At 70.8% G+C, this 115343-nt stretch carries 103 protein-coding genes, 1 tRNA gene and 1 pseudogene (2 of these 105 only partly in view); 63 read left to right on the plus strand and 42 right to left on the minus strand.

The window, feature by feature from the left end; genetic code table 11:
• A protein-coding gene (locus IW248_RS30795; protein ID WP_196929697.1) for an aminoglycoside phosphotransferase family protein crosses the window boundary here: on the minus strand, positions 1 to 443 show its beginning. 454 nt of this gene lie to the left of the window's left edge; only the first 443 of its 897 coding nucleotides appear in the window; its start codon is at positions 441 to 443; its stop codon lies off the left edge, out of view.
• A gap of 95 nt (positions 444 to 538) precedes the next feature.
• Here IW248_RS30795 and IW248_RS30800 point away from each other — a divergent pair, with 95 nt between their 5' ends.
• Together IW248_RS30800 and IW248_RS30805 are read left to right on the plus strand one after the other, a co-directional pair.
• Positions 539 to 1390, plus strand: coding sequence for a TIGR03619 family F420-dependent LLM class oxidoreductase (locus tag IW248_RS30800; protein ID WP_196929698.1), 852 nt, complete (start codon positions 539 to 541; stop codon positions 1388 to 1390).
• Entirely contained in the window at positions 1387 to 1812 is a 426-nt protein-coding gene (locus IW248_RS30805) for a nucleoside deaminase (RefSeq protein WP_196929699.1), read from the plus strand. The genes IW248_RS30800 and IW248_RS30805 overlap by 4 nt, the downstream gene beginning before the upstream one ends.
• Positions 1813 to 1866: 54 nt before the next feature.
• Here the strand turns inward: IW248_RS30805 and IW248_RS30810 are convergent, their stop codons facing one another.
• Positions 1867 to 2715, minus strand: coding sequence for an arylamine N-acetyltransferase family protein (locus IW248_RS30810; protein WP_196929700.1), 849 nt, complete (start codon positions 2713 to 2715; stop codon positions 1867 to 1869).
• Positions 2716 to 2792: 77 nt separating this feature from the next.
• On the opposite strand from IW248_RS30810, the gene IW248_RS30815 reads away from it, so the two are divergent.
• The 3 genes from IW248_RS30815 to IW248_RS30825 all read left to right on the plus strand — a co-directional run bounded on the left by IW248_RS30815 (position 2793) and on the right by IW248_RS30825 (position 5918).
• A complete protein-coding gene (locus IW248_RS30815; RefSeq protein WP_196929701.1) occupies positions 2793 to 3434 on the plus strand; it encodes a TetR/AcrR family transcriptional regulator in 642 nt (213 codons plus the stop codon).
• Between the two features lie 268 nt (positions 3435 to 3702).
• Positions 3703 to 4968, plus strand: coding sequence for an AGE family epimerase/isomerase (locus IW248_RS30820; protein ID WP_196929702.1), 1266 nt, complete (start codon positions 3703 to 3705; stop codon positions 4966 to 4968).
• The gene (locus IW248_RS30825) at positions 4965 to 5918 is read left to right on the plus strand and encodes a carbohydrate kinase family protein (RefSeq protein ID WP_196929703.1); all 954 of its coding nucleotides are present in this window, start codon (positions 4965 to 4967) and stop codon (positions 5916 to 5918) included. The genes IW248_RS30820 and IW248_RS30825 overlap by 4 nt, the downstream gene beginning before the upstream one ends.
• A 210-nt stretch (positions 5919 to 6128) precedes the next feature.
• Here the strand turns inward: IW248_RS30825 and IW248_RS30830 are convergent, their stop codons facing one another.
• The 5 genes from IW248_RS30830 to IW248_RS30850 all read right to left on the minus strand — a co-directional run bounded on the left by IW248_RS30830 (position 6129) and on the right by IW248_RS30850 (position 11155).
• Positions 6129 to 7097, minus strand: coding sequence for a LacI family DNA-binding transcriptional regulator (locus tag IW248_RS30830; RefSeq protein ID WP_196930436.1), 969 nt, complete (start codon positions 7095 to 7097; stop codon positions 6129 to 6131).
• A gap of 72 nt (positions 7098 to 7169) precedes the next feature.
• Complete coding sequence (locus tag IW248_RS30835) at positions 7170 to 8549, minus strand: FAD-dependent oxidoreductase (RefSeq protein ID WP_196929704.1); 1380 nt, start codon at positions 8547 to 8549, stop codon at positions 7170 to 7172.
• Positions 8550 to 8572: 23 nt separating this feature from the next.
• On the minus strand, positions 8573 to 9715 hold the full coding sequence (locus tag IW248_RS30840; RefSeq protein WP_372432746.1) for a carboxylate-amine ligase: 1143 nt from the start codon (positions 9713 to 9715) through the stop codon (positions 8573 to 8575).
• Between the two features lie 96 nt (positions 9716 to 9811).
• Positions 9812 to 10483, minus strand: a complete 672-nt coding sequence (locus IW248_RS30845; protein WP_196929706.1) for a DedA family protein — start codon at positions 10481 to 10483, stop codon at positions 9812 to 9814.
• Positions 10484 to 10540: 57 nt separating this feature from the next.
• Complete coding sequence (locus IW248_RS30850) at positions 10541 to 11155, minus strand: DUF1349 domain-containing protein (RefSeq protein WP_124821564.1); 615 nt, start codon at positions 11153 to 11155, stop codon at positions 10541 to 10543.
• Positions 11156 to 11241: 86 nt separating this feature from the next.
• Between IW248_RS30850 and IW248_RS30855 the strand changes: the two genes are divergently transcribed.
• The gene (locus IW248_RS30855; protein ID WP_196929707.1) at positions 11242 to 12894 is read left to right on the plus strand and encodes an alpha-amylase family protein; all 1653 of its coding nucleotides are present in this window, start codon (positions 11242 to 11244) and stop codon (positions 12892 to 12894) included.
• A gap of 43 nt (positions 12895 to 12937) precedes the next feature.
• Entirely contained in the window at positions 12938 to 13696 is a 759-nt protein-coding gene (gene fabG / locus IW248_RS30860) for a 3-oxoacyl-ACP reductase FabG (protein WP_196929708.1), read from the plus strand.
• 60 nt (positions 13697 to 13756) lie between these two features.
• Here the strand turns inward: fabG and IW248_RS30865 are convergent, their stop codons facing one another.
• Positions 13757 to 14170 (minus strand): hypothetical protein, encoded by a 414-nt coding sequence (locus tag IW248_RS30865; protein WP_196929709.1) that lies wholly within the window; start codon positions 14168 to 14170, stop codon positions 13757 to 13759.
• Positions 14163 to 14555, minus strand: coding sequence for a hypothetical protein (locus IW248_RS30870; protein ID WP_124821561.1), 393 nt, complete (start codon positions 14553 to 14555; stop codon positions 14163 to 14165). The genes IW248_RS30865 and IW248_RS30870 overlap by 8 nt, the downstream gene beginning before the upstream one ends.
• Positions 14556 to 14772: 217 nt before the next feature.
• Here IW248_RS30870 and IW248_RS30875 point away from each other — a divergent pair, with 217 nt between their 5' ends.
• The gene (locus IW248_RS30875) at positions 14773 to 15681 is read left to right on the plus strand and encodes a Gfo/Idh/MocA family protein (protein WP_196929710.1); all 909 of its coding nucleotides are present in this window, start codon (positions 14773 to 14775) and stop codon (positions 15679 to 15681) included.
• Between the two features lie 108 nt (positions 15682 to 15789).
• Here IW248_RS30875 and IW248_RS30880 read toward each other — a convergent pair whose 3' ends face one another.
• Complete coding sequence (locus IW248_RS30880) at positions 15790 to 15981, minus strand: DUF2795 domain-containing protein (protein ID WP_124815096.1); 192 nt, start codon at positions 15979 to 15981, stop codon at positions 15790 to 15792.
• 128 nt (positions 15982 to 16109) lie between these two features.
• On the opposite strand from IW248_RS30880, the gene IW248_RS30885 reads away from it, so the two are divergent.
• Positions 16110 to 17366 carry an erythromycin esterase family protein gene (locus IW248_RS30885; protein WP_196929711.1) on the plus strand — a complete coding sequence of 419 codons (1257 nt, stop codon included), beginning with the start codon at positions 16110 to 16112 and terminating at the stop codon, positions 17364 to 17366.
• A gap of 52 nt (positions 17367 to 17418) precedes the next feature.
• On the opposite strand, the gene IW248_RS30890 is transcribed toward IW248_RS30885, so the two are convergent.
• From IW248_RS30890 to IW248_RS30900, 3 genes are all read right to left on the minus strand, one after another.
• A complete protein-coding gene (locus IW248_RS30890; RefSeq protein ID WP_196929712.1) occupies positions 17419 to 19647 on the minus strand; it encodes an MMPL family transporter in 2229 nt (742 codons plus the stop codon).
• On the minus strand, positions 19647 to 20234 hold the full coding sequence (locus tag IW248_RS30895; RefSeq protein ID WP_124823146.1) for a TetR/AcrR family transcriptional regulator: 588 nt from the start codon (positions 20232 to 20234) through the stop codon (positions 19647 to 19649). Before IW248_RS30895 ends, IW248_RS30890 begins: the two co-directional genes overlap by 1 nt.
• Positions 20235 to 20336: 102 nt before the next feature.
• Positions 20337 to 20771, minus strand: coding sequence for a winged helix-turn-helix transcriptional regulator (locus IW248_RS30900; protein ID WP_231396502.1), 435 nt, complete (start codon positions 20769 to 20771; stop codon positions 20337 to 20339).
• Between the two features lie 75 nt (positions 20772 to 20846).
• On the opposite strand from IW248_RS30900, the gene IW248_RS30905 reads away from it, so the two are divergent.
• The 5 genes from IW248_RS30905 (at position 20847) to IW248_RS30925 (ending at position 26714) form a co-directional block, all read left to right on the plus strand.
• On the plus strand, positions 20847 to 22331 hold the full coding sequence (locus tag IW248_RS30905; protein ID WP_196929713.1) for an MFS transporter: 1485 nt from the start codon (positions 20847 to 20849) through the stop codon (positions 22329 to 22331).
• 31 nt (positions 22332 to 22362) lie between these two features.
• Positions 22363 to 23322 carry a DNA polymerase domain-containing protein gene (locus tag IW248_RS30910; protein WP_196929714.1) on the plus strand — a complete coding sequence of 320 codons (960 nt, stop codon included), beginning with the start codon at positions 22363 to 22365 and terminating at the stop codon, positions 23320 to 23322.
• Between the two features lie 124 nt (positions 23323 to 23446).
• Entirely contained in the window at positions 23447 to 23896 is a 450-nt protein-coding gene (locus IW248_RS30915) for a helix-turn-helix transcriptional regulator (RefSeq protein WP_196929715.1), read from the plus strand.
• A 5-nt stretch (positions 23897 to 23901) separates the two neighbouring features.
• On the plus strand, positions 23902 to 24312 hold the full coding sequence (locus tag IW248_RS30920) for a VOC family protein (protein WP_196929716.1): 411 nt from the start codon (positions 23902 to 23904) through the stop codon (positions 24310 to 24312).
• Between the two features lie 29 nt (positions 24313 to 24341).
• The gene (locus IW248_RS30925) at positions 24342 to 26714 is read left to right on the plus strand and encodes an ATP-binding cassette domain-containing protein (protein WP_196929717.1); all 2373 of its coding nucleotides are present in this window, start codon (positions 24342 to 24344) and stop codon (positions 26712 to 26714) included.
• A 22-nt stretch (positions 26715 to 26736) separates the two neighbouring features.
• On the opposite strand, the gene IW248_RS30930 is transcribed toward IW248_RS30925, so the two are convergent.
• From IW248_RS30930 to IW248_RS30950, 5 genes are all read right to left on the minus strand, one after another.
• Positions 26737 to 27198 (minus strand): hypothetical protein, encoded by a 462-nt coding sequence (locus tag IW248_RS30930; RefSeq protein WP_196929718.1) that lies wholly within the window; start codon positions 27196 to 27198, stop codon positions 26737 to 26739.
• A 95-nt stretch (positions 27199 to 27293) separates the two neighbouring features.
• Positions 27294 to 27365, minus strand: a tRNA-Arg gene (locus IW248_RS30935).
• Positions 27366 to 27518: 153 nt separating this feature from the next.
• Complete coding sequence (locus IW248_RS30940) at positions 27519 to 28211, minus strand: winged helix-turn-helix domain-containing protein (protein WP_196929719.1); 693 nt, start codon at positions 28209 to 28211, stop codon at positions 27519 to 27521.
• A 972-nt stretch (positions 28212 to 29183) separates the two neighbouring features.
• A complete protein-coding gene (locus IW248_RS30945) occupies positions 29184 to 29852 on the minus strand; it encodes a DUF305 domain-containing protein (RefSeq protein ID WP_124820704.1) in 669 nt (222 codons plus the stop codon).
• Positions 29853 to 29860: 8 nt separating this feature from the next.
• Positions 29861 to 30664, minus strand: coding sequence for a thioredoxin-like domain-containing protein (locus tag IW248_RS30950; RefSeq protein ID WP_196929720.1), 804 nt, complete (start codon positions 30662 to 30664; stop codon positions 29861 to 29863).
• Positions 30665 to 30761: 97 nt separating this feature from the next.
• Here IW248_RS30950 and argS point away from each other — a divergent pair, with 97 nt between their 5' ends.
• The 9 genes from argS to rho all read left to right on the plus strand — a co-directional run bounded on the left by argS (position 30762) and on the right by rho (position 45503).
• Entirely contained in the window at positions 30762 to 32429 is a 1668-nt protein-coding gene (argS, locus tag IW248_RS30955; RefSeq protein WP_196929721.1) for an arginine--tRNA ligase, read from the plus strand.
• Between the two features lies 1 nt (position 32430).
• Positions 32431 to 33816 carry a diaminopimelate decarboxylase gene (gene lysA / locus IW248_RS30960; RefSeq protein ID WP_196929722.1) on the plus strand — a complete coding sequence of 462 codons (1386 nt, stop codon included), beginning with the start codon at positions 32431 to 32433 and terminating at the stop codon, positions 33814 to 33816.
• Between the two features lie 8 nt (positions 33817 to 33824).
• A complete protein-coding gene (locus IW248_RS30965) occupies positions 33825 to 35132 on the plus strand; it encodes a homoserine dehydrogenase (RefSeq protein WP_196930438.1) in 1308 nt (435 codons plus the stop codon).
• A 140-nt stretch (positions 35133 to 35272) separates the two neighbouring features.
• Positions 35273 to 36322 carry a threonine synthase gene (thrC, locus tag IW248_RS30970; protein WP_196929723.1) on the plus strand — a complete coding sequence of 350 codons (1050 nt, stop codon included), beginning with the start codon at positions 35273 to 35275 and terminating at the stop codon, positions 36320 to 36322.
• Positions 36323 to 36463: 141 nt separating this feature from the next.
• The gene (locus IW248_RS30975) at positions 36464 to 39742 is read left to right on the plus strand and encodes an efflux RND transporter permease subunit (RefSeq protein ID WP_196929724.1); all 3279 of its coding nucleotides are present in this window, start codon (positions 36464 to 36466) and stop codon (positions 39740 to 39742) included.
• A gap of 129 nt (positions 39743 to 39871) precedes the next feature.
• A complete protein-coding gene (locus tag IW248_RS30980) occupies positions 39872 to 40720 on the plus strand; it encodes a polysaccharide deacetylase family protein (RefSeq protein WP_196929725.1) in 849 nt (282 codons plus the stop codon).
• A gap of 11 nt (positions 40721 to 40731) precedes the next feature.
• Positions 40732 to 41976: an MFS transporter gene (locus tag IW248_RS30985; protein ID WP_196929726.1), complete on the plus strand. Its 1245-nt coding sequence runs from the start codon at positions 40732 to 40734 to the stop codon at positions 41974 to 41976.
• Positions 41977 to 42040: 64 nt separating this feature from the next.
• Positions 42041 to 42985, plus strand: coding sequence for a homoserine kinase (thrB, locus tag IW248_RS30990; RefSeq protein ID WP_196929727.1), 945 nt, complete (start codon positions 42041 to 42043; stop codon positions 42983 to 42985).
• Between the two features lie 298 nt (positions 42986 to 43283).
• Positions 43284 to 45503, plus strand: a complete 2220-nt coding sequence (gene rho / locus IW248_RS30995; protein ID WP_196929728.1) for a transcription termination factor Rho — start codon at positions 43284 to 43286, stop codon at positions 45501 to 45503.
• Between the two features lie 74 nt (positions 45504 to 45577).
• Here rho and IW248_RS31000 read toward each other — a convergent pair whose 3' ends face one another.
• Positions 45578 to 46474, minus strand: coding sequence for a phosphatase domain-containing protein (locus IW248_RS31000; protein WP_196929729.1), 897 nt, complete (start codon positions 46472 to 46474; stop codon positions 45578 to 45580).
• A 273-nt stretch (positions 46475 to 46747) separates the two neighbouring features.
• Here IW248_RS31000 and rpmE point away from each other — a divergent pair, with 273 nt between their 5' ends.
• Together rpmE and prfA are read left to right on the plus strand one after the other, a co-directional pair.
• On the plus strand, positions 46748 to 46972 hold the full coding sequence (gene rpmE, locus IW248_RS31005) for a 50S ribosomal protein L31 (protein WP_030333150.1): 225 nt from the start codon (positions 46748 to 46750) through the stop codon (positions 46970 to 46972).
• 134 nt (positions 46973 to 47106) lie between these two features.
• Positions 47107 to 48195, plus strand: coding sequence for a peptide chain release factor 1 (prfA, locus tag IW248_RS31010; RefSeq protein WP_196929730.1), 1089 nt, complete (start codon positions 47107 to 47109; stop codon positions 48193 to 48195).
• A gap of 40 nt (positions 48196 to 48235) precedes the next feature.
• Here prfA and IW248_RS31015 read toward each other — a convergent pair whose 3' ends face one another.
• The gene (locus IW248_RS31015; RefSeq protein WP_196929731.1) at positions 48236 to 49780 is read right to left on the minus strand and encodes a GGDEF domain-containing protein; all 1545 of its coding nucleotides are present in this window, start codon (positions 49778 to 49780) and stop codon (positions 48236 to 48238) included.
• A 73-nt stretch (positions 49781 to 49853) separates the two neighbouring features.
• Between IW248_RS31015 and prmC the strand changes: the two genes are divergently transcribed.
• The 4 genes from prmC (at position 49854) to IW248_RS31035 (ending at position 54278) form a co-directional block, all read left to right on the plus strand.
• Positions 49854 to 50801: a peptide chain release factor N(5)-glutamine methyltransferase gene (gene prmC / locus IW248_RS31020; protein ID WP_196929732.1), complete on the plus strand. Its 948-nt coding sequence runs from the start codon at positions 49854 to 49856 to the stop codon at positions 50799 to 50801.
• On the plus strand, positions 50801 to 51448 hold the full coding sequence (locus IW248_RS31025; protein ID WP_091406475.1) for an L-threonylcarbamoyladenylate synthase: 648 nt from the start codon (positions 50801 to 50803) through the stop codon (positions 51446 to 51448). The genes prmC and IW248_RS31025 overlap by 1 nt, the downstream gene beginning before the upstream one ends.
• On the plus strand, positions 51449 to 52060 hold the full coding sequence (locus IW248_RS31030; protein ID WP_124821191.1) for an arsenate reductase/protein-tyrosine-phosphatase family protein: 612 nt from the start codon (positions 51449 to 51451) through the stop codon (positions 52058 to 52060).
• A gap of 106 nt (positions 52061 to 52166) precedes the next feature.
• Entirely contained in the window at positions 52167 to 54278 is a 2112-nt protein-coding gene (locus IW248_RS31035) for a transglycosylase domain-containing protein (RefSeq protein WP_196929733.1), read from the plus strand.
• A gap of 9 nt (positions 54279 to 54287) precedes the next feature.
• Here IW248_RS31035 and IW248_RS31040 read toward each other — a convergent pair whose 3' ends face one another.
• Positions 54288 to 55751: an SDR family oxidoreductase gene (locus IW248_RS31040; RefSeq protein ID WP_196929734.1), complete on the minus strand. Its 1464-nt coding sequence runs from the start codon at positions 55749 to 55751 to the stop codon at positions 54288 to 54290.
• A gap of 35 nt (positions 55752 to 55786) precedes the next feature.
• Between IW248_RS31040 and glyA the strand changes: the two genes are divergently transcribed.
• The 13 genes from glyA (at position 55787) to IW248_RS31105 (ending at position 66783) form a co-directional block, all read left to right on the plus strand.
• Positions 55787 to 57076 (plus strand): serine hydroxymethyltransferase, encoded by a 1290-nt coding sequence (gene glyA / locus IW248_RS31045; RefSeq protein WP_196929735.1) that lies wholly within the window; start codon positions 55787 to 55789, stop codon positions 57074 to 57076.
• A complete protein-coding gene (locus IW248_RS31050; protein ID WP_196929736.1) occupies positions 57069 to 57494 on the plus strand; it encodes a hypothetical protein in 426 nt (141 codons plus the stop codon). The genes glyA and IW248_RS31050 overlap by 8 nt, the downstream gene beginning before the upstream one ends.
• Before the next feature lie 181 nt (positions 57495 to 57675).
• Positions 57676 to 57912 (plus strand): AtpZ/AtpI family protein, encoded by a 237-nt coding sequence (locus IW248_RS31055; protein WP_196929737.1) that lies wholly within the window; start codon positions 57676 to 57678, stop codon positions 57910 to 57912.
• Between the two features lie 11 nt (positions 57913 to 57923).
• A complete protein-coding gene (atpB, locus tag IW248_RS31060) occupies positions 57924 to 58721 on the plus strand; it encodes a F0F1 ATP synthase subunit A (RefSeq protein ID WP_196929738.1) in 798 nt (265 codons plus the stop codon).
• A gap of 67 nt (positions 58722 to 58788) precedes the next feature.
• On the plus strand, positions 58789 to 59031 hold the full coding sequence (locus IW248_RS31065) for an ATP synthase F0 subunit C (protein ID WP_196929739.1): 243 nt from the start codon (positions 58789 to 58791) through the stop codon (positions 59029 to 59031).
• 27 nt (positions 59032 to 59058) lie between these two features.
• Positions 59059 to 59598, plus strand: a complete 540-nt coding sequence (locus IW248_RS31070; RefSeq protein WP_196929740.1) for a F0F1 ATP synthase subunit B — start codon at positions 59059 to 59061, stop codon at positions 59596 to 59598.
• Positions 59598 to 60419 carry a F0F1 ATP synthase subunit delta gene (locus IW248_RS31075; protein ID WP_196929741.1) on the plus strand — a complete coding sequence of 274 codons (822 nt, stop codon included), beginning with the start codon at positions 59598 to 59600 and terminating at the stop codon, positions 60417 to 60419. The genes IW248_RS31070 and IW248_RS31075 overlap by 1 nt, the downstream gene beginning before the upstream one ends.
• Positions 60420 to 60557: 138 nt before the next feature.
• On the plus strand, positions 60558 to 62210 hold the full coding sequence (gene atpA, locus IW248_RS31080; protein ID WP_196929742.1) for a F0F1 ATP synthase subunit alpha: 1653 nt from the start codon (positions 60558 to 60560) through the stop codon (positions 62208 to 62210).
• A gap of 4 nt (positions 62211 to 62214) precedes the next feature.
• Positions 62215 to 63144, plus strand: coding sequence for a F0F1 ATP synthase subunit gamma (locus IW248_RS31085; protein WP_196929743.1), 930 nt, complete (start codon positions 62215 to 62217; stop codon positions 63142 to 63144).
• Complete coding sequence (atpD, locus tag IW248_RS31090) at positions 63144 to 64580, plus strand: F0F1 ATP synthase subunit beta (RefSeq protein ID WP_124821199.1); 1437 nt, start codon at positions 63144 to 63146, stop codon at positions 64578 to 64580. The genes IW248_RS31085 and atpD overlap by 1 nt, the downstream gene beginning before the upstream one ends.
• 222 nt (positions 64581 to 64802) lie before the next feature.
• On the plus strand, positions 64803 to 65945 hold the full coding sequence (locus IW248_RS31095; RefSeq protein ID WP_196929744.1) for an LCP family protein: 1143 nt from the start codon (positions 64803 to 64805) through the stop codon (positions 65943 to 65945).
• 88 nt (positions 65946 to 66033) lie between these two features.
• Positions 66034 to 66315: a F0F1 ATP synthase subunit epsilon gene (locus tag IW248_RS31100; RefSeq protein WP_030333186.1), complete on the plus strand. Its 282-nt coding sequence runs from the start codon at positions 66034 to 66036 to the stop codon at positions 66313 to 66315.
• Between the two features lie 12 nt (positions 66316 to 66327).
• On the plus strand, positions 66328 to 66783 hold the full coding sequence (locus tag IW248_RS31105; RefSeq protein ID WP_112584026.1) for a DUF2550 domain-containing protein: 456 nt from the start codon (positions 66328 to 66330) through the stop codon (positions 66781 to 66783).
• A 348-nt stretch (positions 66784 to 67131) separates the two neighbouring features.
• On the opposite strand, the gene IW248_RS31110 is transcribed toward IW248_RS31105, so the two are convergent.
• On the minus strand, positions 67132 to 67704 hold the full coding sequence (locus tag IW248_RS31110; protein ID WP_091405871.1) for a cob(I)yrinic acid a,c-diamide adenosyltransferase: 573 nt from the start codon (positions 67702 to 67704) through the stop codon (positions 67132 to 67134).
• Here IW248_RS31110 and murA point away from each other — a divergent pair.
• A complete protein-coding gene (murA, locus tag IW248_RS31115) occupies positions 67703 to 69145 on the plus strand; it encodes a UDP-N-acetylglucosamine 1-carboxyvinyltransferase (RefSeq protein ID WP_196929745.1) in 1443 nt (480 codons plus the stop codon). The genes IW248_RS31110 and murA overlap by 2 nt on opposite strands.
• A gap of 78 nt (positions 69146 to 69223) precedes the next feature.
• Positions 69224 to 70072: a 3-hydroxyacyl-CoA dehydrogenase family protein gene (locus IW248_RS31120; RefSeq protein WP_196929746.1), complete on the plus strand. Its 849-nt coding sequence runs from the start codon at positions 69224 to 69226 to the stop codon at positions 70070 to 70072.
• 40 nt (positions 70073 to 70112) lie between these two features.
• On the opposite strand, the gene IW248_RS31125 is transcribed toward IW248_RS31120, so the two are convergent.
• Positions 70113 to 70958 (minus strand): ABC transporter permease, encoded by an 846-nt coding sequence (locus IW248_RS31125; RefSeq protein ID WP_196929747.1) that lies wholly within the window; start codon positions 70956 to 70958, stop codon positions 70113 to 70115.
• Positions 70955 to 71806 carry an ABC transporter ATP-binding protein gene (locus tag IW248_RS31130; RefSeq protein ID WP_196929748.1) on the minus strand — a complete coding sequence of 284 codons (852 nt, stop codon included), beginning with the start codon at positions 71804 to 71806 and terminating at the stop codon, positions 70955 to 70957. The genes IW248_RS31125 and IW248_RS31130 overlap by 4 nt, the downstream gene beginning before the upstream one ends.
• A gap of 151 nt (positions 71807 to 71957) precedes the next feature.
• Between IW248_RS31130 and IW248_RS31135 the strand changes: the two genes are divergently transcribed.
• Positions 71958 to 73964 carry an ethylmalonyl-CoA mutase gene (locus IW248_RS31135; RefSeq protein ID WP_196929749.1) on the plus strand — a complete coding sequence of 669 codons (2007 nt, stop codon included), beginning with the start codon at positions 71958 to 71960 and terminating at the stop codon, positions 73962 to 73964.
• 20 nt (positions 73965 to 73984) lie between these two features.
• Here IW248_RS31135 and IW248_RS31140 read toward each other — a convergent pair whose 3' ends face one another.
• Positions 73985 to 74281 carry a DUF1540 domain-containing protein gene (locus tag IW248_RS31140; protein ID WP_124821207.1) on the minus strand — a complete coding sequence of 99 codons (297 nt, stop codon included), beginning with the start codon at positions 74279 to 74281 and terminating at the stop codon, positions 73985 to 73987.
• Between the two features lie 81 nt (positions 74282 to 74362).
• Positions 74363 to 74980, minus strand: coding sequence for a DUF4126 domain-containing protein (locus tag IW248_RS31145; RefSeq protein ID WP_124821208.1), 618 nt, complete (start codon positions 74978 to 74980; stop codon positions 74363 to 74365).
• A gap of 71 nt (positions 74981 to 75051) precedes the next feature.
• Between IW248_RS31145 and nucS the strand changes: the two genes are divergently transcribed.
• Positions 75052 to 75711, plus strand: a complete 660-nt coding sequence (gene nucS / locus IW248_RS31150; RefSeq protein ID WP_124821209.1) for an endonuclease NucS — start codon at positions 75052 to 75054, stop codon at positions 75709 to 75711.
• 8 nt (positions 75712 to 75719) lie between these two features.
• Here the strand turns inward: nucS and IW248_RS31155 are convergent, their stop codons facing one another.
• Together IW248_RS31155 and IW248_RS31160 are read right to left on the minus strand one after the other, a co-directional pair.
• Positions 75720 to 76376, minus strand: a complete 657-nt coding sequence (locus IW248_RS31155) for a methyltransferase domain-containing protein (protein WP_196929750.1) — start codon at positions 76374 to 76376, stop codon at positions 75720 to 75722.
• Between the two features lie 80 nt (positions 76377 to 76456).
• Positions 76457 to 77953, minus strand: coding sequence for an aldehyde dehydrogenase family protein (locus IW248_RS31160; protein WP_196929751.1), 1497 nt, complete (start codon positions 77951 to 77953; stop codon positions 76457 to 76459).
• 308 nt (positions 77954 to 78261) lie between these two features.
• Here IW248_RS31160 and IW248_RS31165 point away from each other — a divergent pair, with 308 nt between their 5' ends.
• The 7 genes from IW248_RS31165 (at position 78262) to IW248_RS31195 (ending at position 84539) form a co-directional block, all read left to right on the plus strand.
• The gene (locus IW248_RS31165) at positions 78262 to 78627 is read left to right on the plus strand and encodes an FHA domain-containing protein (RefSeq protein WP_269155267.1); all 366 of its coding nucleotides are present in this window, start codon (positions 78262 to 78264) and stop codon (positions 78625 to 78627) included.
• A gap of 80 nt (positions 78628 to 78707) precedes the next feature.
• The gene (locus tag IW248_RS31170) at positions 78708 to 79781 is read left to right on the plus strand and encodes an alpha/beta hydrolase (protein WP_372432747.1); all 1074 of its coding nucleotides are present in this window, start codon (positions 78708 to 78710) and stop codon (positions 79779 to 79781) included.
• 149 nt (positions 79782 to 79930) lie between these two features.
• Positions 79931 to 81721, plus strand: a complete 1791-nt coding sequence (locus IW248_RS31175) for a 3-hydroxyacyl-CoA dehydrogenase family protein (protein WP_196929754.1) — start codon at positions 79931 to 79933, stop codon at positions 81719 to 81721.
• A 40-nt stretch (positions 81722 to 81761) separates the two neighbouring features.
• Positions 81762 to 82256, plus strand: coding sequence for a SigE family RNA polymerase sigma factor (locus IW248_RS31180; RefSeq protein WP_196929755.1), 495 nt, complete (start codon positions 81762 to 81764; stop codon positions 82254 to 82256).
• Positions 82256 to 83296 carry a hypothetical protein gene (locus tag IW248_RS31185; RefSeq protein WP_196929756.1) on the plus strand — a complete coding sequence of 347 codons (1041 nt, stop codon included), beginning with the start codon at positions 82256 to 82258 and terminating at the stop codon, positions 83294 to 83296. The genes IW248_RS31180 and IW248_RS31185 overlap by 1 nt, the downstream gene beginning before the upstream one ends.
• A gap of 43 nt (positions 83297 to 83339) precedes the next feature.
• Positions 83340 to 83663, plus strand: coding sequence for an Rv1322 family protein (locus IW248_RS31190; RefSeq protein WP_307788332.1), 324 nt, complete (start codon positions 83340 to 83342; stop codon positions 83661 to 83663).
• A 66-nt stretch (positions 83664 to 83729) separates the two neighbouring features.
• Positions 83730 to 84539 (plus strand): alpha/beta hydrolase, encoded by an 810-nt coding sequence (locus IW248_RS31195; protein WP_196929758.1) that lies wholly within the window; start codon positions 83730 to 83732, stop codon positions 84537 to 84539.
• Between the two features lie 64 nt (positions 84540 to 84603).
• On the opposite strand, the gene IW248_RS31200 is transcribed toward IW248_RS31195, so the two are convergent.
• Genes IW248_RS31200 through IW248_RS31210 form a run of 3 tightly spaced genes read right to left on the minus strand, consistent with a single transcriptional unit; the run spans position 84604 to position 86216 of the window.
• Complete coding sequence (locus IW248_RS31200) at positions 84604 to 85830, minus strand: AI-2E family transporter (RefSeq protein WP_372432748.1); 1227 nt, start codon at positions 85828 to 85830, stop codon at positions 84604 to 84606.
• 15 nt (positions 85831 to 85845) lie between these two features.
• Positions 85846 to 85977: a DUF397 domain-containing protein gene (locus tag IW248_RS31205; protein WP_196929759.1), complete on the minus strand. Its 132-nt coding sequence runs from the start codon at positions 85975 to 85977 to the stop codon at positions 85846 to 85848.
• A complete protein-coding gene (locus IW248_RS31210; protein WP_372432774.1) occupies positions 85968 to 86216 on the minus strand; it encodes a Scr1 family TA system antitoxin-like transcriptional regulator in 249 nt (82 codons plus the stop codon). The genes IW248_RS31205 and IW248_RS31210 overlap by 10 nt, the downstream gene beginning before the upstream one ends.
• A 73-nt stretch (positions 86217 to 86289) precedes the next feature.
• Here IW248_RS31210 and IW248_RS31215 point away from each other — a divergent pair, with 73 nt between their 5' ends.
• Complete coding sequence (locus tag IW248_RS31215; protein WP_196929761.1) at positions 86290 to 87264, plus strand: DUF559 domain-containing protein; 975 nt, start codon at positions 86290 to 86292, stop codon at positions 87262 to 87264.
• A gap of 22 nt (positions 87265 to 87286) precedes the next feature.
• Here IW248_RS31215 and IW248_RS31220 read toward each other — a convergent pair whose 3' ends face one another.
• The 4 genes from IW248_RS31220 to mce form a co-directional block, all read right to left on the minus strand.
• Positions 87287 to 89377, minus strand: a complete 2091-nt coding sequence (locus IW248_RS31220; RefSeq protein ID WP_196929762.1) for a coiled-coil domain-containing protein — start codon at positions 89375 to 89377, stop codon at positions 87287 to 87289.
• 177 nt (positions 89378 to 89554) lie between these two features.
• Positions 89555 to 90817, minus strand: coding sequence for a DivIVA domain-containing protein (locus IW248_RS31225; protein ID WP_196929763.1), 1263 nt, complete (start codon positions 90815 to 90817; stop codon positions 89555 to 89557).
• A 325-nt stretch (positions 90818 to 91142) separates the two neighbouring features.
• Positions 91143 to 92498: a crotonyl-CoA carboxylase/reductase gene (gene ccrA, locus IW248_RS31230; RefSeq protein ID WP_196930440.1), complete on the minus strand. Its 1356-nt coding sequence runs from the start codon at positions 92496 to 92498 to the stop codon at positions 91143 to 91145.
• Positions 92499 to 92733: 235 nt separating this feature from the next.
• Positions 92734 to 93210: a methylmalonyl-CoA epimerase gene (gene mce / locus IW248_RS31235; protein WP_196929764.1), complete on the minus strand. Its 477-nt coding sequence runs from the start codon at positions 93208 to 93210 to the stop codon at positions 92734 to 92736.
• 62 nt (positions 93211 to 93272) lie between these two features.
• Between mce and IW248_RS31240 the strand changes: the two genes are divergently transcribed.
• Positions 93273 to 94472 (plus strand): acetyl-CoA C-acetyltransferase, encoded by a 1200-nt coding sequence (locus IW248_RS31240; RefSeq protein ID WP_124821223.1) that lies wholly within the window; start codon positions 93273 to 93275, stop codon positions 94470 to 94472.
• Between the two features lie 55 nt (positions 94473 to 94527).
• Positions 94528 to 95529, plus strand: coding sequence for a methylmalonyl Co-A mutase-associated GTPase MeaB (meaB, locus tag IW248_RS31245; protein WP_196929765.1), 1002 nt, complete (start codon positions 94528 to 94530; stop codon positions 95527 to 95529).
• Between the two features lie 67 nt (positions 95530 to 95596).
• On the opposite strand, the gene IW248_RS31250 is transcribed toward meaB, so the two are convergent.
• The gene (locus IW248_RS31250) at positions 95597 to 96001 is read right to left on the minus strand and encodes an acetyltransferase (RefSeq protein ID WP_124821225.1); all 405 of its coding nucleotides are present in this window, start codon (positions 95999 to 96001) and stop codon (positions 95597 to 95599) included.
• Positions 96002 to 96262: 261 nt separating this feature from the next.
• Between IW248_RS31250 and IW248_RS31255 the strand changes: the two genes are divergently transcribed.
• From IW248_RS31255 to IW248_RS33335, 5 genes and pseudogenes are all read left to right on the plus strand, one after another.
• Positions 96263 to 96682 carry an Asp23/Gls24 family envelope stress response protein gene (locus IW248_RS31255; RefSeq protein WP_196929766.1) on the plus strand — a complete coding sequence of 140 codons (420 nt, stop codon included), beginning with the start codon at positions 96263 to 96265 and terminating at the stop codon, positions 96680 to 96682.
• Positions 96683 to 96711: 29 nt separating this feature from the next.
• Positions 96712 to 97128 (plus strand): Asp23/Gls24 family envelope stress response protein, encoded by a 417-nt coding sequence (locus tag IW248_RS31260; protein ID WP_196929767.1) that lies wholly within the window; start codon positions 96712 to 96714, stop codon positions 97126 to 97128.
• Between the two features lie 76 nt (positions 97129 to 97204).
• Positions 97205 to 98893 carry a coenzyme B12-dependent isobutyryl-CoA mutase large subunit gene (icmA, locus tag IW248_RS31265; protein WP_196929768.1) on the plus strand — a complete coding sequence of 563 codons (1689 nt, stop codon included), beginning with the start codon at positions 97205 to 97207 and terminating at the stop codon, positions 98891 to 98893.
• Positions 98894 to 99066: 173 nt separating this feature from the next.
• Positions 99067 to 99990, plus strand: a complete 924-nt coding sequence (locus tag IW248_RS31270) for a tetratricopeptide repeat protein (RefSeq protein ID WP_196929769.1) — start codon at positions 99067 to 99069, stop codon at positions 99988 to 99990.
• 66 nt (positions 99991 to 100056) lie between these two features.
• A pseudogene (locus tag IW248_RS33335) lies at positions 100057 to 101023 on the plus strand (arginase family protein); the annotation flags it as partial.
• A 568-nt stretch (positions 101024 to 101591) separates the two neighbouring features.
• On the opposite strand, the gene IW248_RS31280 reads toward IW248_RS33335, so the two are convergent.
• The gene (locus tag IW248_RS31280; RefSeq protein ID WP_196929771.1) at positions 101592 to 103556 is read right to left on the minus strand and encodes a penicillin-binding transpeptidase domain-containing protein; all 1965 of its coding nucleotides are present in this window, start codon (positions 103554 to 103556) and stop codon (positions 101592 to 101594) included.
• 289 nt (positions 103557 to 103845) lie between these two features.
• Between IW248_RS31280 and IW248_RS31285 the strand changes: the two genes are divergently transcribed.
• Positions 103846 to 108927, plus strand: coding sequence for an NAD-glutamate dehydrogenase (locus IW248_RS31285; protein ID WP_196929772.1), 5082 nt, complete (start codon positions 103846 to 103848; stop codon positions 108925 to 108927).
• 73 nt (positions 108928 to 109000) lie between these two features.
• Here the strand turns inward: IW248_RS31285 and IW248_RS31290 are convergent, their stop codons facing one another.
• Both IW248_RS31290 and IW248_RS33340 read right to left on the minus strand, forming a co-directional pair.
• Positions 109001 to 109699, minus strand: a complete 699-nt coding sequence (locus IW248_RS31290) for a class F sortase (protein ID WP_196929773.1) — start codon at positions 109697 to 109699, stop codon at positions 109001 to 109003.
• Between the two features lies 1 nt (position 109700).
• Positions 109701 to 110864, minus strand: a complete 1164-nt coding sequence (locus IW248_RS33340; RefSeq protein WP_231396508.1) for a putative sodium/potassium/calcium exchanger — start codon at positions 110862 to 110864, stop codon at positions 109701 to 109703.
• 600 nt (positions 110865 to 111464) lie between these two features.
• Here IW248_RS33340 and IW248_RS31300 point away from each other — a divergent pair.
• Positions 111465 to 113249: a glycoside hydrolase family 6 protein gene (locus IW248_RS31300; RefSeq protein ID WP_196929774.1), complete on the plus strand. Its 1785-nt coding sequence runs from the start codon at positions 111465 to 111467 to the stop codon at positions 113247 to 113249.
• A 123-nt stretch (positions 113250 to 113372) separates the two neighbouring features.
• On the opposite strand, the gene IW248_RS31305 is transcribed toward IW248_RS31300, so the two are convergent.
• The 3 genes from IW248_RS31305 to IW248_RS31315 form a co-directional block, all read right to left on the minus strand.
• Entirely contained in the window at positions 113373 to 113759 is a 387-nt protein-coding gene (locus IW248_RS31305; protein ID WP_124816101.1) for a hypothetical protein, read from the minus strand.
• 133 nt (positions 113760 to 113892) lie between these two features.
• Entirely contained in the window at positions 113893 to 114201 is a 309-nt protein-coding gene (locus IW248_RS31310; RefSeq protein WP_196929775.1) for a hypothetical protein, read from the minus strand.
• 16 nt (positions 114202 to 114217) lie between these two features.
• Positions 114218 to 115343: the 3' portion of a sodium:solute symporter family protein gene (locus IW248_RS31315; RefSeq protein WP_196929776.1), read on the minus strand. Its footprint extends 533 nt past the window's final position; 1126 of the gene's 1659 nt are visible here — the last part of the coding sequence; its start codon lies off the right edge, out of view; it ends in the stop codon at positions 114218 to 114220.

The raw sequence follows: 115343 nt of genomic DNA on the forward strand, positions 1-115343 counted from the left end.
CAGCCGGCGGCCTCCTCGCCCAGCGGGGTGAACGGCGCGGCGGCCGGTCGCCAGAGCCGGGGGAGCAGCTCGGTCACCGCGTCCAGCGCTCGGTCCGGCGGAAGGTCGTGCAGGGGAGTCCCGGGTTGACAGCGTTCCACGAGCAGGGCCCGCCGCTCAGGGTCGTGGGCGAGCAGACGGATCGCCCCGTCGCCGTCCCAGTGGGCCAACGCGTCAGCCTCGTGCCGGCTCTCCTCGTCGGGGTACTGGAGCTTCAGCACCGCAGCCGTGCCATCGGGCAGGTCGGCGGGGAGCGCCAGTGAGGCGTACGCGTACCGGTAGGGCGGGCCGAGTCGCAGCGACCACCGTTCGGCGCACTCCGCCAGCCACGTCGGGAGAGCGGTCAGCCAGGCGCGGCCGGCGGGTGATCCGCGTACCCAGTCGAGCCCTTCGGGTAGATCCATCCGGCCCTCCTGAGTCGTGCGATTCGTGCCGGCGCCCAACACTTCAGCCGGGTCACGGCGTTCCCACACCGGTCCACAGTGGCTAGCGTGAACGGGTGCAGATTGGCGTGAACGTACCGAACTTCGCCCCGGGTACCGACCCCGACGTGCTGCGGCAATGGGCGCAGACGGTCGAGGGTCTCGGCTTCGACCTGCTGATGGTCTCCGACCACATCGCGGTGACTCCGGACGTGGCCGAGCAGTATCCGGCGCCGTTCTACGAGCCGTTCACCACGCTGTCGTGGCTGGCCGGGGTGACCAGCCGGGTCCGGCTGGGCACCACGGTGCTCATCGTCCCGTACCGGCACCCGCTGCTCACCGCCCGGATGGCGGCGAACCTCAACCGGCTCAGCGGCGGCCGGCTCGTCCTCGGTGTCGGCGTCGGCTGGGCCCGGCAGGAGTTCGAGGCGCTCGGCGTGCCGTTCCGGCGGCGCGGTGCGCTGACCGACGAGTACCTGCACGCCATGCGTGCGGCCTGGCAGAACACCGAGGACTACGACACGGACGCGATCCCGATCTGGGTGGGCGGCAACAGCGAGGCCGGCATGCGCCGCGCGGTGCTGCTCGGTGACGCCTGGCACCCGCTGCGGGTCACGCCCGGACGGCTGGCCGAGGCGGTCGGACGGCTGACGGCCATCGCCGAAGACCTCGGTCGCCCGGTGCCCGCGTTGGTACCGCGGATCGCGCTCCAGGAGACCCGTGAGCCGGTCACCGACCCGGACCGGCTCACCGGCGTCGGCACCATCGATCAGATCGTCGCCGACCTCGACCAGCTTCGTGCGCTCGGCGCGGAGACGGTGGTGCTGGACCCGTTCAACGGCGACCTGACCGAGATCCGCCAGCCCGAACGTGCCTGGCGGACCCTTGCGGCCGTGGCCGCACACCACAAATCCCAGGAGGACCGATGACCCCCGACGACGAGAAGTTTCTCCGCCACGCAGTGGAGATCGCCAGCCGGGCAGGGGCTTCCGGCGAACGGCCGTTCGGCTCGTTGCTTGTCGACGCGGCCGGCGTCGTCCTGATCGAGGACCACAACACAGTGGTCTCCGACGTGGACATCAGCGCGCATCCGGAGTTGAAGTTGGCCCGCTGGGCGGCTCGGGAGTTGTCTCCCGAGGTGGCCGCCGGCACGACCATGTTCACCAGTTGCCAGCCGTGCGCGATGTGCGCGACGGCGATCGACCGGTCCGGCCTCGGGCGGGTGGTGTACGCCCTGTCCAGCGAGCAGTTCGAGGAGGTCAAGCCGGCGACCCCGCCGCTGCCGCCGGTTCGGTACGAGGGGCCGGCGCTGTTCGACGAGGCGCGTCAGCCGATCGACAACTACTACTGATCCGAGCCGTCTCGGGGCCCCGGCTGAGCCGATGCCGAGGGCCGTCGCGCGTGCTCAGGCGGTGTTGCGGACGCGTGCGCGCCACAGGTCGTCCTGGGTGCCGGTCTTGTGCCAGAGGTGGGCGACGCCGTCCGGGCCGAGGTCGTCGAGGGGTACGAGGAAGTCCGTGGACAGCGTTCTGGCGAATTCGTCGACGTCGGTGATCGTTCGGGGAGTGGTGGCGTCGGCGCCCAGCCGGCGCAGTGTCCGGGACAACAGCACCAGGGTGTGGTCGGCGGTCGGTCGGGCGGCCATGAGCGTGGTGACATACGCCGAGGCGGGGGACGTGGACAGTTCTCGGGAGTGGGCGGCGAAGTCGGCGATGTCCCGTGGCTGCAGGCGGAAGTCGTAGGAGGCGATGGTTCCTCCTGGGTGGTGGTGGAAGCGCCAGGTGTCCGGATCGAGCCGCTCGAGCCGGTAGGTCAGGCGGCCCTGAACATGCGGGCCCTCCCGCAGAGGCAACGGCTGGATGAATCCGTCGCCGATACCGGCGTCCGCCAGCCAGCGTCGATCGTCGAGGTCGACCACCAGCGTGTTGTGGTTGCCCCACATCGCCTCGCCGCGGCTCGCGCGCAGGACCGCGGCCTCCACCATGGTCACCTGGAAGCCGGCCAGACGCAGCAGCATGGCCAGGCCGGCGTTCTGCTCGTAGCAGTAACCGCCGCGTCGGCGCCGTACGAGCTTGTCGAAGAGCGCTTCTGCATCGAGGGCGATCGGTCGGCCGAGCTGGATGTCGAGGTTCTCGTACGGCACGGCGTGCCGCCAGGCCTGATGCAGTGCGAACAGCGTCTCCACGTCGGCTGCGACGTGCCCGTGATGCCCGACTCGGTGCAGCATCTGTTCGATCGTCACGTCTGTGCTCACTGGCGAACTCCTAACTGATAGAGCTTCCTCCACTTGGCCAAGTGTAAGTGAAAGACTTCCATCCGTATACTGGTTAGGTGAAGAACGAGAGCCCCAGGCTCCGGGCCGACGCGAGGCACAACCGCGAACAGATCATCGAGGCCGCCCGCGCACTCATCGCCGAACGTGGTGTCGAGGTGCCGATGGAGGAGGTGGCCCGCCGCGCCGGTGTCGGGGCCGCCACCCTCTATCGGCGCTTTCCCGACCGGGAGGCTCTGGTACGCGGGGTCGCGCTGGATGGCTTCGACCGCGTGGTCGCCATCGCTCGCGATGCCGAAGACGAGGAGCCGGACGCGTGGGGTGCGCTCGCACGCTTCGTTCGCCGGGCATCCGCCGAGTTGCGGCTGGCCACCTGGCTGTCGATCTGGTTCACCAGCACCTGGCAACAGTTGCGCGCCGAGCCCGAGGAGCAGCGGCTGCGTCAAGCCCTGCTGAAGATCCTCGACCGGCTCGTCCGCCGCGCCCAGGCCGACGGCGACCTGCGTCCCGACGTGGACGCCGGCGACCTGACCCTCATGATGGCGCTGCTGCTGCGGCCGTTACCCGGCCTGCGCGCCGAGCTCACCCAGCGCAGCGTGGACCGTTACCTGATCCTCATGCTCGAGGGCCTGCGTGCCGGCCCGGACATCCACGACCTTCCCCCCGCCGAGATCGGCCTGGTCGATCTCGGCGGCAGCTGACGAATGCGGGGGCGCGGGCATCGCGGCGGCCGGGTGCCTGCCACCGTTCATGTGTGACGCAGCCGGAATTGACAGTCGGCCGGCTGCCGGAGCAGGGTTGAGTGGTGACAACGATGTCAACGGACAAAAGGGAGGAAAAGCCTCCCGCCTCGTGCCGACCCTGGCCGGTCGTCTCGTGGCGTACCGTTGGCGGTTTTGCGGCGCGGACCCGGTCCGTCCGCCGATCCTGGCCGTATGTCCCTTTCCTACCCGACGGTGACCAGCTGAAATGACCGACGTGCCCCGATCCGACGCCGTAACGACCCCCGCCCCGGTGGGGTCGCCAGACCTGCCCGATCTGGACGAGTTCCTCGCCGACCAGACCCGGACGCTGCTCGACACCGCCCGCCGCTCGGTCCGGCCCGAGGGCGGCTTCTGGTGGCTCACCGACGACCGCACACCGGATCGCGGCGAGCCGGTCCACACCTGGATCACCTGCCGGATGACCCACGTGGCCTCCCTCGCCCACCGCAACGGCGACCCGGACGCCGCCGCCCTGGTCGACCACGGGATCGCCGCGCTCAGCACGCTGCTGCGCGACGACCGGTACGGCGGCTGGTTCGGCGCGGTGGACCAGCAGGGAGTACCCGTCAACGACCGCAAGGCCGGCTACGACCACGCGTTCGTACTGCTCGCCGCCTCCAGCGCCGCGCGCGCCGGACGGCCCGGCGCGGACCGGTTGCTCGCCGACGTGCTGGCCGTCGTGCGGGACCGGTTCTGGGACGACGACGCCGGCGCGGTCCGCGAATCGTGGAACCGCGACTGGACGGTCACCGAGGACTACCGGGGCGCCAACAGCAGCATGCACATGGTCGAGGCGTTCCTCGCCGCTGCCGCCGCCACCGGCGACGCGAGCTGGGCAGACCGGGCCCTGCGGATCGCCACCCACCTCGTGCACGGTGAGGCGGCCCGGCACGACTGGCGGCTGCCCGAGCACTTCACCACCGACTGGACGCCGCTGCCCGACTACAACCGGGACCAGCCCGCCGACCCGTTCCGGCCGTACGGCTCCACCATCGGGCACTGGCTGGAGTGGGCCAGGCTGCTGCTGGAGTTGGAGGCGGTCCTGCCGCAGCCACCCCGCTGGCTGCTCGCCGACGCCCGCGCCCTGTTCGCCGCCGCCGTGCGTCGAGGCTGGGCGGTGGACGGCGCGGACGGCTTCGTCTACACCATCGACTGGGACGACCGGCCGGTGGTGCGCTCCCGGATGCACTGGGTTCTCGCCGAGGCCATCGGTGCGGCGATCACCCTGCACCGCCGCACCGGCGACGCGGTCTACCTCGACTGGTACCAGGTCTTCTGGGCGTACGCCCGCCGTAGCCTCATCGACCAGACCGGATGGCGGCACGAGTTGGACCCGCAGAACCTGCCCGCCGACACGGTCTGGCACGGCCGACCGGACGTCTACCACGCCTACCAGGCGGTGCTGCTGTCCCGCGCGGCCGACGGGCTCGGGGGCCCCGGCCCGCTCGCCCCCGGGGAGGTGACCGCGTGATCGTCGTCGCGGGGGAGGCACTGATCGACCTGGTCGTCACCGCCGAGGGGCAGCGGGCCGTGCCCGGTGGCTCCCCGGCGAACGTCGCGGTCACGCTGGCACGGCTCGACCAGCCGGTACGGCTGCTGGCCCGGCTCGCGACTGACGACTACGGGCGGCAACTCGTCGAGCATCTGAGCGCCAACCGGGTGGACCTGGAGTGGGCGGTCCGCGCCCAGGAGCCCACGTCGGTGGCCGTGGCCACATTGAACGCCGGCGGGCAGGCCAGCTACGAGTTCCGGCTGGCCGGCGCGGCGGACTGGCAGTGGACGCCGCAGGAGCTGCCCGAGCTGGCTGGGTCACCGGCGATCGCGTTGCACACCGGGTCCCTCGCGCTCGCGTTGGCACCCGGCGCCGAGGCGCTGGAGGGCCTGCTCGCCCGGGAACGCCGACGGGACGGGCTCACCGTCTCCATCGACCTCAACCTGCGGCCGAGCATCGTCACCGACCGGGCGGGGGAGCAGGAGCGGGTACGCCGACAGATTCGCCTCGCGCACCTGGTCAAGGCCAGCGACGAGGACCTGGCCTGGCTCTACCCGGACCGTTCGGTGGCCGACGTGATGACCGAATGGCGTGCGGCCGGCGTGTCCTGCGCGGTGGTGACCCGGGGCGGGGAGGGCGCCTGGCTGCTCGCGCCCGACGGCTCGCTGCACGAGGAGCCGGCGGTCCGCACCACAGTCGTCGACACCGTCGGCGCCGGCGACTCGTTCACCGGTGGCCTGCTGGCCGCGCTGGCCGACCTCGACGCGCTCGGTGACCGGCCGGCCGACCGGCTCGCCGCGGTGACCCCGCAGCAGTGGGGCACGGTGCTGCGCCAGGCCGCGACCGTGGCCGCACTGACCTGCGGCCGTCGGGGTGCCGACCCGCCCCGCCGCTCGGAGGTAGCGGCCCGCCTCACCCCCGCAAGCTGAATCCCCTTTGCTCTGCACCCGCGGATGCGACGGCTACGGAACGCGACCGGCTGGGGCCGAAAGTGACCGACCGTGACCGGTGCTTATCAGGGTGCAGAGCAAAGGGGGCAGGGGTTGTCCGCCCCGCTCCTCCGGGGCGAGCAGTGCAGCTCAACCCTCGCGGTTCCGCCAGCGCAGCGGGCGGGGCGGGCGGGGCGGGCGGGGCGAGGATCAGGTAAGGCCGCGGGCTAGGAGCCGCGTGGGAAGCACAGTGGTTGCCGGTGGGGAGTCGTCGCCGGCTATGCGCTCGAACAGTCGCTCGGTGGCGACCCTCGCCAGCTCCCGGGTGTCGTACGCGACGACGGTCAGCGGTCGGGGCATCAGGTGGGCCAGTTCGAAGTCGTCGAAGCCGACCAGCGCGGCGTCACTGCCCCGCCGGTGCAGCTCCTGAAGCGCACCGACGGTGAGCCGGTTGTTGGCGCAGAAGAACGCGGTGGGCGGCTCCGGGAGGTCGAGCAGTGCGGCGACCGCCCGCCCGGCCTCCTCGGGAGCGATGAGGCGCTCGCGGACCAGCGACTCGTCCGGCTCGACCCCGGCGGAGTCCAGCGCCGCCCGTGCCCCGGCCAGCCGTTCCCGCATCGTGGGCACGCTCGGCGCGCCAAGCAGCAGCCCCACCCGTCGGTGCCCCTCGTCGAGCAGCGCGCACACCCCGGCGTGGCTGCCACCCCGGTTGTCCAACAGCACGGCGTCGGCTTGCAGCCCCTGCGGCGGCCGGTCCAGGAACACCACGGGCATGCCCAACTCGACCTCGCGACGCAGGAACGAGTGGTCGAGGCCCGCCGGCACCACCAGCAGACCGTCGACCCGGCGCTGGGTGAAATCCTGGAGCAGAGCGCGTTCCCGCTCCGGGTCCTCCTCCGACGACGCGGTGATCAGCATGGTGCCGTGGGCGGCGGCGATCTCGGCGGCGACACTGGCGATGGTCGCGTAGAACGGGTTGGCGATCTCCTCGATCAGCAGCCCGACGGTGGCGTTGAGCTGCCGGGAACGCAGGTTACGAGCGATGTCGTTGCGCCGGAAGCCCAGCTCGGCGATGGCGGCCAGCACCCGGCCGACCAACTCCTGGCCCACCGGCTCGTCGTTGACGACCCGGGAGACCGTCTTCAGGCTGACGTCGGCGCGCCGGGCCACGTCGACCATCGTCGGGCGTCGACGCACTGTCGGCCGGGTCGGGGTCTGGGTCACGGGGTGGTCCTCCACGGCGGGCGCGGGTCAACGGCCGAGGGCAGCGAGCGCGTCGACCGCTTTTCGGGCGGCGATGAGCACCGGATCCCACACCGGCGCGTACGGCGGAGCGTAGCCCAGGTCCAGCTGCGTCATATCGTCCACCGTCATGCCGTTCCACAGCGCCACGGCCAGCGAGTCGATCCGTTTGGCCGCCTCGGACCAACCAACGATCTGTGCCCCGAGCAACCGGCCGCTGGGGCGCTCGGCGATCAGCTTCACGGTCATCGGCCGGGCACCCGGGTAGTAGCCGGCCCGGTTGGTCGACTCGGCGATCACCGAGACGAACTCGAAGCCGGCAGCCGTGGCGTCGCGCTCGCGCAGACCCGTCCGACCCACCTCCAGGTCACACACCTTCGTCACGGCCGTGCCGATCACGCCAGTGAAGGTTGCGTACCCGCCACCGATGTTGATCCCCGCGACCCGGCCCTGCTTGTTGGCGTGCGTGCCGAGCGGCACGTACGCCGGCAACCCGCTGACCCGGTGCAGGGTCTCCACGCAGTCGCCGGCCGCCCAGACCCCGGTGAACCCGGGCACCCGCATCCGCCGGTCCACCCGGATCGCTCCGGTCGGCCCGAGGGGCAGCCCGGCCGCCTCCGCGAGCGCGGTGTTGGGGCGTACGCCGAGACCCATGACCACGACGTCGGTCGGGATCGGCCCCTCGGCGGTGACCACGGCGGACACCCGGCCGTCCCGTTCCTCCAGGCCGGTCACCGGCAGGCTGCCGCGGATCGTGATGCCGAGGCCGCGCATCGCCTCGGCAACCAGTTCGCCCATGTCGGCGTCGACCGTCGACATGGGCTGCTCGCCGGCCTCCACCAGGGTCACCGAGAGGCCGCGTTGCATCAGGGCCTCGGCGATCTCGACGCCGATGTAGCCGCCGCCGACCACCACGGCCCGGCGCGGCTGCGGGTCGGCGTCCAGCCAGTGCCGCAGCGCCGCACCGTCGTCGAGGGTCTGCATGCCGAACACGCCGCCCGCGTCGGTGACCGCCCACGACGGCTTCACGGGCACCGCGCCGGTGGCGTACATGAGGTCGTCGAAGCGCTCGCGGACCTCGCCGCCGCCCTCCAGGTCCCGGGCCACCACCTCGCGGCGTTCCAGGTCGATGGTCGTGACCTCGTGGCGCATCCGCACGTCCATCGCGTACTCCGTGCGGAACGTCTCCGGGGCCCGGGCGATCAACGCGTCGGGGCCGGACACCAGGCCACTGATCCAGTACGGGATGCCGCACGCCGAGTAGGAGGTGAAGTGGCCCCGCTCGAAGACCACGATCTCCAGGTCGCCACTGTCGCGGCGGCGTCGGGCCTGGGAGGCCGCCGACATTCCGGCGGCGTCCCCGCCGATGACGATCAGCCGTTGCGCCACGGGCTCATCCTGTCACGTGGTGATCAGCCGCGGGTCTGCCGTGCGACGTCCTGCACCACGTCGGTGAGTCGGCCGGTGCGCTCGAACACGGCGCGTTGCCGTGCCGCGCCGCTGCCGTGCCGACGCAGCCCACCCAGCAGGTCGGTCACCTCGGCCCAGTCGCCGTGCTCCTCCAGCGCCGGCCGCATCCGCTCCACGAACCGGTCCAACAGCTCCCACGCCGGGCGCAGCTCACCGTTGGTGACGTCCACGGCCTCTCCCTCCAGGCCGTCGTGGGCGGCCCGCCAGTGCGCGGCGACCAGCAGGTGGTGGTCTGTCTGCAACGCCGGCCGCCCGGCCTCGGCATCCGCCAGGGCGGTGGCCACCAACGCCCGGACCAGCGCGGCGACCAGCACCGCGTCGTCCACCGACGGGCAGACATCGCCGATCCGCAGCTCCACCGTCGGGTACTTCGCCGACAGGCGGGCGTACCAGTAGAGCATCCCCTCGTCGAGCATCACCCCGCTGGAGATCAACTGGCGGATCAGCCGCTGGTAGTGCTCGTGCGACTCCAGAAACGGCGTCGGCGCCACCGACGGCCAGCGCTCCCACTCCACCGAACGCCAACTGGCGTAGCCGGTGTCCTCGCCCCGGGAGAACGGCGAGTTGGTGGTCACCGCGTGCAGCATCGGCAGCCACGGCCGTACGTGGTTGAGCACCTGCACGCCGGTATCCGGGTCGGGCACCCCCACGTGCACGTGCATGCCGTTGTTCCCGGGGCCGGGAACGAGCAGCCGGAACCGCTCGATCATCCGGTCGAAGCGGGGCTTGTCCACCACCGGTGGCACCGGGCCGTCCACCGGGCCGGTGCCGATGGCGAGCAGGCGTACGCCGGCCCGCTCGGCGGCGTCGGACAGCGCCCGACGCAGTACGCCGAGGGAGTGCCGGATCGACGAGAGCTCCAGGCCGGGCGGGCTGCCGATCTCGATCTGACTGGTCTGGAACTCCCGCTCCACCTGTCCGCGAAGTTCGGCCGGCACCTGCTCCATGACCAGGTCCACGGCCGGGACCGCAGCCCCGGTGTGTGGGTCGACGAGCAGGAACTCCTCCTCGACACCCACGGTGAGCAACCCGGTCGCCGCAGCCATTTCACCGGGCGCCTCCGCCACCTGACCGGTCATCGACATCACCGTCCGTTCCTACCGTTCGCGGGCCGTCCGCGTCGGTCCGCCGTTGGTTACCCAACGTGGCGATGCCGGGAAACGTGGCGGCGCCAGCGGGCCTCAGCGACCGGCGGTCACCGACCGCCGGTCGTCGCGCGCCCGACGCTTGCGGACCTTACGGATCACCCAACTTGCCACCATGACCACGAAGACCGCGACGATCGCGTAGTTGAACCAGTCGCTGTAGCGCTCGACGTCCTGCCAACGACGACCGAGCGCGTAACCGGCCCCCACGACGAGACCGTTCCACACCCCGCTGCCGATGGTGGTGAGCAGGATGAACTCGCCCAGCGGCATCCGGTTGGCCCCGGCCGGCACCGAGACCAGGCTGCGGACCACAGGCACCACCCGGCCGATCAGCACCGCCCACCGACCGTGCCGCTCGAACCACTTGTCGGCCTTCTCCAGGTCGTCGCTGTCCACCAACGGGATGTGGTCCAACCAGCGCTTGAGCCGTTCCTCGCCGAGCGCCGCGCCCAGCCAGTAGAGCACCAACGCTCCGACCAGCGAGCCGACCGTCGCGGCCAGCACCACCAGGAAGACGTTGAACTCGCCCTCGTGCGCCAGGAAGCCGGCGAGCGCCAGCACGATCTCACTGGGGATCGGCGGAACGATGCTCTCCAACGCCACCAGCAGCGCCACGCCGACCGGGCCCATCGCCTCGATCACCGTGGCCACCCAGCCGGTCAACCCGGTGAACTCGGACGGGTCGCCTGCCTGGGCGTACGCCATGGTCGTCCTTCCGGTCGGCTGTCGGGGATCGGATGGTCATACCCAGTAAGGCGATTGCTACACCTCCGGGTGCAGCGCGGTGTCCGCCGGCCCCTGCCGCCAGCCGGTGAACGCCACAGTCAGACCGGCGCGGGACGGCGCGCAGCAGAACGGGCCGGCCATCGCGTCGGCCGCCGGGTCCAGCGGGGCCAGGCGGACGAGTCGCCACGGCTCGTCGTCGACCCGGGCGCGGACCGTCAGCGCGTCGCCGGCCCGGCTGACCCGCACTGTCACCTCCCGGCCCGCCCAGTCCGGCACCGGCCCCACCGACCAGTCGGAGAACTCCCGGGTCACCACCGCCCCGAGCTGCACCTCGCCGTCGCTTATCTCCACACCGGCCTTGGTCCAGGTCCGTTCGTCGACGCGGACGTACGCACCGGCCTGGTCGAACTGCGCCGAGAAGTCGAGCCGGAAGCTCACCTCCATGGCGGCCCCCACCGGCAGCGGCGCCAGCAGGGCCGGGCCGTTGTCGTGGACGAAGCCGTAGCTGGTCCTCCGCCAGAAGTCGCTGTCCGCCGCCGGCTCGACGACCAGCTCGCCAGCCGGGCCCTCCTCCACGCGTACCGGCGGGTGCAGCCAGGTGCCCCGGGACCAGTCCAACAGTTCGCTCGGCGGTACGAGGTCGTTCTCCATGACCGGCACGGTAACCAACGCCCGCCGCCACCCGCCGCCCGCCAGACGGGTTTGCCGCGGTGATCGAACGGAGATGTTCCTCCGGCATGGGTGATCGTTGGTATTCCGAAGCCGTCGTCTACTGCCTCGACATCGACACGTACGCCGACTCCGACGGCGACGGGGTCGGTGACATCCGTGGGTTGATTGGAAGGCTGGACTACCTGGCCCGGCTCGGGGTGACCTGCCTGTGGCTGCACCCGATCCACCCGTCGCCCAACCGCGACGACGGCTACGACGCCACCGACTTCTACAACGTGGACCCGCGCTTCGGCACCCTGGGCGACTTCGCCGAGCTGCTGCACCAGGCGCAGAACCGGGGCATCCGCGTGATCATCGACCTGGTGGTCAACCACACCTCCGACGAGCACCCGTGGTTCCAGTCCGCCCGTTCGTCACCGGACTCGCCGTACCGGGACTGGTTCGTGTGGTCCGACACCGAACCGGACGACCGCCACCAGGGCATGGTCTTCCCCGGCGAGCAGGACGAGACGTGGAGCTACGACCGGACCGCCAAGGCGTGGTTCTACCACCGGTTCTACAAGTTCCAGCCGGACCTCAACTTCGCCAACCCGCAGGTCCGGGACGAGATCAAGAAGATCATGTCGTTCTGGCTCCAGCTCGGCGTCTCCGGCTTCCGGATGGACGCGGTGCCGTTCATCATCGAGCTGACCGAGCCGGGCAACCCGAACTCCCCGAAGGACTTCGAGTTCCTCACCGAGATGCGCCAGCACGTCCAGTGGCGCCGCGGCGACGCCGTCCTGCTGGCCGAGGCGAACGTCGAGCCGGACCAGCTACCGACGTTCTTCGGCGACGCCAGCGGTTCCGGCAACCGGATCCACATGCTCTTCGACTTCATGCTCAACGGTCGACTCATGCTCGCCCTGGCCCGCGAGGACCCGGAGTCGCTGATCGAGGCGCTCCGCGACACCCCGAAGCTGCCGGTCGGCGGGCAGTGGGCCACCTTCCTGCGCAACCACGACGAGATCGACCTGTCCCGGCTGACAACCGAACAGCGCAACCAGGTGTACGCGAAGTTCGGCCCGGACGAGAACATGCGCATCTACGACCGGGGCATCCGTCGCCGGCTCGCCCCGATGCTCGGCAACGACAGGCGGCACATCGAGCTGGCGTACGCCCTCCAGTTCTCGATGCGCGGCACGCCGGTGCTGCGTTACGGCGAGGAGATCGGGATGGGCGAGGACCTGTCGCTGCGGGGTCGGGACGCGATCCGTACCCCGATGCAATGGTCGTACCAGTCGAATGCCGGCTTCTCCACGGCGGACCCGGAGAAGCTGGTCCGCCCGATCATCGACAAGGGTGAGTTCGGCTACCAGAACGTCAACGTCACCGCCCAGCGGGGCGACCCCAAGTCGCTGCTCGCCTGGTTCGAACGCATGATCCGTACGCTGCGGGAGGCCCCGGAGATCGGTTCCGGCTCGACCACCCACATCGACGTGGCGATGCCGGCCGGAGTGCTCGCGCACCGGGCCGACGGGCCGACCGGGACGATGGTCTTCGTGCACAACCTGGGCACCGACGACGTCGAGGTGGACCTCAGCAGCCTTGAGCCGGAGGCCGACCTGCCGATCGACGTGCTCGCCGACCGTGGCTACGGAGAGTTGGGCAAGCTCGGCGCTGTGAAGGTCTCCGGCCACGGATACCGGTGGATTCGCCTATGCCGAGGGTCGGCCTGTTGAGGTTAAGCTCCTCCGATCGACCCCAAGTTACCGGGAGGTAATCATGTCGGAGGAGTCCCGCGTCGCCATCGTCACCGGAGCCGCACGCGGCATCGGCGCGGCCACCGCCCGACGGCTGGCCGCCGACGGAATGGCCGTTGCCGTGGTCGACATCGAGGAGGCGGCCACCAAGGAGACGGTGGACGCCATCGCCGCAGCCGGCGGCCGGGCGCTCGGGGTGGGTGCCGACGTGTCCGACCGGGACCAGGTCGAGGCCGCGGTGAGCCGCGTCGCCGCCGAGTTGGGCGCGCCCACAGTGCTTGTCAACAACGCCGGTGTGCTCCGCGACAACCTGCTGTTCAAGATGACCAACGCCGACTGGGACACGGTGATGGGCGTGCACCTGCGCGGTGCGTTCCTGTTCAGCCAGGCCGCCCAGAAGCACATGGTGGACCGGAAGTGGGGGCGGATCGTCAACCTCTCCAGCACCTCCGCGCTGGGCAACCGGGGCCAGGCGAACTACGCCGCCGCCAAGGCCGGTCTGCAGGGCTTCACCAAGACGCTCGCCATCGAACTGGGGCCGTTCGGGGTGACAGTGAACGCTGTCGCACCCGGCTTCATCGTCACCGACATGACCGCCGCCACCGCCGCCCGCATGAAGGTCGACTTCGACGACTTCCAGAAGCACGCCGCCGCCGAGATCCCGGTCCGTCGCCCGGGCCGGCCGGAGGACGTCGCGCACACCATCTCGTTCCTGACGAGCGAGGGTGCCGGCTTCGTCTCCGGCCAGGTCATCTACGTCGCGGGCGGCCCACGGGACTGACCCGTACCCCCGGCGAGGGCGCTCCGGCAGATAAGCCGGCGCCCTCGTCGCCGGGTCTTCTCACCGGGTCAGGCGGGTGCGCCACAGCCAGATCAGGCCGAGCACCGGCAGCACCAGCGGGATGTAGCCGTACCCGCTGCCGAACTGCGACCAGACCGTCTCGTCCGGGAAGAGTTCCTTGTCGACCAGGCTCAGGATGCCGACCGCGACCACCCCGACCAACTCCACGGAGCAGCACACCAACGCCACCCGTCGGCCGGTGTGCCCGGCGCGGGCCAACCCCACCGCCGCCACGATGTAGATGAGCGCGGCCACCCCGGAGAGCAGGTACGCCACCCGCGCCTCGTCGAACTTGGTGGCGATCTGCAGGCCCGCCCGACTCGTCGCCGCGATGGCGAAAAGCAGGTAGACAGCGATCAACAGCCGACCCGGGCCGGAATTCGTACGCCGCCGAGCCGGTCCTGTCTCAACCACCGAGCACCTCCCAGGTCTGCTGCAACCGGACCACCACCACCGGGGCCACCAGACAGACCGCGCACACGATCGCCGAACCCCACCGGGTCGGTTCCATCCGGGCCAGCACCCAGGCCAGTGGCGGCAGGCACACCAGCGTGACCAGATAGCCGAAGAAGGCGCCGGGCTCGCCGGGCCGATCCCCGCCGCCGACCGCGACGAGCGCCAGCACGCTCAACACCAGCAACACCACTTCGAGTACGGCCAGACCGACGAACTGCACCCGATCCGGCGGCCGTTGGCGTACCGCCGCCACCAGCGCCCACACCGCCACGAGCAGCGACAGCACGATCGACACGGTCGCGACGATGCCGTCCACCGGCGAATCGGTGCCCACGCTGGTCACCGGACCCACCCGGTCGTTGCCTCGGTCACCGGCACAGCCTACTAACCGTCGTAGTAAGCGGGTGCCCCCGCCTGTCCGCCGCACGTCGGCCGCCCCGATCGGCACGGGCCCTGAGCTGCTCCGGTTGGTCGACCCGCCGCCGGTGCCCCCGGTGAGGCGACTAGCGTGGATCAGGTCCGTGGCGTTGGCGCGGGGTGGGGAAACAGCGGAGGTACACGTGCTGCGGTTCGGTTTGTTCGGCACCGGTCACTGGGCGATCGAGACGCACGGGAAGGCGCTGCACGCACATCCCGACGCGGAGCTGGTGGGGGTGTGGGGCCGCAACCCGGAGCGAGCGTCCGCGCTGGCCGAGCGGTACGGGGTGCCCGCCTACGCCGACGTCGACGCGCTGATCGAGCAGTGCGAGGCCGTCGCCGTCGCCCTGCCGCCGGACATCCAGGCTGACATCGCGGTCCGGGCGGCCCGCGCCGGTCGGCACCTGTTGCTGGACAAGCCGCTGGCGCTCAGCGTGGCCGACGCCGACCGTGTCGTGGCCGCCGCCGAGGAGTCCGCGGTGGCCTCAGTCGTCTTCTTCACCCAGCGGTTCCAGCCGAACGTGACCGCGTTCCTGGCCGCCACCGCCGCCGCCGGGGGCTGGCAGCACGGCCGGACCACCGCGTTCGCCTCAATCTTCCAGGACGGCAGCCCGTACGGCGGCTCGTTGTGGCGTCGGGAGCACGGGGCGCTCTGGGACATCGCCCCGCACGCGCTGTCGATCCTCCTGCCGGTGCTGGGCCGGGTGACGCAGGTGGCGGCGATGGACGGGCCGAGCGGGATGGTGCACCTCCTGCTCACCCACGAGGGCGGTGCCACGAGCAGCGCCTCGCTCTCCCTGGATGCCCCGACCGAGTCGATGGCCCGGGAGTTCGTGTTCTACGGCGAGAACGGCATCGAGAACGTCCCGTTCGGCGAGAACGACGCCGCCACAGCGTTCGGCGTCGCCATCGACCAACTCGTCGAGCAGGTGCGGGCCGGCACGCGGGACCACCGCTGCGACGTCCGCTTCGGCCGCGAGGTAGTCGGCATCATCGCCGCCGCCGAAACCGCCCGCACAGAATCCCGCACCATCCCCGTCCCCCTCCCCTAACAGCGCCCCACCCCACCGCTGACCCCGTTGATCATGAAGTTAGCGGCGCGACACGCCGTGCTGGAGGGCAATAACCTCATGATCACCGAGGTCAGGTGGGGGTCGAGGTTAGGTGGGGGTGGTTAGGGCTGCGTTCAGCTCGTCGGGGGAGTTGAACTGGTCGGGTGGTAGGGCTTGCAGCATTTGCAGCATGGCCGTGCTGGCCCCGTTTTCCTGTCCCCAGCGGATCAGGTCCTCCCGGGAGACCGGGTAGTCGAGCCCGGCCAGGTACTCCTGCAACTGAACCCCGGTGACGGTCATGTCGGCCGGCTACCCGCTCGCGGTGGTCGTACACCGGCTTGGTTGGCTGCCACGACGGCCCGGCGGCCGGCGTGTCGGCCCGCGACGCGCCCACGGTTTGCCGCAGCGACGGCCGGGTAGCCGCTGGCATGCTGGTTCAGCGGCTCGGCTCGCCGAGCGATTTCGACCCGTTGCTGGAGCGCGTTCGCAACGCCCGGGTGGTGATGATCGGTGAGTCGACCCACGGCACTTACGACTACTACCGGTTGCGTGAGCAGCTCACCCGCCGGTTGATCGCGGAGTGCGGCTTCTCCTTCGTCGCCGTGGAGGGTGACTGGCCCGACTGTGACCGGGTGCACCGTTCGGTGACGGCCGTGCCGGGCGGCGCGCTCGAACCGCAGCTCGCGCTCCACCAGTTTGAGCGATGGCCGACCTGGATGTGGGCCAATGCCGAGGTGGGCCGGTTCGCGAGTTGGCTGCGGGCCTGGAACGTGGAGCGGCCGGAGGAGCAACGGGCCGGGTTCCACGGGCTCGACGTGTACAGCCTCTGGGAGTCGATGCAGGCGATTTTCGACTACCTGGGGGAGGAGGACCCGAAGTCGCTGGAGGCGGCGCAGGACGCGTACCGGTGTTTCGAGCCGTACGGCAAAAGGGTCGAGGAGTACGGCATGGCCAGCCGGTTCGTCTCCGCCCGCTGTGAGGAGGAGGTCGTCCGGTTGCTCGCCCGGACTCGCGAACACGCCCTCTCCGACGGCCCGGATCGCTTCTCGGCCTGGCAGAACGCTGAGGTGGTGGCCGGCGCCGAGCGCTACTACCGGGCAATGGTGGCAGGCGGGCCGGATTCGTGGAACATCCGCGACACCCACATGCAGGACACCCTGGACCGGCTGCTGGACCGGTACGGCCCCGACGCTCGGGGTGTCGTCTGGGCGCACAACACGCACGTCGGAGACGCGCGGGCCACCGACATGGCCGCCGACGGGATGATCAACATTGGTCAGTTGGCCCGGGAGCGGCACGGCGAGGACGCGGTGGCCCTGGTCGGCTTCGGCAGCTACCGGGGCACGGCGATCGCCGCGCCCCGCTGGGGTTCGCCGCCGGAGGCGATGGTGGTGCCCCCGGCTCGGGAGGGCTCGATCGAGCGGCGACTGCACGAGCTGATGCCGGAGCGGGCGGTGCTGATCTTCGGCGGCGACGACCAGCCGGGCTGGGTCACCGACACCGTGGACCACCGGGCGATCGGTGTCGTCTACGACCCGTCGTTCGAGTCCTGGGGCAACTACGTGCCCACCCGGCTCGGCGACCGGTACGACGCCTTCATCTGGTGCGACGACACCACGGCTCTGCACCCGCTGCCGGTGCCGGCGGCCCCCGGCGAGATGGAGACCTACCCGGCGGGCGTCTGACGCGCTGGAGGTGTGGTGCCCGGCGGGCACCACACCTCCAATTACGGGCGGGTTAGACGCGGGTTGGGGTGCGGTCTTCCAGGTGGGTGCGGAGGCCCTCGCCTTCGATGTCCACGTTGGGCAGGGCGCGGTCGAGCCAGCGGGGCAACCACCAGGCGCGGTCGCCGAGGAGCGACATCACCGCCGGGACGATGGTCATCCGGACCACGAACGCGTCGATGGCGACGCCGATGGCGAGCGCGAAGCCCATCGACTTGATCACCGGGTCCTCCAGGAAGACGAAGCCCCCGAAGACCGACATCATGATCAGCGCGGCGGCCGTGACCACCCGTGCGCCGTGCCCCATGCCGCTGATGGTGGCCTGTCGGGCGGTTTCACCGTGAACGAAGTCCTCCCGCATCCGGGACACCAGGAACACCTCGTAGTCCATGGCGAGCCCGAACAGGATGCCGATGAGCAGGATCGGCAGGAAGCTGATCAGCGGGCCGGGCGTGTCCAGGCCGACGAGGTCGGCGAGGTGCCCCTGCTGGAAGACCGCCACCGTGATGCCGAACGTGGCGGCGACGGTGAGCAGGAAGCCCAGCGCTGCCTTGACCGGCACCAGCAGCGAGCGGAACACCAGCATCAGCAGCAGCACCGAGAGCCCGACCACCAGCAGCAGGTAGATCGGTAGCGCGTCGGACAGCTTCTCGGAGACGTCGATGCCGATGGCGGTGACGCCGGTGAGCAGCACGTCCGCGTCGGGGATACCGCTCACCGCGCCACGGATGTCATGCACCAGGGTCTCGGTGGCCTCGTCGGTCGGGCCGGTCTTCGGCACCACGCCGAGCAGTGCGGTCCGTCCGTCCGGGCTGAGCTGGGGCGGTGCCACCGCGAGGACGTTCTCGGTGCGCTGGAGCAGGGCGGTGACCTGCGGCACGGCGGCCGCGGTGGCCTGCGGTGTGTCACCGGCGACCACCACCGCGAGCCGGCCGGTGAAGCCCGCTCCGAAGCCCTCGACGGTCAGGTCGTTGGCCACCCGGGCGGGCGAGCCGACGGCGGCCGTCGCGGCGCCCGGCAGGGCCAGCCGCATGTCCGGCGTGGGCAGCGCGAGCAGCCCCAGGCCGAGCAGGCCGACCAGGATGACAGGTACGCGGAACCGGGTGATCAGTCGCGCCCAGCGGAAGCCGAACCCGTTGCGGTCGTCGGTCGTGGGCGTCGTCGCTGCGGCCGGTCGGTCGGTGACGTCGGCGTCGTCCTCCTGAGCTGCGGTGCCGTCGGTGGGGACGGCGCGCAGTCGGCGGGGGAGCACCCGGCGACCGGCGAAGCCGAGCAGCGCCGGCTGGAGGGTGATGGCGACGAGTACGGCGACGGTGACCGTGCCGGCGGCGGCGAGACCCATCACGGTGAGGAACGGGATGTTCACCACGGCGAGCCCGGCCAGGGCGATGACCACTGTGGCGCCGGCGAAGACCACTGCCGAGCCGGCGGTGCCCACGGCCCGGCCGACCGCCTCCTCCGGGGACAGGCCGTCGAGCAGGTTCTGCCGGTGCCGGGAGGTGATGAAGAGCGAGTAGTCGATGCCGACCGCGAGACCGAGCATCAACGCCAGGATCGGTGCGGTGCTGGTGAGCTGGACGACGCCGCTCAACGCGAACAGCCCGGCCATTCCGGCGCCCACGCCGATCAGCGCGTTGAGCATCGTCATACCGGCGGCGACCAGGGAACCGAACGTGATGATCAGAACGATGGCGGCGACCAGGACGCCGAGCGCCTCGGTAGAGCCGATCTCCGGCTCGCCGCCGAGCACCTCGCCGCCGGGGGCGACCTGCCAGCCCTGTGCCTTGGCCGCAGCGCCAACCTGCTCGTACGCGGTGCGCTGCTCGTCGGTCACGTCGTCCCCGCCGGTGGCGAACTGGACCTGGACCAGCGCGTACCGGCCGTTGGGCGAGACCGCGCCGACCTGGAGCGGGTTGACCGCGCCGACCACGCCGGGCAGTGTCGACGCCTGCTGGACTAGCTCCTGCACCACGGCCTGACCCTGCGGGGTGGCCAGTTGGCCGTCGGCGGGCGCCTTGACGGTGATGGTGCCGGTGGCGCCGCTGGCCGCGGGGAACTGGTCGGCGAGCAGGTCGAGCGCGCGCTGGCTCTCGGTGCCGGGCATCGTGAAGTTGCTCGCCGTCGGGCCGCGCAGGGTCGCCGCGGCCAGGCCGGCGACGACGAGTACGACGAGCCAGAGCGCGACGACGAGCCGTCGCCGGCGCAACGCGCCCCGGCCGAGCCGGTAGAGCAGGGTGGCCATCAGGAGTCCTTGTCCTCGGTCGTGGGTGGATGGGGCAGGGGTGCGTCGACGGGTTCGACGGCCCGCCGGGCGAGGGTGAGCAGGGCGGGGCGCAGTTCGTCGTCGGGGATGTCGGTGAACTCGGCGCATGCCTCGGAGATGCCGGCGAGAAGCACCAGCGCGGCGATCCGGGCGCCTGGCCGGTCGGAGTGCCCGGCCAGCGCGTCCCGCAGCCGATCGGAGATCTGCTGGATGTGCGCGAAGGCGGGTTGGCACAGCAGCTCCGGGAACTCGCCGCGCAGTACGGCGATCTCCCGCCGGAACCGGACCGCGAGGTCGACGAAGCCCTGTGCGGCGACGTCCTGGGCGGCTGCCCCGGTCAGGCCGTTGAGCTGGTCGTCGAGGTCGCGGAGCACCTCGATCGCGGGGGCCATCAGCTCGGCGAGCAGGGCTTCCTTGTTGGCGAAGTGGTAGAGCACCGTGGCCTTGGAGCAGCCGACCTCCCGGGCGATGTCCTGCAGGGAGGTGCCCCGGTAGCCGGTCACCGTGAACTGCCGCGCCGCCGCGGCGAGGATCTCGCCGTGCGTGTCGGGTACCGCTCTGACCATGTCTGGTCCACCTCCCGCAGACCAGCATGCCTGACCGATCGGTCAGACCCTGACCGATCGGTCAGACGGAAGCGGTGGTGTTCACCACACCCCTGGCTCGGTTTATCCGGTGTGCTGGGCGTCGTACGCGGTCCGCGCCTCGGCGATGGCCCGGCGGTGCCGCTCGGCCCAGCTGGTCAGCGCGACAAGTGACTCGTAGAGCTCCAGCGCCATCGGGGTGGCGGTGTACTCGACCTTGGGCGGGACGGTCGGATAGACGGTGCGGCGCAGCAGGCCGTCCCGTTCCAGGTTGCGCAACGTCAGCGTGAGCATCCGGCGGCTGATGCCCTCGATGTGCCGCTCCAGCTCGGTGAAGCGCACCGGCCCGTGCGAGGCGGCCACCAGGATGCCGATGCTCCACTTGCCGCCGACCCGGTCGAGCACCTCGCGGACGGTGCACGCCCGAGCCTGGCCCGGGGTGAACGGCACCTTCTCGGCCGCGCAGGTCAGCTCGGCCTCGACCAGCGCGGACACATCGCTGTTCCTCTGGGACATCAAAGTGCCTCCTTCCGCTCCGGTTCATGGTCACAGACGATGACCTCGGTAACAAACCGTGCACCAAGGAGGGGTTCCATGGAACGTGTCGTCCCATCCCGCTGGCCGGCGTTGCTGGTGCTCTGCGCCGGCAGCCTGATGATCATCCTGGATGGCACAGTCGTCGCGGTGGCGCTGCCCGCCGTACAACGCGACCTGGGCTTCACGGCCGCCGGCCTGGCCTGGGTGGTCAACGCCTACCTGGTCGCGTTCGGCGGGCTGCTGCTGCTCGCCGGCCGCCTCGGCGACCTGCTGGGCAGGCGCGGGGTCTTCCTGGCCGGTGTCGCGCTGTTCACAGTGGCCTCGTTGGCCTGCGCGGTCGCCACCGGGCCGGCCCTGCTGGTGGGCGCGCGGTTCGGGCAGGGCGTCGGCGGGGCGCTGGCCATGGCCGTCAGCCTCGGCATGATCGTCCGGCTCTATCCCGAACCGGCCGAGCGGGCCCGTGCCATCGCCGTCTTCAGCTTCACCGGGGCGGCCGGCGCGTCGGTCGGCACCGTTGCCGGAGGGGTGCTCACCCAGGCCGCCGGATGGCGGACGATCTTCCTGGTCAACGTGCCGATCGGAGCGGCCATCCTCATTGCGGCCCTCCGCCGGCTCCCGGCCGAACGGGGGATCGGCCTGCGGGGCGGCCTGGACGTGCCCGGCGCGCTGCTCGCCACCGCCGGTCTGATGGCCGCCGTGTTGGGCATCGTGGGAACGGGCGAGCACGGCTGGACCAGCCCTCGGACGCTCGGCGCGGTGGCCCTCGCGGCGCTGCTGCTCGGCGGGTTCGCGCTGCGCCAACGGGTGGCGGCGACCCCGCTGGTGCCGTCCCGGGTGCTGCGCGTCAGGGGTCTGGTGGCGGCGAACGCCGTGCAGTTCCTCATGGTCTGCGCGTACTTCGGTTTCCAGTTCCTGCTCGCCGTGGAGCTGCAACTGGTGCTGGGGCTGGACGCCGCCGCGACCGGCTGGGCCTTCCTACCCACCCCTGTCGTGATCGCCGTGGTCTCGCTCGGCCTGGCCGGTCGGCTGATCGCCCGCTGGGGTGCCCGGAGCGTCCTGCTGGTCGGGCTCGTCCTGGCGACATTCGGCTTCCTCCTCCTCGCCCGGCTGCCCGCCGACGGCGCCTACGTCGTCGACGTACTCCCGGCGATGTTGATCTTCGGGGTGGCTGGCGGCCTGACCCTGCCGGCGGTCACCACACTGGCCATGGCCGGCGCTACCGACACGGACGCCGGGCTCGCCTCCGGCCTGGCCAACACCACCCAACAGGTCGGCGGCGCCGTCGGCCTGGCCGCGCTGGCCACCCTGGCCGCCGCCCGCAGCGACGGGCTGCGGGCCGCCGGTTGGGCCGAGACCGCCGCGCTCGCCGGCGGCTACCGGACCGCGTTCGCCGTGGCCGCCGGCCTCGTCGTCGCCGCGTGGCTGGTGGCGCTGACCACAGTGCCCCGACGCGCGGCCGGGCCGTCGTCGGCCGCCGACCCGTCGGGCCCGGCCGCTGTGGGCGCCGAAACCGATCCGTACCGAAGCGCCGCGTCCGGTTGACCGACGGCAGTCAGCCCGGGAGGGTGGTCGGGTGAGTGAGGCTGACGAGACCCGGGACGGCGTGGCCCTGACCAACCTGGACCAGCCGCTGTCCGACCGCGATGACGCGACGAAGCGTGACCTGGTCGACTACCTCGACGCGGTCGGGGACCGGATCCTCCCGCACCTGCGGGGCCGGCCGCTGTCGGTGATCAGGGTCCGCCCCGGCCAGCCGCCGTTCATGCAGAAGAACCTGCCCCGCTACACCCCGGACTGGGTCCGCCGGGCGCCGGTCTGGGCCGAGGCGTCGCACCGGGAAATCTCGTACGCCCTCTGCGACGACCGCCGTACCCTGCTCTGGTTCGCCAACCAACGTGCGGTGGAGTACCACCCGACGCTGGCCACCGTCGCGGACCTGCACCGCCCGACCCACCTGATCCTGGACCTGGACCCGCCGGACGGTGACGGGTTCCGCGCGGCGGTCGCCGCGGCCCTGCTGGTCCGCCAGGCGCTCGCCGACGCCGGCCTGGCTGGTGCGGTCAAGACCAGCGGCGCCAAGGGCGTGCACGTCTTCGTGCCGGTGACCGCCGAGGCCACGGCCGAGGAGTTGGCCGCCGCCACCCGGGCGCTCGCCGTCCGCGCCGAACGGCTCGACCCGGTGGTGGCCACCACGGCGTACATCAAGGAGGACCGGGGTGGCCGGGTCTTCGTGGACGCCACCCGCGCGGGCGGGGCGACCGTCGCAGCCGTGTACAGCCCCCGGCTGCGCCCCGGGATGCCGGTCTCGTTCCCGGTCGACTGGGCCGACCTGACCGAGGTGACCCCCGCCGACTTCACCATCCGGACCGCGCCGTCGCTGCTCGCCGACGGCGATCCGTGGGCCGCGTTGATGCCGGCCCCGCAACCGCTCCCCGCCGATCTGGTAGCCGAGGGCCGGACCATCCCGGTGGCCCGGGTGCAGGCCATGCACGAGGGGAAGCGCCGGGCCCGCGCCCGCCGCGAGGCCGGCTGACCGACTCGTCGGCCGCCGCTCGGCCCGCGTTCGGCCCCGGCTCGACCCGCGTTCGGCCCCGGCTCGGCCCCGCTCGCGTCCGGCGAGCGGTCGATTGTCGGTGGGTTGTGGCACGATTTCCCAGGTGAGCAGCAAACCCGACGCGACGCAGCGACTGGGCGACCTGGCGCGGCTGCGCCGGGTCCGCGACCGGATCGACAGGGAGTACGCGCAGCCGCTGGACGTCGAGGCGCTCGCCCGCGGCGCGCACATGTCGGCCGGGCACCTCAGCCGCGAGTTCCGGCTCGCCTATGGCGAATCCCCCTACAGCTACCTGATGACCCGACGGATCGAGCGGGCGATGGCCCTGCTGCGCCGCGGCGACCTGAGCGTCACCGACGTCTGTTTCGCTGTCGGTTGTTCGTCGCTGGGCACCTTCAGCACCCGCTTCACGGAGTTGGTGGGGGTGCCGCCGAGCGTCTACCGGCGGCAGGCGGCGCAGGCGACGGCGGGCATGCCGTCGTGCGTGGCGAAGCAGGTGACCAGACCGGTCAGGAATCGAGAAGCGCGGGTCACCGCAGCGCAACTAGCGTGACCAGCATGGACATCACCATTCACTCAAGCTTCCTCCCGCACACCGACCCGGAGGCCTCGCTGGTCTTCTACCGCGACATCCTCGGTTTCGAGGTCCGCCTCGACGTCGGTTACGAGGGGATGCGGTGGATCACGGTCGGGCCGGTCGGCCAGCCCAGCACCGCCATCGTCCTGCACCCACCAACCGCCAACCCCGGCCTCACCGACGACGAGCGGCAGACCATCCTTGAGCTGATGGCCAAGGGCAGCTACTTCGGCGTCAACCTGGCCACCACCGACCTCGACGCCACCTTCGCCAAGGTGGAGGCCAGCGACGCCGAGGTGGTCCAGGAGCCGACCGAGCAGCCGTACGGCGTGCGCGACTGTGCCTTCCGCGACCCGGCGGGCAACATGGTCCGCATCCAGGAAGTGCGCTGAACCGTCCGCGCCCGACACAGGGAGACACGATGAGCACGGCCAGCAAGCCGCACGTCGCCGACAGTCATGACCTGATCCGCGTGCAGGGCGCGCGCGTGAACAACCTCAAGGACGTCGACGTCGAGATCCCGAAGCGGCGGCTGACGGTCTTCACCGGTGTCTCCGGCTCCGGTAAGAGTTCGCTGGTGTTCGGCACCATCGCGGCCGAGTCCCAGCGGATGATCAACGAGACCTACAGCGCCTTCCTGCAGGGCTTCATGCCGACGTTGGCGCGGCCCGAGGTCGACCTACTGGACGGCCTGACCACGGCGATCATCGTCGACCAGGAGCGGATGGGCGCCAACTCCCGCTCCACCGTCGGCACCGCCACCGACGCCAACGCGATGCTGCGCATCCTGTTCAGCCGGCTCGGGCAGCCACAGATCGGCTCGCCCAACGCGTACTCCTTCAATGTCCCCTCGGTGAAGGCGACAGGTGCGATCACCGTCGATCGCGGCGCCGGCAAGACGAAGACCGAGAAGGCGACCTTCAACCGTCTCGGCGGCATGTGCCCGCGGTGCGAGGGCATGGGCGCTGTGACCGACATCGACCTGTCGGCGCTTTACGACGACAACCTCTCGCTCAACGAGGGCGCGATCACCATCCCGGGTTACAGCATGGAGGGCTGGTACGGCCGGATCTTCCGGGGCTGCGGCTACTTCGACCCGGACAAGCCGATCGCCAAGTTCAACAAGCGGGAGCTGCACGACCTGCTCCACCGGGAGCCGACCAAGATCAAAATCGATGGGATCAACCTGACGTACGCGGGCCTGATCCCGTCGATCCAGAAGTCCTTCCTCGCCAAGGACATCGACGCGTTGCAGCCGCACATCCGCGCCTTCGTGGAGCGCGCGGTGACCTTCACGACCTGCCCCGAGTGTGCCGGCACCCGGCTCAGCAAGGAGGCCAGGTCATCGAAGATCAAGGGAAAGAACATCGCCGACGCCTGCGCGATGCAGATCAGTGACCTGGCCGCCTGGGTGCGCGGGATCAAAGAGCCGTCGGTGGCCCCGCTACTGGCGGGCCTGCAACACCTCCTCGACTCGTTCGAGGAGATCGGCCTGGGCTACCTGTCGCTCGATCGGCCGTCGGGCACCCTCTCCGGCGGCGAGGCGCAGCGCACCAAGATGATCCGCCACCTCGGCTCCTCGCTCACCGACGTCACCTACGTCTTCGACGAGCCGACCATCGGGCTGCACCCGCACGACATCCAACGGATGAACGAGCTGCTGCTCCAGCTGCGCGACAAGGGCAACACCGTGCTGGTCGTGGAGCACAAGCCAGAGGCCATCGCCATCGCCGACCACGTCGTCGACCTCGGGCCCGGAGCCGGCACGGACGGCGGGACGGTCTGCTACGAGGGCACCGTGCAGGGCCTGCGGGCCAGCGGCACCATCACCGGCCGACACCTCGACGACCGGGCGGCCCTCAAGGAGACGGCGCGGACGCCCACCGGCAAGCTGGAGATCCGCGGCGCCACGGCCAACAACCTCCAGGACGTGAACGTCGACGTACCCCTCGGGGTGCTCGTCGTCGTGACCGGCGTCGCCGGCTCCGGCAAGAGTTCGCTGGTGCACGGGTCGATCCCGGCCGGCGCCGGCGTGGTGTCGATCGACCAGGGCGCCATTCGCGGCTCACGGCGCAGCAACCCGGCCACGTACACCGGGTTGCTCGACCCGATCCGCAAGGCGTTCGCGAAGGCCAACGGGGTGAAGCCGGCGCTGTTCAGCGCCAACTCCGAGGGCGCCTGCCCGAGCTGCAACGGCGCCGGCGTCATCTACACCGACCTGGGGATGATGGCCGGGGTCGCCGCACCCTGCGAGGACTGCGAGGGCAAGCGGTTCCAGGCGTCGGTCCTGGAATACCGCTTCGGCGGTCGCGACATCAGCGAGGTGCTCGCGATGTCGGTGACGGAGGCCGAGAAGTTCTTCGGCGCCGGCGAGGCGCGTACGCCGGCAGCGCACGCCATCCTCGATCGGCTCGCCGACGTCGGGCTCGGCTACCTGAGCCTGGGTCAGCCGCTCACCACCCTCTCCGGCGGGGAACGGCAACGACTCAAGCTGGCCACCCACATGGCTGAGAAGGGCGGCGTCTACGTCCTCGACGAGCCGACCACCGGCCTGCACCTGGCCGACGTCGAACAACTACTCGGCCTGCTCGACCGCCTGGTCGACGCCGGCAAGTCGGTGATCGTCATCGAGCATCACCAGGCGGTCATGGCGCACGCGGACTGGATCATCGACATCGGCCCCGGTGCCGGCCACGACGGTGGTCGCATCGTCTTCGAGGGCACACCCGCCGACCTTGTCGCCTCCCGCTCCACCCTCACCGGCGAACACCTGGCGGCATACATAGCCCCCTGACCGGCCGCCTCCGGTCGACCGTTCACGCGTTCACGCCACCGGCGGTCGGACGCGCCGTCCTGGCGGCGAGGACTCCGCAGGTAGCGGTGACCAGACCTAGCCCGGCCGCGGCCGGGTTGACGTACCCGGGCACGGACGAGGTGACGTACGTGCCACCACCACTGAGGCGGCACCCGAAGCGGAGCGGTAGGACACTGACGTCGTACCCGACGACCAGGCTTGCCAGCTGCGGTCCGGCCTCACGACAGGGTTCGATCGGGGAGGACCCGGCCCCACCGTCCTCGGCCCGCAGGACCGCGAAGCCGAGGTGGAGCAGACCCCAGGCGTACACGGCGACGGTGGCCGCACCGGCGAGAAGCGCTACCGCCCGCAGGCGACCCACCCGTTCGTTGCTCCGCAACACCGCGCGGAACCCACGGACGGTGAGGGCGGTCGCCGCGACTGCCCCACCCAGCGCGGCGAGGAGCAACCCGAGAAACAGCATGATCGACATTCTGGCGGGTGGTCGGCCAACACGATGAAGGCCCCTGACCGAATTCCTGGTCAGGAGCCCCGCGTGGTGATCTTTGCTAGCAAGTGTGCCCCCGGCAGGATTCGAACCTGCGCCCCCGCCTCCGGAGGGCGGTGCTCTATCCCCTGAGCTACGGGGGCTCAGCGACTGGAGAAGACTAGCAAACCTCCCCTGCGTACGCCGAATCGGTATTGGGTGAGCCGATCGTGTCGGGCTGGCCGTGTCTCGGGCTGGCGGTGTCGGGCCCAGCCGTGTCTCGGGCTGGCCGTGTCCGGGCCGGCCGTGTCCGGTGCTTAGGCGGCTACCGCCCGCCCGCAGCTCGGCAGTGGGTGCAGGACGATCCGCCGAGGGGGCCGGCGGGGCCACTCGTTGCGCGGCCAGGAGCCGTCCACGATCAGGTGGACGGTGCGCTGCTCCTCCCCGCTGAGCCGCAACACGAAGTCGCGGGGGAGCGGCGGGTCCACCGTCGGCGTGGTGATCATGAAGCGCACCCGACCGCGAGACGAGACAGCGGAGATCACGTCGGCCGCCGGCATCGTGCCGCGCAACCGGACCCGGCCGATCCAGTAGACCTCCGCGAGGTGCTCCTGGGCGGCCCGGGTGATCGCCGGGTACTCGCTACGAACCCAACGCTCGACCGCGCTCACGCAGAGGCCGCAGGCCCGCTCGCGCGGCTCCCGCGGACCCAACCCCCAGGCCCGCAGGTACGCCCCGACCGCGCCAGCGTCCAACGGCAGGTCGAAGCGCCGCTGGATGAGCGTGGTGAGGCTCTGCCGCGTCCACAACTCCTCGTCCAGGCCGAACTCGTCGGGGTGAACACCCCGGAGCATGTCGATCAACTCGAGTTCCTGTTCGCGGCTGAGCATTCCCGGCTCGCCCTGCCGCTGTCCGCGACGGACGGCTGCCACCGCCCCGTCACCACCGATGGTGTGGCGTCGGCACCAACTGGTTACCGAACGCCGTGCGTCTCTGAGTGCAACCCCCACGTCTTGGGCAACGAGCCCGAATCGCAACTGGTCACGATATGTGGGGAGAAAACTCTCTAAGCAACGTAATCGCCTGTGCCACGCAAAACACCCAGAAGCGACATAGTGGCGTTATTGCCCCACAGGCGGCGGTCCAGCGCCTAGATCGACTCGGCTTCTTGGAAGTCGGGGTGTCCCGATCGCGCGGACAGCGCCGGTTTCCTGAAACCGAGTCGATCATCGCCCCTGGAGCCCTGGAGCCCTGGAGCCCTGGAGCCCTGGAGCCCTGGAGCCCTGGAGCCGCTGGAGCCCTGGAGCCCGGGAGCCGCTGGAGCCCTGGAGCCCGGGAGCCGCGTTCGAGATCTTGGACACTTTCCGTCAGCAGCTGACGGAAAGTGTCCAAGATCTCGAACGGCGGCTGGCAACTGGGCGGCCGAGGTCGGTGGCTGGATGGCTCGTCCAGCCTTGATCGACTCGGGTTTCTGGAAGTCGGGGTGTCTTGGTCGCGTGGACAGCGCGGTTTCCTGAAAACCGAGTCGATCAAGGCATAGAGCCAGGGCTCGGGCCAGGGCTGCGCCCAAGGCATGCAGCCAGAGCTGCGCCCCCGGGACTGGGGCCGGGACTGCGCCCGGGGTCGGCCGGACTCGAGGTGGGGCCGAGGTGTGGGCTGCGGCCGGACTCGAGGTGGGGCCGAGGTGTGGGCTGCGGCCGGACTCGAGGTGGGGCCGAGGTGTGGGCTGCGGCCGGACTCGAGGTGGGGCCGAGGTGTGGGCTGCGGCCGGGGCGAGGTGGGGCCGAGGTGTGGGCTGCGGCTGGGGCCGAGGTGGGGCCGGGCGTGGGGGCTGCGGCCGGGGGCGAGGTGGGGCCGGGCGTGGGGATCGTGTCGGTGGCGGCGCGGGGCGAGCTGCGGGGTGTGTTGGTGTCGACATGGTGCGGCCCGCGTCACCGCCACAGATCGGCGGGGACACGGGCCTGGTGCGGCCGTCCGGTCGGTCAGCCCTTGGCCTGCGCCTGGAGCTGCCGGAGGTTGTTCAGTTCGGTCTGCTGGGTGTTCTTCATGGTGTTCGCCACCCGCACCACCTCGGCGTTGTCGGTCGCGCCGAGCGCCGCGTCGATCATGTGGATGCCGCCCAGGTGGTGGTCGTACATCAGGGTCAGGAACTGCCTGTCGACCTCGATGCCCTGAGCGTTGCGCAGGGCGGTCATCTGTTGCGGCGTGGCCATGCCCGGCATCAGACCGTCCTTGACGGTGGCCCCGTCGGACATCCACGACATCGGCGGCTTCGACCCGGTCGGGCTGAGGTCCCATTCGCGCAGCCAGGTCTGCATCGCGCCGATTTCGCCCTGCTGACCGGTGGCGATGTCGACGGCGATTTGCCGTACCTCGGGGAGGGTCGCCGACCGGTACGCGATCAGGCTCATCTCCACAGCCTGCGCGTGGTGGGTCGTCATGTCCCGGGCGAAGCCCGCCTCGACCGAGGCGTCACCGGGTCGGGTGAGCCGCGGGGTGAGCAGACCGCCCGCGTACCCGAGGAGGAGCCCCACCACCACCATGATGGCGAGCGCCAGCACTCCGTAGCGCGACGCCGGGGCCCGGCCCCCCTCGTCCGGGGCGGTCGGGATCTCGTCGTAGTCGCTGTCGGTGGTTGCCGGAGCGGTCATTGCCGTCCTTACTGGGTGGGCTGTTGCTGTTGCTGGAGCTCACGCGGCGTGGTGCCGGTGGCGGTGATGCCGGTGTTGCAGAGCGCCGTCGGGCCTTCGACGGAGGCGTTCACCCGCAGGTCCTTGATGAACTCGTCGATCCGCGAGTCGTCGGCGTTGTCGACCTTGAGCTGGTAGCCCCAGGCCTGCAGCGAGATCGGCTTGTCCAGGCCCTCGTAGGGGCTCATCAGTGTCTTCTCGACACCGCGCACCTTGCTGGCGAGCTTGTCGACCTGGTCCTTGGGCAGGTCGGGGCGGTAGGTGATCCACACCGCGCCGTGCTCCAGGCTGTGCACCGCGTGCTCGTTGGCGATCGGAGCGTCGTACACGTCGCCCATGCAGTTCTGCCAGGCGGCGTTGTGCACCCCACCCACCGGCGGCGAGTAGTTCCAGGTCAGTGGGCCAGCCTTGTGCGACTCGTACTTCAGGCTGTCCGGGTCGGACTTGCGGATGTTGGCGATGCCGTCGATGGCGTTGGCCCGCTTGTCCCACGGCTTGGAGCCCTGGAACGACGCCCAGGCGCCGTACCCGATGATGCCGGCCGCGAGCACGCCCACAGCGACGAAGAGCGCGATCGGCCCCCAGGCGCGGCCCTGGCTGACCTTGACCGGGGTGACCGGCTTGCGCGGGCCCTTGCCGCCGGCCCGGGGGGTGCCCGTCGGCTTGCCGGAACCGGCCTTGGCGCCGGACGCCGGCCGGCCTGCGGCCGGCTTCTTGCCGGTGCTGACCACGGTCGGGCGGCGCTCAGGGCCACCCGGGGTGCTGATGCTCATCGTGCCTCGTCAAGTCGGTCGGGCAGGGGAGTGGCGGGCCGGATGACGCGCAGGGGAGCCGCCGAGTGCCCGAGTCTACCCCCGATAACATGGTTGGGTGACTCCTGCAGAACTAGCCTCGGTCGTCCTTGCCGCCGCCCACGCCGTCTTCGAGCAGCGTGGGCTCGACCGCGCGGCGTTGCCGGCGAGCACGGTGGTGGAGCGCCCGCGCAACCCCGAGCACGGCGACTACGCCTCGACGCTCGCGCTGCAGTTGAGCAAGAAGGTGGGCGTCTCGCCCCGGGAGCTGGCTACTGCTCTGGCCGACGAGCTGGGCCGGGCGCCGGGTGTCAAATCGGTGGAAATCGCCGGGCCGGGCTTCCTGAACATCCGGCTCGACGCCGCGGCGGCCGGTCAGCTCGCGCGGGTGATCGTCGAGGCCGGAGCGGAGTACGGCCGCAGTGACCGGCTCGCCGGCGAGAAGATCAACCTGGAGTTCGTCTCGGCCAACCCGACCGGGCCGGTGCACATCGGCGGGGTTCGCTGGGCGGCCGTGGGTGACGCGCTGAGTCGGCTGCTGCGGGCCACCGGCGCCGATGTCGGCACGGAGTACTACTTCAACGACGCCGGTTCGCAGATCGACAGGTTCGCCCGCTCGCTGCTCGCGGCCTCGAAGGGTGAGCCGGCGCCGGAGGACGGCTACGGCGGGGCGTACATCGCCGAGATCGCCACCGAGGTGCAGGCCCGCCGGCCGGAGGTGCGCTCGCTCGACGACGCCGCCGCCCAGGAGGTCTTCCGGGTCGAGGGCGTCGCGCTGATGTTCGACGAGATCCGCACCTCGCTGCGCGACTTCGGGGTGGAGTTCGACACCTACTTCAACGAGAAGGACCTGCACGACCGGGGTGAGCTCGACCTGGCGTTGAACCGGCTGCGTGAGCAGGGGCACCTCTACGAGTCCGAGGGCGCCACCTGGCTGCGCACCACCGACTTCGGCGACGACAAGGACCGGGTGCTGCGCAAGTCCAACGGCGAGTGGACGTACTTCGCCGCGGACTGCGCCTACTACCTGGACAAGCGCGAGCGCGGTTTCGAGCGGGTCGTGATCATGCTGGGCGCCGACCACCACGGCTACATCGGCCGGATGAAGGCGATGTCCGCCTGCTTCGGCGACGACCCGGAGCGCAACCTGGAGATCCTCATCGGGCAGCTGGTCAACCTGCTGCGCGACGGCGCCCCGATGCGGATGAGCAAGCGGGCCGGCACCGTGATCACCCTGGAGGACCTGGTCGACGCCATCGGCGTGGACGCCTCCCGGTACGCGTTGGCCCGGTACTCCAGCGACTCCCCGATCGACATCGACATCGAGCTGTGGACCCGGGCGACCCGCGACAACCCGGTCTACTACGTGCAGTACGTCGCCGCCCGGACGGCGGGCGTGGCCCGCAACGCCGCCGAGGTGGGGCTGGTCCCGGGCGACGCCGAGGCGTTCCGCCCCGAGCTGCTCGATCACGAGAAGGAGAACGAGCTGCTCAAGGCACTCGCCCAGTTCCCGGCGGTGGTGGCGACGGCCGCCGAGCTGCGGGAGCCGCACCGGGTGGCCCGCTACCTGGAGGAGAGCGTCGCCGCCTCCTACCACCGGTTCTACGACAACTGCCGGGTGCTGCCGCTGGGTGACGAGGAGATCACCGACCTGCACCGCGCCCGGCTCTGGCTCAACAACGCCACCCGTACGGTGATCGCCAACGGTCTGTACCTGCTCGGCGTCTCCGCACCCGAGAGGATGTGACATGAGGGCTCATGAGGCCGGTGCGCTGCACGCGGACATCAGCCACCAGGGGCCGGCCTGGCTGCGTGCCCCGGCCGACGTCAACGCCCTCGTGCCGGCGCTGTGGCCGCGGTCGGTGACGCGCGGCGCCGACGGCGCGGTCGCCGTCGCGGGCCTGAGCGTCCGCGACATCGCGGCCGAGTTCGGCACCCCGGTGTACGTCCTGGACGAGGCCGACCTGCGGTCGCGCTGCCGCGACTTCCGGGCGGCCTTCCCGACCGAGGACGTCTTCTACGCGGGCAAGGCGTTCCTCTGCCGGGCCGTGGTCCGGATGATCGCCGAGGAGGGGCTGCACCTGGACGTCTGCACCGGTGGTGAGTTGGCCACCGCGCTGTCGGCCGGGATGCCGCCGGAGCGGATCGGCTTCCACGGCAACAACAAGTCGGTCGCCGAGCTGGGCCGGGCGCTGGACGCCGGGGTGGGCCGGATCATCGTCGACTCGTTCACCGAGATCGACCGGCTCACCGCGCTGGCCCGCGAGCGCGGGGTCCGGCCCCGGGTGCTGGTCCGGGTCACGGTGGGCGTCGAGGCGCACACCCACGAGTTCATCGCCACCGCCCACGAGGACCAGAAGTTCGGCTTCTCGCTGGCCGGCGGCGCCGCCGCGAACGCCGCGTTCAAGATCCTCGACGAGGGTGTGCTGGAGTTGCGTGGTCTGCACTCGCACATCGGCTCGCAGATCTTCGACGCCAGCGGCTTCGAGGTCTCGGCCCGTCGGGTGCTCGCCCTACAGGCGCAGATCCGCGACGCGCGCGGGGTGGAGCTTCCCGAGCTGGACCTGGGCGGTGGCTTCGGCATCGCGTACACCACCCAGGACGACCCGGCGACACCGCAGGATCTGGCCAAGCGCCTTCGCAAGATCGTCGATTCGGAGTGCGCCGCGGAGAACCTCGCCGTGCCGCACCTGTCGATCGAGCCGGGCCGGGCCATCGTCGGGCCGGCCGTGTTCACCCTGTACGAGGTCGGCACGGTCAAGGAACTCGACGGCCTCCGGACGTACGTCAGCGTCGACGGCGGGATGAGCGACAACATCCGCACCGCCCTCTACGACGCGTCCTACTCGGCCACGCTGGCCTCGCGGGCCTCCGGCGCCCAGGCGTTTCTCGCCCGCGTGGTGGGAAAGCACTGTGAGTCCGGGGACATCGTGGTGAAGGATGAATTCCTGCCCGCCGACGTGCAGCCCGGAGATCTTGTCGCAGTGCCCGGCACCGGTGCGTACTGCCGAAGCATGGCCAGCAACTACAACCACGTGCCCCGGCCACCGGTGGTCGCGGTGCGCGACGGCCAGGCGCGCCTGATCGTCCGGCGGGAAACCGAAGAGGACCTGCTCGCATTGGATGTTGGATGACGTCACCTGTGCGCTTGGCGCTGCTCGGCTGTGGCACTGTCGGCCAGGAGGTGGTCCGGCTGCTGCACGAGCAGTCGGCCGACCTGACCGCGCGGATCGGCGCTCCGCTGGAGATCGCCGGCATCGCCGTCCGTCGGCTCGGCCGCGACCGGGGTGACCTGCCGGTCGACGAGAACCTGTTCACCAACGACGCGCTCGGCCTGATCAAGCGGGACGACGTGGACGTGGTGATCGAGATGGTCGGTGGCATCGAGCCGGCCCGGACCTGGCTGGTCGAGGCGCTGCGTGGCGGCAAGAGCGTGGTCACCGCCAACAAGGCGTTGCTCGCCGAGGATGGCGTGGCTCTACACGAGGCGGCGGCCGACGGCGGCGGCGACCTCTACTACGAGGCGTCCGTGGCCGGGGCCATCCCGCTGCTGCGCCCGCTGCGGGAGTCGCTGCACGGCGATCGGATCAACCGGGTCACCGGCATCGTCAACGGCACCACCAACTTCATCCTCTCCGCGATGGACGCTACCGGCGCCGGCTTCGCCGAGGCCCTCGAAGAGGCCACCGCCCTGGGGTACGCGGAGGCCGACCCGACCGCCGACGTGGAGGGCTTCGACGCGGCGGCGAAGGCGGCGATCCTCGCCTCGCTGGCGTTCCACACCCGGGTCGGCGCCGCCGACGTGCACCGCGAGGGCATCACCGAGGTGACCGCCGCGGACATGGCCAGCGCCCAGGCGATGGGCTGCACGATCAAACTGCTCTGCATCGCGGCCCGGGGCGTCGACTCCACCGGCCGGGAGACGGTGAGCGTCCGGGTGCACCCGGCGATGATCCCGCGCAGCCACCCGCTGGCCAGCGTCGGGGACGCGTTCAACGCGGTCTTCGTGGAGGCGGACGCGGCCGGGGAGCTGATGTTCTACGGTCGGGGCGCCGGCGGCGCGCCCACCGCCAGCGCGGTGCTCGGTGACGTGGTCGCGGTGTCCCGTAACCGGCTCGCCGGGGTGCGCGCGGCCAGCGAGAGCGCGTACGCGGACCTGGCGGTCCGGCCGATGGGTGAGGCGTTGACCCGCTACCACGTGAGCCTCGACGTGGCCGACCGGCCGGGTGTGCTGGCCTCGGTGGCGAGTGTGTTCGCCCGGCACGACGTGTCGATCGCGACAGTGCGGCAGGGCTCGGCGGGCGGGCCAGCGGGCCGCGGCGGCGCCGAGCTGGTCATCGTGACGCATGTGGCGCCGGACGCCGCGCTCGCCGCGACCGTCGGCGAGCTGCGCGGTCTGGACATTGTGCGGTCGGTGACCAGTGTGCTGCGGGTCGAGGGCGACGCCTGAGTCGTTGCATCATCGACGGGACGGCTCGCGCGTCCCGCCAGGTGGGTAAGTGGGGGGTGTGCCATCGACCGCCCCGGCAGGTTGGTCCAAGGTGGCCCTGATGTTCGGGCGGGCGCGGCGGTAGAGGCGAGGAGAGCGACATGTGGCGGGGTCTGATCGAGGCGTACCGGGATCGGCTGCCGGTCACCGCGGCCACGCCGGTCGTCACGCTGCACGAGGGGAACACCCCGCTGTTGCCGGCGCCGGTGCTGTCCGCCCGGCTGGGGTGCGACGTGCACCTCAAGGTGGAGGGCGCCAACCCGACCGGCTCCTTCAAGGACCGGGGGATGACCCTCGCGGTGTCCAAGGCGGTCGAGGCCGGCAACAAGGCCATCATCTGCGCCTCCACCGGCAACACCAGCGCCTCCGCCGCGGCGTACGCGGCTCGGGCCGGGCTGACCTGTGCCGTGTTGGTGCCGCAGGGCAAGATCGCGTTGGGCAAGCTGGCCCAGGCGCTGGTGCACGGCGCGAAGCTGCTCCAGGTGAGTGGCAACTTCGACGACTGCCTCGCGACGGCGGCCAAGCTCGCCCAGGACTACCCGGTCGCGTTGGTCAACTCGGTCAACATCGATCGGCTGCACGGCCAGAAGACCGCGGCGTTCGAGATCGTCGAGGCGCTCGGTGACGCGCCCGACATCCACTGCCTGCCGGTCGGCAACGCCGGCAACATCTCCGCGTACTGGATGGGATATTCGGAGGAGATGACCGCCGGCGCCACCACCCGGACGCCGAAGATGTACGGCTTCCAGGCCGCCGGGGCGGCCCCGATCGTGACCGGCAAGGTGGTGCCGGAGCCGTCGACGATCGCCACGGCGATCCGGATCGGCAACCCGGCGAGCTGGACCAAGGCACTGGATGCCCGGGACGCGTCCGGTGGCCTGATCGCGTCGGTGACCGACCGGGAGATCCTTTCCGCGTACCGTCTGCTCGCTCGCGAGGTGGGGGTCTTCGTCGAGCTGGGCAGCGCGGCCAGCGTGGCCGGCCTGTTGCAGCAGGCCGCGGCGGGCGCGGTGCCGCCCGGCTCCACTGTGGTCTGCACGGTGACCGGCCACGGGCTGAAGGACCCGGAGTGGGCGATCTCCACCGCGCCGGCGCCGTTGACCATCGCGAACGACCCGCTGGCCGCGGCCCGCGCGCTCGACCTGGCCTGAGCGCGCCACCGTCCGGGTGGTGATCGACGGCGGGTAGGCGGACGGCGGGCCGGCCTGGGGGTGGCGGGGGTCGAGGTATGCGAGTCCGGCACACTTTCGGGTATCCCCGCCCGCATTCTCGTTCAGGAGTGAGCCAGGCCGATGTCGCTGCTCGCCAGATTCAGCCTCGCCAACCGAGGGCTGATTGCCCTCATCGCGGTGGTGACCACGGTGTTCGGAGCGTTCGCCGTGCCGTCGCTGAAGCAGCAACTGCTGCCGTCGCTCGAGTTCCCGGCCGCGTTCATCGTGGCCCCCTATCCCGGCGCCGGCCCCGAGATCGTCGAGTCGCAGGTGACCGAGCCGATCGAGAACGCCCTCCAGGGCATCCCGGGGCTGGACAAGGTCACCTCCACGTCTCGCGAGGGCGCCGCCACCGTCCAGGTGACGTACGAGTTCGGCACCGACCTCGACGACGTGGTCAACAAGATGCAGACCGCGTTGAGCCGGATCGACTCCCAGCTGCCGGAGAACGTCGACCCGCAGGTCATCGCCGGTAGCACCGACGACCTTCCGGCTGTGGTGTTGGCCGCGGCCGGCGCGGCGGACGAGCGGGCGCTCGCCGAGAAGCTGCGCGCGACGGTGGTGCCGGAGCTGGAGGGCATTGAGGGGGTACGCACGGTCGAGGTGACCGGCACCCGCGACGACATCGTGGTGGTGACCCCGGACCCGGCGAAGCTGGCCGCCGCGAAGGTCCAGCCGACGGCGATCGGCGCGGCGCTGAAGACCAACGGCGTGGCGGTCCCGGCCGGCGCGGTGACCGACGGCTCGCTGGCCCTCCCGGTGCAGGTCGGCACGCCGATCGCCACCCTGGAGGACCTGCGCGGCATCGTGGTCGTCCCGGGCGCGGCACCCGTCCGCCTCGGTGACGTGGCGGCGGTCGAGCAGCAGCTCGCCCCGGCCACGGCGATCACCCGGACCAACGGCAAGGACAGCCTCGGCATCGCGGTCACCGCGGCGCCGGACGGCAACGCCGTGCAGATCTCGCACGAGATCCGCGACCGGCTCGACGGCCTGAAGGACGCCTCCGGCGCGGAGCTGACAGTCGTCTTCGACCAGGCGCCGTTCGTCGAGAAGTCGATCGAGTCGCTGACCACGGAGGGCCTGCTGGGCCTGGTGATGGCGGTCATCGTCATCCTGGTCTTCCTGCTGTCGGTGCGCTCGACCGTGGTCACCGCGGTTTCCATCCCGCTCTCCGTGCTGGTGGCGCTGATCGCCCTGTGGATCGGTGACTACTCGCTCAACCTGCTCACCCTCGGCGCGTTGACCATCGCGGTCGGTCGGGTGGTGGACGACTCGATTGTGGTGTTGGAGAACATCAAACGACACCTGGAGTACGGCGAGGAGAAGCGGCACGCCATCATCACAGGTGTCCGGGAGGTGGCCGGTGCGGTGACCGCGTCCACCCTCACGACGGTGGCGGTGTTCGCGCCGATCGCGCTGGTCGGCGGGTTCGTGGGCCAGCTCTTCGCGCCGTTCGCGATCACCGTGACGGTGGCTCTGCTCGCCTCGCTGCTGGTGTCGCTGACAGTCATCCCGGTCCTCGCGTACTGGTTCCTCAAGCCGCGCGGCGGCACCGCGGACGACGAGGCGGTCCGGCGCGCCGCGGAGGAGAAGGAGCTGCGTAGCCCGTTGCAGCGGGCGTACCTGCCGGTGATCGGGTTCGCCACCCGCAAGCGGTCGACCCGCTGGATCACGGTCGGTCTCGGCCTGCTGGTGCTCTTCGGCACCTTCGGTCTGGCGCAGAAGTTGGAGACCAACTTCCTGGACGACTCCGGCCAGGACACTCTCAACATGAGCCAGGAACTGCCGGCCGGCAGTGGCCTGGCGGCCACCGACGCGGCGGCCAAGCAGGTCGAGTCGGTGCTGTCCCGGACCAAGGGCGTCGAGACGTACCAGGTGACCGCCGGCGGTGGGGACAACCCGTGGGCGGGCGGCGGCGGCAACAATGTCGCCAGCTGGTCGTTGGCGCTCGACGGTGACACCGACGCGAAGCAGATGCGTGAGGTGCTGCGCAAGGAGTTCGACAAGCTCGGCGCCGGTGTGGGTGAGGTCAGCTTCGGTGGCGGGCAGGAGGCGTCGACCAGCCAGCTGGAGGTGATCGTCCAGGCCAGCGACCCGGAGGCGTTGACCCGGGCCGCCGAGGAGGCGCGGGCCGCGATGGCCGGTGTCCCGGACGTCGAGGACGTCACCACCAGCCTGGCCGCGCGGGTGCCGCGGGTCGACGTGACAGTCGACCGGGTCGCCGCCGGGCGGGCCGGGCTCACCGAGGCCGCCGTGGGGCAGCTCGTGTCGCAGGCGTTCCGGGGAGCGCCGCTGGGTCAGGTCGCGCTCGACGGCCAGCAGCAGAACGTGGTGCTGCGGTTGGGCACGCAGCCCCCGATGACAGTGGAGGAGCTGCGGGCACTGCCGGTGGGTCCGGTCAAGCTGGACGACATCGCGGACGTCACGCAGGGTGAGGGCCCGCAGCAGGTCACCCGGATCGACGGTGAGCGCAGCGTGTCGGTGACCGGCGCGGCGACCGGCTCGAACCTGGGCGCGACCAGCACCGAGTTGCAGAAGCGGCTGGACGGCATCGACGTGCCGGGCGCGAGCTTCACCATCGGTGGTGTCAGCGCTGATCAGGCGGATGCCTTCGCGGACCTGGGTCTGGCGGTGCTGGCCGCGATCGCGATCGTCTTCCTGATCATGGTGGCCACGTTCCGCAGCCTCACCCAGTCGTTGATCCTGCTGATCTCCATCCCGTTCGCGTCGACCGGCGCGATCGGCCTGCTGTTGATCACCGGGACGCCGCTCGGTGTGCCGGCGCTGATCGGCGTGCTGATGCTGGTCGGCATCGTGGTGACCAACGCGATCGTGTTGCTCGACCTGATCAACCAGTATCGGGCGCAGGGCATGGGGGTCCGGGAGGCGGTGGTCGAAGGCGGCCGTCGCCGGCTGCGCCCGATCCTGATGACGGCGGTGGCGACCATCTTCGCGCTGCTGCCGATGGCGTTCGGCTTGACCGGTGAGGGCGGCTTCATCTCTCAGCCGCTGGCGGTCGTGGTGATCGGTGGTCTGCTCAGCTCGACGCTGCTCACGCTGATCCTGGTGCCGACGCTGTACTCGATGGTGGAGCACACCAAGGAGTCGCTGCGGGGTCGGCGCGCACGGCGGCGCTCCGGCGGGCCGGCGGTGACCACGACGGACACGGACGAGGCGCCGGCCCCGAACCAGGTCGCGGTGCCGAGCGGCGCACCCGCTCCGGCTGCGGCCGAGGGTGCGCAGCCGGCCGGGCGACCCGCGCCGTCGGCCGCCCTGGTGGAGGGCACGGACCAGTTCGAGGTGCTGCGGCTGCCCCGTAGCCGTACCTCGCCACTGCCTCCGGCGGAGCCGACCGAGTAGGTCGGAACGCGGTTCCGAACGCCCCCGGTGGATTTTTCACCGGGGGCGTTTCCAGCTCCATCCGACCGAAACACTCCGACTCGACCGACCCACACTTTGTGTAACTTCTTGCATACTCCTCGTAGATGGATGGGGGTGTGGGTGGAGCGGGGTGGGCGGACGGACAAGGGCGCGCGCGGGTGGGGGCGACGCGACCTCTTGCGCCGTGGCCTGCTGGTGCTGGGCGGTGTGGCGCTCGGCGCGGGGACGCCCGAGGCGTGGTGGATCACCCACCGCCGGATGCCGATCGCCGGCCGCCCCGCCAGCACCACCCTCGGTAACGGCCAGCAGGATGTCGGCTCCGGCGCCCTGGAGGTCGTCTGGTCGGGGAGGACCGACCAGCGCCTGGTGGCCCTCACCTTCGACGACGGCCCCGCACCACAGTGGACTCCGATGGTGCTCGACACCCTGGCCCAGCACCGGGTTCCGGCCACCTTCTTCATGGTCGGGGCGCAGGTCCGCCGGCACGCCGACGTCGTCCGTGACCGGCTTGCCGGGCACGAGGTGGGCAACCACAGCTGGGAGCACCGGGACCTGGCCGAACTGGACGCCGCCGAAGCGTACGACGACCTGCGCCGCAGCCACGACGTGATCGCCGACCTGACCGGGACACCGCCGGTGCTCCTCCGGCCGCCGTACGGCCACCTGGGCGGGGCGGTGCTGCACGCGGCGGCCCGGCTGGACTATCGGCTGGTGCTCTGGTCGTTGCAGATGGTGGAGCGTGAGTTCCCCGACGATCCGGCCGGGCACGCCCGGCGAATCGTGGAGCGGGTCCGACCGGGAACGATCGTGCTCGGCCACGATGTGGGGGCGCGCCGGCGGCTGGTCGCCCTGCGGGGCCTGACCGACATGATCAACGGGTTACGGTCCCGCGGTTACACCTTCGTCACGGTTTCCGCGCTGCTGGGAGCGGGTGTGGCTCCGACACCGACCAGGTAGGGTCGCGCTCCGTGGCGTCCACCCTCTCGGTTCTGACCGGCAATCGGAGCTTTCGCAACCTGTTCCTCGCCGAGTTGGTGGTCTTCGGCGCCGACTGGTTCGTCATGGTGCCGCTGTTGGTGCTGCTGCCGCAACTGACCGGCAGCGGCGTCTGGGGCGCGCTGGTGTTGGCTGTGGACACCGGCATCGTGGCGTTGCTGCTGCCGTACACCGGCACGATCGCCGACCGCTTCGACCGCCGGAAGATCATGATCTGCGCGAACGTCGCCGCGCTGGCGGGCGTGCTGCTGCTGCTCGGTGTGCGGAATGCCGGAACGGCGTGGCTGGCGCTTGTCGCGATCGGCGTGGTGGCGGTCGCCAAGGCGTTCTACTCGCCGGCCGCCCAGGCCGCGCTGCCCAACGTGCTGGAGCCGCACGAGCTCGCCGCCGGCAACGCCGTCGCAGGCTCGGCCTGGGGCACCATGACCGTGGTCGGCGCCTCCCTCGGCGGCGTACTCAGCACCGCTGCCGGCCCGTACGTCTGCTTCTGGGTGGCGGCGGTGGGCCTGGCGATGGCTGCGGGCCTCGCCACCCGGATCCGCCGGCCGTTGCAGGCACCCCGGGACGCCGACCAACCGGCCCAGCGGACCTGGTCGGCCGTCCGCGAGGCGCTCGGCTACATCGGTCACCGTCCCCGGGTGCTCGCGCTTGTCACTGTGAAGTCCGCGGTGGGCCTGGGCAACGGCGTGCTGACCGTGTTCCCGCTGCTGGCCGGTGTGTACGGTGTCGGCCCGCTCGGCGCCGGCCTGCTCTTCGCGGTACGGGGCGCGGGAGCATTGGTGGGGCCGATCCTGATGCGCCGGGTGCTGACCAACCGGGCCTGGCTGCTGCCCGGCCTCGCGTTGTCCATGTCGCTCTACGGCCTGTCCTACCTGGGCACCTCGGTGGTGCGATGGTTTCCGCTGGTGCTGCTGCTGGTCTTCGTGGCGCACTTCGCGGGTGGCAGCAACTGGGTGATGTCGAACTTCGCACTCCAGGGCGAGGTCCCGGACCGGCTACGTGGCCGCGTCTTCGCCACCGACATGATGCTGGCGACGCTGGCGATCTCGGTGAGCCAACTGGCGGTGGCCCTGGTGGTGGACGTGGTCGACGAACGGGTGGTGCTCGCCGGCTGCGGTCTGATCACCCTCGTGTACGCGGTCGGTTGGCGGATCGCCACCCGCCGGCTGTCGCTCACCGACCCGGCCGCCGAGCCGGTCCCGGACCCGGCCGGCTGAACTCGGCGGTCCCAGGCAGCGGGCACGGGGCCGGTTCGTCGGTGCCGACCCCTAGCATGAGCGCGTGCCGACGAACTTCACCGCCGAGCCGGTCCGAGTCCGGGTTCCCGCGACCAGTGCCAACCTGGGCCCGGGCTTCGACGCGCTGGGTCTCGCCCTCGGGCTCCACGACGACGTGGCCGCCGAGGTCGCGTCGGGCGGTGTGCGGGTGACAGTGACCGGGCAGGGCGCCGGTGAGCTGCCCGACGACGACCGACACCTGGTGGTGCGGGCCATGCGCGCCGCGTTCGACGTGCTCGGGGCCCACCCCGACGGGCTGAGCGTGGAGTGCGTCAACCGGATCCCGCAGGCGCGTGGGCTGGGCTCGTCGTCCGCCGCGATCGTCGCCGGGGTGCTGCTGGCCCGTGCCCTCGTCGTCGATGGCGAGCACCGCCTCGACGACGCCGGCGCGCTCCGGCTGGCCGCCGAGATCGAGGGCCACCCCGACAACGTGGCGCCGTGCCTGCTCGGTGGTTTCACAGTGGCCTGGTCCGAGCCGGGTGGTGCCCGGGCGGTGTCCCTGCCGGTCGCCGACGCGGTGCGGCCCACCGTTTTCGTTCCGTCGGAACGCGGACTGACCGCGACCGCGCGGGCGGCTCTGCCGGCCACCGTGCCGCATGGCGACGCCGCGTTGACCGCGGGCCGGGCGGCACTGCTGGTGCACGCGCTCACCACGGACCCGACCCTGCTGCTGCCGGCCACCGTCGACCGGCTCCATCAGGATTATCGCGCAGCCGGGATGCCCGGCACGTCTTCCCTGGTCAACGCGTTGCGAGAGGCCGGTGTGGCAGCTGTGGTCAGTGGGGCGGGCCCGACTGTCCTGGCGCTCAGCGGGCCTCCAGCGGGCTTCCCGGTGGGAACAGACTGGGAGATCTGGCAGTTACCGATAGACGTCAGCGGCGCACGGGTCGCACGGGGTAGACTTGGACACGCCGAGCGGGACCCTGTTGCCGCAGGTCGGAAGAGTTGATTACGCTCTAGACCTAGCACAGCCGCGAAGCACGCGATCTCCTGCGGGGCGGCGCACCCCCGAAGCTCTCGGCGGTCAGCCCGTCTACCCCTGCCAAAGGCCCACGCCGCACCGCAGTTTCCACAGGTCGCCGCAGACGGCGAGACCTGCTCACCGACGTTGGTGAGTCGGGATACCGACCGGCTGCTGTGTCACAAGACTCCCGCGACGCGTCCTTGCGAGGCGGGTGCACCGAGGCCGCCCGGCCACCTGAGCTCCGACTCCGGGCAGTCCCGGCCTTATCGAGGGAAGGAATCCATTGAGCGACACCACCGACGTGACGTCGGATGTTTCCAACGTCGCTGGCGATGCCACCGCCGCCGCTCCCGCCCGTCGTCGGCGTAGCGGCACCGGTCTGTCGGCGATGCTGCTGCCAGAGCTGCAGAGCCTGGCTGCGTCGCTCGGCATCTCCGGCACGGCTCGCATGCGCAAGGGCGAGCTGATCGCCGCGATTTCCGAGCGGCAGGGCGGCAACGCCGCCGGGACCCCTCGACCACGGGCCGAGGTCGCGGCCGCGGCCGCCCCAACCCGTGAGGGGGTGCGCGCCGAGGTGCGGGAGACCGCAGACCGGCCGGCAGCCGAAGGGCGCGGTGCCGAGCAGGCGCCGGCCGAGCCGGCCGCCGAGCCCGAGGGTCGTAGCCGTACCCGGCGGAGCCGGACCGCAACGACCGAGGCCCGTGCCACCGAGGCGCGCCCCGCTGAGGCGCGTGCGACCGAGGCGCGTGCCACCGAGACCCGTACCGACGAGGCGGAAGCCGGCGAGCGGGCCGACCGTGGCGAGAACCGCCGCGACCGGGCCGAGCGTCCGGAGCGTGCCGAGCGGACTGAGCGTGCCGATCGTGGCGAGCGGACCGAGCGTGCCGATCGTGGCGAGCGGACCGAGCGTGCCGATCGTGGCGAGCGGACCGAGCGTGCCGATCGGGGCGAGCGGACCGACCGGACCGATCGTGGCGAGCGTGCCGCCGACCGGCCCGAGCGTGCCGACCGTGGCGAGCGTGCCACCGACCGGACCGAGCGTTCCGACCGTGGCGAGCGTGCCGATCGTGGCGAGCGCAACGACCGGAGCGAGCGTTCCGACCGTGGCGAGCGCAACGACCGGAGCGAGCGTTCCGACCGGGGTGAGCGGGCCGAGCGCAACGACCGACCCGACCGCGGTGACCGCAACGATCGTGGCCAGCGTGCCGAGCGTGTCGAGCGGGACAGCGACGACGACGACGGCGAGGGTGGCGGCCGGCGCGGCCGGCGCAGCCGTTTCCGGGACCGTCGCCGCGGGCGCGGCGAGCGCACCGAGACCGGTGCCGACACTGGTGGGCGTGAGCCGCAGGTCAGCGAGGACGACGTGCTCGTCCCGGTGGCCGGCATCATCGACGTGCTCGACAACTACGCCTTCGTGCGGACGACCGGTTACCTGGCCGGCCCGAACGACGTGTACGTCTCGATGTCCCAGATCAAGAAGTACGGCCTGCGCCGCGGCGACGCGATCACCGGTGCGGTGCGGGCGAACCGCGACGGCGGCAACAGCGGCGACCAGCGGCGCGACAAGTACAACCCGCTGATGCGGCTGGACACGATCAACGGGATGGAGCCGGAGGAGGCGCGGCGTCGTCCGGAGTTCTACAAGCTCACCCCGCTCTACCCGCAGGAGCGCCTGCGGTTGGAGACCGAGCCGCACATCCTGACCACCCGGGTCATCGACCTGGTCATGCCGATCGGCAAGGGCCAGCGGGCACTCATCCAGTCTCCGCCGAAGGCGGGTAAGACGATGGTGCTGCAGGCGATCGCGAACGCGATCACCCGCAACAACCCGGAGTGCCACCTGATGGTGGTGCTGGTGGACGAGCGGCCCGAAGAGGTCACCGACATGCAGCGGTCGATCAAGGGCGAGGTCATCGCGGCCACGTTCGACCGACCGCCGCAGGACCACACCACGGTGGCCGAGCTGGCCATCGAGCGGGCCAAGCGCCTCGTCGAGCTTGGACACGACGTCGTCGTGCTGCTCGACTCGGTGACCCGTCTCGGTCGGTCGTACAACCTGGCGGCGCCGGCCAGCGGCCGGATCATGTCGGGTGGTATCGACTCCACAGCGCTCTACCCGCCGAAGCGCTTCCTCGGCGCGGCCCGCAACATCGAGAACGGCGGGTCGCTGACCATCATCGCCACGGCGCTGGTGGAGACCGGGTCCATGGCGGACACGGTCATCTTCGAGGAGTTCAAGGGCACCGGTAACGCCGAGTTGAAGCTGGACCGGAAGATCGCCGACAAGCGGACCTTCCCGGCCATCGACATCAACCCGTCCGGTACGCGTAAGGAAGAGGTCCTGCTCGCACCGGAAGAGCTGGCCATCATCCACAAGCTCCGCAAGGTGCTGCACTCGCTGGACTCGCAGGCGGCGATGGATCTCCTGCTGGACCGGCTCAAGCAGTCCCGCACCAACATCGAGTTCCTGATGCAGATCGCGAAGTCGACGCCGGGGGAGTAACCATCCCGGTAACGACGAAGGGGCACGGCCATCGCGGCCGTGCCCCTTCGGCATGTCCAGTGGCCGACCGGGCCTCAGAAGTCGCCGTCGGCCACCTGGAAGACGGTGAGACCGAGGGATCGCCACATCTGGACCACCTGGACGCGGTCGTCGAAGACACCCGCCACCCGGTAGCGGCCCCGGATCTCCCGGTCGTAGATCTCCCGCTTGACGATCGAGTCCTTCCGGGAGTCGCCGACGGCCCGCAGGTGCAGGCCCAGGTAGGGGACTCGTACGTGCCGGGCCAGCCACGCCTCGGTGGCCGCTCGCGCGGAGGCGTCCCGCCCCGAGCAGAAGACCACCCCGTAGCCGGCGGCGTGCATCGCCCGGACCGCCGCGATCACCGCAGTGTTCGGCTGGTCCTGGCCCACCCGGGTCATGTCGTACGGGCTGCGGGACACGGCCAGCGCGACGGTGCCGTCGATGTCCACCAGGACGATCTCCGGTGGCTCGGTCGACGGCGGGTGCACCACGGCGGGGCGTCCGGTGCGGGCCTGCGGCACCGGCAACGGCAGTGTCCGCCCCTGCAGGTACCGCTCGTGCAGCCGGCGGATCGCGTCCGCGCCGACCTGGTCGGCGGCCGGGCGGGCGGCGTCACGGCGCAGGCACTCGTCCAGCGGCACGTCGGTGAAGTCGTGCACCTCGAAATCCGCGCCGTGCCGGGCGGCCAGGTCGGCCCAGCCCCGCAGGGTCCGTGAGCGCAGGTTGGTGTCGTCCACGCAGACGTCCGCGCGGGCCCGCAGCAGTGCCTCGACCTGAGCCTGCTGCACGGCGGTCACCTGCGCCTCGGCCCACTGGGTGAACAGCCGCTCGCCGTGCAGCATCCGGCGCAGGTCGTCCCGGTTGACTCGCGAGACGGACGGTTGGAGCGTGCGGGCGAACGTTGTCTTGCCCGAGGCGGGTACTCCCCGGGTGGCGATCAGGCGGGTCATCGACGCACCTCCGGCTCGGCGGGCGTACCCCGGTCGGGGTACCCGGCGGCTGTCCACCGGGTGCGCGAATGCCCGGCCGGGCGGCGGGAATGCGGACGGGTAGGCACGTGTTGACGATGCCGGACGAGGTGTGCGGCCCGATTACCGGGTCGGCTCAGGCCCATGGCACACTGGTCAATCGGCCACCGGTTCCGGTTCACGCCCGAGCCCGTCGCGTACGGCGCGACGAGTGATGACGGCGACCCGGCGACCACCAACGAGAGGACCGAGGCGATGAAGGCAAACATCCACCCGGAGTACGTGACCACCGAGGTCAGCTGCTCCTGTGGCAACACGTTCACGACCCGCAGCACCGCCAAGGGCGGGGCGATCCACGCCGAGACCTGCAGCGCCTGCCACCCGTTCTACACCGGTAAGCAGCGCGTTCTCGACACCGCCGGCCGGGTCGCGAAGTTCCAGCAGAAGTACGCCAAGGTTCAGGCCAAGAAGGCCAAGTAGCTCCTCGTTCGGCGCCCGCGTCCGGTTTTTCGCCGGACGCGGGCGCCGTCCGCTTTTCCCTCTGTTTCCGTCCGGCCGCTGGCCTCCCGGCCTCCGGCCCGGTCGTCGCGCACCGTCGAAGGAGCATCCGCAGCATGAGCAGCGAGCGTCTGGCCGGCCTTCTCGACGAGTACGCGGAGCTGGAGAAGCGGTTGGCCGATCCGGCCATCCACGCCGACCAGGCCACCGCGCGCAGGGTCGGCCGCCGGTACGCCGAGCTGGTGCCGCTGCACAAGGCCGCCGACGAGTTGGAGCAGGCCCGCGCCGATCTGGCCGCGGCTCGCGAGCTGGCCGCCGAGGACCCGTCCTTCGCGGGTGAGGCGGACGCCATCGCCGGGTCCCTGCCGGTGCTGGAGGAACGCCTCGCCGAGCTGCTCATCCCACGCGACCCGCACGACGCCAAGGACGTGATCGTCGAGATCAAGGCCGGTGAGGGTGGCGAGGAGTCGGCGCTGTTCGCCGGTGACCTGCTGCGGATGTACACCCGGTACGCCGAGCGGCACGGCTGGGTCAGCGAGGTGATCGACGCACAGGATTCCGACCTCGGCGGGGTCAAGGACGTCTCCCTGGCGATCAAGACCAAGGGCGTGCCGGACGGCGGCAACGGCGTCTGGTCGCGGCTCAAGTGGGAGGGCGGCGTGCACCGGGTGCAGCGTGTCCCGGTGACCGAGTCGCAGGGCCGGATCCACACCAGCGCCGCCGGGGTGCTGGTGCTGCCCGAGGCCGAGGACGTCGACGTCACGATCGACCAGAACGACCTGCGCATCGACGTGTTCCGCTCGTCCGGCCCGGGTGGCCAGTCGGTGAACACCACCGACTCGGCGGTGCGGATCACCCACCTGCCGACCGGCATCGTCGTCTCCTGCCAGAACGAGAAGTCCCAGTTGCAGAACCGGGAGCAGGCGATGCGGATCATGCGGGCCCGGCTGCTCGCCGCCGCCCAGGAGCAGGCCGACGCCGCCGCCTCGGACGCGCGCAAGGCCCAGGTGCGCACCGTGGACCGCTCGGAGCGGATCCGCACCTACAACTTCCCGCAGAACCGGATCACCGACCACCGGATCGGCTACACCGCGTACAACCTGGACCTGGCGCTCGGCGGCGAGCTGGACGGGGTGCTGGACGCCCTCACCGAGGCCGACCGGGCCGCCCGGCTCGCCGGCGACACCGAGTTGACCCGCCGCTGAGCTGACCGCTCGCGCGGGGGGATCAGCTCGCGCGGGGCAATCAGCTCGCGCGGGGGCGGGTCTTGGCGCGAAGCATCTCGCGGTCGGCCTGCTCGAACGCGATGCTGAGCGCTTCGCGCAGCCCGCTGCCGCCGGAGACCTCGGCGAAGCCGATGCTCACCCCGACGGGGGTGCCCGGCACCAACGATTCCCAGTCCTCCAGTCGGACCGCTGCCTCGATCCGGCGGGCCACCTCGGCGGCCTCGGTCATGCCGGTGTCCGGCAGCACCACCACGAACTCGTCACCGCCGTAGCGGGCCACGAAGTCGTGCCGGCGCATCACCCGGTTGATCACGCCGGCGATGCGCTGGAGCACCAGGTCACCGGAGTGGTGGCCGTGCCGGGTGTTGACCGCCTTGAAGCCGTCCAGGTCGCAGACGCCGATCACCACCCGTTCGCCACGGGTGACCACCGCGGTGATGTACCGCTCCAGCCGGCGGCGGTTGGGCAGCCCGGTGAGCGGGTCGGTCAACGCCTCACCCTCGAAGCGCGCCGCCTCACGGCGCATCTCCTCGTGGTCGATGCGGGCGGCGATGCCGTCGATGTAGACGTCGCGCAGCCGGTCGTTTCGCTGCGCGGCGAGCCGGAACGCCAGCCGGTCGGCCCGGTGCGCTGCCAGGTGGTCCCCGACGCGGGTCAGCGCGATGCTGCGCAGCCGGGCCGGCTCGGCCGCCCCGAGCGTCTCGTTGGACACCTGGACGGTGTCCAGTCGGGCGACCGCCTCGATCGGCCGACCGTCGGCGACGGCAAGGCAGACCTGCCCGAGCTGACGCAGGTCACGGGCGCGGGCGCTGTCGCCACCGTGGCTGATCAACCGGGCCGGCTCGGGGCCTTCGGTGGCCACCTGGTCGCCGAGCGCGGCCTGCCGGGCCGCCGCGTAGCCGTACGCCGCGAGGCTGCTCGGGCGCAGTTGGCCGGCCCGCCCGGCGCGGACGAAGCGGGTCAGGTCGGCGGCCACGTCCCGGAGCACCCGCAGACAACCGTCGCTGTCGCCGTTGTGGTCCAGGGCCACGGCGTTGCGTAGCCGGATGCCGGGCGCGGCGAACGTCTCCTCCGGGATCCCGGCGGTCAGCCCGAGCTGCCGGGCCCGCTCGATGGCGCCCAGGGCGTACCCGTGGAAGCTGAGGTAGCTGTAGGCCATGGCCAGGTCGTGCCAGCCCCAGGCGGTGTCCCGGTCCGGGTCGGCGACGGCGCCCAGCGCCCGGGCCGCTCGGACGAGGTGCATGACGCAGCGGTCCAGTGCGCCCTGGTGGTGCGCGGCGAGCGCGGCAAGCGCGTTGAGGTGACCGTGCAGATAGGGCTCGGCGAGGTCGCGGACCGCCGCCGACGCCTCTTCGATGGCCCGGGTGAACTCCGCGGTCCGACCGAGATTGATCAGTGCGGAGAGGCGCTGCACCATCGCGTCCGCCCGCGCCGCCGGGTCGGTGGTGGTGCGGATCACACGCTCCAGCAGGACGTACGCCTCCGCGGAGCGGCTGGCCTCCTGCAACGCCCGGGCGTGCGTGAGGGCGTCAACCTGGTCATCGACCCGGTCGAGCCAGCCCACCCGCCAACCTCCTGTCGTGCGCGCCTGCGCGCACCTGTTCGTCACGTCGCCCGCGACGCTTCATGATTATGTCGTGAGTACTTTGCCGCAACACCCCCCCGAAGGGACAGGCCCCCTCCGGCCGTCCGCCGCGGTGGCCCGAGCGGCCCGCGCGCTCGCCGCCGCCGGGGTCGGCTCCGCCCGGGTGGAGGCCGAGGTGCTGGCGGCGTACGTGCTGGGGGTTCCCCGGGGTCGGCTGGCTCTCGCCGACGACCTCGGCGACGACCAGCTGGTGCGGCTCGACGAGTTGACGCGCCGCCGCGCCGCGCGTGAGCCGTTGCAGCACCTGACCGGTCGGGCCGGGTTCCGGCACCTGGAGCTGTCGGTCGGCCCGGGTGTCTTCGTGCCCCGGCCGGAGACCGAGCTGTTGGCCGGCTGGGGCGTCGAGCAGGCGCAGGGCCGGCCCGACCCGGTGGTGGTGGACCTGTGCAGCGGCTCGGGCGCGATCGCGCTGGCGGTGGCTCAGGAGCTGCCGGGGGCACGGGTGATCGCGGTGGAGCGGTCCCCGGCGGCGCTGGCCTGGCTGCGGCGCAACGCGGCAGAGCGGGCGGCGGCGGGGGACCGGCCGATCGAGGTGGTCGAGGCCGACGTGACCGCGCCGGACCTGCTGGCGGAGCTGGTGGGCCGGGTGGACGTGCTGCTCTGCAACCCGCCGTACGTCCCGGACGACGTGGTGGTCCCGCCGGAGGTGGCCGGGCACGACCCGGCGGAGGCGGTCTTCGGCGGCGCGGACGGCCTGGTGGTGATCCGGCCGGTCGTCGCGCGGGCGGCGGTGCTGTTGCGCCCGGGAGGCGTGTTCGGCGTCGAGCACGACGACACCCACGGTGCTGCGGTGCCTGCACTGATCGCCGAGGACGGCGGCTTCACCGCTGTCGAGGAGCATCCGGACCTCACCGGGCGTCCCCGCTACGCGACCGCGTCCCGACGGGCGGACGGCCAGCACGCCCCGATCGGGGCGGCGTGGCAGACTGACTCCTCGTGATGCTCTACGACTGCCGGTCGCCCGCCGATCGGGACCGCGGCATCGCTGCGGCGATCGAGGCGGTCAAGAACGGCGAGCTGGTCGTTCTCCCGACGGACACCGTGTATGGGATCGGCGCGGATGCGTTCACCCCGTACGCGGTGAAGGCGCTGCTCGATGCCAAGGGCCGGGGTCGGCAGATGCCGCCACCGGTGCTGATCGGCTCGCGGCACACCCTGGACGGGTTGGTCTTCTCGCTGCCCACTGCCGCACGGGACCTGGTGGAGGCGTTCTGGCCGGGTGCGCTGACGATCGTGGTCGAGCACTCGCCGAGCCTGCAGTGGGACCTGGGCGACAAGACCGGCACGGTGGCGGTGCGGATGCCGCTGCACCCGGTGGCGTTGGAGGTGCTGCGCGAGACCGGTCCGATGGCGGTCTCGTCGGCCAACAAGACCGGCCAGCCGGCCGCGGTCACCGCCGACGAGGCGCGTGACCAGCTCAGCTACTCGGTGCGGGCCTATCTGGAGGCCGGGCCCTGCCCGGACCCGGTGCCCAGCACGATCGTGGATCTGACCGGTGAGGTGCCGCAGTTGTTGCGGGCCGGGGCGATCCCCTTGGAGAAGCTGCGCGACGTGGTTCCGGATCTCGTCGACGGGCGGGCGGTCTGAGTGCCCCCGTTCACGGTTCTGCACGTCTGCATGGGCAACATCTGCCGTTCGCCGATGGCGGAGCGGCTGCTCGCCCTGGCGGTGCGGGAGCGGCTTACCCGGCGTGCACAGGACCCGGCTCAGGCCGAGGAGCTGGTGCACAGCCACAGCGCCGGCACTGGTGGTTGGCACGCCGGCGAGGAGATGAACCCGCCGGCGGCACGGCAGGTCACCGGCCGTGGTGGTGAGGTGGAGGGGTTCGCCGCGCGCAAGCTGCGCTCGGACCACATCGACGCCGCCGACCTGGTCCTGACCGCCACTGCCGACCAGCAGGAGTACGTGGTGGCGCTTCGTCCGGACGCGGCGGCCCGCACGTTCGTGCTTGGCGAGTTCGGTCGGCTGCTGGCCGCGGTGGACGCCGCCGCGCTGCCGTCGGGCGACGCCACCCCGGAGGCCGTGTACGCCCGGGGCGTGGCCCTGGTGGCGGCGGCTCACGACGCGCGGCTGGGCGCTTCGGCGCTGGCCACCGATGATCTGGACGACCCGTGGGGTCGTGGCGACCAGTGCTTCAGCCGGGTCGCCGACGAGATCGAGGAGACGGTCCACCCGCTGGCCGGCGCGCTGCTGCCCTGAGCGTGGTGCGAGTTTCCTCCGGGTTTGGGGAAAACCCGGGGCCAAAGGGGTGTTCCGGGTCATTCTGAACGGGTCCTAGCGTGACCGGCTCCTGCGGGGAGAGCTGATGATCCGGGCCCAACTCGACAAACTGCTGACCGTGGTGATCGCCGGAGTGCTGGCCGGGTTGGTGCTGGCCGCCGCCGCACTGCCCGCGGCCCTGGTCTTCGGAATCGGCTTCAGCGCCCTGTCGACGCCGTACTCGGAGCTGCCGAACACACTCCGTACGCCGCCCACCGCGCAGCGCTCCAACCTCTACGCCAACGACGGCACCACCCTGATCACCTCCTTCTACCAGGAGGACCGGGTGGACGTGCCGCTGCACGAGGTGGCCCCGGTGATGCGCCAAGCGATCGTGGCAGCCGAGGACGTCCGGTTCTACCAGCACAGCGGGGTCGACCTGCGGGGCGTCGTGCGCGCGTTCACAGTCAACAAGCGCGACGGCCGGACCCGGCAGGGCGCCTCCACGCTGACCATGCAGTACGTCCGCAACGTGCTCAGCAACGACCCCCGGCTGACCGAGACGCAACGGGACGCTGCCACCGAACTCACCACCGTCCGCAAACTCCAGGAGATGCGGTACGCGCTCGCGTTGGAGCGGGAGCTCGACAAGGACGAGATCCTGACCCGCTACCTCAACATCGCCTACTTCGGCGCCGGGGCGTACGGCATCGCGGCGGCCAGCAAGCGGTACTTCTCCCGGTCTCCGGCCGAGTTGACTCTGGCCCAGGCGGCACTGCTCGCCGGCCTGGTGCGTTCGCCGGACAGCGACGATCCGATCAACGGCGACGCCGACAGCGCGGTGGCCCGGCGGTCGTACGTGTTGGAGCGGCTGGTGGAGTCGGGGCAGGTTCCGGCGGACAGGGCCGCGGCGGCGTCCGCCGAACCCCTGCAACTGCGGCCCAGCGAAACCCCGAACGACTGCACGGGCGTTCCCGACGCGCACAACGACTGGGGCTTCTTCTGCGACTGGTTCACCCGCTGGTGGAGCAGCCAGTCCGCGTTCGGGGCGACCGCCGACGAGCGACAGCGCGCGCTGCGCCGGGGCGGCTTCTCCATCGTGTCGTCACTGGACCCGGGCGTGCAGCGGGCCACCACCGAGCAGGTGTTGAAGATCTATTCGACGACCAGGGCCGAGGCGGTGCCCACCGCCGTGGTGCAACCGGGCACCGGGCGGGTGCTGGCGATGTCGGTGAACCGCGCGTACAGCGTGGCGGACAACCCGGTCGGGCAGAAGAACCGCCCGAACACCGTCAACCAGTTGATCGCCGGCGGCGGCGCGATCGAGGGGTACCAGGGCGGCTCGACGTTCAAACTCTTCACCCTGCTGGCCGCGCTGGAGTCCGGCCTGCCGCTGTCGACCGACTTCGTGGCGCCGACCCAGTTGCTCACCCGCTTCCCGGTGACCGGGGAGGCGAGTTGCGACGGGCGGTGGTGCCCGGCGAACGCCAGCCCGTCGTCGATGGACGGCCCCCGCACCATGTGGAGCGCGTTCGGCCGCTCGGTGAACACGTACTTCGCCTGGCTCACCGAGAAGGTCGGCGCCGACCGGGTGGTGGAGATGGCCGAGCGACTCGGCATCGTGCTGCGGGCCGAGTCCGACGCGAAGCTGGCCCGCTACGGCGCGAAGGACTGGGGCCCGTTCACCCTGGGCGTGGCCGCGACCACCCCGTTGGACCTGGCCAGCGCGTACGCCACGGTGGCGGCCGAGGGGACCTGGTGCGCGCCGCTGCCGGTGGTCTCGATCACCGACTCGGGCGGCCGGCCGGTCGACGCCGCCAAGCCGGACTGCCGACAGGTGCTCGACGCCGACGTGGCGCGGGCGGCCACCGACGCGGCCCGCTGCCCGGTCGGGGACCAGTCGATGTACGGGCGCTGCGACGGTGCCACCGCACCCGGCCTGCGGGCGAAGCTCGGCCGACCGGTGGCGGGCAAGACCGGCAGCTCGGAACGGTACGAGACGGAGACGGTGGTGGCGTTCACGCCGCAGCTCGCGGTCGCCTCGATGGCGGCGAACCCGGACGATCCCCGGGACGCGGTCGGTCAGGCGGTGCAGGCCGAGATGGTGAACGCGGTAGGTGAGGTGCTCGCCTTCGCCCTGCGCGACCAACCGGTCCGCGACTTCGTCCCGCCCAGCGAACGCACCGCCTTCCAAGCCCAACCCCAAGCCGGCAACTGACCCGGGCGGTCAGCGGGTTTGTTCGGCGTTGCGGGCTATGTTGCGGACCATTCCGCCGAAGACCACCGCGTGGAACGGCGCCACCGACCCCCAGTAGGCGTGTCCGGCCAGGCCGCGCGGCAGGAAGACCGCGCGCTGCTGGTAGAGGCTGCCGCCGCCGCTGCCCGGCAGTATCCGCATCTCCAGCCAGGCCCGGCCGGGCAGCCGCATCTCGGCGCGCAGTCGCAGCAACTCGCCCGGGACGATCTCCTCGACCCGCCAGAAGTCCAGCGCCTCACCGACCTGGAGGCGGTGCGGGTCGCGTCGGCCCCGCCGCAGCCCGACCCCGCCGACCAGCCGGTCCAGCCAGCCTCGGATCGACCAGGCCAGGGGGAACGAGTACCAGCCGTGTTCGCCGCCGACGCCCTCGACGACCCGCCAGAGCGCCGCCGGTGACGCGTCGACAGCCCGCTCCCGGACGTCGGTGTAGACGGTGCCGCCGGACCAGTCCGGGTCGGTGGGCAACGGCTCGGCGGGCGCGTCCGGGCCGCTCGCCGTGGACCAGCGGGTCTCCACCTGGGCGTCGCGCACCTTGGCCAGCGCCAGCGCCACCGCCTCGTCGAAGCCGGTCAGCCCGCCGGGCGGGTCCGGGACGTAGCGGGCGATGTCGTGTTCGTGGGCCACCGCCTCGTGGATCAGGCTCTCCACCAGCGGACGGGCGATCTTGTTCGGCACCGGGGTGATCAGACCGACCCAGTGCGAGGAGAGCGACGGGGTGAGCGGACGGACCGGCACGATGACCCGGCGGCGCAGCCCGGCCACCCGCGCGTACCGCTGCATCATCTCGCGGAACGTCAGCACGTCCGGCCCGCCGATGTCGAAGCCCCTGTTGACCTCGGCCGGCAGGTCGGCGCAGCCGGCCAGGTACCGCAGCACGTCGCGGACCGCGATCGGTTGGATCCGGTTGCGGACCCAGCGCGGAGTGATCATTGCGGGCAGCCGTTCGGTCAGGTAGCGCAGCATCTCGAACGACGCCGAGCCGGACCCGATGATCACCGCGGCGCGGAGCACCGCCGTGGGCACCCCGCTGGCCAGCAGGATCCGGCCCACCTCGGCGCGGGACCGCAGGTGTGGGGACGGCACCTCCGCGTCGGACGCCGGCTCCGGGCCGCCCAGGTAGACGATCCGGCGTACGCCGGCCGCGCGTGCCGCCGCCGCGAAGTTGGTCGCGGCCGTGCGGTCGGCCGCCTCGAAGTCGGGTCGGCCCAGCGAGTGCACCAGGAAGTACGCGACGTCCACGTCGGCGAACGCGGCGGACAGCGTCTCCGGTCGACTCAGGTCTCCTTCGACGATCTCGGCCGCCGAGGCCCAGGGCACGTCCCGCAGCCGCACCGCCTTGCGGGCGAGGCAGCGCACGGTGTGCCCGTCGGCGAGCAGCAGCGGCGTCAGCCGCCCGCCGATGTAGCCGGTCGCTCCGGTGACGAGGCATCTCACAGGTCCCAGTCTGCTGCCCCCTAGACTCGTTTGCTGTGGAGACCGAGACGAGCACCTTCTGGGGGCCGGATTTCGCGCAGCTCAGGGCCACCGACCCGGAGATCGCCGAGGTGGTCCTCGGCGAACTGGACCGGTTGCGGGGCGGCCTGCAGCTCATCGCCAGCGAAAATCTGACCTCGCCGGCGGTGCTGGCGGCGCTCGGTTCGACGCTGACCAACAAGTACGCCGAGGGTTACCCGGGCCGGCGCTACTACGGCGGCTGCGCCGAGGTGGACCGGGCCGAGGAGATCGGCATCGCCCGGGCCAAGGAGCTCTTCGGTGCCGAGCACGCCAACCTCCAGCCGCACTCCGGGGCGAGCGCCAACCTGGCCGCGTACGCCGCGCTGGTGCAGCCGGGGGACACGGTGCTGGCGATGGACCTGCCGCACGGCGGGCACCTCACCCACGGCAGCCGGGTGAACTTCTCCGGCAAGTGGTTCCACCCGGTCGGCTACCCGGTCCGGCGGGACACCGAGCAGATCGACTACGACGAGGTACGGGACCTGGCGCGGGCGCACCAACCCAAGCTGATCATCTGTGGGGCCACCGCGTACCCGCGCCTGATCGACTTCGCGCGCTTCCGGGAGATCGCCGACGAGGTCGGCGCGTACCTGATGGTGGACGCGGCGCACTTCATCGGCCTGGTCGCCGGCCGGGCGATCCCGTCCCCGGTGCCGCACGCCGACGTCGTCTGCGCCACCACTCACAAGGTGCTGCGCGGTCCGCGCGGCGGCATGATCCTGTGCCGTGAGTCGCTGGCTCAGCGGATCGACAAGGCGGTCTTCCCGTTCACCCAGGGCGGCCCGCTGATGCACGCGGTCGCCGCCAAGGCGGTCGCGCTGCGCGAGGCAGCCCAGCCGGAGTTCCAGACGTACGCCCGGCAGGTGGTCAGCAACGCCCAGGCGCTCGCCGCCGGGTTGGCCGACGAGGGGATGCGCCCGGTGTCCGGTGGCACCGACACCCACCTCGCCCTGATCGACCTGCGGGAGCTGGGGGTGACCGGCACCGAGGCCGAGCGCCGCTGCGACGCCGCGTCGATCACCCTGAACAAGAACGCCATCCCGTACGACCCGCAGCCCCCGATCGTGGCCTCCGGCATCCGGGTGGGCACGCCGAGTGTCACCACGCAGGGCATGCGCGAGGGGGAGCTGCGCCAGGTGGCGAGCCTGATCGCCCGTGCGGTGCGCACCGACCCCGGGGCTCCGGGCGGGGCTGACGAGTTGACCCGGCTCGGTGCCGAGGTGGCCGAGCTGGTCGCGACGTTCCCGGCGTACCCCCGTGGCTGAGCCCGGGGTGGTCGAGCCGGACACCGACCGGCGGTGGCGGCTGCGGCACCTGCCGGTGTTGCTCGGGGCGTCGGCGGCGCTGGCCGCGGTCGCCGCGGTGGTGGGCGGGGTGACCGGCGGCGCGACGGCAGCGCTCGGCGCGGCGGCCGGCGTGGGCGTCACAGTGCTCAGCTACACCCTCACCACTGTGGTGCTGGCCCGGGCCGACCGGATCAACCCGCAGTTGCTGCTGCCGCTGGGCCTGGGCCTGTACGTGCTGAAGTTCAGCCTGCTGGGTGTGGTGATGGTGGCGGTGGCGTCGACCGGTTGGCCCGGGTTGATCCCTCTTTGCCTCGGCATCGTCGCCGGGGTGGCAGTGTGGACTGCGGTGCACATCTGGTGGCTCACCACTGTGCATGCGCGTCGGGTGCACAGCTGACCTGGCGGTCGTCCCACCTTTCGGACGCGCGGCAATGTGTCGGCCTCCGGTCATTTTCCGACGGGCGGAAGGGGAGTAGCGTGCCCACAGACGACGGCGCCCACGAGAAGCCCACACAACCACGGTTGTGCGGGGGGTGAGGCACAGCCTCGTCTTCCCGGCTGATATCGTTCGCCCCGTCATGGCTGGTGACCAAACCCCCCGTCCCGCCGGTGAACCGGACGATTATCCGTCCGGTGCCGGTCAGGGTTGGACCGCGCTCAGCTACCTCATCGGAGGCATGCTCGTGTGGGGTTTCATCGGCTGGCTGGTTGACCAGTGGCTCGACACCGGCGGCGTCGCCACCGGGATCGGCGTCGTGCTCGGTATGGCTGGGGGCATCATCCTGGTCATCCGCCGACTCGGCACGCCTACTTAGGAAGGGACGCGGTGTTCGGACAGGCGAACGTTCTGGCAGCGGGCCAGGCGGCATTCCCACCCACGGTGGAGGACTTCTACCTGCCCAGCATCCTGCCCTGGGGTGCGCACGACTCCTACTGGTTCACCAAGATCACGGCGATGGTCTGGATCGCGGTCGGCGTCCTGATCATCTTCTTCCTGGCGAGCTACCGGAACCCGCAGTTGGTGCCGACCAAGAAGCAGTGGTTCGCCGAGTCGATCTACGGCTTCGTGCGCAACAACATCGCGGTCGACATGATCGGTCACCAGGGTGTGCGGTTCGCGCCGTACTTCACCACGCTGTTCTGCTTCGTGCTGCTGACGAACGCGTTCGCGATCATCCCGTTCTTCCAGATCTCGCCGAACTCGCACATCGCGTTCCCGGCGTTCCTCGCGATCATCAGCTACGTGCTGTTCAACTACATCGGCATCAAGAAGCACGGCTTCGTCAAGTACTTCAAGAACTCTCTGGTTCCGCCGGCACCCTGGTTCATCCTGCCGCTGCTGATCCCGATCGAGCTCTTCTCCACCTTCATCGTCCGGCCGTTCTCGCTCGCGGTTCGTCTCTTCGCGAACATGTTCGCCGGTCACATGCTCCTGCTGGTCTTCACGCTCGGCGGCTTCGCGATGCTGAGTGCTAACGCCTGGCTGGCGCCGGTCTCGGTGCTCTCCTGGGTGATGACCATCGCGCTCACCTTCCTTGAGTTCCTGGTGATCGTCCTGCAGGCCTACGTCTTCACCGTCCTCACCGCCAGCTACGTGCAGGGCGCGCTCGCCGAAGAGCACTGATCCACCCGCACCAACCGTTGTCGTCCCGCGTGAGAGTCACGCGTGATAACCAGGAGGAACCACACCAATGGACGCTAGCGTTCTCGCCGAGGTCTCCGGCAGCACCGCTGCCATCGGCTACGGCCTCGCCGCCATCGGCCCGGGCATCGGCGTCGGCCTGGTCTTCGCCGCCTACATCCAGTCGACCGCGCGTCAGCCGGAGTCGTCGCGGATGACCCTGCCGTACGTCTGGATCGGCTTCGCCGTCATCGAGGCGCTCGCGCTGCTGGGCATCGCCTTCGGCTTCATCTGGCAGGGCACGCTTTCCTGATCCCGCTCGTCGACCGGGAGGTCACTTATGTACTTCCTCGCCGCTGAGGGTGGTGAGTCGACGCACAACCCGATCATCCCGATCTGGCAGGAGATCGTGGTTGGGTCCGTCGCCTTCATCGTGCTCTGCTTCGTGCTGATGAAGTTCGTCTTCCCGCGCATGGAGCAGACGTTCCAGGCTCGGGTCGACGCGATCGAGGGCGGCATCAAGCGCGCCGAGGCCGCTCAGGCCGAGGCGAACCAGCTGCTCGAGCAGTACCGTGCCCAGCTCGCTGAGGCTCGGACCGACGCCGCCAAGATCCGTGACGACGCGCGGGCCGACGCCGAGGGGATCCGACAGGACATCCTCGCCAAGGCGCGGGAAGAGTCCGACCGGGTCATCCAGGCGGGCAAGGACGCGCTCGCCGCCGAGCGGGCCACCATCGTGCGCGAGCTGCGCGCGGAGGTCGGCACGATCGCGGTGGACCTGGCCAGCAAGATCGTTGGCGAGTCGTTGGCCGACGAGGCGCGGCGTAAGGGCACCGTCGACCGGTTCCTGAGCGGCCTCGAGAGCACGGGGGCCCGCTGATGCAGGCCGCCAGCCGGGAGTCGTACAAGGTCGCGGCCGAGCGCCTCGACGCGTACGTCCGCGGCGCGGAGCCGTCGGCGGTGGCCTCCACCGCCGACGCCATCCTCTCCGTGGCGAGTCTGCTGCGGCGTGAGCCGCGGCTGCGCCGGGCGCTGTCCGAGCCGGCTCGTTCCGGTGAGGATCGCGGCGCTCTGCTCGGCGACATGCTGGGCGGGCGGATCGGCGCGGACGCGCTCGACCTGCTCGTGACGCTGGTGTCCGGCCGTTGGTCGGCACCGTCGGAGCTGCTCGGCGGCGCCGAGCGGCTGGGCGTGGAGGCGCTGCTCGCCAGCGCTGACAAGGCCGGCGAGCTGGGCGAGGTCGAGGACGAGCTGTTCCGCTTCGGTCAGGTAGTGGCCGGTCAGTCGGCGCTGAGCAACACGCTCGCCGACCCGGTCGCCCCGGTCGAGCAGCGGGCCACCCTGGCCCGCGAGCTGCTCGCCGACAAGGCCCGCCCGGTCACCGTCCGCCTCGTCGAGGTGGCGTTGAGCGGGTTCGGGGGACGCTCCTTCAGCGGGGCGCTCACCCGGCTGGTCGAGCTCGCCGCAGACCGGCGTGACCGGCAGGTGGCATACGTGACCGTCGCGGCCCCGTTGAGTGACGAGGACGAGCGTCGGCTGGGTGCGAGCCTCACCGCGATATACGGTCGAGAGGTCTCCGTCAAGCAGACGGTCGACCCCGCCGTCCTGGGTGGCGTGAGCGTCCGGGTCGGTTCCGACCTGTACGACGGCACCATCCTGCGCCGCCTCAACGAGAGCCGCAACGCGCTCGCGAAGCGCTGAACGGCTCCGCCGCCCAGCGGCTGAGCGGCTGCGCCGCCCAGTCGGGTGGCTCTGCCGCCCAGCGCCCGGATTGACAGACGCCATTCGGACCGGTTGGTACTAGGTATCCCGGGCCCCTGAATTTTAAGGAAGCAGAGGATGGCCGAGCTGACCATCTCGACGGAGGAGATCCGCGGCGCCCTGGAGCGCTACGTCTCCTCCTACTCGTCCGACGTCTCCCGCGAGGAGGTCGGCACCGTCGCCGACACTGGCGACGGCATCGCCCACGTCGAGGGCCTGCCCTCGACCAAGACCAACGAGCTCCTGGAGTTCGAGGACGGCACCCTGGGCGTGGCGTTGAACCTCGACGTCCGGGAGATCGGCGTCGTCGTTCTCGGTGACTCCGCCAAGCTCGCGGAGGGGCAGCGCGTCAAGCGCACCGACCGGGTGCTCTCCGTTCCGGTCGGCGATGCCTTCCTCGGCCGCGTGGTCGATGCGCTCGGCCAGCCGATCGACGGGCTCGGCGACATCGCCAACGAGGGCTTCCGCGAGCTGGAGCTGCAGGCTCCGAACGTGATGGCCCGGCAGTCGGTGTTCGAGCCGCTGCAGACCGGTATCAAGGCGATCGACGCCATGACGCCGATCGGCCGGGGCCAGCGGCAGCTGATCATCGGCGACCGCAAGACCGGCAAGACCACTGTCGCGCTGGACGCCATCCTCAACCAGCGGGACAACTGGCGCAGCGGCGACCCGAAGAAGCAGGTTCGCTGCATCTACGTCGCCATCGGCCAGAAGGGCTCCACGATCGCCTCGATCAAGGGCCAGCTGGAAGAGGCGGGCGCGATGGAATACACCACCATCGTCGCCTCCCCGGCGTCCGACCCGGCCGGCTTCAAGTACATCGCCCCGTACACCGGCTCGTCCATCGGGCAGCACTGGATGTACGGCGGCAAGCACGTTCTGATCGTCTTCGACGACCTGAGCAAGCAGGCCGAGGCGTACCGTGCCGTGTCGCTGCTGCTGCGTCGCCCGCCGGGCCGTGAGGCGTACCCGGGTGACGTCTTCTACCTGCACTCCCGCCTGCTGGAGCGCTGCGCGAAGCTCTCCGACGAGCTGGGTGGCGGCTCGATGACCGGTCTGCCGATCATCGAGACGAAGGCCAACGACATCTCGGCCTTCATCCCGACCAACGTCATCTCGATCACCGACGGTCAGATCTTCCTGGAGACCGACCTGTTCAACCAGGGCGTCCGTCCGGCGATCAACGTCGGCACCTCGGTCTCCCGGGTCGGTGGCGCCGCGCAGGTGAAGCCGATGCGTAAGGTCGCCGGTTCGCTGCGGCTCAACCTCGCGCAGTACCGCGAGCTGGAGGCGTTCGCCGCCTTCGCCTCCGACCTGGACCGGGCCTCGCAGAACCAGCTGAACCGCGGGTCCCGCCTGGTGGAGCTGCTCAAGCAGCCGAACTACTCGCCGTACCCGGTGCAGGAGGAGGTCGTCTCGGTCTGGTCCGGCGTCGAGGGCAAGCTCGACGACATTCCGGTCGGCGAGGTGCGACGCTTCGAGTCGGAGTTCCTCCAGTACCTGCGGCACAAGCACGAGGGTGTGCTGGCCGGAATCGCCGACAACCAGTGGAACGACGACATCATCGGCTCCCTGGATACGGCGATCGCCGAGTTCAAGCAGGTCTTCCTCGGCAAGGAGGACGAGCGCAAGGTCAACGACGCGCCGGCCGCACCGCTCGAGGGCGACGAGAACCGCGAGACGGTGACCCGCTTCCGCGACAGCGCGACCGACCGCCCGGCCGAGAGCTGATCCCGTGGCGGCCCAGGTACGCGTTCTTCGTCAACGAATCCGCTCGGCGAAGTCGATGAAGAAGATCACCAAGGCGATGGAGCTCGTGGCGACGAGCCGGATCGCCAAGGCTCAGGCCCGGGTGCAGGCGTCCCTGCCGTACGCCCAGGCCATCACCGGTGTGCTCACGGCGCTGGCGTCCAACGCACGGATCGACCACCCGCTGCTCACCCCGCGTGAGCGGGTGCGGCGGGCGGGCATCCTGGTGGTCACCAGCGACCGTGGCCTGGCCGGCGGTTACAGCTCCAACGCGATCAGGATGGCGGAGTCGCTGATCGCGCGGCTCAAGGCGGACGGCAAGGAGCCGGTGCTCTACGTCATCGGACGTAAGGGTGTCGGGTTCTACCGGTTCCGTAACCGGCCGATCGAGGCGAACTGGACCGGGTTCAGCGAGCAGCCGTCGTTCGAGGACGCCCGTACCGTCGGTGAGACGCTGATCAAGGCGTTCACGGCCGGCGCGGACGACGCCGACGGCAGCGCCGGTGCGGACGGGGTGCTCGGCGTCGACGAGCTGCACATCGTCTACACCGAGTTCCACTCGCTGATGACGCAGAACCCGGTCACCAAGGTCATCGGTCCGATGCAGGTGGAGGACCGGCCGCGCTCCGAGGGGCTGCTGCCGGCGTACGAGTTCGAGCCGGAGGCGGAGGCGCTGCTCGACGCGCTCCTGCCGAGGTACATCAACACGCGGATCTACGCGGCGTTGATCGAGTCGGCGGCTAGCGAGTCGGCGGCACGGCGTCGGGCCATGAAGTCCGCCACCGACAATGCCGAGGACATGATCGACAAGTACACGCGCGAGATGAACTCGGCCCGCCAGGCCGGTATCACCCAGGAGATCAGCGAGATCGTCGGCGGCGCCAACGCGCTGGCCGCGTCGGGAAGTGAAGTGTGATGACTGCACCAGTAGAGACCAAGACGGCCACGGGTCGCGTGGTCCGGGTCATCGGCCCGGTCGTCGACGCCGAGTTCCCGCGCGACGCCATGCCGGCCCTGTTCAACGCCCTGAACGTTGACGTGAGCCTGTCCGGCGGTGAGAAGACGCTGACCCTGGAGGTCGCCCAGCACCTGGGTGACAACCTGGTCCGTGCCATCTCGATGCAGCCGACCGACGGCCTGGTCCGCGGCGCGGAGGTGCGTGACCGCGGCGAGCCGATCACGGTGCCGGTGGGCGACGCGGTCAAGGGCCACGTGTTCAACGCGATCGGCGAGGTGCTCAACCTCAAAGAGGGCGAGACCCTGACCCCGGACGACCACTGGGGTATCCACCGCAAGGCCCCGGCCTTCGCGGACCTGGAGCCGAAGACCGAGATGCTGGAGACCGGCATCAAGGTCATCGACCTGCTCGCCCCGTACGTCAAGGGCGGCAAGATCGGCCTGTTCGGCGGCGCGGGCGTGGGCAAGACGGTGCTCATCCAGGAGATGATCACCCGGGTTGCCCGCAACTTCGGTGGTACCTCGGTGTTCGCCGGTGTGGGTGAGCGCACCCGTGAGGGCAACGACCTCATCGCCGAGATGACCGAGTCCGGCGTCATCGACAAGACCGCGCTGGTCTACGGCCAGATGGACGAGCCGCCGGGCACCCGGCTGCGGGTGGCGCTCTCCGCGCTGACCATGGCGGAATACTTCCGCGACGTGAAGAAGCAGGAGGTGCTGCTCTTCATCGACAACATCTTCCGCTTCACGCAGGCCGGTTCGGAGGTGTCCACCCTGCTCGGCCGTATGCCGAGCGCCGTGGGTTACCAGCCGACCCTGGCCGACGAGATGGGCGAGCTCCAGGAGCGGATCACCTCCGTCCGGGGCCAGGCCATCACGTCCATGCAGGCGATCTACGTGCCGGCGGACGACTACACCGACCCCGCCCCGGCCACCACGTTCGCCCACCTGGACGCGACCACCAACCTGGAGCGGTCGATCTCCGACAAGGGCATCTACCCGGCCGTGGACCCGCTGGCGTCCTCGTCCCGGATCCTCGCCCCGGAGTTCGTCGGCCCCGAGCACTTCCAGGTCGCCACCGAGGTGAAGCGGATCCTGCAGCGCTACAAGGACCTGCAGGACATCATCGCCATCCTCGGTATCGAGGAGCTCTCCGAGGAAGACAAGATCACCGTGGCGCGCGCCCGGCGGATCGAGCGCTTCCTCTCGCAGAACACCTACGCGGCGGAGCAGTTCACCGGCGTGCCGGGCTCGACGGTCCCGATCAAGGAGACCATCGAGGCGTTCCGCAAGATCAGCGAGGGTGAGTACGACCACTTCCCCGAGCAGGCGTTCTTCATGTGCGGCGGTCTTGAGGACCTCGAGGCCAAGGCTGCGGAGCTGATGAAGGACTGACCAGCCCCATCCGATCTGTAGCAAAAAGACTGCCCCGGCAATGCCGGGGCAGTCTTTTGTTCATGTTCGCGTCTTACCATCGTCGCGGTCCGTTACTCGTGGTCGTCACTCCCGAGGCTCCCGAGCTACGGTTCGATCCGCGCTCACCTGAACGAGCGTTGATCTTTGCAACCTTTCGGCGACGTGCGCCCGTCTTCCTCGTCGTGGGCGTAACGAACGGAGATGCTCGTGGGTAAGGCCGGCAAGAGTGGCCGCAAGCCGTCCATCTGGCGAGGTGTGCCGCGGTGGGCCAGGATCTGCACGGTGTTCGGCACCGTGCTGACGGTGCTCAGCGGCGCTGTGCTGGTCGGCACCGAGGTGCTCATGGCCCGCTACGAGGGAGCTGTCGGCAAGGCCGACCTGTTCGGCGACCAGGCGGCGGGTGCCCAGGCGAAGAAGAGCGATATCAAGGGCCCGCTCAACATCCTGCTCGTCGGCATCGACCCGCGTACGCCGACGGCCGCGCCACTGGCCGACTCGATCATGGTGCTGCACGTGCCGGCGTCGATGGACCGGGCCTACCTGTTCTCGCTGCCACGTGACCTCTACGTGCGCATCCCGGAGTTCAAGAAGGCCGACTTCCCGGGCGAGACCACGAAGATCAACGCCGCGATGTCGTTCGGCAGCAAGGTGCCGGGAGCCAACCCCGACGCGGCACGGGGCTTCGAGCTGCTGGCCACCACCGTGCAGAAGGTGACAGGCATCAAGCGCTTCGACGCCGGCGCGATCATCAACTTCACCGGCTTCCAGAAGATCGTCGACGCCATGGGTGGTGTCGACATGTACATCGAGCGCGACGTGAAGTCCGAGCACAAGCAGCCGGACGGCACACCGCGGCCGGGCAACACCCGAGGTGAGGGCTACGTCGGCCCGCAGGCGCTCTACAAGAAGGGCAACCGGCACCTGAGTGGGTGGCAGGCGTTGGACTACGTTCGGCAGCGCTACCCGAAGAACGGCGTCCCGGATTCCGACTACGGCCGGCAGCGCCACCAGCAGCAGTTCGTCAAGGCCATGGTCGGCCAGGCGTTCGGCGCCGACGTGGTGGCCAACCCGATCAAGCTGGACAAGGTGCTCCGCGCCGCCGGCCAGTCACTGATCTTCAACGGTCGCGGTAGCAGCGTGGTCGACTTCGGGCTCGCCCTGAAGGACATCCGCCCGAACACCATCGAGATGATCAAGCTCCCCGGTGGTGGGGTCTACGAGGGTAAGAAGTACCTGGGCGAGCAGTTCCAGGAGGGGGTCCCGGACTTTTTCACCGCCCTGCACAACGAGCAACTCGACCCGTTCCTGCTCGAGCACCCGGAATTCGTGAACAAGGCCAAGTAGTCAGGACGCCGTTGTCCCCACCCGCGTTGGGCGCGCCGCGTCGTCAGGCTAGACTTTCGGCAATCCATAGCCGCAGCAAGGAGACAGCGTGGCACAGCAGCTTCACGTCGAGCTCGTCGCCGTCGAGGAGAAGGTCTGGTCCGGTGACGCCGAGATGGTCGTCGCCCGGACGACCGAAGGCGAGCTCGGTGTCCTGCCGGGGCACGCGCCGCTTCTCGGTCAACTCGCCGAGCCCGGCCAGGTGCGCATCAAGCTCGCCGGCGGTGAGCAGGTCGCCTACGAGGTAGCCGGCGGCTTCCTCTCCGTGAGCGCCGACGGAGTCACCGTGCTGGCCGAGAGCGCAACCCCGGTCTCCGCGCAGAGCCGCTGAGCCACACCGGGGATGGAGATCGTCGAAGGATTCGGGATCGGCGTCGTCGTCATCCTCGGCGCGCTTCTGACCCTCTTCGTCCGGCGAGCTCTGGTCACCCGCAGCGGTGGCATCATCCGGCTCAGCGTCCGGGTCTCCACGATGCTCGACGGCCGCGGCTGGTCACCCGGCTTCGGTCGGTTCGCCGGTGACGAACTGCGTTGGTACCGGATGTTCAGCTTCGCGATCCGACCCAAGCGGGTGCTCTCCCGCAAGGGGCTGGCCGTGGAGCGCCGCCGGTTGCCCGAAGGTCAGGAACGGTTCTCCATGCCGGCCGACTGGGTGATCCTCCGCTGTACCAGTAACCATGCACCGGTGGAGATCGCCATGGCGCGATCGACCGTGACCGGTTTTCTCTCCTGGCTCGAGGCCGCCCCTCCGGGGGCGGTCTCGCCGCGTATGGCCTCCCAGGATTGGCCTGCCGCCTGAGGCTGGCTGCTTCGGCTGCCCGTTGGTTGCGCTTGGGGTTTCCGGGGGAGCCCGCCCGGCTCCGGGCGGTCAGGCTTGATCCCTGCGCCGGGCGGGCTCCCCCGGAAACCCTTCGTTGCCACTGTGCGTCGGTCCGGTGCGGGGCTTTGATCATCTGCCGTTACCGGTTTTGTTGAGTCGCGCCTTCTCGCGTCGGGCGGGTTGATCGACTCGGAGTTCTTGAATTCGGGGTGTCCTGCTGGTGGGGATGCCCCGATTTTCATGAGCCGGAGTGGATCACGGCTTGGCTACGCGTGGTGGCGGGCAGAGTGGGAACCCAGACCTCGACGTGGTGCGGAGCGCCGACGTTCAGCGCTTGCCGCCCGGCACCCACAGCACATCTCCTGCCGGATTTGCCGTTCTTGACAGGATAAAGAGCAGATCGGAGAGCCGGTTGAGATACTTTGCCGGGAGCGTGCTGGTTCGTTCCGGATCGTGGCTGACCAGCGCCCACGCCGCCCGTTCGGCACGCCGGGCGACGGTCCGCGCCACGTGTAGCAGTGCCGCGCCCGCGGTGCCGCCGGGGAGGATGAAGGAGTCGAGCTTGCTCAGGCGTGCGTTGTACTCGTCGCACCAGCCCTCCAGGCGCTCGACGTACTCCTCGGTCACCCGCAGCGGCGGGTACTTCGGCTCCGGCTCGACCGGGGTGGACAGGTCGGCGCCGACGTCGAACAGGTCGTTCTGCACCGACCCCAGCACGCCGCGAAGCTCCTCGTCGAGGTTTCCCAGCGCGAGCGCGACGCCGATCGCCGCGTTGCACTCGTCGACATCCGCGTACGCGGCGATCCGTGGATCGGTCTTCGGCACCTGCTCGTTGTTGCTCAGCCTGGTCATGCCGGCGTCGCCGGCCTTGGTGTAGATGCGCGTGAGGTGGACGGCCATGACGCACAGCCTACGGATTCCCGACCTGACGATCCCGCCGCGGCCGGACAGCACCGCCGGCTGGCCGGTGGTGGTGGGCCCCGGCGACGCCGGCGATCCGGCGGTAAACGATGTCGACGTCATCCGGGTCCACGGTGACGCCCGGCTGGCCGGGACCGTGCACGTGGTCGGTGCCAAGAACTCGGCGTTGAAGCTGATGGCCGCCGCGCTGCTCGCGCCGGGCCGCAGCGTGATCACCAACGTTCCCCGAATCACCGACATCGCGATCATGGGGGAGGTGCTGCGCCGGCTGGGCTGCGACGTCCAGTTCGACGCGGACGACCCGGTCGACCCGATGGTCGGTCGTGGCGGCGTGGCCCGGTCCCGGTCGGTGACGATCGACGTACCCGAACAGCCGGGCGCGGAGGCCGACTACGACCTGGTCCGACGGTTGCGCGCGTCGATCTGCGTGCTCGGGCCACTGCTGGCCCGTCGGGGGTACGTGCGGGTGGCCCATCCCGGCGGCGACGCGATCGGCTCGCGGGGGTTGGACATGCACGTCTCCGGGCTGACCCGGATGGGGGCGGAGATCTCCGGTGAGCACGGGTTCGTCATCGCCTCCGCCCCGCACGGGCTGCGTGGCGCGGACATCGTGCTGGACTTTCCCAGCGTCGGTGCGACCGAGAACCTGGTGATGGCGGCGGTGCTGGCCCAGGGCACCACGATGATCGACAACGCGGCCCGGGAGCCGGAGATCGTCGACATCTGCACGATGCTCAACGAGATGGGCGCGCGCATCGTCGGCGCGGGCACGTCGACATTGCGGATCACCGGTGTGCCAGGTCTGCGTCCGGTGCGTCACGCCACGGTGGGGGACCGGATCGTCGCCGGCACCTGGGCGTTCGGCGCGGCGATGACCCGGGGCGACGTGACGGTGACCGGGCTGGACCCGGCCTTCCTGGAGGTCGCCCTGGACAAGGTGGTGGCGGCCGGCGGGCTGGTGGAGACCCGGGGGGACGGCTTCCGCGTACGGATGGACGAGCGGCCCCGGGCGGTGGACGTGGTGACGCTGCCGTACCCCGGCTTCGCCACCGACCTGCTGCCGATGGCGATCGGGCTGGCGGCCGTCAGCGACGGTGCCTCCCTGATCACCGAGAACATCTTCGACGGCCGGTTCATGTTCGCCAACGAGATGATGCGGCTCGGCGCGGACATCAAGACCGATGGGCATCACGCGGTGGTCCGGGGACGGGGTCGGCTCTCCGGCGCACCGGTGCAGGCGACCGACATCCGCGCCGGTGCCGGGCTGATCATCGCCGGGCTGTGCGCGCAGGGGGTCACCGAGGTGTCCCACGTGCATCACGTCGACCGGGGCTACCCGGACTTCGTGGCCGACCTGCGGGCGCTCGGGGTGGCCGTCGAGCGGGGCACCACGCCCGAGGAGCCAGCGCTGGAGATCTGACGCCCCGCCACTTAGTCATCGTTCAGGCTCGCCGACTAGGGTGTTTGCAGGCACTCAATCGCAGCGAGGGAGAAGTAGATGGCGGGTCGACTCGCGGTCGTCGGGGCCGGGCTGATGGGCTCCGGCATCGCTCAGGTGGCGGCGCAGGCAGGCTGGCAGGTGACGTTGCGCGACCTGGACGAGGCCGCCACCACCCGTGGGCTCGGCGGCATCCGGAAGTCGCTCGAGAAGTTCGCCGAGAAGGGCAAGATCGAGGCGTCCGAGGTCGAGCCGACGCTGGCCCGGATCACCCCGACCACCGACCTGGAGGCGGCGGCGGACGCGGACATCGTGGTCGAGGCGGTCTTCGAGCGGCTGGATATCAAGCACGAGGTGTTCCGCGCCCTGGACAAGATCTGCAAGGCCGACGCGGTGCTCGCCACCAACACCTCGGCCATCCCGGTCACTCAGATCGCCGCGGTGACCGAGCGGCCCGAGGCGGTGGTCGGCACCCACTTCTTCTCCCCGGTGCCGATGATGCAGCTCTGCGAGCTGGTTCGCGGTTACAAGACCAGCGACGCCACGCTGGACATCGCGCGCGCCTTCGCCGAGGAGATCGGCAAGACGGTTGTCGTGGTCAACCGGGACATCGCCGGCTTCGTCACGACCCGGCTGATCTCCGCCCTGGTGATGGAGGCGGTCAAGCTGGTCGAGGCCGGGGTGGTGTCCGCGGAGGACCTGGACACCGCCTGCCGTCTGGGCTTCGGACACGCGATGGGCCCCCTGGCCACCACCGACCTGACCGGCGTGGACGTGCTGCTGCACGCCTCGAAGAACATCTACACCGACACCGCCGACGAGAAGTTCTTCCCGCCGGAGCTGCTCCAGCGGATGGTCACCGCCGGCGACCTGGGCCGCAAGACCGGCAAGGGCTTCTACACGTACTGAGTGGTGGCGACCGGGGCGGGCGTCCGCCCCGGTCGGCCGCTCAGCCGTCGCGCTTGGTGGTCCAGCGGAAGGTGGTCAGGCAGAGCACCACGCCGATCACGCACCACAGGGCCAGCACCACCGCCACCCGGCCCAGCTCGAACGAGCCGCCCGGCTCCTGGCCGCCGAAGCTCTCCGGCAGGAACACCGACCGCAGCCCCTGGCACATCCACTTGAGCGGGAACAGCGCCGCCACCTGCTGCATCCAGGTGGGCAGGTCGGTGAAGACGAAGAACACGCCGGAGATGAACTGGAGCACCAGGGCGACGGGGGTGACCACCGCCGAGCCACTGCGGGCGGTGCGGGCCAGCGACGAGATCGCGATGCCGCACAGGGTGCACGCGGTCACCCCGAGCACGGCGACCCAGCCGAAGGTGAACCACTTCGCGGCGGTGCCCGGCAGGTCGAGGTCGAACAACGCCACCGCGACGGCGAGCAGCAGGGCCGTCTCGGCGATGCCGATCGCCACCACCATGATCACTTTGCCGGCGAACCAGACCCACTTCGGCATCGGCGTGCCCCGGTAACGCTTGAGCACGCCCCGGTCCCGCTCGATCGGGATCCAGATGCCGAGGTTCTGAAAGCTCACAGTCATCAGGCCGGTCGCGATCATGCCGGTGATGAAGTACTGGGTGAACTTGACCCCGCCGCCGATCGTGCCGTCGAAGATCGACGCGAAGATCAGGATCATGATGATGGGGAAGCCCATCGTGAAGACCACCGACTCCCTGCTGCGCAGGAACTGGGTGATCTCCAGCCGGCCCTGGCGCAGGGCGAGGGCACCGGCACCCGGCCGTCGGCCGCGGGCCGCTGCCACTGGCGTGGCCGGCTTCGTCGTGGTCGTCATCGCGCGTGTCCGATCATGGTGAGGTAGACGTCCTCCAGGGTCGGCCGGGTCACAGTGAGCCCGGGGACCTCGCCGCCGTATCGCGCGGCGAGGTCGGCCACGAAGGCCGTCGGCGTCGCGCTCTGCGCGCTCTCCAGCAGCCCTTCCGGGGTACGCCAGGAGACCGTCGCGAGGGACTCCTGTCGATTGCCCAGCCGATCGGGTGCGGCGACCTCGACCAGTCGACCGCCGGCGATCACGCCGACCCGGTCGGCGAGGGCCTCGGCCTCGTCCAGGTAGTGGGTGGTGAGCACGATTGTGGTGCCGGCCGCGGCGAGGTCGCGGATCAGCTCCCAGAACTCGCGGCGGGCCTCCGGGTCGAAGCCGGTGGTCGGCTCGTCGAGGAAGAGCAGCTCGGGACGGCCGATGATGCCCAGGGCCACGTCCAGGCGGCGCTTCTGCCCGCCGGAGAGGGTGTGCGTCCGGGCCTTCGCCTTGCCGGCCAGCCCGACCCGCTCGATCACCTTGTCCGGGTCGTCCGCGTCGGGATAGAAGCCGGAGAAGTGCCGGACCACCTCGGCCACTGTCAGTTCGTCGAACTCCCCGGTGCCCTGGAGCACGATCCCGACCCGGGAGCGCCACCCTGCGTCGGCATGGGCCGGGTCGGTGCCGAGGACTGTGACCTCGCCGGCATCCCGGCGGCGGTAGCCCTCCAGGATCTCCACCGTGGTGGTCTTACCGGCGCCGTTCGGGCCCAGCAACGCGAACACCTCGCCACGGTGGACGTCGAGATCCACGCCCGCCACCGCCACGTTGTCGCCGTACGCCTTGCGTAGCCCTCGGACGGAGATGGCCAGCTCGTCATCCATGCCGTCCAGTGTGCGTCCTGGCCTGGGCCCTGTGGTGCCCGGGGTGTGGCGGTCAGCGCCACTGCGGGCGCTTGGCACCCGGACGTCCCCGACATGGACCTGTGTGGTTTTCCACAGCTCCTTTTACTGAACGGTAACTTAGACTCCGGCCATGGATGAGACGGCATTCCCGGGGCGGCTGCCCGAGCGGGACCGCCCGTGGGTGATGCGCACCTACGCCGGCCACTCGTCGGCCGCGGCGACCAACGCCCTCTTCCGCCGCAACCTGGCGAAGGGGCAGACCGGCCTCTCGGTCGCCTTCGACCTGCCCACCCAGACCGGGTACGACCCGGACCACGAACTCGCCTCCGGCGAGGTCGGCCGGGTCGGTGTGCCGGTGGCCCACCTCGGCGACATGCGGGCGCTCTTCGACGGTCTCCCGCTCGCCGACACGAACACCTCGATGACCATCAACGCCCCGGCGATGTGGCTGCTCGCCCTGTACGGCACCGTCGGGCTGGAGCAGGGCGCCGACCTGACCCGCTGTGCCGGCACCACCCAGAACGACATCATCAAGGAATACCTGTCCCGGGGCACCTACATCTTTCCGCCCGCGGCATCGCTGCGGCTCACCGCCGACGTGGTGGCGTACACGCTGCGCGAGATGCCCCGGTGGAACCCGGTCAACATCTGCTCGTACCACCTCCAGGAGGCCGGCGCCACGCCCGTGCAGGAGGTCGGCTTCGCGCTGGCCACCGCCGTCGCCGTGCTCGACGCGGTCCGGGACTCCGGTCAGGTGCCGGCCGAGCGGATGGGCGACGTGGTCCAGCGGATCTCGTTCTTCGTCAACGCCGGGGTGCGCTTCGTCGAGGAGATCGCCAAGATGCGCGCGTTCGGCGTGCTCTGGGACGAGATCACCAGGGACCGGTACGGCGTCACCGACGCCAGACAACGGCGGTTCCGCTACGGAGTGCAGGTCAACTCGCTCGGCCTCACCGAGGCCCAGCCGGAGAACAACATCCAGCGCATCGTGCTGGAGATGCTCGGCGTGACGATGTCCCGCGACGCCCGGGCCCGCGCGGTCCAACTGCCCGCCTGGAACGAGGCGCTCGGCCTGCCCCGCCCCTGGGACCAGCAGTGGTCGCTGCGGATGCAGCAGGTCCTGGCGTACGAGTCGGATCTGCTCGAATACCCCGACCTCTTCGCCGGCTCGCACGTGATGACCGCGCTTGTCGACGAGGTCGTCACCGGGGCGCGGGTCGAGCTGGACAAGGTGCTGGAGCTGGGCGGCGTCGTCGCTGCCGTGGAGACCGGCTACCTCAAGAGCGCGCTCGTCGCGTCGCTGGCCGAACGCCGCCGGCGGATGGAGTCCGGTGCCGACGTGGTGGTCGGGGTCAACAGGTACACCGAGACCGAATCCTCTCCGCTGACCGCCGCCGGTGCGGGCGCCGTCGAGCAGGTCGATCCCGCTGTCGAGGCGGCCGCCGTGGACGGCGTACACAGGTGGCGGGCCGATCGGGACGCGACCGTCGTCGACGCGGCGCTGGCCCGGCTTCGCGCGGACGCCGCGACCACCACCAACCTGATGCCGGCCACACTGGAGTGCGTGCGGGCCGGGGTGACCACCGGCGAGTGGGCCGGCGTGCTGCGCCAGGTCTTCGGCGAGTACCGGGCACCTACCGGCCTGGCCGGTGCCACCGGCGGCGGCGGTGAGCCGGGCCTCGCGGCGGTCCGCGAGCGGGTCGCCGCCACGGCGCGGGAGTTGGGCAGCGGCCGGCTGCGGCTGCTGGTCGGCAAACCCGGCCTGGACGGGCACTCGAACGGCGCGGAGCAGATCGCGGTACGCGCCCGCGACGCCGGCTTCGAGGTGGTCTACCAGGGCATCCGGTTGACCGCGGGGCAGATCGTCGCCGCCGCCGTGGAGGAGGACGTCGACCTGGTCGGGCTGTCCGTGCTCTCCGGGTCGCACCTGGCCGCCGTGCCCGCGGTACTCGACGGGCTGCGCGCCGCCGGCCGGGCGGACCTGCCGGTGGTCGTGGGCGGCATCATCCCGGCCAGTGACGCGGACACGCTCCGGGCGGCCGGCGTCGCCCGGGTCTTCACCCCGAGGGACTTCGCCCTCACCGGCATCATCGACGACCTGGTGACGGTGATCCGTCGCGCCAACGACCTGCCCTGATCAGGCGTCGCCCCGGCTGGTCAGCGGCCGGCGTAGGTCATGCAGTCGGCCATGTCGTTGTCCGGGCCGACCCGGATGGACGCCGCGTGGCACTCCAGCTGCTCGTTGTGTCGGCAGTCGGAGCGCTGGCAGGCGCCCACCTGCGCGATCATGCTCTCCACACCGCCCCGGACGGGCGACTCGACGAAGGTGTGGCAGTGGGCGTGATCCATGCTGCCGATCGTGATGGCGAAGGCGTGGCAGTCACCCGACTGGTTGTACGCGCACGCGGCGACCACACATTCCTGGACTCGGGGCATCTCCAACGCTGCGGTCATGCCGACCTCCTCTAGGCTCTTGCCCCGATACTAGGCTTTTGTCGGCCCGCAAAACCCCGGTACGGCGAGCCCGCCCGCCCATCAGACGCGGAAGCCGGCAGCGCGGGCCGCCTCTCGTTCGCGGCGCCGTTCTGATCGGCGACGGAAGAACCAGAAGGTGAAGAACGCCAGGCCGACCAGGACGACGAGCACCAGCACCGGCAGGATGATCGCCACCAGGGAGACCACCACGCTCGTGGCGTCCTCGGCGGTGCTGGCGACCGGGGCGCCGAAACCGGCGGTGGTCGCGTTGATCACCGGGCGGGCCGCAGACTTGAGCAGGTGCACGCCCAACGCCAGCAGTACGCCGGTGACGACAGGCACCCACTGGTGGGACGAGAAGAAGCTCCCCGGGTCGCTGACCGTCACCGTCTCCGACGAGGAGCCGGCGCCGAAGGCCAGGCCGCCGGCGGTGGGCCGGACCACTGTCTGCACCACGTCGTTGATGTGGTCGACCACTGGCACCTTGTCGGCCACCATCTCGACGGCGAGCAGCAGGGCCATGATGGCGATGACCCAGCCGTTGCCGAGCCAGGTCCAGCCGCTGGGCAGGTCGATCAGGTCGGTGTAACGGCCAAGCAGACCGAGGATGAGCAGGGGTATGTAGGCGTTCAGCCCCGCCGAGGCGGCGAGACCGGTGCCGGTGAGGACTTCGAACACGGTCTCAGCATCGCATCGACGCGCCAGTGCCGCTCGCTGGCGACCGGTGGGTGCTCGGCTACCCTCGTCGGGTGCGGTTGGTCATTGCGAAGTGCTCGGTGGACTATGTCGGACGGCTCTCGGCGCACCTGCCGCTGGCCACCCGGTTGCTGATGGTGAAGGCGGACGGGTCGGTGTCTATTCACGCCGACGACCGGGCGTACAAGCCGTTGAACTGGATGAGCCCGCCGTGTCGGTTGGAGGAGGCCCCCGGTGTGTGGAGGGTCGTCAACAAGGCTGGCGAGGAGCTGCGGATCACCCTGGAGGAGATATTCCAGGACACCTCGTACGAGTTGGGTGTGGATCCGGGCCTGCGCAAGGACGGGGTGGAGGCGCACCTGCAGGAGTTGCTGGCCGCCAACCCGGGTGCCCTGGGCGAGGGGTTCACGCTGGTGCGCCGCGAGTACATGACGGCGATCGGCCCGGTCGACCTGCTGTGCCGGGACGCCAACTCGGGCTCGGTCGCCGTCGAGGTCAAGCGGCGTGGCGACATCGACGGCGTGGAGCAGTTGACCCGCTATCTCGAGTTGATGAACCGTGACCCGCTGCTCAGCCCGGTCGTCGGGGTCTTCGCCGCCCAGGAGATCAAGCCGCAGGCCCGGGTGCTCGCCACCGATCGGGGCATCCGGTGTGTGGTCGTGGACTACGACAGGTTGCGCGGCATCGTGAAGGACGAGCTGACCCTCTTCTGATCGCCGCGCTAGCCGGTGCGCACCGCGATCAGTGACTTCGGCAGGCCGAACACCCGCTCCACCAGCATGGACGAGTCGGGGAAGTAGTGGCGCATCTGCGAGCGGTCCAACAGTTCGGTCCAGAGCACCTGGTGGATGGCGGCGGCGTGGCTGCGGGTGGGCTTGTGCCCCAACGGCCAGCGTTGGGCGAACGCGGTGCGCAGTCGCACCGGCAGGAACTGCATCCCCGGCGCGATCCAGTGTGGCTCGATGGGGAAGTAGCGGTAGGGCGTCTGCACCCAGTGTCGGTCGGCCAGTGAGCGGGCGGCAGCGGCGAAGCGGATCCGGCGTTCGTGCCCGCCCACATGCTCCAGCACCGAGTTCGAGAAGACCAGGTCGTAGGTGCCCTTGGTCAGGTGCGCGGGCAGGTCGCAGGCGTCGGCCTGCTCGACGTGGGCCCATTCGGGGACGACGGAGGGCGGCTGCTCCAGGTTGACGACTGTCACGCGGGCCGGTCGGACGGTGGCGCGGTGCCAGGTGCCGAGCCGGCCGCCGAGGTCGACCACGTGCATGTCACCGATGTCGGGGAAGGTGCGCGCCAGCCAGTCCGAGCGGTGCCGACGCCGCCGGGCGGCCCACGACTGCTCACTGTCGACAAGGCGGTAGCGCAATCGATTGGGGCCCATTTAACGCAATGTACCGCCGTGACCACGGCGTATAAACATGTGGATGCACCGATCTTTCTCGATGATCGGTTATCCGACACTCACCTTCCGTACATCGCCTTGATCGCCTTGACGAGCCGGGCCACGTCGGTGGGGGTGCGGTCGAAGGTCATCGACGGCAGCAGCGACCGGGCGCGACGTCGGGTGATCGCCTTGGACCGGCCGAACTCACGCAGGCCGTCCTCCCCGTGGATCCGACCGAAGCCGGAGTCGCCGACACCGCCGAACGGCAGGGTGGACATGCCGGCGAAGGTCAGCGTGGAGTTGATCGAGGCCATCCCGGAGCGCAGTCGCCGGGCGATGGCCACCGCGTGCCGCCGGCCGAAGACCGAACCCCCGAGGCCGTACGACAGGGCGTTGGCGCGGGTGACGGCCTCGTCGGCGTCGCGGACCCGGTTGATGGTCAGCGTGGGGCCGAAGGTCTCCTCGCGGACGGCGGCCGACTCCTCCGGGACGTCCACCAGCACGGTGGGGTGGACGTACGGCGGCTGCACGGCGCTCGGGCCGCCGAGCACGGCGCGCCCACCGGACGTGATCGCGGCGTCGATGTGCCGGCGGATCACGTCGATCTGCTTGGGCATGGTGATCGGCCCGATGTCGGTGCCCTCCGGCCCGACCGTCAGCCGGCCGGCGCGAGCCACCACCTTGTCGACGAAGGTGTCGAAGACGGCGTCGACGGCGTACACCCGCTCGATGCCGATGCAGGTCTGGCCCGCGTTGGTCATGCCGCCCCAGACGCACGCCTCGGCGGCCGCGTCCAGGTCGGCGTCGCTGTCGACGATCATGGCGTCCTTGCCGCCGCCCTCGATGAGCACCGGGGTCAGCGTCTCGGCGCAGGCGGCCATCACCTTGCGGGCGGTGGCCGTGGAGCCGGTGAAGGCCAGCTTGTTGACCCCGGAGCGGCACAGCGCCGCGCCCACGTCACCCAGCCCGTGCACGGCGGTGAACACCGGCTGCTCGGGCACCACCTCGGCGAAGCTGTCCACCAGCCACTGGCCGACGGCGGGCGTGTACTCGCTCGGCTTGAGCACCACGCCGTTCCCGGCGGCGAGGGCGTACGCGGCGGAGCCGATCGGCGTGAAGACCGGATAGTTCCACGGCCCGATCACGCCGACCACCCCGTACGGCTGGTATTCGAGGTGCGCGGAGAACTCGGCGAGGATGAGCCGGGACCGGACCCGGCGTGGGCCGAGCACACGGCCGGCGTTGCGGGCGGCCCAGTCGATGTGCTCGATCGCGGTGACGATCTCGACGATGGCATCGGCGACCGGCTTGCCGCCCTCGACGTGCACCAATTCGGCCAACTGCTCGATGCGCTTGGCGAGCAGGGCGCGCCACCGCAGCATGCGCTGGCGGCGGCCTGCGAAGCCCAGGCCGGCCCACCACTCGCCGGCGGCGCGGGCGCGGTCGACGGCCAGCCGCACGTCGGCCTCGGTGGCGACCGGCAGGCGACCGGCCTCGGCGCCGGTCGCGGGGCTGGTGGAAACCAACTGGCCCGCATCGATGACCGGAACGCCCGGGATATGCACTGCCGTCATGGCGGAAGTCTAGACCCGAGGATTACTCACCGGTAGGGTCCCCGATTCGAGCCGGGGGGACCGGCGTCGCACCGACCCGACCGATCGTTGATCAGTGCAGGTCAGGGCGTAGGTGGCGGATGCGGCCCGCCCGAATCGTCGAACGGCAGGTGGCCGGGAGGTGACGAGAGGCTGACCGGCCGGTCGGTACTGACGACTACCGTCTGATGGCAAGCTGACGCGCGGAGTGACGGTGTGGGGTGGAGGGCTGACTGTCCATGGAGGAACATCCGGAACTGATGCCGCTGTTGACGGTCGCGGGTGGACCGATGCGCGGCGCGAGTTTTCGCATGCGGGGCGAACCACAGGTGATCGGTCGCGCGCCGACCGGTCAGGTGGTCATCAACGACCCGCACCTGAGCCGTCGCCACGCCGAGGTGTGGCTGGCGCCGGAGGGCCCGTCCCTGCGGGACCTGGGCTCCACCAACGGCACCTGGCTCAACGACCGGCGGATCACCGAGGTGGAACGACTCTCCGACGGTGACGTGATCCGGCTGGGCCGTACCGAGCTGCGCCTGTTCGACCCCGGGGTGGCGCTCACCGATCCGGTCGGGCTGAGCTTCGGCCCGTCCCGGCGTGACGTCCGACCGACGCTGCCGCTACCGCTGGCCGCGCCGCCGGGCGCACGTCGCTGATCGCCTGGCGGTCGGCCACACCGGGCAGCTCCGTTGGGTGGCGGTCCGACACCTGGACCGACGGGGACACCCGTGGCAGCATGCCGCGGATGGAGACCGAGCAGCGGACCGTGACGGCGAACGGCATCACCCAGGCGGTACGGGTGGCCGGCCCGCCGGACGGCACGCCGGTGCTGCTGATCCACGGCAACTGCTCGTCCGCGCTGTTCTGGGAGCCGCTGGTCCGGCGTCTGCCGCCGACGCTGCGGGTGGTCGCCCCCGACCTGCGGGGGTACGGCGACTCCGCGACGGCCCCGGTGGACGCCACCCGGGGCCTGCGGGACTTCGCCGACGACGTGGCCGCCCTCCTGGACGACCCGACGCTCTTCGACGCCGACGCGCGCCCGGTGGTGGTCGGGCACTCCCTCGGCGGCGGCGTCGCGATGCGCCTCCTGGTCGACCATCCGCACCGGGTGGGGGCGTTGCTGCTCGCCGCGCCGGTCTCCCCGTACGGCTTCGGCGGCACCCGTGACCTGACCGGCACGCCGACCACAGCCGACTTCGCCGGCACCGGCGCCGGCACGGCGAACCCGGACTTCGTCGCCCGACTCGCGGCCGGCGACCGGAGCGCGGACGCGCCGGCCAGCCCGCGCGCCGTGCTGCGCGCCACCTATGTGGCCGATCCCGCCTCGCTGGGCGCGGACGAGGATCTGCTGCTGGACACCGTGCTCTCCACAGCTACCGGGGACGACAACTACCCGGGCACGGCGGTGCCGTCGGAGAACTGGCCGGGCACCGCGCCGGGGGAGCGCGGGGTGCTCAACGCGCTCGCGCCGACCTGGTTCCGGCTCGCCGACGAGCTGGTGGCCGTCGCCGAGAAACCGCCGGTCACCTGGGTACGCGGTGACGTCGACGTCATCGTCTCGGACACCTCGCTCTTCGACCTGGCGTACCTGGGTTCGCTGGATCTCGTGCCCGGCTGGCCCGGCGCGGACGCCTGCCCACCGCAACCGATGGTCGGCCAGACCCGGGCGGTGCTCGACCGGTACGCGGCTGCCGGCGGCGCGTACCACGAGGTGGTGCTGCCCGGCTGCGGTCACAGCCCGCACCTGGAGCGCCCGGCGGAGTTCGTCGCGGAGTTGTTGGCCCTGACCAGCTTGCCGGTCGTCGGATAGGCGGTCCAGGTGTCGGCCGCGCTGGGCACGGCTGGGCCGTGGGTGAAATATGCCACGGCGTCTCGACAACTCACCGTCAGGTGGCAGACTCGCGCGCATAACCTTAGCGGCCGTTCAGTGGCCGTGCGGAGTCTCTGGGGAGGTCGGTCGTGGCGCGCGAGTTCAGCACCGTTGGCGTGGTGGGGCTGGGCACCATGGGTGCCGGCATCGTCGAGGTCTTCGCCCGCAACGGCATCGACGTGGTGGCCGTGGAGATCTCCGCGCCGGCGCTGGAACGTGGCCGGGCCACCCTGAAGGGTTCCACCGACCGGGCGGTCGCCAAGGGCAAGCTCGCCGAGGCGGACCGCGACGCCCTGCACGAGCGGGTGCACTTCAAGGTCGGCCTGGACGCGCTGCACTCCGTCGACCTGGTCATCGAGGCGGTGCCCGAGCACCTGGACCTCAAGCAGCGGATCTTCGCGGAGCTGGACCGGGTCTGCCGACCGGAGACGATCCTCGCCACCAACACCTCGTCGCTGAGCGTCACCGAGATCTCGGTGGCCACCAGCCGCCCCAACCAGGTCATCGGCATCCACTTCTTCAACCCGGCACCGGTGATGAAGCTGGTCGAGGTGGTCCGCACGGTCGTCACCGCACCCGAGGTGGTCGCCGACGTCGAAGCGCTCTGCGCCCGGCTCGGCAAGGTCGACGTCACCATCAACGACCGGGCCGGCTTCATCGCCAACGCGCTGCTCTTCGGCTACCTCAACCACGCGGTCGGCATGTTCGAGTCGCACTACGCGACCCGGGAGGACATCGACGCCGCCATGAAGCTCGGCTGCGGCCTGCCGATGGGCCCGCTGGCGTTGATGGACCTGATCGGCCTGGACACCGCGTACGAGATCCTGGACACCATGTACCGGCGCGGCGGGCGGGACCGCCGGCACGCACCGGTGCCGCTGCTCAAGCAGATGGTGACGGCGGGGCTGCTCGGCCGGAAGTCGGGCCGGGGTTTCTACACCTACGAGCGGCCCGGCTCCCCGGTGGTCGTACCCGATGAGGCGACGCCGCTGGCCGCGGAGTCGGCGCTCGCCGACGGCGCGCGCGCCATCACCAAGGTCGGCGTCGTCGGCTCCGGGACGATGGCCACCGGGATCATCGAGGTCTTCGCGAAGGCCGGCTACGAAGTCGTCTCGGTGACCCGCGGGATGGAGAAGTCCGCGAAGGTCTGCGAGGCGGTCAAGACCTCGCTGAACAAGGGCGTGGTGCGCGGCAAGCTAGCCGAGGCCGACCGGGACGCCGCCCTGGGCCGGATCAGCTGGTCGGCCACGCTCGACCACCTCGCCGACGTCGACCTCGTGGTCGAGGCGGTGGTCGAGGAGTTGAGCGTCAAGAAGGCCCTCTTCGCGAGCCTCGACGAGATCTGCAAGCCGGGCGTGGTGCTGGCCACCACCACCTCGTCGCTGCCGGTGATCGACGTGGCGATGGCCACCCACCGACCGGCCGACGTGGTGGGACTGCACTTCTTCAACCCGGCGCCGGTCATGCCGCTGGTCGAGGTGGTCCGGACCATCCGCACCTCGCCGGAGGCCACCGCCACCGCCCGCGCCGTCTGCGCCGCGCTCGGCAAGACCGGTGTGGTCTGCGGCGACCGGTCCGGCTTCATCGTCAACGCGCTGCTCTTCCCGTACCTGAACGACGCGGTGAAGATGCTGGAGGCCAGCTACTCGACGGCCGACGACATCGACCACGCCATGAAGCTCGGCTGCGGCTACCCGATGGGCCCGTTCGAGCTGCTCGACGTGGTCGGGCTGGACGTCGCGCTGGCCATCCAGCGCGAGCTGTACCTGGAACTGCGCGAGCCGGGCTTCGCGCCCGCGCCGCTGCTGGAGCACCTGGTGACCGCCGGCTACCTGGGCCGCAAGACCCGCCGCGGCTTCCGCGACCACTCGCACCGCTGACCGGGTCAACGCCTGCGGGTCCTGACCGCGTCTGCAGTATGTGACCTTCGAGGAGTACGTCGGCAGCCGCGGCCCGGCCCTCGTTCGGCTCGCCCGGCTGCTGACCGGTGACGAGCACCGGGCCGAGGATCTCACCCAGGAGGTGTTGTCCCGGGCGTACGTGCACTGGCGCAAGATCTCTCGGGCGGACCGGCCCGACGTGTACGTGCGCCGGATGCTGGTCAACGCCAACAACTCCTGGTGGCGCCGCCGGTCGAACCGCGAACTGGCCATCGACACGTTCGTGGACCGGCCGCACCGCGGCGACCTCGGCGGCGAAGCGGCCGACCGGGACGAGATGTGGCGGCTGATCCTCGGCCTGCCCGACCGCCAGCGGGCGGTCCTGGTGCTGCGCTACTACGAGGACCTGGACGACGCGACCATCGCGCAGATCCTGGACTGCTCGCCGGTCACCGTCCGCACCCACGCGATGCGGGCGCTCGCCAACCTCCGGGAGCGCTGCGGTGCCCCGGCCACCAACGGGAGCCGACCGTAATGGACCTCGACCAGCGGATCATCTCAACCCTGCGGGAGCACGCCGACGGCCAGGTGGACATCGACCGGCTGACCAGTGGGGCGGTTGCCCGGGGCCGGGCCCGACGGACGCGGCGACGGGCCGCGGTGGGCGGGACGGCGCTCGGCGTCGCGGCGGTGCTCGGCCTCGGGGTGGCGGGTGGCGGTGGGCTGCCCGTGGAGGTGCCCTGGACGGGGGCGAAACCGGCAGCCCGGTCGGCCACGCCGGCGGCGGCGCCCGGGGTGCCAGGCGCACTCGCCCGACCTGATCTGGTCGGAAAGGACCCCGGTCTGCTGCACTTCGGCGTCGACCCGGCCCGCGCTCGCTACCTGAGCTGGCGATCGGCGGCCGGCCTGGAGAGCGCCGAGCTTGATCTGGGCGGCCCCGCGCCGGTCAGTTTCTACCTCGCCCGCAGCGCCGCCGTGGCCGAGGAGGTTCACCTGGAGGGCGACAGGCTCATCCCGGAGCCGGCGGACAAGCCTTACGACGGTCAGCTGGATCGGTCCTCCACGAGCGGCGCTGTTCCGATCTGGGTGCTGCGGTGGCAGCCGGTGCCCGGCCTCTTTGCCCGCCTGCGCACGGAGGCGCCCACCGACGCGGCGCTGCGGGTGGCCAAGAATGCCCTCCGCCTGGATGTGGCGCACCAATGCAGCGCTCCGGTGCGGCTCACGGCGTTGCCGGCAGGGGCGTGGAAGGCTGGCTGCGAGGTCAACGTGGCCAACCTCCCGGCCACGCTGGACGTCTCGCTGATCGTCAACGGGCGGGGGGATCGCTCGATGGAGGTGCGGCTTCAATACGCGCGCAGCATCGCTGGTGAGCGCAGGGAGCCCAACGCGACGGCGGACGGCAGGCAGGCCTACCGCTACCCGCAGGGCGGGATGATGGAGCTACTTGGAATACCGAAGGCTCATCTCACCGCCGGTTGGGGCTGGCCGAACAAGGGCTTCACCGGGGAGGACGCGGCCACGGTGCTGGGCGGGGCGCAGGTCGCCGAGCACCTGGACCGGCCCGCGACCTGGTGACCGCCCCGGACGGCCGCACCCACCGGACGTACGCTTGGTGACTGTGAGCCCCCGTCGCAATCGCCCTCGCCGGGACGATAACGCCAACCTGGACGCCGACCGGGTCCGGCAGGGCGTCGCCTCGGTGCAGCAGTGGACCGACGGCGCCTGGCAGGTACGCGGCATCGGCGCGAACGCGTCGGTCAAGACGTACCGCTGCCCCGGTTGCAACCAGGAGATCCCACCCGGGGTGGCGCACCTGGTGGCCTGGCCGGCGGACGGCCTGGGTGACCTGACCGACCGGCGGCACTGGCACAGCGGCTGCTGGCGCGCCCGGGACCGGCGCGGCCCGGCGGTGCAGCGCGGCCGCGGTGCCCCACGCTACTGAGCGACCTGGGTCACCCTGTTCGTGCCTGGGCGGGCGGTGGCGGCGACTTCGCGACAGACTTGGGCGGTGAGCACAGCGATCCGCGCGTCGTCGATCCTGCCCGGCCGCCGGGAGGACATCGAGCTGCACACCGCCGACGGTCTACGGCTGGTCGGTGAGCTGGCCCTGCCGGCCGACCGGCCGCCGGTGGCCACCCTGGTCTGTCTGCACCCGCTGCCCACCCACGGCGGAATGATGGACAGCCACGTGTTCCGCAAAGCGGCCTGGCGGCTGCCCGCCCTGGCCGACCTCGCGGTGCTGCGATTCAACACCCGGGGCACCAGCAGCGTGCGCGGCACCAGCGAGGGAGCCTTCGACGGCGCCGTGGGCGAGCGGTACGACGTGGCCGCCGCCATCGAGTACGCGGAGTTCGCCGAGCTGCCCAACATCTGGCTCGTCGGCTGGTCGTTCGGCACCGACCTGGCACTGAAGTACGGCTGCGACCCGACGATCGCCGGGGCCGTCCTGCTCTCCCCGCCGCTGCGCTTCTCCGCCCCTGATGACCTGGCCACCTGGGCCAACTCGGGTCGGCCGCTGGTGGCGCTCGTGCCGGAGTTCGACGACTATCTGCGCCCGGCCGAGGCGCGGGAGCGGTTCGCCGCCGTGCCACAGGCCGAGGTGGTCGGGGTGCCGGGCGCCAAGCACCTCTGGGTGGGCGACGCGGAGACGGTGCTCGACGAGATCGTCCGACGGGTCAACCCGGCCGTCGAGGTGCCGCTGCCGACGACCTGGGACGGCCCGATGGAGGCCGGCGACGTCAGCGCGTACGCCGACCGGACGGTGGCCGCCTTCGCCGACACGCCCGTCCCCGGCCCGGCCGCCAGCAAGGCGGACTGACCCGCCCGTCCCCGGCCGGGCCGCTGGTCAGGCCGCCGGGCCGCTGGTCAGGCCCGGCCGACGCTCAGCGGCGCTCCTGGCGGGGCAGCACCACCTCGCGCAGGATCAGTTGCAGCGCGGCCACCGTGGGGATGGCGATGAGCGCGCCCACCACACCCAGCAGCGCCACCCCGAGCAGCGCGGCCAGCAGGGCGGCCACCTCGTTGACCTCCACCGAGCGCCGCATCACCTTCGGGTAGATGAGGTAGTTCTCCACCTGCTGGTAGATGAGGAAGAAGACCGCGCAGGCGATGCCGGTGGGCAGGTCGGCGGCGAAGCCGACCAGGCTCACGATCACCGCGCCCAGGGTGGCGCCGATCTGCGGGATCAGGTCGGTCACCGCGACCACCACGGCCAGCGCGAACGGGTACGGCAGGTCGACGATCAGCGCGAACATGAAGGTGGTCGCACCGGCCAGCACCGCGATGCTCAGCGCGCCGACCATGTACGCGCCCACCTTGGCCAGTATCTCGTCGCCGATCAGCTGCACCCGGTGCCGCCGGGACCGAGGCACCAACGAGTACCCCAGCGAACGCAGCCGGTCGAAGTAGGCCAGGAAGTAGATCGTCAACACCAGCACGGTAAGCGTCCGGAACACCGTGCCGAAGATCAGTTGTGCGCCGCCCAGCACCCCGCCGAGCGCCCGCCCGACCGTCTCCGCGTTGGCCGCACCCTGCACCCGCTCCACCACGTCGTACCGCTCCACCAGGTCATTGACCGTCGGGTTGCGGCGCAACTCGTCGAGCAGGCTCGGGATCTGGTCGATGAACTGCCCCGACTGGGTGACGATCGGCGGGACCAGCGCCACCACGCCGCCGCAGAGCAGCAGCACCACCGTCAATGCGACAGCCGCCACCGCCAGGCCGTGCGGCACACCCCAGCGGCCCAGCCGGACCACCGCCGGGTTGAGGCCGACCGCGAGGAAGAGCGCGATCACCACCAGCACGAGGATGCCGCCGGCATTGCGAATCCCCAGATAGAGGGTGTACGCCAGCAGCACGCCCAGCGCACCGGTGAAGCCGATCAGGAAGCTGCTGCGGCGCAGTGGCCGCCCCGGTGTGCCGAACTTTCCGGACGGGACCGCCGGCGGCTCATCCGGATCGATCCCCGGGGCGGGAACCGGCACCGGTGCTGGCGCTTCCGCCGGTGGCGTCTCTTCCGGTGCTCGCGTCTCCGCCGGCTGTGGGTTTTCCGCCGGTGGTGGGCCGGGGGTCACGTCCGGGTCGTCGCCGGACGGGCCGTGCTGTGGCACCAGGGACCTCCCGGCTCAGGCGCTCGGGCGACGGGCAACGGCCACGAACGCCCGCCACGCGGCAGGCGCGAACACCAGCACCGGACCGGTCGGGTCTCCGTTGCCGCTACGGCTGGATGTGCGCCAGAGCGCGCCGGTCAGGTCCATGAGGCCACAACTTCCTTCATCAGTTCGATCGACTGGCGGCGGGACAACGCAACGTTTTTGATCATCTCCCAGCGCCCCAGCAGAGTAGCCACCTCATGGTCGCCATCGACGACGAGACCGTCAATCTGGTGCTCCATGTGCCCCACCCAACCACCGTCGGCGCCTCGGGCCAGATTGAACGGCCCGGAAAGGTCGACGTGCAGGCCCCCGACCTCTGCCCACCACCAGATCTTGGACAGTTTCCGTTAGGACCTAACGGAAACTGTCCAAGATCTGGTGGTACGGCGGCGTTCAACGGCGAAAGCTGTCCGGATGCTGCCCGCCGATGACGCCGACGCACTCGACTGGCTCGCCTTCGAGCAGGCGGGGGTGCTGACGACCGCGCAGGTCGCCAGCCTGCTCAGCGAGGGGACGGTGCGAGGCCGGATTCGGTCCGGTCGGTGGCGGTCGATCTGTCGCGGGATTCTGCTGGCCGGCAACGGCCGACTCACCCGCGATCAACAGCTCTGGGTGGCGGTGTTGGCAGCCGGGCCGGGGGCGGTGCTGGCCGGGGTGTCCGCCGCCGCCGAAGCCGGGGTACGGGGACTGCGGCGCGAGCCGCTGCACGTGCTGGTGCCGGCAGCTCGCCGTGCCGCGCGGAGCACCCTGCGTCGACTTCCGATCGACATGCCAGCCGTCCTGGTCCACCGCACAACGGTCCTACCCGAGGCCCATCTCCAACGTGCCCGCCCGACGCGCACCACGACGGCGCGGGCCCTGGTGGACGCGGCTGGCTGGGCGGCCGGCGTGGACGAGGCGCAGGCGGTGCTGGCCGCCGGCTGCCAGCAACGCCGGGTGCTGCCCGAGGAGTTGCGGGTGGTGCTCGACGTCCTCCCTCGGGCCGCCCGCCGGCAGCTGATCCTGCAGACCGTCAGCGACATCGCCGGCGGCGCACAGGCGCTCTCCGAGATCGACTTTGTGCGGCTGTGCCGCCGGCACCGGTTGCCCGCCCCCGACCTTCAGGAGCACCGGGTCGACGCGGCCGGCCGGAACCGCTGGCTCGACGCGTACTGGCGGGAGTGGCGGGTGCAGGTGGAGATCGACGGCGCGCACCACATGGACGCCAAGCAGTGGGCGGCGGACATGCGCCGGCAGAACGACGTCTGGACCAGCGGCGACCGGATTCTGCGCTTCCCAGCTTGGCTGGTCCGCGCCGACCCCCACGAGGTCGCCGAAACCGTCCGCCGCGCCCTCAGCGCAGCCGGCTGGACCCCCACCCCGCCCGTACGCCACCCCACGCAAAAGTGAATCTTGGACGGGCGGGTGCCCGTCACTCCTTCTCGATGGTGACCTTGCTGGGCTTGGCGCTGCGCTCGTCGGTGGTCGGCTTGGTGGGTCGCTTGCCGTTCTCACCGGTGCTAGTGATCTTGGTGGGCTTGGCGCCCCGGCCACCCTCGCCCGGAACGGCGGCCACGGTCGGCTCCCCGTCCACCCCGGCGCTCGCCGTCCCACCGTCCACGGTGGTCATCGGCTCGGCCACCGGCCGCGTCGTGGACTGCCCGGACTCCTCCGCGCCCGCATTCACCGGCTGCCTGGTGTCGGCGGGGTCCGTCTTCAGCCCGGTGCCCGTACCCGACCCGGAGGCCGCGCCGGCGGCAACGCTCACGCCGTCGTCCCCACCATCGGGCCCGCCTCCGCTCGCGCCGTTCTCCGCGGCCGGCGCAGTCGGGCCGTCGATCGGGCCGGTGACGCTCTGCAACCGCTGCTCGGACATCTGACGCTGGAACTCGTCGGACTCCTGCCGGGCTTTCCAGGTTTCCTGCCGCAGATCCGCGAGCTGCTGCTGGGCCTGGGCGATCTCCAGCATCACGTGGGCCAACTGCTGCCGGCCCGCCGCCGACTCCTGCTGGGTCGCCGCCAGGTGCTGCTGGGTGGTGGCCAGGTGCTGCTGCGTGGTGGCCGCGTACTCCTCGAACTGCCGCCGCGATGCCGCGACATGCTCGTCGGCCTCGCGGCGCTTGTCGCCGGCCTCCGTCTCGGCCCGGCTCAGCAGCTCAGCGGCCTCCGCCTCGGACCGCTGGCGCAGCGCTGCCGCATCCTGCTCGGCCGCCTGACGGACGCCGGCCGCGCCCTGCTCGATCTCGTTCTTGCGAGCGGTGTACTCGGTCTCCAGCTCGTTCTTCCGCGTGGAGTACTCGGTCTCCAGCTCGTCCCTGCGGCTCGTGAAGCCACTCTCCAGCTCCTGCTGACGGCCGGCGAACCCGGCCTCCAGTTCCTGCTGACGCGACGTGTGCTGCTTGTCCAACTCGTCGCGGCGCTTCGCGAACTCCCGCTCGGCGGTGGACTGTCGCTGCGCCAACTCCCGATCGGCCGCTTCCCGCCGGGAGTTGACCTCCTGCTCCACCCCGGCCCGCCACGCGCCCAGCTCCTGCTGGGTCTGCGCCCGGGTGTGCTGCACGTACGCCTCGGTCTCGGTGCGCATCCGCTGCACGTACGCCTCGGTGTCGGCGCGGCTGCGCTTCGTCGACTCGGTGGCCTGCGTCGTCAGCCGCTCGGCCTCCTGCTGCGCCTTGGCGCGAGTGGCCCGGCCGGCCATCGACGCGTCGTCGATGATCTGCTTGGCCTCCTGCTGCGCCTTGGCGTGGGTGGCCCGCCCGGCCTCGGTCGCGGTGTCGGTGAGCCGCTTGGCCTCCTGGAGGGCCTTGGCGTGCACCTCCTTCGCGGCATCGCGCAGATCGCTGGCCTCCTGCCGGGCGTTGGCCAACGTCTCGCGGGCCGTCTCGCGCAGCTTGGTGGCCTCCTGCTGGGCCCGGGTGTGGATCTCCTTGGCGGAGTCCCGTAGCTGGGTGGCCTCCTGCTGGGCCTTCGCCAGCGCGTCCTGCGCAGCCTTGCGCAGCTGCGCCGACTCGTCCTTGGCCGACCGCAGGGTCGCCTCGGCCTCGGCCCTCCGGGCGGAGCTGTGCCGCTCCTCCTCCGCGCGTCGGGCGGCGAGGGCGATCTCGAAGTCCTTCAGAGCCCGCGCGGCCTGCTCGCGGGCCTCCTCGATGATGTGCTCGGCCGCGGCACGACGGGCCTCGATCTCACCGCTCGCGTCGGTGAGGATCTGCTCGGCCTGCTCCTCGGCGAGAGTGAGGATCGACTCGACCCGCGGGCCGAGATGCCGGAACGACGCCCGGTCGACCACGTTCATCTGCTTGCGCACCTGGGTCAGGTCGCGCTGGAGAACCTCGACCTGGCCGGCGAGCTTGTGGATCTGTGTGTACGCCTGTTCCCGTTCGGAGGCGAGGGTCGCGATCTCGTGCTCAGCACGCGCGACATAACGGTCGACCTGTTTCTTCTCGTACCCCCGCAGAGCGGACTCGAAGCTGGGCTCCGTCGTCACGTCCCCGCCGAGCGCGAACAGTTCCTCGCCGTGCGACATGCCCCCATCCTCACACGCAACGGGCCCTGCTGGGGCGATACGGACGGGCCTTGTGGGAGCTACTTCACTCTGTTGCGGTTGGCGGATACCACCGGTGAGGAAACGGATACGGCGCGAGGTGGCACCGGTTACCCGGTGTCACCTCGCGCCGTCGATGCCCCGACCTGACGCCTCGCGTCAGCCGGCGGTCTCCGCGGGCACCCGCTCCTGACCGCCCTCGGTCTTCTTGGCGTCCGGCTTGGCAGCCGGAGCGGCCTGCGCCGGCATTCCCGGAACGATGCCGGCGAGCCCGGAGAGCATCTGACCCAGCTGCGACGTGACCGCGTCCTTCTGCCGGGTGAGGTCATCGACCTCGCGGCGGGCGGCCTGCGTGGTCAGCTCCGCCTCGGTGCGAGCCTCGGTGAGCAGACGCTGCGACTCGGCCTTCGCCTCGTTGAGGGTCTTCTCCGAGTGGGCCTTTGCCTTGTCGACCGTCTCGGCGGCGTTGCGCTCCGACTCGACCCGCCGCGCCTCGGCGCGCTGCTCGATCTCCTTGGCCCGCTCCTGCGCGGCCCGCGCACGCTGCTCGGCCTCGCTGACCATCTTCTGGGTCTGCGAGACCTGGGCGGCGTGGCGCTCGGACTCCTCGCGCTCGGCCTTCTCCCGCCGCTCGGCCAGCTGGAGCTCCAGGGCCTGCAGGTCCTTGTCGCGCTTGTCCCGCGCGTCGGTGAGCAGCTTGGTCGCCTCGGCGCGCTTCTCCTCAGCCTCCCGGGCGGCCTTCGCCCGCTGCTGGGTGATCTCCCGCTCGGCGGTGGCCCGGAGGGTGGCGACCTCCCGCTCGACAGTCGACTTCAGCTCCGCCACCTCGTGTGCGGTGACCGTACGCAGCTGCTTGGTCTCACGGTCGGCGTCGGCGCGCAGCGTGTCAGCCTCGCGACGGGCCTGCACCCGGACCTCGGCGGCCTCGCGCTCGGCGGCCGTGCGCAGGTTGCCCGCCTCGCGCTCGGCGCTCGCCTTCATGGCCGCGGCCTCGGCACGGGCCTTGTCGGTGATCTCACGGGCCTCGAGGCGGGCGGCGGAGAGGATGCCCTCCGACTCGCGCTTGGCCTCGTTGCGGTGGTCGTTGGCCTGCTCCTCGGCGAGCCGGAGGATCTGCTCAACGCGAGTGCCGAGCCCGGAGAGGGTGGGCCGGCTGTTCTCTTCGAGCTGCTTGTTCGTGTCGGTGAGCTTCTGCTCCAGCGCACTCATGCGCTGCTCGGCCTGGCGGAGCCGACGCTGGGCGTCGTTCATCCGCTGCTCGGCCTCGGCACGGGCCTGCTCGGACTGGGTCAGCGCGGCGGTCATCCGGCCGAGGAAGTCGTCGACCTGATGGGTGTTGTATCCGCGCAGGCCAACGGTGAAATCTGGCTGCGAGTTCGCGTTATCGAAGAACGCGAGAGGGGAGGACTGCTGCTGGGGCATTGGGACATACTGGCAGACGCCCCAGGGTGCTTCGCAAGAGCGGTGGGAAGCTTTCGTGCCCTCTTTACATGGTCAACTCCCGCGATCGGCGAGGTTGGACCAATCGGCGATCTTGGCAGGTCCCGGCGGGTCGGACGACACGCAGCGTGACGCGGAAAAGGGCCCCGGGGTTACCCCGAGGCCCTTTGTTCGATCCGGGTGGGTTATCCGCTAATGGGGGCGGAAGAACAATGAGCGATCGGCGCAATGGTCATCCAGCGTTCCACCGTCCGGCCGGGACCCGCCCCGGCGGTGCCGGTCAGTGCCCCGGAACCGGCGGTGCCGGTCAGTGCCCCCGGAACCGGTTGATCGCGTCCTCGTGTCGGGCCCGCAACTCTCCGTCGCGTACGCCCAGCCCGTCGGTGGGTGCAAGGCAGCGCACGCCGACCTTGCCCTGGTGGGCGTTGCGGTGCACCTCGTACGCGGCGTGGCCGGTCTGCTCCAGGGGGTAGGTGCGGGACACCGTCGGGTGCACCTTGCCGAGCGCGACCAGGCGGTTGGCCTGCCACGCCTCGTGGTAGTTGGCGAAGTGGCTGCCGACGATCCGCTTGAGGTGCATCCACAGGTAGCGGTTGTCGTACTGGTGCTGGAAACCGCTGGTGGAGGCGCAGGTGACGATGGTCCCGCCGCGCCGGGCCACGTAGACGCTGGCGCCGAAGGTTTCCCGACCCGGGTGCTCGAACACGATGTCCGGGTCCTCGCCGCTGGTCAGCTCGCGGATCCGCTCGCCGAAGCGCCGCCACTCGTCCGGGTCCTGTGTCTCCTCGTCCTTCCAGAAGCGGAAGCCCTCGGCGGCCCGGTCGATGACCAGTTCCGCGCCCATCCGGCGGCACAGCTCGGCCTTCTCCGGTGAGGACACCACACAGACCGGGATCGCCCCGCCGTTGAGCGCCATCTGCGTGGCGTACCCGCCGAGGCCCCCGGAGGCGCCCCAGATCAGCACCACGTCGCCCTGCTTCATGTTGGCGCCGTGGTGCGAGACGAGCTGCCGGTACGCGGTGGAGTTGACCAGCCCGGGGCTGGCCGCCTCCTCCCAGCTCAGGTGCCGCGGCTTGGGCATCAGCTGGTTGGCCTTGACCACGGCCAGCTCGGCCAGCCCGCCGAAGTTGGTCTCGAAACCCCAGATCCGCTGCTGCGGGTCGAGCATTGTGTCGTCGTGCCCGGCCGCGTCCTCCAACTCGACGGAGAGGCAGTGCGCGACCACCTCGTCGCCGGGCGCCCAGCGGGTCACCCCGGGGCCGGTGCGCAGCACCACGCCCGCCGCGTCCGAGCCGACCACGTGGTACGGCAGGTCGTGTCGGCGGGTCAGCTCGGAGACCCGGCCGTAGCGCTCCAGGAACCTGAAGGTGGGCAGCGGCTCGAAGATGCTGGTCCACACCGTGTTGTAGTTGATCGCGCTGGCCATCACCGCGACCAGCGCCTCGCCCGGCGCCAGCTCCGGCGTCGGCACCTCCTGCACGTGCAGGGCCTTGCGCGGGTCCTTGTCCCGGGTGGCCATGCCGTCGAACATCCGGGACTCCTCGGCGCGGACCACCACGCCCCGGTAGCTCTCCGGTACGGGCAGCCCGGCGACGCCGGCGAGTTCGCGGTCCGGATCGTTCGATTCCTCCGCCGCCATGATCGCTTCGAGGATGTCCTGCACGGTGACCTCCGGTTCGTCCGCACCCGCACGGGCCCGGGTGCTGCCATCGTCGGCGCCGGTGGGCACGACCGCCATGTCGGCATTCGACACATCCGGCACCGGTCGCGCTCCTGTGGGGCCGGACGTTACTGAACGGTAGCTAGGCCGGGAAGTCCTCTGTGAAAAACTGCATCCGCCGATGCGTGAAGGTGTCCGACCACCCCGCCAACCGCGCACTGACGTGCGCGGTTGGCGGTCAGTGGGGAGTGGGGGCGGGTTGGACCAGTTCGATGAGGACGCCGCCGGCGTCCTTGGGGTGGACGAAGTTGATCCGGCTGTCCGCGGTGCCACGCCTCGGAGCGTCGTAGAGGAGCCGCATGCCGCGCTCGCGCAGCGCCGCGCAGGCCGCGTCGATGTCCACCACGGTGTACGCGACCTGCTGCACGCCCGGCCCGTTGCGGTCCAGGAACTTCGCGATCGTCGACTCCGGGGTGAGCGGGGCGAGCAACTGCACGCAGCCGCCCTCGGTGGTCGGCCCGACGGCCAGCATCGCTTCCCGAACGCCCTGCTCGACGTTGGTCTCGACGTGTACGCATCGCATGCCGAACGTCCGCTGGTAGAAGTCGATCGCGGCGTCCAGGTCGGCCACGGCGATCCCGACGTGGTCAATCTTGCGAAGCCCGATGTCTGTGACGTAGTCCGCACCGGGCTCGACGGGGGAGTTCTCTGCCATGGCGCTAGTCTGGCCGAACAATCGTTAAGGCGTACAGCTCGGCACCCCCCTCGGAGGCAGGCATGGCTTCGGTGATCGTCAGCGGCGCGCGGACCCCGATGGGCCGGCTGCTGGGCAACCTCAAGGACCTCCCGGCCACGAAGCTCGGCGGGATCGCCATCAAGGCGGCGCTGGAGCGTGCCGGCGTCAGCCCGGACCAGGTCCAGTACGTGATCATGGGGCAGGTGTTGCAGGCCGGCGCCGGTCAGATCCCGGCTCGGCAGGCGGCGGTCGAGGCCGGCGTGCCGATGTCCGTGCCGGCGCTGACCATCAACAAGGTCTGCCTCTCCGGCCTGGACGCGATCGCCCTGGCCGACCAGCTGATCCGCGCCGGCGAGTTCGACATCGTGGTGGCCGGCGGCATGGAGTCGATGACCAACGCCCCGCACCTGCTGATGGGCCAGCGCACCGGCTACAAGTACGGCGACGTGGTGGTCAAGGACCACATGGCGCACGACGGGCTCAGCGACGCCTGGGACTGCTGCTCGATGGGCGAGTCGACCGAGCGGCTCGGCGCCAAGCACGGCATCTCCCGCGCGGAGCAGGACGCCTTCGCCGCCGCCAGCCACCAGCGGGCCGCCGCCGCGCAGAAGAACGGTCACTTCGCCGACGAGATCGCCCCGGTGGTCATCCCGCAGCGCAAGGGTGACCCGCTGGTGATCAGCGAGGACGAGGGCATTCGCCCGGACACCACCGTCGAGTCGCTGGCCAAGCTCCGCCCCGCCTTCGCCAAGGACGGCACCATCACCGCCGGCAGCTCCTCGCCGATCTCCGACGGCGCCGCCGCGGTGCTCGTGATGAGCAAGGCCAAGGCGAAGGAGCTGGGGCTGACCTGGCTGGCCGAGATCGGTGCGCACGGCAACGTGGCGGGCCCGGACAACTCCCTGCACTCGCAGCCGTCCAACGCCATCAATCACGCCCTGAAGAAGGGCGGACTGAGCGTGGCGGACCTGGACCTCATCGAGATCAACGAGGCGTTCGCACAGGTCGGTGTCCAGTCCACCCGGGACCTGGGGGTCGACCCGGACAAGGTCAACGTCAACGGCGGCGCGATCGCGCTGGGCCACCCGATCGGCATGTCCGGCGCGCGACTCGTACTCACCCTCGCCCTGGAGCTGAAGCGACGCGGCGGTGGCACCGGCGCGGCGGCGCTCTGTGGCGGCGGCGGCCAGGGCGACGCGCTGATCATCCACGTGCCGGGAAATGCCGCGGCCAGCCAGTGAGCGCGAGGAGCGAGCCGGTTTTGCGAGCCCCGCAGTCGCGAACAAAGATGACACAGTGAGCGGGGCTGAGCACGTTCCGGTTGCGGGCACCACGTCGGTGCGCCGCAGCCGGGACGTACCGCTGCTGGTCGAGCGGGCCCGCGCGGGCGACCCCCGTGCGGTGGCCCGCCTGATCACGTTGGTGGAGAACGGTGACGCGCTGTTGCCGGCGGTCGCCGCGGCGCTGGCGCCGTACGCCGGGCAGGCCCAGGTGGTCGGGCTGACCGGTTCACCCGGGGTGGGCAAGTCGACCACCACGAACGAGCTGGTCCGCGCGCTGCGGGCGCAGGGGCACCGGGTCGGAGTGCTGGCGGTCGACCCGTCCAGCCCGTTCACCGGCGGGGCGATCCTCGGCGACCGGGTGCGGATGCAGGACCACGCCACCGATCCGGGTGTCTACATCCGGTCGATGTCCAGCCGGGGGCACCTCGGCGGGCTGGCCGCGGCGACGCCGCAGGCGGTCCGGGTGCTGGAGGGCGCCGGCTGCGACGTGGTGCTGGTGGAGACCGTCGGCGTCGGGCAGGCCGAGGTGGAGGTCGCGTCGCTCGCCGACACGACGCTGGTGCTGCTCGCGCCCGGGATGGGCGACGCGATCCAGGCGGTCAAGGCCGGCATCCTGGAGATCGCCGACGTGTTCGTGATCAACAAGGCGGACCGGGACGGCGTCGACGCCACCGTCCGTGACATCCAGGGCATGATCGCTCTCGGTGAGCGCGGGCCGGGGCAGTGGCGTCCGCAGGTGGTCCGGTCGGTCGCCGCGCGCGGCGAGGGCATCGACGACATCGCCGCCGCCATCGACAAGCACCGCGGCTGGCTGGTCGAACACGGCGAGCTGCGCCGCCGGCAGGAAGCGCGGGCCGCCGCCGAGATCGAGGCGATCGCGCTCGGCACCCTCCGCGCCCGGATCGGCTCACTGCGCGACGGTACGGAGTTGACCACGCTCGCCACCAGGGTTGCCGAGGGTACGACCGATCCGTACACGGCGGCTGAGGAGTTGCTCGCCCAGCTCGCCCGCTGACCTGGAAAGTGCGGCGGGGCCGGCACCGACGATCGGCGACGGCCCCGCGCCTGCGGGTCTAGATCACCTAGCCGCAGTGGCCCCAGGGGCTGGTCCAGTAAGTGCCACGGCTGAGACCGCCGAACCGGACGCACTGTCCGCCGCTGTCGGCTCGGATCGGCCCCGCGTAGTACCCGAAGCGCCCCTCATCGATGCCGCCCCGGCCGTCCTCGATGTCGAGGTACGCGCCGACCTTGGTCGACGTGCCTCGGTCCGCGGTCTTGATGGTGACCACACAGTTCCAGCCACCACCGCTGGACTTGTAGAGCAGGTACGTGGTCGCGCCGGGTAGCCCGTGACTGTCGATGACGTAGTACCCGGAGCCGCACAGGGCGCTGGGCGACTCGGCCGCCTGCGCCGGCGCGGCCGCGGCGAGCAGCGCGCCGACCGACAGGGTCACCGCCGTGGCGAGACTCAACAACTTTCTGCGCATCAAACAGACCTCACTTGCGTAGCGGCGAAACGTCCATTGTGGAGTGCCCCGATCATCAGCCTGAATGGTCCGATTGCCGCCAGTGCGCGGGGACTCCACGTCAGTACGTCGTGGTGACGCGGTGCTTTGGTTGCCCGCAAGCCGAAGGTCACTCCGATTCTTTAGTAGGCTCGCGGCGCGTGGTCGCCGTACGGTCGGCCACGCGAGCGGGCTGACGAGCCAGTCGGTCCACAATGCGCCGGGACCAGGGGAGATGTGATCATGACGGACGCGGTGGAGAACGCCGGTGCAGTGCAGGCCGCGACGGGCGCGGCCCGGGGTGTCACGTCGGTTTCCGACGAGGTCGTGGAGAAGATCGCCGGCACGGCCGCTCGTGCCGTGCCCGGTGTCGCCGATCTCGGCGGTGATGTCTCCCGGTTCTTCAACAGCGTGCTGGACAAGATCGGCCTGGACGAGGTGGGCGACGCTCGGCGGGGCATCTCGGCCGACGTGAAGGGCAGTTCCGCCGTGATCAACGTGGTCCTGGTGATCGACGCCGGGCACGTCGTGGCCGACGTGACCGAGGCGGTGCGGGCCGCGGTGATCGAGGCAGTGGAGAAGTACGGTCTGACGGTCACCCAGGTCAACGTCACTGTGGACGACATCGAGCTGAACCAGCCGGGAGCGGCAGCCGGAGCCTGAGGCATAGCGGCAAGGATCGGGGAGCGACTGTGGACCTGGAAGCAACGCACGAGCTGACCAGGGCGTCGGTGCCGGCTGGTGGGACGACGGAGGTCGCCGACGAGGTGATCGAGAAGATCGTCGTCGCGGCGGCCCGCGCGGTGCCCGGCGTGGCCGATCTGGGCGGGGACGTCGCCCGGTTCTTCAACGCGGTTCTCGACCGGGTCGGGCTGGACCAGGTGGGTGACGCCCGGCGGGGTTGCTCGGCCCACGTGACCGGGGACGCCGCAGTGGTCAACCTGGTGTTGGTGATTGAGGCAGGTCGGCCGGTGCCGGAGATCACCGGTCAGGTACGCGCCCAGGTGACGGAGGCGGTCGAGGCGTACGGGCTGCGGGTCGACGAGGTCAACATCCGGGTCGACGACGTGGCGATGGGCGGACCAGCGGCGGCTGTTACCTCCCAGTAGGGCGTGACTTAGCGATCGTTCAGGTAGGGGCCTTACACTCGACGTGCAGTCGAGGACCCGAGGAGGAGCCCTGCTCATGGACGCCGACGAGATCGACGCCGGACGGGCGCGCTGGCAGGCCCGGTACGACGCCGCGCGCAAGCGGGACGCGGACTTCACCACGCTCTCCGGGACGCCGGTGGACCCGGTGTACGGGCCGCCGGAGGGGGCCACCTATCCGGGCTTCGAACGGATCGGCTGGCCGGGCGAGTATCCGTACACCAGGGGTTTGTATCCGACCGGCTACCGCGGGCGGACCTGGACGATCCGGCAGTTCGCCGGCTTCGGCAACGCCCAGCAGACCAACGAGCGCTACAAGATGATCCTCGGCGCCGGAGGCGGCGGCCTCTCGGTGGCGTTCGACATGCCGACCCTGATGGGTCGCGACTCGGACGACCCGCAGGCGCTCGGCGAGGTCGGCCACTGCGGCGTGGCCATCGACACCGCCACCGACATGCAGGCGCTCTTCGACGGCATCGACCTGGCCGGCGTCACCACCTCGATGACCATCTCCGGCCCGGCCGTGCCGGTGTTCTGCATGTACCTGGTCGCCGCCGAGCGGCAGGGCGCCGACCTGTCCAAGCTGGACGGCACCCTGCAGACCGACATCTTCAAGGAGTACATCGCGCAGAAGGAGTGGCTCTTCGACCCGGAGCCGCACCTGCGCCTGATCGGCGACCTGATGGAGTACTGCGCCCGGGAGATCCCGCGCTACAAGCCGCTGTCGGTCTCCGGCTACCACATCCGTGAGGCCGGGTCGACCGCCGCGCAGGAGCTGGCGTACACCCTGGCGGACGGTTTCGGCTACGTCGAGCTGGGTCTCTCGCGTGGGCTGGACGTGAACGTCTTCGCGCCGGGGCTGAGCTTCTTCTTCGACTCGCACCTCGACTTCTTCGAGGAGATCGCCAAGTTCCGGGCCGCCCGCCGGATCTGGGCCCGCTGGCTGCGCGACGTCTATGGCGCTACCAGCGAGAAGGCACTGTGGCTGCGGTTCCACACGCAGACCGCCGGGGTGTCGCTGACCGCGCAGCAGCCGGTCAACAACGTGGTACGCACCGCGGTCGAGGCCCTCGCGGCGGTGCTCGGCGGCACGAACTCGCTGCACACCAACGCGCTGGACGAGACCCTGGCGCTGCCCACCGACGAGTCGGCCGAGATCGCCCTGCGTACCCAGCAGGTGCTGATGGAGGAGACCGGTGTGGTCAACGTGGCCGACCCGCTCGGTGGCTCCTGGTACGTGGAAGCGCTGACCGACAAGATCGAGGCCGAGGCGGAGGAGATCTTCGCCCGGATCCGGCAGCTCGGCGGGGACGGACCGCACCAGATCGGTCCGATGACCTCGGGCATCCTGCGCGGTATCGAGGACGGCTGGTTCACCGGGCACATCGCCGAGTCGGCCTTCGTCTACCAGCAGGCCCTCGAGAAGGGCGACAAGAAGATCGTCGGGGTCAACTGCCACACCGGCACCGTCGCCAAGGAACTGGAGATCCTGCGCATCTCGCACGAGGTGGAGCTGGAGCAGCGCCGGGTGCTCGCCGACCGCAAGAGCGCCAGGGACGAGTCGGCGGTCCGCGCCGCGGTGACCCGGATGATCGAGGCGAGCCGCACCGACGAGAACATGATCCCCGCCATGCTCGACGCGGTCCGCGCCGAGGCGACCCTGGGCGAGATCTGCGACGCCCTGCGCGCCGAGTGGGGCACCTACCGAGAACCAGCCCGCTTCTAACCCCACCCCCACCCCGTCGATCTTGCAGTTTCTGCGACGACATAAGGCGTAAATGTGGCGTACCGGCGACAGAATGTGCAAGATCGCGGGGGGTGGGGGCGGGGCGTGAGAGTTGCAACGTCGGGGTTGCGGGTGAGCTGAGATCGGGGGCTCACGTGCGAGACTAGGTAACCATGAGCGACCCACGGATCACCTCGTCGATCTTCACCCGCGGCGCGGTCGACCTCAGCACGCTGCGTGGCCCCGCACCAGCCGCTACCCGCCCCGGCACGCCCCCGCAGGGCGGCCCGTCCAACGGCGCCCCCGGCGCGCCCACCGCCGGCGGTGACACCGCCATCGTGGACGTCACCGAGGCGACCATCCAGTCCGACGTGCTCGAACGCTCGATGGCCACGCCCGTCGTCGTGTTCTTCGGCGCGGCCGGCTTCCCGGAGAGCGACGAGTTCGCCCCGGTCCTGGAGCGGCTGAACGCCGAGAGCGGCGGCACCTGGGTGCTGGCCCGGGTCGACGTGCAGGAAAATCCCCGCATCGCCCAGATGTTCCGGGTTCAGGGCATTCCCATGGTCTACGCGGTCGTCGGCGGCCAGCCGGTCGACGCCTTCTCCGGAGTGGTGCCCGAGGCACAGCTGCGGCAGTGGCTCCAGGCCGTGCTCAAGGCCGGCGGCGTGGCCGTCGCCGAGCCGGAGGACCCCCGCCTCGACGAGGCGGACGACGCGCTGATGAGCGGCGATCTGGACGCCGCCGAGCAGGCGTACCGCAAGATCCTGGCCGATGCCCCGGCGGACGCCGCGGCCACGGCGGGGCTGGCCCAGGTCGGGGTGGCCCGCCGCGTGGCCGGCGCCGACCCGTCCACGGCGCTGGCCACCGCCGAGAGCGCCCCCGACGACGTCGACGCCCAACTGCTGGCCGCCGACATCGAGGTGCTCAGCGGCCTGGCCGAGCAGGCGTACGCGCGGCTCGTCGGTCTGGTCCGGCGCACCTCCGGTGAGGATCGCGAGACGGTACGCCAGCACCTGGTCTCGCTCTTCTCCATCGCCGGCCCGGACGACCCGGCTGTCGCCTCGGCGCGTCGGGCCCTGGCCAGCGCCCTGTTCTGAGTTCGTAGCACGCCAGCGCGGGCCGGCGTTCCGGCCGGCCCGCCCGACCACCGAGGACGGGAGCTCATGATGCGCCGGATCGCCGTCCTCGACGCGCCGACAAATCTCGGTCTGCGGCCGCCGACGCCCACGTCGGTCCCGGGTTGCGCCAAGGCGCCCGGGGCGCTGCGCGACCACGACCTGCTGGCCCGGCTCCGCGCCCGCGACGCCGGCTGCGTCACCCCCGCCCGGTACGACCCGGGCGACTGGCGGCCCGGCGACGGGGTGTGCCACGCCCGAGAGATCGCCGACTACTCGCTGGCCCTCGCCGAACGCATCGGCTCGATCATCGACCGGGGCGAGTTCCCGGTGGTGCTGGGCGGCGACTGCTCCGTGCTGCTCGGCTCGGCCCTGGCCATGCACCGCCTCGGTGAGGCCGTCGGCGGGCGGATCGGGCTCGTCTTCGTCGACGGGCACTCCGACTTCCGGCACCCCGGCAACGCCTCCTACGTCGGGGCTGCCGCCGGTGAGGACCTGGCCCTGGTCACCGGGCGCGGGCAGGCCGACCTGGCCGCGCTGGAGGGTCGCCGGCCCTACTTCCGCGACATCGACGTGGTGGTGCTCGGCATCCGCGCGCAGGACGAATACCGGCTCGACCTCCAGGCCGCCGGGATCACCACCCGACCGGTGCCGGCGCTCCGTGCCGAAGGCGCCGCCCGGACGGCCCAGTGGGCGCACGAACAGCTCGCCGACTGCGCGGGCTACTGGGTGCACATCGACGTGGACGTCCTCGACCCCGCGGTGATGCCAGCCGTGGACGCCCCCGACCCGGGTGGAATCGCCTTTGCCGAGCTGGAGATCCTGCTCGCCGGCCTGGTCGACACCCCGCACTGCCTCGGCGTGGAGCTGACCGTCTTCGACCCCGACTACGACCCGGACGGCTCGTACGCGGCCGAGATCGTCAACACCGTGGTCGCCGGTCTGGCGCCGGTGAGCGCTCCGGAAGCCGTACCACCCCGACTGCTGTCGGCTCGGCCGACGCCCTCCCCCCGGCGCGGTGGCGGCCGGGCCCCGGCCGCCACCGAACGACCCGACCGCTCCCAGCGGCTCGACGGGCTGGACCGTGCCGAGCGCCGCGAGCAGCGCGATGGGCTCGACGGGCTGGACCGTGGCGAGCGGTTCGATGGGCTCGACGACGCCGAGCGGCTGGATGCGATGCCGAGCGCGACCGATGGCGAGGAGTCGTTCGTCGACGTTTCCCCGTGGGACCCGTCCGTCGACGCCGGTTCGCCCGCGGAGGTCGGATCCTCCGATGTGGGGTCTGCCGGCGTCGCGTCCTCAGGCTTCGGGCCTGCCGGCGTGGGTTCTTCCGACGGCCGTCCCCTGCTGGGCGTGGTGCCCCGCGACAACGTCGCCGAGACCGAGCCAGCCGTCACCAATGGTCAGGCCCGCTCCGAGCAGTCGGGCGTCGCAGCGGACATCGCGGCCACTGTCGAGCGGGAGCCGGTCGGCCCACCCGCGTCGGCCGGCCCGGGCCTGCTCCGGCGAGCTTCCCTGCCGGCGCAGAACCCCACGGACCACCACAAAGCCGACACGGCCTGACCCATCCCGCCGCGCGGATGTCAGGAAGGCGGGAGGGCGCGGAGGAAGCGCTCGGCGATCGGGACGGCCGAGGCGGTGCTGGCCCCGCCCTTCTCCACGAAGACGGCGAACGCCACATCGCCCCGCCAGCCGACGAACCAGGCGTGGGTGTGCGCCGGGTTGTCGTCGTACTCGGCGGTGCCGGTCTTGCCGTACACCTCGCCCGGAACGTCCTTGAGCGCGCTGCCGGTGCCGGTGGTGACCACCTCGCGCATCATCGTGCGCAGCGCCGCCACGGACTCCGGCTTGAGCTGCTCGCCCGCCGGGGCCGGCTTGGCCGGCGCAGGGTCGGTCAGCAGCTTCGGCTGCTCGAAGCGGCCGCGGGCGACGGCGGCGGTGGCACCGGCCATGGCCAGCGGGCTGACCAGCGTGGTGCCCTGCCCGAACGATGCGGCGGCCTGCTCGGCCAGGCTGCCGCCCGTCGAGACCTTGCCGGTGAAGGCGTCAGTGCCAAGGTCCCATTGACCCTCCAGGCCCAGCGAGCGGCCGGCGGCGGCCAGCCCGTCACCGCCGAGCTTCGGCGCCAGCGCGGCGAACGCGGTGTTGCAGGACTTGGCGAAGTCGGTGCGGAACGGCACCGAGCCGAGCTCGAAGTTGTCCGAGTTCTTGAAGGACCGGCCGTCCACGGTGAAGGTCTTCTTGCAGTCCACCGGCCCGTCCAGGGTGACCGCGCCCCGGTCCAGGAGGCCCAGGGTGCTGACCATCTTGAACGTGGAGCCCGGAGGCACCTGGGCGTCGAAGGCCAGATTCTCCCCGGCCGGGCCGGGGCCGTTCGCCGCGGCGAGCACGGCGCCGTCGCTGATCCGGAGCGCCACCACCGCGGACCGGCGCGACTCGGCGCGCAGTGCCCCGTCGGCCGCGTTCTGGACGGCGACGTCCAGCGTGGTCTTCAACGCCTGGCCAGGCTGCGGCTCCCGGCGGAACAGTTCGGTGCCGGTCGGTTCGAGTTTGCCGCCCTCGGCCGGCCGCTCGACCACCACGGTCAGCCCGGGGCCGCCGCGCAGTCGCTCGTCGTAGCGGCCCTGCAGCCCGCCGTGGCCGACCAGGTCGCCGACGACGTACCGGTCGGGGTGTGCGGCGATGTCGTCGGCCTGCGCCGGGTCGACCGAGCCGAGCAGCGCACGGGCGAACTCGCGGGTCGGCGCCAGGTCGATCTTGTCGGAGACGAACTTGGTGCCGGGCAGGTCGTAGATCCGGGGTTTGATCTGCCGGTACGCCTCCTCGCGGAGCGACACCACCTCGACGAAGGCACCCGGCTCGGCCTTGGTCACCCGCTCGGGCAGGTCGGCCAGGTCGACGCCGGGGACCAACGCCGGGCGGATGGCCTTGAACGCCGCGTCGAGATCCTTGACGAGCTTCTTGAGGTCGGTGACCCCGTTGGGCTGCACACCCACCCGGACCACCGGGCGCGGGGTCACGAGCGGCTTCCCGGCGTTGTCCAGCACCCCGGCGCGGGCGCCGGCGTCGCGGCGCAGCGCCAACCGGTCACCCTTGGCGAGCTGCTCGTGCACCACCTTCGGCTCCCAGATCACCTGCCACTGGTCGTCGCCGCCGTGCGCGAGCCGCACCTCCCGGTCGTACGCCCAGCGGGTCTGACCGGGCAGGGTCCACTCCACCTGGACGGTAGTGGTCGCGATGTCCTTCGTGATCTTCGGCTCGCCGCGACGCGTCAGCGTCGGCGGGGTGGCCGCCAGCTCACCGGAGAGGTCCTTGATCTCGCGAGCCACGTCGGCCGACGGCAGTTTCGAGCCGAGCGGGTCGATCAGACCGACCGACTGGAGGTCACCGCTGCGCCAGCCCGCGAGGAAGGCGTCGACGCTGCGTTGCGGCCCGTCGTCGGCCGAGCAACCGACCAGGACGCCCGCCGCGAGAAGCGTCGTGCTGACGGCGGCGGCCACGCGGCGGGCAAGGTTCGGCCGGTGGGGCCGGGGGTACGACAAGGGCATGAAGCTGGTCCTTCCGATCTCGGACTGCCCCCGCACGGTAGTACGCGAACGTCGTCCCCAACGTCCCCCAGGTGCGTGGCCGCGCTCAAAGACGGGCCAGGCCGGTGTGATGAACATCGCGTGGCGGGGTATCCCGCAGCCGGCCAACCTCGGACCCGCAACGGGTGAAAGGACAAAGTCCCGATCCGGACGTCTGGCCAGTGGTCCGCCGACGAAGGCGCACAACGGCAGGGCCTAGGCTGGGCGGCAGAGTGACCCACAACGCGGTGGGTCGAGGGGAGTGGCACCGATGGACCGGCGTCCGGCGATCAAACCGGAACCCGACCTCCGGCAGGATGACTCCGGCCGGGACGACGACAGCTTCGATTCGGCGACCGACGGGGACGGCTACGGCCGGCTCGACACGGGCGTCACGGGGCTGACCGGGTCGAGCATCGACACCATCTACGATCTGGGCCTGCCGACTGAGGCGTTGGCCGACGACGTGGAGGACGCCGAGCTCGACGAACCCGTCCCCAACGCGGAGCGCCTGGTGGCCCAGGCCGTCGCGCTCGCGGGGGACGACCATGACGCGGCGACACTTGTCGGCCGTTTCTGGCGGTTCGCCCCGGACGAGGAGCTGGTCGGCTTCACGGCGGAGGAGATGCTCGACGCGGCCCGGGCACACCGGGACCTCGCCCAGCAACGGGTGCCCGGCGAGTTGAAGCTGCGGATCCACGAACCGCACGCGGACCAGCACCACACTGTCGTCGAGATCGTCACGGACGACATGCCGTTCCTGGTCGACTCGGTGACGGCGCTGCTCAACTCGTACCACCTCGACGTGCACCTGTTGGTGCACCCACTGGTGGTGGTGCGGCGTGAGCCGCTGGGCCGGCTCACCGAGGTCTCCGCGGATGTGGAACCGGACGACGCGATCTCCGGCGACATCATCGAGAGCTGGATGCGGATCGAGATCGACCCGGTCCGGGACGCGGCCGAGCGGGACCGGCTGCGCGGCGAGTTGCAGCGGGTGCTCACCGACGTGCGGGAGGCGGTGGAGGACTGGCCGAAGATGCGTCAGCGTGCCCTCGCGCTCGCCGACGAGCTGGCCTCGGCCCGTACCTCCGACAACCGCCCACCGGTGCCGGAGAAGGACATCACCGACTCGGTGGAGCTGCTGCGCTGGCTCGCCCAGGATCACTTCACCTTCCTCGGTTACCGGGAGTACCGGCTGGTGGACGCCACCGGCGGCGACGCCGCCGATCCGGTCGACGGCAAGGCGTTGGAGGCGGTGCTCGGCACCGGTCTGGGCATCCTGCGCTCCGACTCGCCGGACGCGCGGTCGCTGTCCTCGATGACGCCCGAAGCGCACGAGAAGGTGCTGGAGAAGCGCCTGCTCATCATCACCAAGGCCAACTCCCGTGCCACAGTGCACCGCTCGGCGTACCTGGACTACATCGGCTTCAAGATCTTCAACTCCGCCGGCGACGTGATCGGTGAGCGGCGTTTCCTGGGCCTGTTCTCGACGGCCGCCTACCGGACCAGCGTCCGCGAGCTGCCGGTGGTGCGCCGCAAGGTGGCCGAGGTGCTGGACCGCTCCGGCCTGAGCCAGCGCAGCCACTCGGGCAAGGACCTGATCCAGATCCTGGAGACCTACCCGCGCGACGAGCTGTTCCAGATCAAGACCGACGACCTGTACCACGCGGTGGTCGGCGTGCTGCGGATGGCCGGACGCCGGCAGCTGCGGGTGTTCCTGCGGCGGGACGCGTACGGGCGGTTCATCTCCTGCCTGATCTACCTGCCCCGGGACCGGTTCACCACGCAGAACCGGCTGCGCATGCAGGACATCCTGCTACGTGAGCTGAACGGCGTCGGGGTGGATTACACCACCCGGGTCACCGAGTCGATGCTGGCTCGGGTGCACTTCATCGTCCGTACCGACCCGACGCGGCCGCCCGGCGACATCGACGCCGACCTGCTGGCCGAGGAGTTGGCCGACGCCACCCGGCTCTGGGACGACGACTACCGGTTGGTGCTGGAACGCAAGCTCGGCGACGAGCAGGCCAAGCACCTGTTCACCAGGTACGCCGACGCGTTCCCCGAGGGCTACAAGGACGGGCACACGCCGTACGAGGCGATGAAGGACCTGGCGAAGCTGGAGCTGCTGGAGGAGCCCGGCCAGCTGGAGATGCACCTGTTCCGCAAGCAGTTGGCGCCCCGGCCCGGCACCCGGGTTCCGGGTGGGGACCTCGCCGAGGCGATGGACGTCCGGTTCAAGGTCTACCGGTACGGCGAGCCGATGATGCTCTCCGCGGTGCTGCCGGTGTTGCACTCGCTCGGCGTACGGGTGGTCGACGAGCACCCGTACGAGGTGGACCGGATCGACGGTCGGGTCTACCTGTACGACTTCGGCCTCATGCTGCCCGAGGGGCATCACGAGCTGGCCGAGGTGCGCCCGCACGTGGAGAACGCCTTCGCGGCGGCCTGGCGCGGCGAGGCCGAGGTGGACCGGTTCAACGAGCTGGTGCTGCGCGGCGGGCTGACCTGGCGGCAGGTGGTGGTGCTGCGCGCGTACGCGAAGTATCTCCGGCAGGCCGGCACGGTCTTCTCGCAGGACTACATGGAGCAGACCTTCGTCGCGTACCCGAAGCTCGCCGCGTTGCTGGTGGAGCTCTTCGAGACCCGGTTCGCGCCGGGCGAGTCGAGCACCGAGCAGCGGCAGCAGCGCAGCGGTGAGCTGGTGGAGACGATCCGGGGCGCGCTGGACGACGTGGCGAGCCTCGACCAGGATCGGATCCTGCGCTCGTACCTGACGCTGATCGAGGCGACCCTGCGGACCAGCTTCTACCAGAAGCGCGCCGACGGGCGGCCGAAGGCGTACGTGGCGTTCAAGCTCGACCCGCAGGCCATCCCGGACCTGCCGGCGCCGCGACCGAAGTTCGAGATCTTCGTCTACTCGCCCCGGTTCGAGGGTGTGCACCTGCGGTTCGGGCCGGTGGCCCGGGGCGGGTTGCGCTGGTCCGACCGTCGGGAGGACTTCCGTACCGAGGTGCTGGGCCTGGTCAAGGCGCAGATGGTGAAGAACACAGTGATCGTGCCGGTCGGCGCCAAGGGCGGCTTCGTGTTGAAGCAGAAGCCGGGTGACCGGGACGAGGCGGTCGCCTGCTACCAGGAGTTCGTCGGCGCGATGCTGGACGTCACCGACAACATCGTCAGCGGGCAGATCGTGCCGCCGGAGGACGTGGTCCGGCACGACGGCGACGACCCGTACCTGGTGGTGGCGGCCGACAAGGGCACCGCGACGTTCTCCGACATCGCCAACGAGATCTCCAAGGCCCACAACTTCTGGATGGGCGACGCGTTCGCGTCCGGCGGATCCGCCGGCTACGACCACAAGAAGATGGGCATCACCGCCCGGGGCGCCTGGGAGTCGGTCAAGCGGCACTTCCGGGAGCTGGGCCTGGACACCCAGACCCAGGACTTCACTGTGGTCGGCGTCGGTGACATGTCCGGCGACGTGTTCGGCAACGGGATGCTGCTCTCCGAGCACATCCGGCTGGTGGCCGCCTTCGACCACCGGCACATCTTCCTCGACCCGGAGCCGGACGCCGCCACCTCGTACGCGGAGCGCCGACGGCTGTTCGACCTGCCCCGTTCCTCCTGGGAGGACTACAACCCGGAGCTGATCTCGGCAGGTGGGGGCATCTTCGCGCGTACCGCGAAGTCCATCCCGATCACGCCGCAGGTCCGGGCGGCGATCGGCCTGGACGACGACGTCACGCAGATGTCGCCGCAGGACCTGATGAAGGCGATCGTCACCGCCCCGGTGGACCTGTTCTGGAACGGCGGCATCGGCACCTACGTCAAGGCCTCCACCCAGACCAACGCAGAGGTGGGCGACAAGTCCAACGACGCGATCCGGGTGGACGGGCGCAGCCTGCGCTGCCGGGTGGCGGGCGAGGGCGGCAACCTGGGCTGGACCCAGCTCGGCCGGATCGAGTACGCGTTGACCGGTGGCCGGATCTACACGGACTTCATCGACAACGCGGCCGGGGTGGACACCTCCGACCACGAGGTGAACATCAAGATCCTGCTCAACACGGCGGTGGCCGACGGGGAGCTGACCACGGCGGACCGGGACGAGCTGCTGGCCGGGATGACCGACGAGGTCGCGGAGCTGGTGCTGCGGGACAACTACGACCAGGCTCGGGCGATCAACAACGCCCAGGCCCAGGCAGCCTCGCTGCTCCCGGTGCACCGCCGGATGATCAACGAGTTGGAGCGTTCGGGCGGGTTGGACCGGGCGCTGGAGGCGCTGCCGCCGGACGAGGAGTTGGCGGTCCGCGGCGAATCCGGCCTGACCGCGCCGGAGTTCGCGGTGCTGCTCGCGTACGTGAAGATCGTCCTGGAGCGGGAGATCCTCACCGAGGGGTTGGCCGACGAGGAGTGGACGACCGACGTCCTGGTCAACTACTTCCCGACGCCGATGCGCGAACGGTTCGCCGACCGGATGGGCCGGCACCGCCTGCGCCGCGACATCGTCACCACAGTGCTGGTCAACGAGGCGATCAACCGGGGTGGCATCTCGTTCATCTTCCGGGTGGTCGAGGAGACGGCGGCCAGCGCGGCAGACGTGATCCGGGCGTACGTGGTGGTCAGCGAGGTGTTCGGCCTGCGTGACCTGTGGGACGCGGTCGAGGCGTTGGACAACAAGGTGGCGCCGGAGCTGCAGACCAGTGTCTACCTGGACACCCGTCGGCTGCTCGACCGGGCGGTGCGGTGGTTGGTCTCCAACCGGCGCTCGCCGATCGACGTGCCGGCCGAGATCGCCCGGCTGCGGGACGGCGTCACCCGGCTGCTGCCTGGGCTGGAAGACCTGTTCTACGGCAACGAGCGCCAGGGCATCGCCGCGCACATGGACTCGATGACCGAGCGTGGGCTGCCCCGCGAGCTGGCCGAGCGGGCGACCCGCCTGATGTACAGCTTCGGCCTGATGGACGTGGTGGAGACCGCGAACGCCAGCGGGCGGGACGTCAGCGAGGTGGCCTCGGTCTACTTCGTGCTGTCCGACCTGTTCCGGGTGGACTCGCTGCTGTCGAAGATCTCCCTGCTGCCGCGGGAGGACCGCTGGCAGACGCTGGCTCGGATGGCGCTGCGGTACGACCTGTACGCCGCGCTGGCCGCGCTCACCGCGGAGGTGCTCGACTCCACCCCGGGTGACCTGCCGCCGCACGAGCGGGTGCAGCAGTGGGAGCAGTCGAACGCCACGTCCATCCACCGCGCCCGGCGGGCGATGGGGGAGTTCGACGAGTCGCGGGCGGATCTCGCCGCCCTGTCGGTGCTGCTACGCCAGATCCGCACCCTGGTACGGACCTCCGCGGCCGCCTGAGTCAGGTACGCCGGACGCGGTCCGGCCGGTCGGGGTGACCCGACCGGCCGGACCGCGTTTCGTTCGTCGCGGGTCACGCCGCCAGGGTGGCGAAGACGACGATGTTGTCCGGGTAGCTCTTCGCGGCCGCGTCGAACTGACCGCCGCAGGTGACCACCCGCAGGCTGGGCCGGTCACTCGGTCCGTAGACCAACTCGGTGGGGAAGGCCGTCTTCGGGTACGACTTCACCGAGTCGACAGTGAAGGTGGCCGGCACTCCGTCGGCGCGGCGCACGGTGACGGTGTCGCCGGGGGTGAGAGCGCCGAGGTCGAAGAAGACGGCCGGGCCGAGCGCCGCCGAGTCCACGTGCCCGACGATGACCGCGTTGCCGGTCTCACCGGGGCTCGCACCGGGCTCGTACCACCCGGCCTGGTCGGCCTTGTCCAGCGGAGGGACCTGGACGGTGCCGTCCGGGTTGGTGCCCAACGACATGATCGTCGCGTCGACACCGATCCGGGGAATCTCGATGCTGGTTGGCGCCGAACGGGCGAGCCCCGCCGGCGCGTCCCCGACCTGCTGCCCGTCGGCCGGCGGGGCGTCGTCGGCGGTGCTCGCCGGCGCGGTCGCCTCGGGGCCGGCCTGAGCCAACGGCTGCGGCGGTCGGGGAGCGGGCGTGTCCTTCAGACTGGCGCCGATCATCCCGGCGCCGATCATGGCCATGGTGACGACGACGGCCGTGCCGGCGGCACGCCACGGTCTCCCGCGACGGCCGCCGGCCGGTGTCGTCGTCACGTCAGACGAGCGAACCATCGGTCCGCCGACGACGCATCAGCACGATCCCGCCCAGCGCGGCAGCGCCGAGCAGACCCGCTCCGCCGGTGGCCAGACCCCGGTCGGTGCCGGTGCTGACGCCGCCGTCACCACCGTCGACACCGCCGTGCGGCAGCACGACGAGCTCGCCCTCGCCGCACGAGCCCTTGAGCTCGTAGCGACCCGGCTTGGCGTCCTTGTCGACCTTGGCCTCGCCGTAGTAGACGAACTCGCGCTCCTTCTCCCAGCCCTTGTCGGAGCCGTTTTCGGAGCCGTGCTCGTCCTTGTTCTCCCAGCCCTTGTCCGAGTCGTACTCGGAGCCGTGCTCGTCCTTGTTCTCCCAGCCCTTGTCGGAGCCGTATTCCGAGCCGTGCTCGTCCTTGGACTCCGAGCCCTTGTCCGAGTCGTACTCGGAGCCGTGCTCGTCCTTGTTCTCCCAGCCCTTGTCGGAGCCGTATTCCGAGCCGTGCTCGTCCTTGTTCTCCCAGCCCTTGTCCGAGCCGTTCTCGGAGCCGTGCTCGTCCTTGGACTCCCAGCCCTTGTCGGAGCCGTGCTCGTCCTTGGACTCCCAGTCCTTCTTGTCACGGCTGTCTTCGGCGTCCTGGCCGTGCTCCTCGCCGTTCCAGTCCTTGCTGTCCTCGTCGCCGTAGGCGTCGGCAGCAGCGCCGCCACCCTGGCCGCCCTTGTCGTCCTTGCCCTTGTCGTCCTTGCCGTTCTCGTCCTTGCCCTTGTCGTCCTTGCCGTTCTCGTCCTTGCCTTCGTGGTCCTTGCCCTTGTCGTCCTTGCCTTCGTGGTCCTTGCCGTTCTCGTCCTTGCCCTCGTGGTCCTTGCCGTTCTCGTCCTTGCCCTTGTCGTGGTCGGAGGAGTTCTCCTCCTCGCGCCACTCGCGGTCCTCACCCCGGTCTTCCTGCGCCGGCTTGAGCTTGACCTTGCCGGTGACCTTGGACCACACGTACGCGTGCTCCTGCCGATCCGGGCAGATCTCGAGGAGCTTGACCTCGTCGCCGGCCTTCACGACGTGCGGCTTGGCGTAGACCTTGCCGTCGTCGTGGCCGTCGGCGAACGCGATCCCCGGTGCGAACACCAGGAGCGACGCGCCGCCGAGCGCGGCGCCCGCAACGACCTTCCCGAGCATCTTCTTAGCCATGACTCGCGTCACTCCATCCCTGTTGTCCTGAGCCCGGCGACAACCGAGCTAAGACCGACGTTAGACGGTTTCATGACTTATGAAGTGAAAGATTCGCGTTTTAACCTTTGATCCAAGTAAGAGGTGAAGGGGTGCTACGCGGCTTTCGCCGCGCTGAGCGCCGTCTCGGGCGGCGGGGGGCCATCTGGGTATGCCACGGCGTTCTGCGCTTGCCGTGCCCGGCCGACCTCGGTGATCCGGTAGCGGCGGCTCCGAGCGGCGCGTGCTGCTCGGGTCGACTCGGGGGTATCGTCCGAAACGGCCCCGCCAACGCATCGAGCCATTGCCATGGAAGCGCTCCCATGCAAGAATCGGCGAACGCGGTTCAGAGAGCCACACCGTGCAGGCAGGGGAGTCGAGGGCACCGGTTCACCGGGCGACATACCCGCCGCCGATCGACCGGCCGACGCATCGGCCGGGCACCATCACCACCATCGCCCGTCCGGGTCGGGCGCCCCCCAAAGAATCCCGTTGGCGCCGACGGCCGTCCGTGCAGGACGCCCATCGGGCCGTCCCGCCGGGCCGCACGTGGGCCCGGTCTCGCCCAAGGAGATCAGTGGCATGAATGTGTGGAGAAGGCTAACCGGCCCACGCCGGGCCCTCGCGCTCGCCGGCGCGGGTGCCCTGGTCGCCGGTGGGCTTGTAACGCTTCCGGGTACCGCGGCGCAGGCCGCGACGCAGTGCGACATCGCGTACACGAGCAACGACTGGCCCGGTGGTTTCACCGCGAGCGTCACCATCAAGAACGTCGGCGACGCGCTGAACGGCTGGACGCTGGGCTGGACCTTCGCCAACTCCAGCCAGCGGGTGCAGCAGGGCTGGTCGGCCACGTTCACCCAGTCCGGCAGCCAGGTCACCGCCCGGAGCCTGTCCTACAACGGCACCCTGGCCACCGGCGCGTCGACGAGCATCGGCTTCAACGGCGCTTGGAGCGGCAGCAACCCGAAGCCGACCTCGTTCACCCTGAACGGCGTGGTCTGCAACGGTGGCACCACCCCGCCGACCGACCCGCCGACTGACCCGCCGACTGACCCGCCGACCGACCCGCCGACGGATCCGCCGACCGATCCGCCCACCAACCCGCCGGGCACCAAGGTCGACAACCCGTACGCCGGCGTGCGCGGTTACGTGAACCCGGAGTGGAAGGCCAAGGCGGACGCCGAGACCGGCGGAAGCCGCGTCTCCAACAACCCCACCGCCGTCTGGCTGGACCGGATCGCCGCGATCAACGGCACGCCGGACAGCAGCTCCAACGGCGCCTTCGGCGTGAAGGAGCACCTGGACGAGGCGCTGCGCCAAGGTGCCGGCTACATCCAGTTCGTGATCTACAACCTGCCCGGCCGGGACTGCTCGGCCCTCGCCTCCAACGGTGAGCTGGGCCCGGACGAGCTGCCGAAGTACAAGGCCCAGTACATCGACCCGATCGCCGCCATCCAGGGTCAGTCGAAGTACAGCAGCCTGCGGATCGTCAACATCATCGAGATCGACTCGCTGCCGAACCTGGTCACCAACACGTCCGATCAGGCCGGCGGCACGGTCATGTGCGACACGGTCAAGGCCAACGGCGCCTACGTCAACGGTGTCGGCTACGCCCTCGCCAAGCTGGGCGCGATCGGCAACGTCTACAACTACATCGACGCCGGCCACCACGGCTGGCTCGGCTGGGACTCCAACTTCGTCCCGACCTCCAACATCCTGAAGACCGCCGCGGTCGCCTCCGGCAGCACTGTCAACAACGTGCACGGGTTCATCACCAACACCGCGAACTACTCGGCGCTGCAGGAGCCGCACTTCAAGGTCACCGACAACGTGAACGGCACGTCGGTGCGGCAGTCCAAGTGGGTCGACTGGAACTTCTACGTCGACGAGCTGTCGTTCGCCCAGGCGTTCCGCAACCAGCTGGTCTCGGTCGGCTTCAACTCCAACATCGGCATGCTTATCGACACCTCCCGTAACGGCTGGGGCGGCTCCGCCCGGCCCACCGGTCCGGGCGCGACGACGAGCGTCGACACCTACGTCAACGGCGGCCGCATCGACCGCCGGGCCCACCTCGGCAACTGGTGCAACCAGGCTGGTGCCGGTCTCGGTGAGCGGCCCCGGGCCACCCCGGCGACGGGCATCGACGCCTACGTCTGGGTGAAGCCGCCGGGTGAGTCGGACGGCTCCAGCAAGGAGATCCCGAACAACGAGGGCAAGGGCTTCGACCGGATGTGCGACCCGACGTACGGCGGTAACGCCCGCAACGGCAACAACCCGTCCGGGGCGCTCGGCGACGCGCCGATCTCCGGTGCGTGGTTCTCCGCGCAGTTCCAGGAGCTCATGCGCAACGCCTACCCGGCGCTCTGATCGGGTAGCTCACGCACCAACCCGCTGCCAGTGGTTGGTGAGGCACTGTTGGCAGCAGGTTCCCCCGGGTCCCCGGCTCGACCGTCACAGGTCGGGTCGGGGACCCCCCCTTCGCGGGCGCGATCAGGGCACCGTGCGTTCGATCGCCGCCCGGCCCTGCTCGGCCAGGTCACGGCGGGCCTTGTCCAGGTTCTCCGGTGTCAGGTCCTGGCCGCGGGCCATCACCAGGTCCTCCGGCTCCCAGGGCTGTTCGCCCCCGGTGCGGATGTTGTCCCCACCAGCACCGGTGCCCGTCCCGGTCGCCCCGGTACCGGCAGCGTACGGGTCGCCGATCAGCTCGTCGGTGTCCGGCGCGAGGTCGGCCGGTCGGCTGCGGGGTTCGGCGAAGCCCGGCGTGTCCCGGTCCGGGCCACCTCCGGTCCGCAGCTGCGGCACGGTGGCGTCATCATCCACCGCCGAGGCCACCTCGGGGCTGTCCTCCAACGGCGGTTGGCGATCGCGATCGGTCATGGTGCTGCCTCCTGTGTCCGACACGGTGCCTGATTTCCCTCACGTACCCCTTCGTGCCGCGCCCATGCCGCACGGCCCGGCGGTCAGGCCGGGCCGTGCTCATGCCGTGGGGTCGGGCCGGGCGGCCCGGCGGTCAGGCGTCGGGTTGCTGCTCGTTCGGGGCCGGCGCATCGGCTGGGCGCAGCCACTGCCAGAGCAGCATGAGCAGACCGAACACGAGCATCGCCAGCCCGGCCCACAGGTTGATCCGGACGCCTTCGGCCTTGTCGATCTCGGCCCGGCTGTCGAAGATGCCGATCAACGTCACGATGATCCCGTACGCGACGAAGAGGCCGCCGATCACCCGGCGGATGTCGAACAGCCGGGCCGCGGCGGAGCGCCGCTGCTCCGCCTGCGTGTCGTCGATCAGCGGGTCCTGTGCCGGCTGGCCATCGTTGCTCATCTGCCGACCCCTTTCCTTAGAAGACCGGGATGTAGAAGAGGGCGGCCAGCGCGACCGCGATCAGACCGAGCAGCACCGGAGAGCGGTACCAGACGGCGTCCCCGGCGAGCACGTCGCCCTTCAGGTCGACACCGCCCATGCCGTACACCAGCCCGCGCAACTCCTCGTCCCGCTTGGGTGAGGTGAGCGGGGTGACGATCGCGGCGACCACCACCGCCGTGACGAACGCCAGACCGGCACCCCAGAAGCTCTCCTCCAGGTCGGAGTTGAAATCGACCACACCGCCCTTGTAGAGCAGGTAGAGGCTCAGCGACACCAGGGTGCCGAGCAGCAGTGACCAGAAGCCGGCCAGGGCGCTCATCCGCTTCCAGAACATGCCGATGATGAAGGTGGCGAACAGCGGCGCGTTGAAGACGGAGAAGAGCGCCTGGATGTAGTTCATGATGTTGCTGAACCCGGCCGCGATGAACGCGGTGCCGATCCCGATCACCACGGCGGCGACCGTCGCCCACCGGCCGACCCGCAGGTAGTACTCGTCCGACCGGTCACGGCGGACGTACGCCTGCCAGATGTCGTAGGTGAAGACGGTGTTGAAGCCGCTCACGTTTGCCGCCATGCCGGCCATGAACGAGGCGAGCAGCCCGGTGACCGCCACCCCGAGCACGCCGTTCGGGAGCAGGTCGCGCATCAGCAGCGGGATGGCGTTGTTGTACTGCAGGTCGCCGCTCTCCGCGCCGAGGCCCTTCACCGTGACCAGGGCCACCAGGCCGGGGATGATCGTGACCAGGGGAATGAACAACTTCGGGTACGCGGCGATGATCGGCGTACGCCGGGCGGCGCTCATGTTCTTGGCCGAGAGGGCCCGCTGCACCTCGGCGAAGTTCGTCGTCCAGTAGCCGAACGACAGCACGAAGCCGAGGCCGAAGACGATGCCGATCCAGTGCGCGCCCAGCGGGTTGGCGGTGCTGCCGGTGTCCTGCCACGCGTGCAGGCCCGCCTCGCCGAGTTTGGTGTCGCCGACCGCGTCCATCAGGCCGTTCCATCCGCCGACCTTGACCAGGCCGATCACGGTGACCGGGATGAGGCCGGCGAGGATGACGAAGAACTGGAGCACCTCGTTGTAGATCGCCCCGGACAGGCCG

The sequence above is a fragment of the Micromonospora ureilytica genome (assembly GCF_015751765.1).
Classification (GTDB): domain Bacteria; phylum Actinomycetota; class Actinomycetes; order Mycobacteriales; family Micromonosporaceae; genus Micromonospora; species Micromonospora ureilytica.

Bases quoted from the DNA above. Each gene is read 5' to 3' on its own strand.
- IW248_RS30805 (WP_196929699.1), top strand. From the start codon at position 1,387: ATGACCCCCGACGACGAGAAGTTTCTCCGCCACGCAGTGGAGATCGCC.
- IW248_RS30820 (WP_196929702.1), top strand. From the start codon at position 3,703: ATGACCGACGTGCCCCGATCCGACGCCGTAACGACCCCCGCCCCGGTG.
- IW248_RS30830 (WP_196930436.1), bottom strand. From the start codon at position 7,097: ATGGTCGACGTGGCCCGGCGCGCCGACGTCAGCCTGAAGACGGTCTCC.
- IW248_RS30840 (WP_372432746.1), bottom strand. From the start codon at position 9,715: ATGTCGATGACCGGTCAGGTGGCGGAGGCGCCCGGTGAAATGGCTGCG.
- IW248_RS30845 (WP_196929706.1), bottom strand. From the start codon at position 10,483: ATGGCGTACGCCCAGGCAGGCGACCCGTCCGAGTTCACCGGGTTGACC.
- IW248_RS30850 (WP_124821564.1), bottom strand. From the start codon at position 11,155: ATGGAGAACGACCTCGTACCGCCGAGCGAACTGTTGGACTGGTCCCGG.
- IW248_RS30855 (WP_196929707.1), top strand. From the start codon at position 11,242: ATGGGTGATCGTTGGTATTCCGAAGCCGTCGTCTACTGCCTCGACATC.
- fabG (WP_196929708.1), top strand. From the start codon at position 12,938: ATGTCGGAGGAGTCCCGCGTCGCCATCGTCACCGGAGCCGCACGCGGC.
- IW248_RS30880 (WP_124815096.1), bottom strand. From the start codon at position 15,981: ATGACCGTCACCGGGGTTCAGTTGCAGGAGTACCTGGCCGGGCTCGAC.
- IW248_RS30885 (WP_196929711.1), top strand. From the start codon at position 16,110: ATGCTGGTTCAGCGGCTCGGCTCGCCGAGCGATTTCGACCCGTTGCTG.
- IW248_RS30890 (WP_196929712.1), bottom strand. From the start codon at position 19,647: ATGGCCACCCTGCTCTACCGGCTCGGCCGGGGCGCGTTGCGCCGGCGA.
- IW248_RS30895 (WP_124823146.1), bottom strand. From the start codon at position 20,234: ATGGTCAGAGCGGTACCCGACACGCACGGCGAGATCCTCGCCGCGGCG.
- IW248_RS30905 (WP_196929713.1), top strand. From the start codon at position 20,847: ATGGAACGTGTCGTCCCATCCCGCTGGCCGGCGTTGCTGGTGCTCTGC.
- IW248_RS30920 (WP_196929716.1), top strand. From the start codon at position 23,902: ATGGACATCACCATTCACTCAAGCTTCCTCCCGCACACCGACCCGGAG.
- IW248_RS30925 (WP_196929717.1), top strand. From the start codon at position 24,342: ATGAGCACGGCCAGCAAGCCGCACGTCGCCGACAGTCATGACCTGATC.
- IW248_RS30930 (WP_196929718.1), bottom strand. From the start codon at position 27,198: ATGCTGTTTCTCGGGTTGCTCCTCGCCGCGCTGGGTGGGGCAGTCGCG.
- IW248_RS30945 (WP_124820704.1), bottom strand. From the start codon at position 29,852: ATGACCGCTCCGGCAACCACCGACAGCGACTACGACGAGATCCCGACC.
- IW248_RS30950 (WP_196929720.1), bottom strand. From the start codon at position 30,664: ATGAGCATCAGCACCCCGGGTGGCCCTGAGCGCCGCCCGACCGTGGTC.
- lysA (WP_196929722.1), top strand. From the start codon at position 32,431: ATGAGGGCTCATGAGGCCGGTGCGCTGCACGCGGACATCAGCCACCAG.
- thrC (WP_196929723.1), top strand. From the start codon at position 35,273: ATGTGGCGGGGTCTGATCGAGGCGTACCGGGATCGGCTGCCGGTCACC.
- IW248_RS30975 (WP_196929724.1), top strand. From the start codon at position 36,464: ATGTCGCTGCTCGCCAGATTCAGCCTCGCCAACCGAGGGCTGATTGCC.
- IW248_RS30980 (WP_196929725.1), top strand. From the start codon at position 39,872: ATGGGGGTGTGGGTGGAGCGGGGTGGGCGGACGGACAAGGGCGCGCGC.
- IW248_RS31000 (WP_196929729.1), bottom strand. From the start codon at position 46,474: ATGACCCGCCTGATCGCCACCCGGGGAGTACCCGCCTCGGGCAAGACA.
- rpmE (WP_030333150.1), top strand. From the start codon at position 46,748: ATGAAGGCAAACATCCACCCGGAGTACGTGACCACCGAGGTCAGCTGC.
- prfA (WP_196929730.1), top strand. From the start codon at position 47,107: ATGAGCAGCGAGCGTCTGGCCGGCCTTCTCGACGAGTACGCGGAGCTG.
- IW248_RS31025 (WP_091406475.1), top strand. From the start codon at position 50,801: ATGCTCTACGACTGCCGGTCGCCCGCCGATCGGGACCGCGGCATCGCT.
- IW248_RS31035 (WP_196929733.1), top strand. From the start codon at position 52,167: ATGATCCGGGCCCAACTCGACAAACTGCTGACCGTGGTGATCGCCGGA.
- IW248_RS31055 (WP_196929737.1), top strand. From the start codon at position 57,676: ATGGCTGGTGACCAAACCCCCCGTCCCGCCGGTGAACCGGACGATTAT.
- IW248_RS31065 (WP_196929739.1), top strand. From the start codon at position 58,789: ATGGACGCTAGCGTTCTCGCCGAGGTCTCCGGCAGCACCGCTGCCATC.
- IW248_RS31070 (WP_196929740.1), top strand. From the start codon at position 59,059: ATGTACTTCCTCGCCGCTGAGGGTGGTGAGTCGACGCACAACCCGATC.
- IW248_RS31075 (WP_196929741.1), top strand. From the start codon at position 59,598: ATGCAGGCCGCCAGCCGGGAGTCGTACAAGGTCGCGGCCGAGCGCCTC.
- atpA (WP_196929742.1), top strand. From the start codon at position 60,558: ATGGCCGAGCTGACCATCTCGACGGAGGAGATCCGCGGCGCCCTGGAG.
- atpD (WP_124821199.1), top strand. From the start codon at position 63,144: ATGACTGCACCAGTAGAGACCAAGACGGCCACGGGTCGCGTGGTCCGG.
- IW248_RS31095 (WP_196929744.1), top strand. From the start codon at position 64,803: ATGCTCGTGGGTAAGGCCGGCAAGAGTGGCCGCAAGCCGTCCATCTGG.
- IW248_RS31105 (WP_112584026.1), top strand. From the start codon at position 66,328: ATGGAGATCGTCGAAGGATTCGGGATCGGCGTCGTCGTCATCCTCGGC.
- murA (WP_196929745.1), top strand. From the start codon at position 67,703: ATGACGCACAGCCTACGGATTCCCGACCTGACGATCCCGCCGCGGCCG.
- IW248_RS31110 (WP_091405871.1), bottom strand. From the start codon at position 67,704: ATGGCCGTCCACCTCACGCGCATCTACACCAAGGCCGGCGACGCCGGC.
- IW248_RS31120 (WP_196929746.1), top strand. From the start codon at position 69,224: ATGGCGGGTCGACTCGCGGTCGTCGGGGCCGGGCTGATGGGCTCCGGC.
- IW248_RS31125 (WP_196929747.1), bottom strand. From the start codon at position 70,958: ATGACGACCACGACGAAGCCGGCCACGCCAGTGGCAGCGGCCCGCGGC.
- IW248_RS31130 (WP_196929748.1), bottom strand. From the start codon at position 71,806: ATGGATGACGAGCTGGCCATCTCCGTCCGAGGGCTACGCAAGGCGTAC.
- IW248_RS31135 (WP_196929749.1), top strand. From the start codon at position 71,958: ATGGATGAGACGGCATTCCCGGGGCGGCTGCCCGAGCGGGACCGCCCG.
- IW248_RS31140 (WP_124821207.1), bottom strand. From the start codon at position 74,281: ATGACCGCAGCGTTGGAGATGCCCCGAGTCCAGGAATGTGTGGTCGCC.
- IW248_RS31155 (WP_196929750.1), bottom strand. From the start codon at position 76,376: ATGGGCCCCAATCGATTGCGCTACCGCCTTGTCGACAGTGAGCAGTCG.
- IW248_RS31160 (WP_196929751.1), bottom strand. From the start codon at position 77,953: ATGACGGCAGTGCATATCCCGGGCGTTCCGGTCATCGATGCGGGCCAG.
- IW248_RS31165 (WP_269155267.1), top strand. From the start codon at position 78,262: ATGCGCGGCGCGAGTTTTCGCATGCGGGGCGAACCACAGGTGATCGGT.
- IW248_RS31170 (WP_372432747.1), top strand. From the start codon at position 78,708: ATGCCGCGGATGGAGACCGAGCAGCGGACCGTGACGGCGAACGGCATC.
- IW248_RS31185 (WP_196929756.1), top strand. From the start codon at position 82,256: ATGGACCTCGACCAGCGGATCATCTCAACCCTGCGGGAGCACGCCGAC.
- IW248_RS31205 (WP_196929759.1), bottom strand. From the start codon at position 85,977: ATGGACCTGACCGGCGCGCTCTGGCGCACATCCAGCCGTAGCGGCAAC.
- IW248_RS31215 (WP_196929761.1), top strand. From the start codon at position 86,290: ATGCTGCCCGCCGATGACGCCGACGCACTCGACTGGCTCGCCTTCGAG.
- IW248_RS31220 (WP_196929762.1), bottom strand. From the start codon at position 89,377: ATGTCGCACGGCGAGGAACTGTTCGCGCTCGGCGGGGACGTGACGACG.
- IW248_RS31225 (WP_196929763.1), bottom strand. From the start codon at position 90,817: ATGCCCCAGCAGCAGTCCTCCCCTCTCGCGTTCTTCGATAACGCGAAC.
- mce (WP_196929764.1), bottom strand. From the start codon at position 93,210: ATGGCAGAGAACTCCCCCGTCGAGCCCGGTGCGGACTACGTCACAGAC.
- IW248_RS31240 (WP_124821223.1), top strand. From the start codon at position 93,273: ATGGCTTCGGTGATCGTCAGCGGCGCGCGGACCCCGATGGGCCGGCTG.
- IW248_RS31250 (WP_124821225.1), bottom strand. From the start codon at position 96,001: ATGCGCAGAAAGTTGTTGAGTCTCGCCACGGCGGTGACCCTGTCGGTC.
- IW248_RS31255 (WP_196929766.1), top strand. From the start codon at position 96,263: ATGACGGACGCGGTGGAGAACGCCGGTGCAGTGCAGGCCGCGACGGGC.
- icmA (WP_196929768.1), top strand. From the start codon at position 97,205: ATGGACGCCGACGAGATCGACGCCGGACGGGCGCGCTGGCAGGCCCGG.
- IW248_RS31270 (WP_196929769.1), top strand. From the start codon at position 99,067: ATGAGCGACCCACGGATCACCTCGTCGATCTTCACCCGCGGCGCGGTC.
- IW248_RS31280 (WP_196929771.1), bottom strand. From the start codon at position 103,556: ATGCCCTTGTCGTACCCCCGGCCCCACCGGCCGAACCTTGCCCGCCGC.
- IW248_RS31285 (WP_196929772.1), top strand. From the start codon at position 103,846: ATGGACCGGCGTCCGGCGATCAAACCGGAACCCGACCTCCGGCAGGAT.
- IW248_RS33340 (WP_231396508.1), bottom strand. From the start codon at position 110,864: ATGGCTAAGAAGATGCTCGGGAAGGTCGTTGCGGGCGCCGCGCTCGGC.
- IW248_RS31300 (WP_196929774.1), top strand. From the start codon at position 111,465: ATGAATGTGTGGAGAAGGCTAACCGGCCCACGCCGGGCCCTCGCGCTC.
- IW248_RS31305 (WP_124816101.1), bottom strand. From the start codon at position 113,759: ATGACCGATCGCGATCGCCAACCGCCGTTGGAGGACAGCCCCGAGGTG.
- IW248_RS31310 (WP_196929775.1), bottom strand. From the start codon at position 114,201: ATGAGCAACGATGGCCAGCCGGCACAGGACCCGCTGATCGACGACACG.